The organism is Myxococcus sp. CA051A (assembly GCF_013336705.1).
Lineage (GTDB): Bacteria > Myxococcota > Myxococcia > Myxococcales > Myxococcaceae > Myxococcus > Myxococcus llanfairpwllgwyngyllgogerychwyrndrobwllllantysiliogogogochensis.
In genome coordinates, this window is the sequence record NZ_JABUMS010000004.1 from 633,097 (window position 1) to 721,568 (window position 88,472).

The 88,472-nt window shown below is 68.9% G+C and carries 77 protein-coding genes and 5 tRNA genes (1 of these 82 running past the window's edge); 52 read left to right on the forward strand and 30 right to left on the reverse strand.

Going from position 1 to position 88,472, the window contains the following annotated elements; all coding sequences use genetic code 11:
• Positions 1–1,166: the 5' portion of a glycosyltransferase gene (locus HUA74_RS16070; RefSeq protein WP_254625069.1), read on the reverse strand. The gene continues 3,073 nt to the left of window position 1, outside the view; the window shows 1,166 of its 4,239 coding nt (coding positions 1–1,166); its start codon is at positions 1,164–1,166; its stop codon lies beyond the left edge, outside the window.
• Between the two features lie 132 nt (positions 1,167–1,298).
• On the opposite strand from HUA74_RS16070, the gene HUA74_RS16075 reads away from it, so the two are divergent.
• From HUA74_RS16075 to HUA74_RS16090, 4 genes are all read left to right on the forward strand, one after another.
• Positions 1,299–4,118, forward strand: coding sequence for a DUF4912 domain-containing protein (locus HUA74_RS16075; RefSeq protein WP_174455208.1), 2,820 nt, complete (start codon positions 1,299–1,301; stop codon positions 4,116–4,118).
• 25 nt (positions 4,119–4,143) lie between these two features.
• Positions 4,144–5,733, forward strand: a complete 1,590-nt coding sequence (locus HUA74_RS16080) for a glycoside hydrolase family 57 protein (protein WP_174455209.1) — start codon at positions 4,144–4,146, stop codon at positions 5,731–5,733.
• Positions 5,734–5,830: 97 nt separating this feature from the next.
• On the forward strand, positions 5,831–7,300 hold the full coding sequence (locus HUA74_RS16085; protein ID WP_174455210.1) for a trypsin-like peptidase domain-containing protein: 1,470 nt from the start codon (positions 5,831–5,833) through the stop codon (positions 7,298–7,300).
• A 13-nt stretch (positions 7,301–7,313) separates the two neighbouring features.
• The gene (locus HUA74_RS16090) at positions 7,314–7,907 is read left to right on the forward strand and encodes an SGNH/GDSL hydrolase family protein (RefSeq protein WP_174455211.1); all 594 of its coding nucleotides are present in this window, start codon (positions 7,314–7,316) and stop codon (positions 7,905–7,907) included.
• A gap of 17 nt (positions 7,908–7,924) precedes the next feature.
• Here HUA74_RS16090 and HUA74_RS16095 read toward each other — a convergent pair whose 3' ends face one another.
• Positions 7,925–9,850 (reverse strand): diguanylate cyclase, encoded by a 1,926-nt coding sequence (locus tag HUA74_RS16095; protein WP_174455212.1) that lies wholly within the window; start codon positions 9,848–9,850, stop codon positions 7,925–7,927.
• Positions 9,851–10,042: 192 nt separating this feature from the next.
• Between HUA74_RS16095 and pgeF the strand changes: the two genes are divergently transcribed.
• From pgeF to HUA74_RS16135, 8 genes are all read left to right on the forward strand, one after another.
• Positions 10,043–10,804, forward strand: a complete 762-nt coding sequence (gene pgeF, locus HUA74_RS16100) for a peptidoglycan editing factor PgeF (protein ID WP_174455213.1) — start codon at positions 10,043–10,045, stop codon at positions 10,802–10,804.
• Positions 10,805–10,883: 79 nt separating this feature from the next.
• A complete protein-coding gene (locus tag HUA74_RS16105; protein ID WP_141649130.1) occupies positions 10,884–11,771 on the forward strand; it encodes a tol-pal system YbgF family protein in 888 nt (295 codons plus the stop codon).
• A gap of 26 nt (positions 11,772–11,797) precedes the next feature.
• Entirely contained in the window at positions 11,798–13,018 is a 1,221-nt protein-coding gene (locus tag HUA74_RS16110) for a LysM peptidoglycan-binding domain-containing protein (protein ID WP_174455214.1), read from the forward strand.
• A gap of 135 nt (positions 13,019–13,153) precedes the next feature.
• Complete coding sequence (locus tag HUA74_RS16115; RefSeq protein WP_174455215.1) at positions 13,154–14,275, forward strand: DNA-processing protein DprA; 1,122 nt, start codon at positions 13,154–13,156, stop codon at positions 14,273–14,275.
• Positions 14,276–14,286: 11 nt separating this feature from the next.
• Entirely contained in the window at positions 14,287–16,869 is a 2,583-nt protein-coding gene (gene topA, locus HUA74_RS16120) for a type I DNA topoisomerase (RefSeq protein WP_141648810.1), read from the forward strand.
• Positions 16,870–16,944: 75 nt separating this feature from the next.
• A complete protein-coding gene (locus HUA74_RS16125) occupies positions 16,945–17,685 on the forward strand; it encodes a MotA/TolQ/ExbB proton channel family protein (RefSeq protein ID WP_141648809.1) in 741 nt (246 codons plus the stop codon).
• 19 nt (positions 17,686–17,704) lie between these two features.
• The gene (locus HUA74_RS16130; protein ID WP_174455216.1) at positions 17,705–18,226 is read left to right on the forward strand and encodes a biopolymer transporter ExbD; all 522 of its coding nucleotides are present in this window, start codon (positions 17,705–17,707) and stop codon (positions 18,224–18,226) included.
• 3 nt (positions 18,227–18,229) lie between these two features.
• Positions 18,230–18,814, forward strand: a complete 585-nt coding sequence (locus HUA74_RS16135; RefSeq protein WP_254623699.1) for a biopolymer transporter ExbD — start codon at positions 18,230–18,232, stop codon at positions 18,812–18,814.
• A gap of 63 nt (positions 18,815–18,877) precedes the next feature.
• Here HUA74_RS16135 and HUA74_RS16140 read toward each other — a convergent pair whose 3' ends face one another.
• Positions 18,878–19,264 (reverse strand): TraR/DksA C4-type zinc finger protein, encoded by a 387-nt coding sequence (locus tag HUA74_RS16140; protein ID WP_141648807.1) that lies wholly within the window; start codon positions 19,262–19,264, stop codon positions 18,878–18,880.
• A gap of 282 nt (positions 19,265–19,546) precedes the next feature.
• On the opposite strand from HUA74_RS16140, the gene trmFO reads away from it, so the two are divergent.
• Together trmFO and HUA74_RS16150 are read left to right on the forward strand one after the other, a co-directional pair.
• Positions 19,547–20,923, forward strand: coding sequence for a methylenetetrahydrofolate--tRNA-(uracil(54)-C(5))-methyltransferase (FADH(2)-oxidizing) TrmFO (gene trmFO, locus HUA74_RS16145; protein WP_174455217.1), 1,377 nt, complete (start codon positions 19,547–19,549; stop codon positions 20,921–20,923).
• The gene (locus HUA74_RS16150; RefSeq protein WP_174455218.1) at positions 20,920–22,587 is read left to right on the forward strand and encodes a PD40 domain-containing protein; all 1,668 of its coding nucleotides are present in this window, start codon (positions 20,920–20,922) and stop codon (positions 22,585–22,587) included. Before trmFO ends, HUA74_RS16150 begins: the two co-directional genes overlap by 4 nt.
• Before the next feature lie 18 nt (positions 22,588–22,605).
• Here HUA74_RS16150 and HUA74_RS16155 read toward each other — a convergent pair whose 3' ends face one another.
• Entirely contained in the window at positions 22,606–22,911 is a 306-nt protein-coding gene (locus HUA74_RS16155; protein WP_174455219.1) for a hypothetical protein, read from the reverse strand.
• 219 nt (positions 22,912–23,130) lie between these two features.
• Here HUA74_RS16155 and HUA74_RS16160 point away from each other — a divergent pair, with 219 nt between their 5' ends.
• The 9 genes from HUA74_RS16160 to HUA74_RS16200 all read left to right on the forward strand — a co-directional run bounded on the left by HUA74_RS16160 (position 23,131) and on the right by HUA74_RS16200 (position 34,614).
• Positions 23,131–25,371: a kinesin gene (locus HUA74_RS16160; protein WP_174455220.1), complete on the forward strand. Its 2,241-nt coding sequence runs from the start codon at positions 23,131–23,133 to the stop codon at positions 25,369–25,371.
• Positions 25,372–25,430: 59 nt separating this feature from the next.
• The gene (locus HUA74_RS16165) at positions 25,431–26,333 is read left to right on the forward strand and encodes a tyrosine recombinase XerC (protein WP_141646351.1); all 903 of its coding nucleotides are present in this window, start codon (positions 25,431–25,433) and stop codon (positions 26,331–26,333) included.
• Between the two features lie 101 nt (positions 26,334–26,434).
• The gene (gene hslV / locus HUA74_RS16170; protein ID WP_141646352.1) at positions 26,435–26,962 is read left to right on the forward strand and encodes an ATP-dependent protease subunit HslV; all 528 of its coding nucleotides are present in this window, start codon (positions 26,435–26,437) and stop codon (positions 26,960–26,962) included.
• A gap of 9 nt (positions 26,963–26,971) precedes the next feature.
• A complete protein-coding gene (gene hslU / locus HUA74_RS16175; RefSeq protein WP_174455221.1) occupies positions 26,972–28,378 on the forward strand; it encodes an ATP-dependent protease ATPase subunit HslU in 1,407 nt (468 codons plus the stop codon).
• Positions 28,379–28,434: 56 nt separating this feature from the next.
• A complete protein-coding gene (locus HUA74_RS16180; RefSeq protein WP_174455222.1) occupies positions 28,435–29,661 on the forward strand; it encodes an aspartate aminotransferase family protein in 1,227 nt (408 codons plus the stop codon).
• A 108-nt stretch (positions 29,662–29,769) separates the two neighbouring features.
• Entirely contained in the window at positions 29,770–31,089 is a 1,320-nt protein-coding gene (locus tag HUA74_RS16185) for a J domain-containing protein (protein WP_141646354.1), read from the forward strand.
• 17 nt (positions 31,090–31,106) lie between these two features.
• Complete coding sequence (gene dnaK, locus HUA74_RS16190; RefSeq protein ID WP_141646355.1) at positions 31,107–32,948, forward strand: molecular chaperone DnaK; 1,842 nt, start codon at positions 31,107–31,109, stop codon at positions 32,946–32,948.
• Positions 32,949–33,767 carry a hypothetical protein gene (locus HUA74_RS16195; RefSeq protein ID WP_141646356.1) on the forward strand — a complete coding sequence of 273 codons (819 nt, stop codon included), beginning with the start codon at positions 32,949–32,951 and terminating at the stop codon, positions 33,765–33,767.
• 139 nt (positions 33,768–33,906) lie between these two features.
• The gene (locus HUA74_RS16200; RefSeq protein WP_174455223.1) at positions 33,907–34,614 is read left to right on the forward strand and encodes a hypothetical protein; all 708 of its coding nucleotides are present in this window, start codon (positions 33,907–33,909) and stop codon (positions 34,612–34,614) included.
• Between the two features lie 41 nt (positions 34,615–34,655).
• Here the strand turns inward: HUA74_RS16200 and HUA74_RS16205 are convergent, their stop codons facing one another.
• Genes HUA74_RS16205 through HUA74_RS16225 form a run of 5 tightly spaced genes read right to left on the reverse strand, consistent with a single transcriptional unit; the run spans position 34,656 to position 37,798 of the window.
• Positions 34,656–35,135 (reverse strand): MaoC family dehydratase N-terminal domain-containing protein, encoded by a 480-nt coding sequence (locus HUA74_RS16205; protein WP_174455224.1) that lies wholly within the window; start codon positions 35,133–35,135, stop codon positions 34,656–34,658.
• A 5-nt stretch (positions 35,136–35,140) separates the two neighbouring features.
• A complete protein-coding gene (locus HUA74_RS16210) occupies positions 35,141–35,536 on the reverse strand; it encodes a MaoC/PaaZ C-terminal domain-containing protein (protein WP_174455225.1) in 396 nt (131 codons plus the stop codon).
• Positions 35,537–35,571: 35 nt separating this feature from the next.
• On the reverse strand, positions 35,572–36,702 hold the full coding sequence (locus tag HUA74_RS16215) for an SDR family oxidoreductase (protein WP_174455226.1): 1,131 nt from the start codon (positions 36,700–36,702) through the stop codon (positions 35,572–35,574).
• Positions 36,703–36,725: 23 nt separating this feature from the next.
• Entirely contained in the window at positions 36,726–37,322 is a 597-nt protein-coding gene (coaE, locus tag HUA74_RS16220) for a dephospho-CoA kinase (RefSeq protein ID WP_174455227.1), read from the reverse strand.
• Positions 37,323–37,330: 8 nt separating this feature from the next.
• Positions 37,331–37,798 carry a hypothetical protein gene (locus HUA74_RS16225; RefSeq protein WP_174455228.1) on the reverse strand — a complete coding sequence of 156 codons (468 nt, stop codon included), beginning with the start codon at positions 37,796–37,798 and terminating at the stop codon, positions 37,331–37,333.
• Positions 37,799–38,056: 258 nt separating this feature from the next.
• Here HUA74_RS16225 and HUA74_RS16230 point away from each other — a divergent pair, with 258 nt between their 5' ends.
• The 6 genes from HUA74_RS16230 (at position 38,057) to HUA74_RS45155 (ending at position 44,289) form a co-directional block, all read left to right on the forward strand.
• Complete coding sequence (locus HUA74_RS16230) at positions 38,057–38,431, forward strand: hypothetical protein (protein WP_254625070.1); 375 nt, start codon at positions 38,057–38,059, stop codon at positions 38,429–38,431.
• A gap of 4 nt (positions 38,432–38,435) precedes the next feature.
• A complete protein-coding gene (yihA, locus tag HUA74_RS16235) occupies positions 38,436–39,056 on the forward strand; it encodes a ribosome biogenesis GTP-binding protein YihA/YsxC (RefSeq protein WP_141646363.1) in 621 nt (206 codons plus the stop codon).
• Positions 39,057–39,197: 141 nt separating this feature from the next.
• Positions 39,198–40,922, forward strand: a complete 1,725-nt coding sequence (locus HUA74_RS16240) for a DUF6178 family protein (protein ID WP_141646364.1) — start codon at positions 39,198–39,200, stop codon at positions 40,920–40,922.
• A gap of 150 nt (positions 40,923–41,072) precedes the next feature.
• The gene (gene exoJ, locus HUA74_RS16245) at positions 41,073–42,359 is read left to right on the forward strand and encodes a spore coat polysaccharide polymerase ExoJ (protein WP_141646365.1); all 1,287 of its coding nucleotides are present in this window, start codon (positions 41,073–41,075) and stop codon (positions 42,357–42,359) included.
• Positions 42,349–43,497 carry a spore coat polysaccharide biosynthesis glycosyltransferase ExoK gene (gene exoK / locus HUA74_RS16250; RefSeq protein ID WP_174455229.1) on the forward strand — a complete coding sequence of 383 codons (1,149 nt, stop codon included), beginning with the start codon at positions 42,349–42,351 and terminating at the stop codon, positions 43,495–43,497. The genes exoJ and exoK overlap by 11 nt, the downstream gene beginning before the upstream one ends.
• Positions 43,498–43,599: 102 nt before the next feature.
• Positions 43,600–44,289 carry a DUF4097 family beta strand repeat-containing protein gene (locus tag HUA74_RS45155; RefSeq protein ID WP_217440170.1) on the forward strand — a complete coding sequence of 230 codons (690 nt, stop codon included), beginning with the start codon at positions 43,600–43,602 and terminating at the stop codon, positions 44,287–44,289.
• A gap of 166 nt (positions 44,290–44,455) precedes the next feature.
• Here HUA74_RS45155 and HUA74_RS16260 read toward each other — a convergent pair whose 3' ends face one another.
• Genes HUA74_RS16260 through HUA74_RS16275 form a run of 4 tightly spaced genes read right to left on the reverse strand, consistent with a single transcriptional unit; the run spans position 44,456 to position 48,192 of the window.
• Positions 44,456–45,550: a quinone-dependent dihydroorotate dehydrogenase gene (locus tag HUA74_RS16260; protein ID WP_174455230.1), complete on the reverse strand. Its 1,095-nt coding sequence runs from the start codon at positions 45,548–45,550 to the stop codon at positions 44,456–44,458.
• Between the two features lie 8 nt (positions 45,551–45,558).
• The gene (locus tag HUA74_RS16265) at positions 45,559–46,554 is read right to left on the reverse strand and encodes an adenosine deaminase (RefSeq protein ID WP_174455231.1); all 996 of its coding nucleotides are present in this window, start codon (positions 46,552–46,554) and stop codon (positions 45,559–45,561) included.
• Between the two features lie 46 nt (positions 46,555–46,600).
• On the reverse strand, positions 46,601–47,323 hold the full coding sequence (locus tag HUA74_RS16270) for a Smr/MutS family protein (RefSeq protein ID WP_141648752.1): 723 nt from the start codon (positions 47,321–47,323) through the stop codon (positions 46,601–46,603).
• A 47-nt stretch (positions 47,324–47,370) separates the two neighbouring features.
• Positions 47,371–48,192 carry a TerB family tellurite resistance protein gene (locus HUA74_RS16275; protein ID WP_141648751.1) on the reverse strand — a complete coding sequence of 274 codons (822 nt, stop codon included), beginning with the start codon at positions 48,190–48,192 and terminating at the stop codon, positions 47,371–47,373.
• A gap of 55 nt (positions 48,193–48,247) precedes the next feature.
• Here HUA74_RS16275 and folD point away from each other — a divergent pair, with 55 nt between their 5' ends.
• Both folD and HUA74_RS16285 read left to right on the forward strand, forming a co-directional pair.
• The gene (gene folD / locus HUA74_RS16280) at positions 48,248–49,111 is read left to right on the forward strand and encodes a bifunctional methylenetetrahydrofolate dehydrogenase/methenyltetrahydrofolate cyclohydrolase FolD (RefSeq protein ID WP_174455232.1); all 864 of its coding nucleotides are present in this window, start codon (positions 48,248–48,250) and stop codon (positions 49,109–49,111) included.
• Between the two features lie 263 nt (positions 49,112–49,374).
• The gene (locus HUA74_RS16285) at positions 49,375–50,490 is read left to right on the forward strand and encodes a triacylglycerol lipase (protein ID WP_174455233.1); all 1,116 of its coding nucleotides are present in this window, start codon (positions 49,375–49,377) and stop codon (positions 50,488–50,490) included.
• A gap of 15 nt (positions 50,491–50,505) precedes the next feature.
• Here HUA74_RS16285 and HUA74_RS16290 read toward each other — a convergent pair whose 3' ends face one another.
• From HUA74_RS16290 to HUA74_RS16300, 3 genes are all read right to left on the reverse strand, one after another.
• Complete coding sequence (locus HUA74_RS16290; protein WP_141648748.1) at positions 50,506–51,144, reverse strand: TIGR02265 family protein; 639 nt, start codon at positions 51,142–51,144, stop codon at positions 50,506–50,508.
• 103 nt (positions 51,145–51,247) lie between these two features.
• Positions 51,248–51,868, reverse strand: a complete 621-nt coding sequence (locus HUA74_RS16295; RefSeq protein WP_141648747.1) for a TIGR02265 family protein — start codon at positions 51,866–51,868, stop codon at positions 51,248–51,250.
• Positions 51,869–52,348: 480 nt separating this feature from the next.
• Positions 52,349–53,593 (reverse strand): OmpA family protein, encoded by a 1,245-nt coding sequence (locus HUA74_RS16300; RefSeq protein WP_174455234.1) that lies wholly within the window; start codon positions 53,591–53,593, stop codon positions 52,349–52,351.
• A 284-nt stretch (positions 53,594–53,877) separates the two neighbouring features.
• Here HUA74_RS16300 and HUA74_RS16305 point away from each other — a divergent pair, with 284 nt between their 5' ends.
• Positions 53,878–54,822: an ADP-ribosylglycohydrolase family protein gene (locus HUA74_RS16305; protein ID WP_174455235.1), complete on the forward strand. Its 945-nt coding sequence runs from the start codon at positions 53,878–53,880 to the stop codon at positions 54,820–54,822.
• A 410-nt stretch (positions 54,823–55,232) separates the two neighbouring features.
• Positions 55,233–56,762, forward strand: a complete 1,530-nt coding sequence (locus HUA74_RS16310; protein ID WP_174455236.1) for a sensor histidine kinase — start codon at positions 55,233–55,235, stop codon at positions 56,760–56,762.
• Positions 56,763–56,780: 18 nt separating this feature from the next.
• Here the strand turns inward: HUA74_RS16310 and HUA74_RS16315 are convergent, their stop codons facing one another.
• From HUA74_RS16315 to metF, 3 genes are all read right to left on the reverse strand, one after another.
• Positions 56,781–57,308, reverse strand: a complete 528-nt coding sequence (locus HUA74_RS16315) for a hypothetical protein (RefSeq protein ID WP_141642680.1) — start codon at positions 57,306–57,308, stop codon at positions 56,781–56,783.
• Between the two features lie 428 nt (positions 57,309–57,736).
• The gene (locus HUA74_RS16320) at positions 57,737–58,153 is read right to left on the reverse strand and encodes a hypothetical protein (RefSeq protein WP_141642679.1); all 417 of its coding nucleotides are present in this window, start codon (positions 58,151–58,153) and stop codon (positions 57,737–57,739) included.
• Entirely contained in the window at positions 58,150–59,022 is an 873-nt protein-coding gene (gene metF, locus HUA74_RS16325) for a methylenetetrahydrofolate reductase [NAD(P)H] (protein WP_141642678.1), read from the reverse strand. Before metF ends, HUA74_RS16320 begins: the two co-directional genes overlap by 4 nt.
• A 98-nt stretch (positions 59,023–59,120) precedes the next feature.
• On the opposite strand from metF, the gene gcvT reads away from it, so the two are divergent.
• The 3 genes from gcvT to gcvP all read left to right on the forward strand — a co-directional run bounded on the left by gcvT (position 59,121) and on the right by gcvP (position 63,620).
• A complete protein-coding gene (gcvT, locus tag HUA74_RS16330) occupies positions 59,121–60,203 on the forward strand; it encodes a glycine cleavage system aminomethyltransferase GcvT (protein ID WP_174455237.1) in 1,083 nt (360 codons plus the stop codon).
• A 30-nt stretch (positions 60,204–60,233) separates the two neighbouring features.
• Positions 60,234–60,626 carry a glycine cleavage system protein GcvH gene (gene gcvH, locus HUA74_RS16335; protein WP_174455238.1) on the forward strand — a complete coding sequence of 131 codons (393 nt, stop codon included), beginning with the start codon at positions 60,234–60,236 and terminating at the stop codon, positions 60,624–60,626.
• A gap of 87 nt (positions 60,627–60,713) precedes the next feature.
• The gene (gene gcvP, locus HUA74_RS16340; protein WP_174455239.1) at positions 60,714–63,620 is read left to right on the forward strand and encodes an aminomethyl-transferring glycine dehydrogenase; all 2,907 of its coding nucleotides are present in this window, start codon (positions 60,714–60,716) and stop codon (positions 63,618–63,620) included.
• A gap of 109 nt (positions 63,621–63,729) precedes the next feature.
• Here gcvP and HUA74_RS16345 read toward each other — a convergent pair whose 3' ends face one another.
• From HUA74_RS16345 to HUA74_RS16355, 3 genes are all read right to left on the reverse strand, one after another.
• Positions 63,730–64,665 carry a cation diffusion facilitator family transporter gene (locus HUA74_RS16345; RefSeq protein WP_174455240.1) on the reverse strand — a complete coding sequence of 312 codons (936 nt, stop codon included), beginning with the start codon at positions 64,663–64,665 and terminating at the stop codon, positions 63,730–63,732.
• 70 nt (positions 64,666–64,735) lie between these two features.
• Positions 64,736–65,980 carry an energy transducer TonB gene (locus HUA74_RS16350; protein WP_141642674.1) on the reverse strand — a complete coding sequence of 415 codons (1,245 nt, stop codon included), beginning with the start codon at positions 65,978–65,980 and terminating at the stop codon, positions 64,736–64,738.
• 120 nt (positions 65,981–66,100) lie between these two features.
• Entirely contained in the window at positions 66,101–67,900 is a 1,800-nt protein-coding gene (locus tag HUA74_RS16355; protein WP_371817245.1) for a SpoIID/LytB domain-containing protein, read from the reverse strand.
• Positions 67,901–68,020: 120 nt separating this feature from the next.
• Between HUA74_RS16355 and HUA74_RS16360 the strand changes: the two genes are divergently transcribed.
• Positions 68,021–69,685, forward strand: a complete 1,665-nt coding sequence (locus HUA74_RS16360; protein WP_254625071.1) for a nitrous oxide reductase family maturation protein NosD — start codon at positions 68,021–68,023, stop codon at positions 69,683–69,685.
• A 124-nt stretch (positions 69,686–69,809) separates the two neighbouring features.
• Here HUA74_RS16360 and HUA74_RS16365 read toward each other — a convergent pair.
• Positions 69,810–69,881, reverse strand: a tRNA-Cys gene (locus tag HUA74_RS16365).
• Positions 69,882–70,029: 148 nt separating this feature from the next.
• On the opposite strand from HUA74_RS16365, the gene HUA74_RS16370 reads away from it, so the two are divergent.
• The 4 genes from HUA74_RS16370 (at position 70,030) to fdxA (ending at position 73,245) form a co-directional block, all read left to right on the forward strand.
• Positions 70,030–71,181, forward strand: a complete 1,152-nt coding sequence (locus tag HUA74_RS16370) for an acyl-CoA dehydrogenase family protein (protein WP_174455242.1) — start codon at positions 70,030–70,032, stop codon at positions 71,179–71,181.
• Positions 71,182–71,286: 105 nt separating this feature from the next.
• Positions 71,287–71,637: a rhodanese-like domain-containing protein gene (locus HUA74_RS16375; protein ID WP_141642670.1), complete on the forward strand. Its 351-nt coding sequence runs from the start codon at positions 71,287–71,289 to the stop codon at positions 71,635–71,637.
• Between the two features lie 72 nt (positions 71,638–71,709).
• Positions 71,710–72,798: an aspartate-semialdehyde dehydrogenase gene (asd, locus tag HUA74_RS16380; RefSeq protein WP_174455243.1), complete on the forward strand. Its 1,089-nt coding sequence runs from the start codon at positions 71,710–71,712 to the stop codon at positions 72,796–72,798.
• 108 nt (positions 72,799–72,906) lie between these two features.
• On the forward strand, positions 72,907–73,245 hold the full coding sequence (fdxA, locus tag HUA74_RS16385) for a ferredoxin FdxA (RefSeq protein ID WP_141642668.1): 339 nt from the start codon (positions 72,907–72,909) through the stop codon (positions 73,243–73,245).
• Between the two features lie 86 nt (positions 73,246–73,331).
• Here the strand turns inward: fdxA and HUA74_RS16390 are convergent, their stop codons facing one another.
• The 3 genes from HUA74_RS16390 to HUA74_RS16400 form a co-directional block, all read right to left on the reverse strand.
• Complete coding sequence (locus HUA74_RS16390; protein ID WP_174455244.1) at positions 73,332–74,132, reverse strand: hypothetical protein; 801 nt, start codon at positions 74,130–74,132, stop codon at positions 73,332–73,334.
• 135 nt (positions 74,133–74,267) lie between these two features.
• Positions 74,268–75,320 (reverse strand): hypothetical protein, encoded by a 1,053-nt coding sequence (locus HUA74_RS16395; RefSeq protein ID WP_141642666.1) that lies wholly within the window; start codon positions 75,318–75,320, stop codon positions 74,268–74,270.
• Between the two features lie 15 nt (positions 75,321–75,335).
• On the reverse strand, positions 75,336–76,520 hold the full coding sequence (locus HUA74_RS16400) for an MFS transporter (RefSeq protein WP_174455245.1): 1,185 nt from the start codon (positions 76,518–76,520) through the stop codon (positions 75,336–75,338).
• Between the two features lie 78 nt (positions 76,521–76,598).
• On the opposite strand from HUA74_RS16400, the gene HUA74_RS16405 reads away from it, so the two are divergent.
• Positions 76,599–77,075, forward strand: a complete 477-nt coding sequence (locus HUA74_RS16405; protein ID WP_141642664.1) for a GNAT family N-acetyltransferase — start codon at positions 76,599–76,601, stop codon at positions 77,073–77,075.
• Here the strand turns inward: HUA74_RS16405 and hrpB are convergent, their stop codons facing one another.
• The 4 genes from hrpB to HUA74_RS16425 form a co-directional block, all read right to left on the reverse strand.
• Complete coding sequence (hrpB, locus tag HUA74_RS16410; protein ID WP_174455246.1) at positions 77,076–79,640, reverse strand: ATP-dependent helicase HrpB; 2,565 nt, start codon at positions 79,638–79,640, stop codon at positions 77,076–77,078.
• Between the two features lie 35 nt (positions 79,641–79,675).
• Positions 79,676–81,304 carry a hypothetical protein gene (locus HUA74_RS16415; RefSeq protein WP_174455247.1) on the reverse strand — a complete coding sequence of 543 codons (1,629 nt, stop codon included), beginning with the start codon at positions 81,302–81,304 and terminating at the stop codon, positions 79,676–79,678.
• 72 nt (positions 81,305–81,376) lie between these two features.
• Complete coding sequence (locus HUA74_RS16420) at positions 81,377–82,081, reverse strand: HAD family hydrolase (RefSeq protein WP_174455248.1); 705 nt, start codon at positions 82,079–82,081, stop codon at positions 81,377–81,379.
• A 50-nt stretch (positions 82,082–82,131) separates the two neighbouring features.
• The gene (locus tag HUA74_RS16425) at positions 82,132–82,578 is read right to left on the reverse strand and encodes a HEAT repeat domain-containing protein (RefSeq protein ID WP_254625072.1); all 447 of its coding nucleotides are present in this window, start codon (positions 82,576–82,578) and stop codon (positions 82,132–82,134) included.
• A gap of 301 nt (positions 82,579–82,879) precedes the next feature.
• On the opposite strand from HUA74_RS16425, the gene HUA74_RS16430 reads away from it, so the two are divergent.
• From HUA74_RS16430 to HUA74_RS16475, 10 genes are all read left to right on the forward strand, one after another.
• Positions 82,880–83,272, forward strand: a complete 393-nt coding sequence (locus HUA74_RS16430) for a hypothetical protein (RefSeq protein ID WP_174455250.1) — start codon at positions 82,880–82,882, stop codon at positions 83,270–83,272.
• Between the two features lie 253 nt (positions 83,273–83,525).
• A complete protein-coding gene (gene cglB, locus HUA74_RS16435; RefSeq protein WP_174455251.1) occupies positions 83,526–84,809 on the forward strand; it encodes an adventurous gliding motility lipoprotein CglB in 1,284 nt (427 codons plus the stop codon).
• 84 nt (positions 84,810–84,893) lie between these two features.
• On the forward strand, positions 84,894–85,895 hold the full coding sequence (locus HUA74_RS16440) for a RimK family alpha-L-glutamate ligase (RefSeq protein ID WP_174455252.1): 1,002 nt from the start codon (positions 84,894–84,896) through the stop codon (positions 85,893–85,895).
• A 63-nt stretch (positions 85,896–85,958) separates the two neighbouring features.
• Positions 85,959–86,408, forward strand: a complete 450-nt coding sequence (locus tag HUA74_RS16445; protein ID WP_141642656.1) for a hypothetical protein — start codon at positions 85,959–85,961, stop codon at positions 86,406–86,408.
• Between the two features lie 5 nt (positions 86,409–86,413).
• On the forward strand, positions 86,414–87,217 hold the full coding sequence (gene rlmB, locus HUA74_RS16450; RefSeq protein WP_141642655.1) for a 23S rRNA (guanosine(2251)-2'-O)-methyltransferase RlmB: 804 nt from the start codon (positions 86,414–86,416) through the stop codon (positions 87,215–87,217).
• A 136-nt stretch (positions 87,218–87,353) separates the two neighbouring features.
• Positions 87,354–87,426, forward strand: a tRNA-Thr gene (locus HUA74_RS16455).
• A 76-nt stretch (positions 87,427–87,502) separates the two neighbouring features.
• Positions 87,503–87,586 (forward strand) — tRNA-Tyr (locus HUA74_RS16460).
• A 9-nt stretch (positions 87,587–87,595) separates the two neighbouring features.
• Positions 87,596–87,671 (forward strand) — tRNA-Gly (locus HUA74_RS16465).
• Positions 87,672–87,697: 26 nt separating this feature from the next.
• Positions 87,698–87,773 (forward strand) — tRNA-Thr (locus HUA74_RS16470).
• A gap of 17 nt (positions 87,774–87,790) precedes the next feature.
• The coding region (locus HUA74_RS16475) for a GTP-binding protein (protein ID WP_174455253.1) at positions 87,791–88,472 on the forward strand (682 nt) is incomplete at its 3' end.

Here is an 88,472-nt window from a genome sequence, read left to right on the forward strand (position 1 = left end):
TTCTCCAATAGCGAGTCGTAGAGGTCCAGCAACTGGCCCCGGATGACGCCGGCATCGAGCGCTGCCTCGGCGTGCTCGCGGGCTCGATTGCCCATCTCGACACGACGGGGAACGTTCCGTGCCAGCTCGATGATGCGGTCGGCCATGGACCGGCTGTCCCCGGCCGGGAAGAAGAGCGCCGCATCCTCTGGAATGAGTTCGCGGCAGACGGGCAGGTCGGCGGCGATGACGGGACGGCCAGCGGCGAAGTACTCGGACACCTTGGCCAGGGGGCCACCCTGCAGCCGATTGCGCTCCACGTCGTCGAGCGCGAGCACTCCCACGTCCGCCAGCGCGAGCACCTTCGCCACGTCGTCGTGATGCACTGGCGGCTGGAACTCCACCCGGTCCTTCAGGCCGAGGTCCTTCACGAGGTCATCCAGATGGGGCTGCCAGTCCGGGTGCTGCGCTCCCACGAGCGTGAGGCGCACCTCGACCTGTTGCCCCGCCAGCGCGACGGCGCGCAGCAACGTTGGCAGGCCCTGCCAGCCCACGTGGCTGCCCAGGTACATCAACCGCAGGGGCTCGCCATCCGGAGCGCCCAGCACATCGGGCGCGAACGGCGCGAGGTCCACCGGCGCGCGCACGACGCGGATGAGCTCCTCGCTCGCACCGAGCGACTGGATGTACGAGCGCGTCGTCTGGGAGCCGGTGACGATGAGGTCCGCGTTCATCAGGCAGAACAGCTCCTGCCTGCGGACCTTCGATAGGAAGCGCCGGTCGCCCTCCGTCTGCGGATGCGTGTAGCGCAGCTCCTGGGAGGGGAAGGTCTGGGCCTCGTAGATGAGGCGGTAGCCGTAGTCGCCCTTCAGCTCGCACAGGGCATAGCCGCCGAAGGGGTCCGTGAAGTGGGCGAGCGCGTAGTCCTCGCTCTCGAGCTGGCGGCGGACGGCCCGCTCGAACGCCTGGATTCGAGAGGCGAGGTCGCCCGAGCCTACCGGGACGCGCAGCAGTCGAGCACCCTGGTACTTCTCGATGTGGGAGTGGTCAGGCGTCTTCGCCGATAGCACCACCACGGAGAAGCGATCCGGCAACGCCTTGAGGTACTCGGTCAAACGACGTGACGAGCCGGAAGGGCCGGGGATGACGTCGAAGCTGCACAGGAGCAGTCTGGGCAGGTCGCTCAAAGCGGGGGCAGAATACCCAGGTGCATCCTGGGTGTCATCGGGTGAGGTGGTGGGGAGGGGGTCGGGCGACGAACACAAGCAATGCTGGCACGTTGACCCACCACGGCCGGCGACCTAAAGGCGACCTTGCCCATGGACGACCTCAAGAGCGTCACCGTCGGCTCCCTGAGAGAGCTGGCCCGGAAGCATCTGGGGAGCGGATACAGCAATCTCAATAAGGAAGAGTTGATCGCCGCCCTTGCCGGGTTCGTGCCCGCGCTCGCGAAGCTTGCCCGGTTGGCGGGCATCGAGCTGCCGCGCAAGCGCCCCGCCGCGAAGAAAGTCTCGGCCGAGCCCGCCAAGGCCCCCAAGAGGCCTGAATCCACTCGGGAGGCTGCGGCGAAGGCCAAGGTCATGACGCCCTCCGCCAAGTCGAAGGCGTTGACCCGGACCGCTTCCAAGGCCGCTCCGCCAGTGAAGGCGCTGACCGTGACCTCGAAGGCGAAGGGGCAACCGTCAGTGAAAGCGGGACCTGTGTCGGCCAGGCCGACCGTGAAGGCCGGAGCGGCGTCATCCAGGGCGAAAGCACAGCCCCCCGTGAAAGTTCCGGCCACGCCATCCAAGGCGAAGGTCGCCGCCAGTTCGTCCAAGGCAAAGCCCCAGGTCGAGTCCAAGGCGAAGGTCTCAGCCAGCTCATCCACGGCGAAGCGTCAGGGCGAGCCCAAGGTGACGGTCGCCGCCAGCTCATCCGAGGCGAAGCGTCAGGCCGAGCCCAAGGTGAAGGTCGCCGCATTGTCCAAGGCAAAGCCCCAGGTCGAACCCAAGGTGAAGGTGGCCGCCAGTTCGTCCGAGGCGAAGCGTCAGGACGAGCCCAAGGTGAAGGTCGCCGCCAGTTCGTCCAAGGCGAAGCGTCAGGCCGAGCCCAAGGTGAAGGTTGCCGCCAGTTCGCCCGAGGCGAAGCGTCAGGACGAGGCCAAGGTAAAGGTCGCCGACGCATCGTCCAAGGCAAACAAGGCAAAGCCCCAGGTTGAGCCCAAGGCGAAGGTCGCCGCCGAACCGTCCAAGGCAAAGCCCCAGGTTGAGCCCAAGGCCAAGGTTGCCGCCGCACCGTCCGAGGTGAAGGTCGCCGCCGCATCGTCCGAGGCAAGGCCCCAGTTCGAGCCCACGGCGGAGATGGCCGCATCTGCCAAGGTGAAGGCGCAGCGAGCACCGAAGGTCTCCGCCGCTGCGACCACGACGAGCGAGGCACCCACGGAGGTGAATCGCTCGACGGTATCGGAAACGGAGCAGGCGCCTGCCGTCGCCGCGAAGTCGGTCCCCGCGACGGGGAGCGACTTCCCTGTCGAAACCGCCGTACCCATCATCGAGACGGCGAATCCCGCGGATTCGCTCTCCGCTGACAAACCGCGTGCAAAGACCCCACGGAAGGCGGCCACCGAGATGTCGGAGCAGGGACGTGTCTCCGCACCCAAACGCGTGGCGGCCAAGCGCGCTTCCGAGAAGCCGGACAGTCCACCCTCCGCGCGTCCGGCTCACATCGTGAACTTTCCACCCAAGCCTCGCGGTTCGCGCGACACCGCGACGTTCGCGGAGCCCGAGGTCGAGCCTGGTGCTCGTGCTGAAGCGGCCCCAGCCACCCCGTCCGAGCCAGGCTCGGGGACACCTCCCTCAGCGCCTCCGGTGGAACAGCATCCCGCCGAGCCGCTGATCGAGGGTTTCTTCGTCGCACGCGTCCGAGGTGAGGCAGAGGCCCGCCGGCATCATCTCCAGGAGCAAGCCGCGTCAACCTCGGCTCCCAGCGTTGGTGCGGAGTCCGAAGGACTGGAGCCACTTCCTGTCGAGTATCAGGACGACACCGCGCTGCTCCTCCCGAGGGACCCGCATACCCTCTTCGCCCTGTGGGATTTCAGTCCCGCCACGCGCGCGCGTGCGATGCACGGACTGGAGGATCCTCGGGCCGTCCTGCGTGTCTTCGATGGCGAGTCGCTCGTGCGCGAAGTGGATTGCGGACTCGAGTCGCGCGGCTACTACATCCACGGGCTTTCACCCGGGCGGCCGTACCGGTTCGAGGCGCATTTCGTCGGGCACGACGGGCGGAATCATCGCATCGGTCCTTCCAGCAATCGCGTGGCGCTTCCGCCAGCGGGCGTGTCGACGGATACCTCGGTGCGCTTCCTTCGCCGGCCCATTCCGGTGGAGCCCGAGGCACCCGTGGAGGCTCCCGTCGCCACCCCGACAGAGGAGAACCGCGAGCGCGAGTACGTCACGTGGCACCGCGTGAACCTACCCGGCAGCGCGGGTGTGAAGGACATTCCCGTCGTCCACCGTGAAGGTGTCGGGCCCGGTGTTCCCCCGTCCCCCGAAGGACCGGGCGCCCAGGTGGGCTCCGGGACCTATCTGCAAGGCATCGAGCGCGCACCGGGCGCCTCTGACCAGCGCTACCTCGCCTCGCATCGCTACCTGGATGCACAGGAGCGCGCGGCGGGTGCGTCGGACATGCGGTACGGGGACGGCGTCGTGCAGGCCACGTCGTCACCGCACGCGTTCGAGTATCTCGAACTGGGGCAGGTGCGCGCTCCTGGCGCCTCCGACCAGCGATACCAGGATGGCGCGGTGCGCGGAGAAGCGCAGGGCGCTCGTCCCGCGTATCAGTACCTGGACATCGGTCGTGCGCCAGGTGCCTCCGACATGCGCTACGCCGACCCCTCACAGCGGGCTCCCGCGAACACGGGCCCGGAGGAAGTCGCGTCCGCGCCCCGCGCCTCGGACCTGAACTACTTCGAGTCCCCGCCTCGTGCGTCGGGCGCTTCGGACCTGCGCTACTTCGAGTCACCACCTCGTGCTCACGGGGCCTCGGACCGGCGCTACTCGGACCTGTCGGGCAACACGACCCCTGGTGCGGTGACACACCCGTCAGGAACCTCGGAACAGGACGCGCACCGGAAGCCGCCCTCGGGCGGGGGCCGCTCGTGAACCCGCAAGGACACTTCGACCGACCATGAGCCTGGGCTCTCTCGCACTCGTCCTTCACGCGCATCTTCCGTTCGTCCGACACCCCGAGCACGAGGACTTTCTCGAAGAGGACTGGCTCTACGAGGCCATCTCCGAGACCTATCTCCCGTTGCTCCTCGCCTTCGACTCCCTGGCGGAAGACGGCATCCCGTTCCGGCTGTCGATGACGCTGTCTCCCACGCTCGTCACCATGCTGCGTGACGAGCTGCTGATGACGCGCTACTCGCGCAAGCTGGACCAGCTCTGCGAGTTGGGCGACCGCGAGGTCCACCGCACCCGGAACGACGCGACCTTCGGAAGACTGGCGCGCTTCTATCGCGACCACTTCGAGTCCCTGCGCCGGGCCTTCCACGACCGCTACCGTCGGGACCTCGTCGCCGCGTTCCGGCGCCTCCAGGACGCGGGCCACCTGGACATCCTCACGTGCAACGCGACGCATGGCTTCCTGCCGCTCATGCAGCAGGTGCCGGAGGCCGTGCGCGCCCAGGTCACGGTGGCCGCCAACCACTACCGTCAGAACTTCGGCAGGGACCCCGCGGGCATCTGGCTGGCTGAGTGCGGCTACTACCCGGGCCTGGAGCGCGTCCTGGCCGCCGAGCGCATCCGCTACTTCTTCGTGGACACGCACGGCCTGACGGACGCCACGCCGCGTCCACTGCATGGCCCCTACGCACCCATCTTCACCGAGTCGGGTGTCGCCGCCTTCGCGAGAGACCCGGAGAGCAGTCAGCAGGTCTGGAGCTCCGAGCACGGCTATCCGGGCGACCCGGACTACCGCGAGTTCTACCGGGACATCGGCTGGGACCTGGACCTGGACTACATCCGTCCGTTCATCCAGCCCACGGGGGACCGGAAGAACACCGGCTTCAAGTACTACCGCATCACCGGGAAGACGAACGACAAGCAGCCCTATGACCCGGAGCTGGCGCGCGAGCGCGCCGCGGTGCACGCCGGCAACTTCCTCTTCAACCGTCAGCGACAAATCGAGCACCTCGCCTCGCGCCTCGGAGGTCGCAAGCCCGTGGTCGTCGCGCCCTACGACGCGGAGCTGTTCGGGCACTGGTGGTTCGAGGGCCCGTGGTTCCTGGAAGCCCTCATCCGCAAGGCTGCCCGCGAGCAGTCCACGTTCGAGCTGGTGACGCCGTCGGACGACCTGCGCGAGACGCCGGAGAACCAGGTGGCCACGCCGCCGATGTCCTCCTGGGGCGCGGGCGGCTACGCCCATATGTGGCTGGATGGCACCAACGACTGGGTCTACCGCCACTTGACCCACTGCGCGCGGAAGATGGTGGAACTCGCGCGGGACTTCCCGGACGCCACGGTTCTGCAACGTCGCGCGCTCAACCAGGCGGCGCGGGAACTGCTGCTCGCCCAGAGCTCCGACTGGGCCTTCATCATGAAGACGGGCACCATGGTGGAGTACGCCAGGCGGCGAACCCAGGAGCACGTGCGGCATTTCCTCCGGCTGCACGACGAACTGCGCGCGGGCACCATCGACGAGGGCTGGCTTGCTCAATTGGAGGGCCGCGACAACGTCTTTCCGGAACTCGACTACCGTCTCTATTGCCCGGGGTGACCTTCCGGCACGTGGGCGTCGGGCTCGAATGTTTCGATGGATGACCGTGGGCCGTTTCGCTTGCGGGACAGCATTTCGGCTTTAGCTTGGGGAGCATATGAACCGTTCTTCCGTCGCGTTCCGGAGAGCCCTGGCCACCGCGCTGCTCCTCGCCGTCCCGTCGGCCTCGTGGGCGCAGGCTCCGGCGCCCGCTCCCGCGCAGGGCCAGCCCGGCAACCTCCAGCCGGCGACCCGGGAGGCGCAGGCGCTCCCTTCGCTGGCGCCGCTGGTGGACTCGGTGAAGTCCGCCGTCGTCAACGTGGACGTGCAGGCCCGTGGCGGTGGCGGAGGGCCGAGGGGCATGGAGGACAACCCGCTCTTCGACCGCTTCTTTGGCGGTGGGGGAAGCCGGGGAGGAGGGCGGGAGCAGCTCCGCCAGGGCGCGGGCTCCGGCTTCATCATCGAGCCGACGGGCATCGTGCTCACCAACAACCATGTGGTGGAGGACGCGGTGTCCATCACCGTGCGATTGGATGACGGGCGCTCGTTCTCCGCGGTCGTCGTGGGCAGGGACCCGCTCACCGACGTCGCGGTGGTGAAGATCAAGGACAAGGTGGAGGGGCTGCCCACGGTGAAGCTGGGCAACTCCGACGCGCTGCGCGTGGGCGACTGGGTCGTCGCCATCGGCAATCCCTTCGGACTGGCTTCCAGCGTCAGCCTGGGCATCGTCTCCGCGCGAGCACGCGATATCGGCGCGGGGCCCTACGACGAGTTCCTCCAGACCGACGCGGCCATCAACCCGGGCAACTCGGGCGGCCCGTTGTTCAACATGCGAGGTGAGGTCGTCGGCATCAACACCGCCATCGTCGGCGGCGGCACGGGCATCGGCTTCGCGGTGCCCAGCAACCTCGTCACGGCGCTGGTGCCCCAACTGGAGAAGGAAGGCTCCGTCACGCGCGCGTGGCTGGGCGTGGGCATCCAGGACCTGACGCGGGACTTGTCGAGCGCGCTCAAGCTGCCAGTGACGGAGGGCGCCATCCTCACGCAGGTGAATCCTGCCTCTCCGGCGGCGAAGGCGGGCCTGAAGTCCGACGACGTCGTCACCGCTATCGATGGGCAGCCGGTGACGTCCAGCGGCCAGCTCACTCGCACCGTGGCGCTCAAGCGCCCGGGCAGCACCTCCACGCTGACGGTGTTCCGTGAAGGCAAGAAGCAGGACGTGAAGGTGATTCTTGGCACGCGGCCCGATCTGGAGGGTGTGACTTCGCGCAAGCCGCAGGGCGACGACTCGCAGGAGAGCTCGCGCCGCGTGGGCGTCAGCCTCCAGAACCTGGATGCGCGCACCGCGCAGCAGGCGGGCTTCAATGAGCGCCAGGGCGCCCTCATCACCGACGTGGTGCCGGGCTCTCCGGCGGACCGCGCGCAGCTCGAGCCGGGCATGGTGGTGGTGGAGGCCAACCGCAAGCCGGTGAACAGCGCGGACGACCTGGCCAAGGCGATTCGCGCGGCGCCCGCCGGCAGCACGCTGCTCCTGCGCGTGGCGGCCCCGGGAGGCAGCCGCATGCTCCGCGCCCTGCGCATGCCGTAGTGGAGCGGCGGACATGAGCGTCAACTACGTCGCGCTCGGAGACAGCACCGCGGTGGGCGTGGGCGCGCCGCGCGGCGGGGGCTATCCCGAGCGCCTCGCCTCACGGCTGCGCCGAGAGGGGCTGTCAGTGGGGCTCACCAACCTGGGCGTCAGCGGGGCGCGCGTCCGCGACGTCTTCACCGGGCAGCTCAAGGCCACGGTGGCCGCGCAACCCACGCTGGTGACGCTGGGGGTGGGGACCAATGACCTCTGGCGCGGCACGGCGGTGGAGGACTTCCAGGAGGAGTTGGAGCGCATCGCCCGGCGTCTGAAGCAGACGGGTGCCCCCCTGGTGCTGGTGAACATCGCGGACATGGCGATGGCACCCGTCGCGAAGCTGGTGCCCAGTGCCCTCTACGAAGGGCGCATCGAGCCCTTCAACGCCGCCATCGCCCAGGTGGCGCGCACGGAGGGGCTGCACCTGGTGGACATGTATTCGGCGAGTCGGGAGATGTTTCCCCGCTCGCCGCACTTCTTCTCCGGGGATGGCTTCCACCCCTCCGAGGAAGGCTACGAGGAGTGGGCGGACCTGATGCTGCCCACGGTGCGCACGCTCGTGTCCCGCTGAGGCAGCGGGGCCGCGCGCTACGCCTTGGCCACGCCGCCGGGAGGAGCGCTGGCGGTCGGCTCGGTCGGAGGCGCGTGGGGGCCTCGCTCGCGACCGGGGTGGATCTCCATGCCCATCTCGAACGGCGTCGTGCGGTTGCGGCCCGTGCGCTTGCTGCAATAGAGGGCCGCGTCCGCGCTGTCGACGAGCCCCTCCTGCGTGTTGGCGTCGCTGGGGAAGTGGGACACGCCCACGGACACGGTGACGTGGCCGCCCGGGAGGCCGGGCTGGTTGAGCACGATGGTCTCCGCCACCGCGCGACGCAGCTTCTCCGCCACATCCACCGCGTCCTGCTTGGTGGAATGGGGGAGGAGAATGACGAACTCCTCGCCGCCGTAGCGCGCCAGCGTGTCGACCTTGCGCACGCGCGAGCGGAGGATGTCGCAGACGCGGCGGAGCGTCTCGTCTCCCGCCCGGTGGCCGGCCAGGTCGTTGAGGCGCTTGAAGTGATCCACGTCCACCATGAGCAGCGCCAGCGGCGTGCCGAAGCGCTGCGCTCGCGCCAGCTCCAGCTCCATGCGCTGGAAGAGGTGACGCCGGTTGGGCACCCCCGTCAGCGGGTCCGTCATGGTGAGCTTCACCGTCTCCGCGTGCAGCTGGGCGTTCTTCACGGCGGCCGCCGCGATGTCCGCCACCGCGGTGAGCAGCTCGATTTCCCCCGCCGAGAAGCTGGCGATGAGCGGACGCTGGAAGTTCACCACGCCCATGAGCGTGCCCGCGTGCACCATGGGCACCGCGAGCAGCGCGCCGGTGAGCATGGCGTCCGTCACCAGTCCGCGCCGCGCGAAGATGCTGGAGTGGTCCGCGACGTCCGGCAGGTACACCGCCTTGTGCGTCTGGGCCGCGCGGCCGCAGGCGCCTTCGCCCACGGAGAAGGTGAGCCCCTCCGAGCCACGGCCCTCCGGCCACGCCTGCTTCACCTCCAGCGCGCCCTCCGGACTGACGAGCATGATGGAGAACTCCGGAATCTGGAGGCGCTCCACCACCAGCCGGGTGACGGCCTCCAGCAGCTCGTCCAGCTCCAGCGTGGCGTTGAGGGAGCGCGTCACGTCGAACAGCAGCGACAGCTCGCGAAGCCGGTCTTCCAACTCGTCCTTGAGCGCGAGCTTCTCCTTCACCAGCTCCAGGTCGCGGTGGGTGTCGATCTCCTCCGCCTTCATCGCGGTGAGCCGCGCCAGCATCTGGTTGAAGGCGGCGCCCAGGCGCGCGATTTCATCCGTGCCGCGCACGTCCGCGCGCACCAGCAGATCTCCCGCCTCCGCGCGCCCCATGGCCGCGCTCAGCCGACGCAGCGGACGCGTGAGGTTGAAGTGCAGCGACAACGCGATGACGAGCGCGAGCAGGATGGCGAACACCGCCATGGACCCCAGCGCGCCACCGAACACCTTCGTCAGTTGCTGATGCAGCGCGGGCTCCGTCATCCGCATCTGCAGGACACTGGCGCCCGGAACCTCCCCGCGCGAGTGACAGCTCCCGCACTCCGGACCGCCCAGGGGTCGCACCACCTCCGTGACATCGTCCGCCGAGCGCGCCGTCTCCGGCCCGGGGCGGGTGAGCCGCGAGGCCTCCGGATGCACCGAGCCGACCTCGGACGGCTCGCGAGACCAGCGCACGCGTCCGTCCGGCGTCAGCACACGCACGTCCGCCACCGAGCGGAACAACCGCGTGTCCGAGTGGAGCACCTCCGCCACCGCGCCATGCGCGGGCGCACCGGGCCCCTGCGGCAACATGAATGTCGAGGCGACGAACTCCGCGAGTGCGAGCGACTCCACCTGCGTGGCGTCCTGCACCGCCACCCGCGCCTCGCGCCAGAAGTGGCCCACGCCCAGCAACGCCACCACCAACCCCGGCAGAGCGATGCTCCAGAGGAGCTTCCGGCCTACGGTGTCGGGACCCAAGGGCATGCGCGCGTTCGCGTCACTTCGTTCGAAAGGATTCAACTCGTTTCACGAAGAGTCCGCAGAATTGTCAATGGGCTGACGCGGACTGTCAAACGTACTTGCACGGGAATTTTATCATTCCGTTGGCGCATCCGGTTGGCGCACGTCGACGTCCGCGTGCGTCGGGACGGGCGTGGCGGTTAGAAGGGCCACCTCATGGCGACCGAGTTGCTCACGTCCTCGTTGCTTCCCGTTCCGCACGGCTTCGCGACTCGCGCGGGCGGTGTGTCCGAGGGGCCCTTCGCCTCGCTCAACCTGGGGTTCTCCACGGGAGATGACCGGGCGAAGGTGGAGGAGAACCTGCGCAGGCTGGCCACGGCGGCCGGTGCTCCGCTGGGCGCGCTGTCGCGTGTCTCCCAGGTGCACGGGGACCGGGTGCTGGAGGCCCGGGTGGAGGAGGGGGGCGACACGCTGCGGCCTCCCGAGGGCGAGGCGGACGGGCTTTGGACCGAAGTGCCCGAAACGTGGGTGGCCGTGGGCACGGCGGACTGCGTACCGGTGTTGCTGGTGGACCCGGACGGACGGCGTGTGGCGGCGGTGCACTCGGGGTGGCGTGGGACGGACGCGGATATCAGCGCTCGCGCGGTGGAGGCGCTGGTGGCGCGGGGGGCTCGGCCAGAGCGGCTGCTGGCGGCGGTGGGGCCCGCGATTCAGCGCTGTTGCTACGAAGTCTCGGCGGAGCTGGGGCAGCGCTTCACGACGCGCTTCGGCTCGGAAGTCGTGGCGGAGGAGGGCGGGCGCATCCGGTTGGACCTGTCACGGGCGGTGCGGCTGACGTTGCTGGGTGCGGGGCTGCGGGCGGCCCATGTGGACGTGCTACAGGCCTGTACCGCGTGCGAGCCCTCGCGGTTCTTCTCCCACCGGCGTGACGCGGGGCGTACCGGACGCCACCTCAACCTGGTGGTAAACAGGTTCTAGGCGGGGAGCGCCGGCCGTTTTCTTGACGCTCTCCGACGTGCCTTCCTATCCTCGGAGGGACTTTCATCCGTCGAGGCCCGTGCTCGAGCGCTCCGCCATCTTCCGCTTGCTCGCCGCAGCGCCGCTGTGCGCGCTGTGTGCTTGTGCCACCACCGCCGCCTCCCAGGCGGAGGTCGCGGCGCTGCAGGCGGAGCTGCGCACGCTGCGCGAGTCGCAGACGCGCCTGGTGGACCGGCTGGAGCGCCTGGAGGCCCATGCCGCCGTTGACCGCGCGCGGGCCCCTGGTGCCCCCGCGGCGAAGCAGTCCTCCACGGTTCCCGTGCGAGTCACCGCGCCGGAGCAGGGTGGGGCGCTGACGTCGACCCCGGACCTGGCGGTGGTGAAGCTCAAGCCGCGCTTCGAGCCCGCGCCCAAGCTGTCCACGCAGGTGGCGGTGGTGGAGCCCGAGTCCGAGCAGGTGGAGATGTTCATCAGCTCGGTGCCGGACGGCACGCCTGGGTCCGCCTCGGGCGGCACCACCCTGGCGTCGACGGGCGGGGCCACCATGGTGACCACGCGGGAGGATGACCCCGCGGACCAGCCGGACCCGGATGTGCTCGAGGCCGACTACGAGAAGTCGGTGTCGCTCCTGCGCACCGGCAACGTGGAGGGGGGCGTGCAGCGCCTGCGCCGCTTCTCCGAGGAGAACCCCCGCCACCCGCGCGCGGACAACGCGCTGTACTTCAGCGGGCTGGGTCAGATGGGGCTCAACGAGTTCAAGGACGCCGCGAAGTCGTTCGAGCGGCTGATCGCCACCTATCCCGCCGGGGACGCCATGCTGGACGGCATGCTCCGGCTCGCCGAGTGCCGGATGCGGCTCAACCAGGCCGCGGATGCCCGGGCTCTCTACACGCGCGTCGTCACCCAGTTTCCGGGGACGGCCGCCGCCACGCAGGCGGAGCAGCGGCTCGCCGCCCTCCCGCAGTGAAGTCTTCTTCGAAAGGATGTCGTGCGATGCGCACCCGGATCCTCACCTCGCTGATGTTGAGCCTCGCCGTCGCCCCCGCCTGGAGCGCATTCGCGCAGCAGCAGGAGGGCAGCGACCCGGAGGACACCGAGGCCGGCGGTGAGACGGAAGGCGCGGAGGTCATGGACGAGGCGCCCGAGCGCCCCTCCGGCACCAACGTGACGCTGCCGCCCGGCGCGGCCAAGGGCCGTGACAGCGCCCCCGGCGTGGTCCACACCGTCGAGTCCGGTGACACGCTGTGGGACCTGTCCTCGCGCTACCTGGGCAGCCCCTGGTACTGGCCGAAGGTCTGGTCCTACAACCCGGAGATCGCCAACCCGCATTGGATCTACCCGGGCAACCAGGTGAGCTTCTTCGGCGGGGGCGAGGAAGTGCCCCAGCGCGTGGAGACCGGCGACGACACCGTCGACGTGGCCGCCCCCACGGAGCTGTCCGGCGGGGACATGGTCTCGGTGTCGGGCAAGATTGGCTACGACGTGTCCTCGTCGCGGCCGGTGACGACGCAGGGCTTCGTCACCGCGCGCGAGCTGGAGGAGGCGGGCCGCATCGAGGGCTCCCCGAACGGCGCGCTGATGCTGGCCTTCCCGGACAACGTCTACGTGCGCTTCAAGCGCAAGGCCGACGCCAAGGTCGGTGACCGCTACGTCGTCTTCCACACCACGCAGAAAGTGAAGCACCCGCGCTCGGGCAAGGAGCTGGGCTTCCTGACGGACTTCGTGGGCACGCTGCGCGTGGTGCGCGTGGACAAGGGCGTCGTCACCGCGCAGATCGTCGACACCTGGGACGGCATCGAGCGTGGCGACCTGGTGGGCCCCTACGGCGAGAAGCTCAGCGAGCGCGTCGCCCCCCGGCCCAACACGAAGGAACTCAACGCCACCGTCGTGACGGCGCTGGTGCCGTACCTGTCGCTGCTCGGCGAGCACAACACCGTGGTGCTGGACAAGGGCAGCGCGGATGGCGTCCAGCTGGGCAACACCTTCCTCATCCTCCGCCAGGGCGACCCGTCCCGGCAGGTGCTGGGCAAGCCGGAGCTCCCCCCGCCGCCCGCGTCCGACAAGGCGCTGCCGTGGGAGAACATCGGCACGTGCATGGTCACCGAGGTGAAGGAGCGCACCAACAACTGCCTGATGATGCGCTCCACCGAGGAGATCAACACCGGCGACCGCGCGTACATGCGCGTCAGCCCCGCCCCCACCGCCAGCCGCTGATTCCGGCAGGAAAAGTGCATCCCCTCCCGTCCAGGAGGGGTTGAGTGCTTGACCGGTGGCGGTCCGGTGTTTATGTGTCGCGCCCCTCCCTGCGGACCCATCTTCTATATAGGTGGGAATGGAGGGGGGTTGGGTATGGCGGACGCTGAGACGGACAGCCTCACGGCGGAACAGCAGGCATGCCTGGCGCTCTGGGCCGTTCCCGGCCTGGGGCCGAGGACGCTGGCCGCCTTGCGCGCATTCGCCGACGGTCGTCTCGCTCCCCTGGCCGCGACTCCGGTAGGAGACTGGGTGTCCGAAGCGCCGGTTTCCCCACAAGTTCGTCGTCGGCTGGCGACCCTGGAGCGGCTCCCCGTCGTCGCGGAGCGGTTGCAGGAGGCGTGTCACGCAGGAGGCATGCGGGTGGCGTTCGCCGAACAGCGGACCTATCCGGAGCGTCTCAAGCAGGTGGAGGACGCGCCGCCCCTGCTGTTCCACCGGGGCCAGCCCGGGCCGCCGCGCAGGCGGGTGGCCATGGTGGGCAGCCGACATCCGGATCAGGGTTTCCTGCCTTTTGCCCGTGCCTTCGCCCGTCAGGTGGCCGAGGGTGGGGTGGGGGTGGTGTCGGGTGCGGCGGCGGGCGTGGACCGGGCGTGCCACTGGGGTGCACTGGACGTGGGCGCGGAGACGTGGGCTTTTCTGGGGTCGGCGCTGGATGCGTTGGACCCGGCGCAAGCCCGCCTGCTTCCTCACTTTTTGGAGAGGGGCGGGGTGTTCTTCAGCGAGCTGCCGCCTGGGGTGCGGGCAAGCACCTCCACGTTTCCCCGGCGCAACCGGCTCATCTCCGGCGCATCGGATGCGGTCCTGGTGATGAGGGCGGGGGCGGAGTCGGGCAGTTTGCACACGGCGAAGGCGGGGCGGGCGCAGGGCCGGCCGGTGCTGGCGATGCCGGGGGATGTACGTCAGGCGGATGCGGCAGGCTGCAACGCCCTGCTGCGGGAAGGGCACGCGAGTGCGTGCCTGGATGCGAAGGACGTCTGGCGGGCGGTGGGTGTTGACCCTGGGTGGATGGTGGCGCCGGGAAAGGCTGATTCGTGGGAAGGGCTCTCCGCGGAAGCGCGGGGCGCCTATGCGGTGTTGGACCGGATTCCCCGGACGTTCGATGAGGTGCTGACCGGGAGCACCCTCACACCCGCGGCGCTCGTCAGCGCGCTGGTGGAGCTGGAGATGACGGGGCTGGTCGTCCAGCACCCGGGCAGGCTGTACGAGAAGATCTAGGTAGGAGAGTCATGGCCACGCGGACGAAGAAGAAGGCGGAAGAGACCGAGGCGACCGAGGAGAAGGCGCCCCGCGAGGCGGCCGGTCGCACGGCCGCCAAGAAGAAGACTGCGGCCAAGAAGAAGCCCGCGGCCAAGAAGACCGCGGCCAAGAAGACCGCGGCCCGCCGGCGTACCACCAAGAAGGGTGACGACGACTCGCTGCCCGCCGTGGACGCGGACGCCGAGGAAGAGGCCACGCCGCGCGGCAAGGGGCCGCACTACCTGGTCGTCGTGGAGTCGCCCGCCAAGGCGAAGACCATCAAGAAGTACCTGGGCTCCGGCTACACGGTGAAGGCGTCCGTGGGGCACGTGAAGGACCTGCCCAAGAGCAAGATTGGCGTCGACGTGGAGCACGACTTCCAGCCCGAGTACGAGGTCATCAAGGGCAAGGAGAAGGTGCTCAACGAGCTGAAGAAGATGGCGAAGTCCGCCGACAAGGTCTTCCTGGCCACGGACCCCGACCGCGAGGGCGAGGCCATTGCGTGGCACATCAAGGAAGAGCTGGCGCATCCGGACGCGATGCGGGTGACCTTCAACGAAATCACCAAGAAGGCCATCCAGGAAGCCATCGCCCAGCCGCGTGAGCTGAACCAGGACAACTACGACTCGCAGCAGACGCGTCGCATCCTGGACCGCCTGGTGGGCTATCAAATCTCGCCGCTGCTCTGGCAGAAGATCCGCCGGGGCCTGTCCGCCGGACGCGTGCAGTCCGTCGCGGTGCGCCTCATCGTGGAGCGCGAGGCGGAGATCAAGGCCTTCGTCCCCGAGGAGTACTGGACGCTCGACGCGCTCCTGGAAGGCCCCACCGGCCCGCCGCCGTTCAAGGCCAAGCTGTCCAAGGTGGACGGCAAGAAGGTGGAGCTGAAGGACCGCGCCATCACCGAGGGCCTGGTCAACGAGCTGAAGGACGCCGCGTTCTCCGTGGCCAAGGTGGACCGCCGCGAGCGGCGCCGCAACGCGCCCGCGCCCTTCATCACCTCCAAGCTCCAGCAGGAGGCGGCCAACCGGCTGTCCTTCACCGCGAAGAAGACGATGACGCTGGCGCAGAAGCTCTACGAGGGCGTGCCCCTCGGCGAGGAAGGCCAGACGGCGCTCATCACGTATATGCGCACGGACTCCACGCGTCTGTCGGACGACGCCGTGAAGCAGGTGCGGGAGATGATCGGCTCCAAGTACGGCGCGGAGTACCTGCCGGAAGAGCCGGTGGTCTACAAGTCCAGGAAGAGCGCGCAGGACGCCCACGAGGCCATCCGCCCCACGTCGCTGGAGTACCCGCCGGAGCGCGTGCGGCCCTTCTTCGACGCGATGGACGAGCAGGACATGTTCCGGCTCTACGAGCTCATCTACAACCGCTTCGTGGCGTGCCAGATGAAGCCCGCCGTGTATGACCAGACGAGCGCGGACATCGCCGCGGGCCGGGCCACGTTCCGCGCCTCCGGCAGCACGCTGAAGTTCCCCGGCTACCTCGCGGTGTACGGCGCGGGCCTGACGCCGGAAGAGGAGTCGGAGAAGGAGAAGGCCAAGGCCGCGGGCGAAGAGGGCGCGGATGGCGCCGACGCCGTGGGCGACCTGCCGCTGCTCAACGACAACGACAAGCTGGGCCTGCAGAAGCTCCTGCACGAGCAGCACTTCACCCAGCCGCCCCCGCGCTTCAGCGAGGCCACGCTGGTGAAGGAGCTGGAAGAGAAGGGCATTGGCCGCCCGTCCACCTACGCGGCCATCCTCTCCACCATCCAGGACAAGAAGTACGTGGAGAAGCTCGAGGGCCGCTTCCGGCCCACGGACCTGGGGCAGATGACGAACGAGATGCTCGTCAAACACTTCCCCCACGAACTGGACGTCACCTTCACCGCGACGATGGAGGAGAAGCTCGACCAGATCTCCGAGGGTGAAGCGAAGTGGGTGTCGGTGCTGCGCGACTTCTACGGGCCCTTCAAGGACACGCTCGAGAAGGCGAAGGCGGAGATGCGCGACGTCAAGCGCGAGGAGATCAAGACCGACATCGCCTGTGAGAAGTGCAGCAACCACTTCGTCATCAAGTTCGGAAAGATGGGGCACTTCCTCGCCTGTTCGAACTACCCCGACTGCAAGAACACCAAGGACTTCAAGCGGGATGCCGAGGGGAAGATCGTCATCGTCGAGGAAGAGACGACGGACGAGCTGTGCGAGAAGTGCGGCAAGCCCATGGTCATCAAGCGCGGCCGCTTCGGGCGCTTCATGGCGTGCTCGGGCTACCCGGACTGCAAGACGTCCAAGCCCATCTCCATCGGCGTGGGTTGCCCGGAGTGCAAGCAGGGCTACCTGACCGAGCGCCGCAGTGGCCGCGGGAAGATCTTCTTCGGCTGCAACCGCTACCCGGACTGCCGCTTCGCCGCGTGGGACCGGCCCCTGGCGGAGGCGTGCCCGGATTGCGCGTCGCCGTATCTGCTCCAGAAGTACTCCAAGCGGGACGGCGCGTACGTCGCATGCCCGAACAAGGAGTGCGGTTACCGGCGGGAGGTCGCTGAGCAGTCGGGCGTCCCCACGGACCCGGGAACTTCGTCGGCGGCCTGAAAACCCAAGTGTTTACAGGGGGCTGGCCCGTCCGTGGCTTGACAGCTTCGGCGGGCCCGCCCTACAACCCGACCAATGATTTCCTCGGTGGTCAGCGAGCTGCTGGTCAACGCGAGCCTCGCGGCCGCGGACGCCGGAAAGCTCGGCGTCACGGACTCCGTCATCAAGTTCTTCAAGGATGGCGGTCCGTTCATGTTCGTGAACCTGTTCTGGCTGGCGTGCGCGCTGGCGGTGGCGTTGGAACGCATCGTCACGCTGGTGTTCCGCTACAACCTGAACCCGGCGCCCTTCATGGAGCAGATCTCCAAGCTGGTGCGCGGCGGCAACCTGGACCGCGCGGTGAAGGTGTGCGGCATGGCGCCGACCGCGCCCCTGGCCAAGGTCATCCGCGCGGGGCTGGTGCACGCGAACCGGGGTGAAATCGAGGTGGCCAAGGCGGTGGAAGAGGCCCTCATCGAGCACAGCCCGCATGTGTCCAAGCGCATCCCCTGGCTGTGGTCCCTGGCGAACATCGCGACGCTGGTGGGCCTGGTTGGCACCATCTTCGGCCTCATCGGCACCTTCCAGGCGCTGGGCGACGTGCCGGCGGACCAGAAGCAGCGGCTGTTGTCGGACGGCATCTCCAAGGCGATGAACAACACCGCCTTCGCGCTCTCCATCGCGGTGGTCTGCATCATCTTCCACCTGTTCCTCACGTCGTACGCGAAGAGCATGGTGGAGAGCCTGGAGCTCAACGCGCTGAAGCTGGAGAACCTCCTGTCGCGTCGCGGCAGCGTGGACCCGGCGGCCACGGAGCTCGAAGCCCGCGCGTCGTAGGGCGGGGCGAGCGCGCGCCATGGCGTTCCACTACTCCCGCCGCAAGCTGAAGGTCCGCGAGGAAGAAGAGTCGGGCGAGCTGAACGTCGTCCCGTACCTCGACATCCTCATGAACCTCATCATCTTCATGCTGCTGTCGATCACGGGGCTGACCTCGTTCGGCATCCTCAACGTGAGCGCGCCAGGCTACGGCGCGCCGTCCACGGCGCTGACGCCTGAGTCGCCGAGCGACGAGCCGAAGCTCACGCTGTCCGTGCTCATCTCCCGCAAGGGCCACTTCGTCAGCAGTGAGAACGCCATCCTCGGAGAAGGCGGCGCGCCCACGGTGCCGACGACCGCCGACGGCGTCTACGACTACGCCGCGCTCAACGCGTGGATGGTGAAGATCAAGACCGAGTTTCCCAAGGAGACGAAGGTCATCGTCGGCGCGGACGCGGATGTGCCCTACGACGTGCTCATCCAGACGATGGATGCGCTGCGCGAGGAGCAGGGTCCCCAGCGCCGGTTGCTGTTCCCTGATGTCACCCTGGCGGGGACCTGAGTCATGTCCTCCGAACCCATGTCGCACGCGCCTGATGCCGTCGACGAGGAGGCCCTGGCGCGGCTGCGCTTCCGCCGGGCGCTGTCTCGCAAGAAGCGCAAGGAGCGCGACGCGGCGGGAGAAATCAAGGAGCTGAACATCACCGCGATGATGGACATGATGACCATCCTCCTGGTGTTCCTGCTCAAGTCCTTCGCGTCGTCCTCCGCCGCGGTGACGGCCTCCGAGGACGTCCGGCCGCCCATCTCCACCACGCGCGCCACGCCGCAGGACACCATCGCCGTCACCATCACCGCCAAGAGCCTGCTGGTGGGGGAGCGGGAGGTGCTGCGGCTGCAGAACGGTCAGCTCCCCGCCGAGGCACTCCAGGGCCGGCTGGTGCTCCCGCTCGACGCCCGGTTCAAGAAGGAAGTGGAGAAGCTGAAGTACATCGCCGAGCGCAACCCTCAGGCGCCCTTCAGCAAGGAGCTGTCGGTCATCGCGGACCGCAAGGTTCCCTACGATTTGCTCCTCAGCGTGCTCTACACGGCGGGGCAGAACGAGCTGGAGAACTACCGCTTCGTCGTCCTCAAGAAAGAGGGCGACTGAAGAACGAGCGGCGCTCCCCGGCGGAACCAGGGAGCGCCCGCCTGTCACGTCACCGGCACAGGGCTACAGCGACGGCGTCGCGTAGTGCCCGCCGCGTGTGTCCTGCTCGTGCTGCTCGGCGTCCTCCGCGCAGCGGATGGCGAAGGGCAGGGCTTCCAGGCGGTCCATGGAGATCTCCTGGCCGCAGTCCACGCACTCGCCGAACACGCCCGTGTCCATGCGCAGCAGCGCGGCGTCGATGAGCATGACCTCGCGGCGCTGGGCCTCCATCAGACTGGACAGGGTGTAGTCCGCCAGCTCCGACTGGGCGTTCTCCTCGTACTCGGGATCCCGCTCCTGCTCCTTGAGCGCGGTCAGCTCGCGGTGCGTGCCGCTGCTGGTGGTGAGGATTTCCCGCCTGCGGCGCTGAAGAATCTCGCGAACCTTCAGCAAATCTTGGGCTCGGCTCATGGTGGCCTCGTTTCCGTGTTGCTGTCTTCGAGTGCGTTGTGCGCTCGCTCGGAAGAACGCTGCCTCGAGCGATGAACGCGAGAAACGTAGGGGTGCAACCCAGGTGGGGAAACCGCGCCTTCCAACCAGGGGCGAAGGTGGCTCGGGGGGCAGGCGGCCGGACGTGGGGCCCTGGACAAGACGCCGGGTTGACGCCCATGGCTTCGCGAGTGGGACAGGGCGTGCCAGTCCTGCTAACTGTTCGCTGACGGGCTGGCGCTCGGCGCTCCCGGGAGGAACAGGATGGCGGACGTGAAGCAGCAGCGGGTGACGGTGATTGGCGGCGGCCTGGCCGGTACGGAGTGCGCATACCAGCTCGCCCGCCGGGGCGTGCCGGTGGTGCTGCGCGAAATGAAGCCCCACAAGCGTTCTCCGGCGCACAAGTCGGATCAGCTCGCGGAGCTGGTGTGCAGCAACTCGCTGCGCTCGGACAACCCGGAGAGCGCCATTGGCCTGCTGCACGCGGAGCTGCGCTCGCTGGGCTCGCTGATTCTGAGCAGCGCGGATGCCCACCGGGTACCCGCCGGAGACGCGCTGGCGGTGGAGCGCGAGGGCTTCTCCAAGGCCATCACCGAGTCGCTGCTGCGCCAGGCGGGCGTGGAGCTGGTGGCCGGTGAGGTGGAGACGCTGCCAGAGGAGGGCCCCGTCGTCGTGGCCACCGGGCCGCTGACCTCGGATGCCCTCACTCGCGAGCTGGAGCGGCACGTGGGGCAGAAGCTGTATTTCTACGACTCCATCGCCCCCATCCTCTCCGGAGACTCCATCGACCTGACGGTGGCCTTCCGACAGAGTCGCTACGGCAAGGGCGGCGGCGACGACTACCTGAACCTGCCGATGAACCGCGAGGAGTACTACCGCTTCATCGCGGAGTTGAAGGCGGGGCAGAAGGTGGTGCCGCACAGTTTCGAGGAACCGAAGTACTTCGAAGGCTGTCTGCCCATCGAGGTCATGGCGGAACGCGGCGACGACACCCTGGCCTATGGGCCGATGAAGCCGGTGGGACTCCGGGACCCTCGCACGGGCCAGGAGCCGCACGCGGTGGTGCAGTTGCGCATGGAGGACCGCGCCGGCACGTCCTGGAACATGGTGGGCTTCCAGACGCGCCTGACGTGGGGCGAGCAGAAGCGCATCTTCGTCTCCTGCATCCCCGGCCTCCAGAACGCGGAGTTCCTCCGGATGGGGCAGATCCACCGCAACACCTTCATCGACTCGCCCCGGCTGCTGTCGGCTGACTTGTCCCTGAAGACCGAGCCCCGGGTGTTCTTCGCGGGGCAGGTGTCCGGCGTGGAGGGGTACGTGGAGAGCGCGGCGTGTGGCTACCTGGTGGCGCTGGCGCTGCACGCGCGCCTGAGCGGGAAGGAGTGGGTGCCGCCCCCGGCGACGACGGGGCTGGGCTCGCTGTTCCGTCATGTGACGGGCGAAGCGCACCCGCCGGACTACCCGCATCAGCCCTCCAACATCATCTATGGCCTCTTCCCGCCGCTGACCGGGCGGATGAAGAAGGCGGACAAGCGGGCGGCGTACTCGGCCCGCGCGAAGCAGGACCTGGCGGCGTGGCTGCCGCACGCGGGTGTCCCCTCGTCGGGCACCCCGGAGCTTGAGGAGCAGAGGAGCGCATGATGCGGCCGAGGCTGGGACGACTTCTGGGCGCGGGCCTGATGGCCTCGCTCATGGTGGCGGGCACGGGGTGCAAGAAGGGCGAGGACAGCGGGGCGAAGGGGAATGCCCCCGCCGCGACGGCCTCGGGTGGCTCCGCGCCTCCGAGCCGCGCGTCCGCGCCGAGCAGCTCCGGACGTGGCGCGCCCGCTGGAGCAGGGCAGGGCCTGCTGCTGGCGGCGGGCCGCGCGGCGGACCTGCGGCTGACGTCGGACGGACGCTTCGCCACGTACCTGTTGAACGGGCAGAAGCCCCGGCTGGACGGCGTGCCTCCGCAGATGTTGCTCGGGGAGCTGTTCGTGGTGGCCGTGGAGGGGGGCGAGCCGCGCAAGCTGGGCGACAGCGTGACGAACGTGCCGGGCGGGCTGCTGTTCTCGGCGGACTCGAAGCACGCGCTGTACCTCACCGGCTACAACCCGGCCTCGCAGTCCGGCTCGCTCAACGTGGCGGTGCTGGATGACGCGAAGGCGGAGCCGACGGTGCTGGGCACGGCGGTCAGCTACATGCTGCCGTCGCCGGACGGGACGAAGCTGGCCTTCGTGGACGGCGGCAAGCTGAAGCTGGGCCCGCTGCCCTCGGGGCCGTTCGTCGACGTGGCGGCCGAGGTGAGCACCGCGCAGTTCACCTCCGACAGCAAGACGCTGCTGCTCAAGCGGCGGCTGTCCGCCGCGGGTGGCCTCGCGGCGGTGTCGGTGGAGAAGCCCGAGGAGGCGCCGCGCAAGCTCGCGGACCAGGTGGGTGACTACGCCGTGTCTCCGGATGGTCAGCGCGTGGCCTTCCAGGTGCGCAGTGAGTCCGTGCGCGGGCTCTACGACTTGTACCTGGCGGAGCTGCCGGCGCAGAAGCCGAAGCGGCTGGCCGTGGCGGCGCAGGCCTTCGGGTTCTCTCCGGATGGCAAGTGGCTGGCGCGCTCGGAGAACGGCAAGCCGGACGTGCCGGGTGACTTGTACGTGGGCCCTGCCTCCGGCGGGCCGGGCCGCAAGGTGGGCGAGCGCGTGGAGATCTTCTCCTTCTCCCCGGACTCGCAGGCCGTGGGCTTCCTGGACAGGTACGACGTGACGGCGCGCGCGGGCTTGATGGCCGTGGCCTCGCTGCCGGATGGCGCGCCCAAGCGGGTGGGGGACCGTGTGCCCAACTTCGTCTGGGGCTCGGACGCGCGCTACGTGGCCTTCCTTTCGCGCTTCCTCAAGCCGGAGTACTCCGTGGACCTGATGCTCTATCCCCTGGGCGCGGAGAAGGCGGAGAAGGTGCACCGGGGCGTCTTCGGCTACGGCTTCATGCCGGGCAACGGGCAGGTGGTGTTCCGCGCCAACTGCATCCGCAACGGACGCGCGTGTGACTTCAAGGCGCTCGAGCTGCCCCAGAAGGCGGACCCGCAGACGTGGCTCCAGGGCATCTTCAGCTACAAGCTCTCCGCGGATGGTCAGCGCGTGCTGGCGACGTCGGCGCGGATGGACTCGGACACGTACGACATCGCCGTGTACGACGCGAAGACGCAGGCGCGAAAGCCGTTGGACCAGGGCGTCCAGGTGCCGGTGTACTTCGGCGGCAAGGATGACTCGCGCGCCGTGTACATCATCTCCCAGGGGCCGAAGGCCGGCGTCTACAGCGTGTCGGCCCTCCCGTAGTCGCGCGTCGCGTGGGGTTCACCGGAGCGTGAGTTGGAAGCTCACGCCTCCGGGCCCGACGCTGAAGCCCGCGTGGGGGCCGAAGAGGAGCAGGGAGAACAGGGCCATTCCCAGGCACATGAGGGCGACCTTTCGACCCGTGCGCAGGGAGTGGAAGAACGTCGTCTCGTAGTTGGCTCCCACGAAGCGCAGCGCGAAGAGCAGGCCAACGGGCAGCAGCGGCGTCTCGTTCACCGTGAACCAGAGGGTGGAGAGCGCGAGCAGTTGGTAGTAGCGCTTGCGGCTCAGGTGGAAGCGGTCGTCGTATTCGGCGGCGGCGTGCATGGGCTGCCTTTCTTTCGTGCGAGGCCAGGTGTGCCGCCGCGTCGATTGCAGGGGGCTCGCCACTCGCAGGCGCACGTCGTTCCGGTGGCTTGGAACGCGCCGTCGTCCGGGTGATGGGACACCCGGTCCGACGTGACAGCCGAGCGGCTGGCCTCATGGAGAGACGCTGCTTCGGAGCCGTGCGAGGTGACGTCGGGTGTGCTTAGGTCCGCCGCCTGTATGACTTCGACTCCGCTCACCTATCGCCGCTATGGCGGCTCGCTTCAGGTCGACATTCCTTCCTTCGATGTGCTCGTGGAGGCCGCGCGCATTCCCGAGACGCAGTGGATCGCCACGGCGTGTCCGCTGGAGGGGCTGAGCTGCGACCCGGCCTTCCTCAAGTTCCTGGACACGGACGGCAATGCGCGCGTCCGCGTGGCGGAGGTGCGCGCCGCGGTGGCCTGGGCCGCGAAGCACTTGAAGGACCGGCGCGGCGCGGACGCGAACAGTGACGTGCTGGACTTGAACGCGCTGTCCTCGGACGCGGCCTCGCTGCGGACCGCGGCGGAGATGATTCTGCGCACGGTGGGCGCGCCAGACATGGGGCGCATCTCGCTTGGCCAGGTGCGAGCGAGCGACCTGGAGCTGCGCAAGTCGGGGCAGAACGGTGATGGCATCATCGCCCCGGAGCGCCTGCCGGAGTCCCTCCGCCCGCTCGCGAAGGACGTCATGGCGTCCTTCCCCGAGTTGAAGAACCGCTCGGGCGAGGCGGGCGTGGACCGGCCGATGCTGCAGCGCTTCCGCGAGGCTCGCGAGGCGCTGCTGGCCCATCTGGGCAAGCGTGGCGACGTCTTCGTATGGGGCGAAGAGAGCGAGTCGCGCGCGCGACGCATCCGCGAGGTGGCGCCGCTGCTGGACACCTACTTCCTCCAGTGCCGCCTGGTGGCGGTGCAGCCGGAGGCCGCGGCCAACTTGAGGCTGCGCGCGGAGCGGGTGGAGAGCTCGCTGGGTGACTCGGCCGCGCTGGGCAAGGCGGCGGGGGATCTGCCCATCGCGGTGCCGGAAGCCTCGGGCGTGTTGGAGTGGGCGCGGCTCTTGCGCGGTCCCTCCTATGAGCAACTGCAGTCGTTCCGTCGCGACGTCGCCGCGCCGGTGACGGGGGACTCGGAGCGCCTGTCGGACACGGCGTGGCGCGAGCTGGTGGCGAAGGCGGACGCCGTGCTCGCATGGTTCACCCAGCGCGAGGCGAACCCGGTGCACAAGCTGGCCGACTCGCTGCCCACCGTGTCGCTCACGGACCTGGACGCCATCGATGCGGCCAGTCAGGCGGACCTCTCGTTGGCGCCCACGCTGGCCGCCATCGTCGAGCTGGAGCGACTGGTGCTCTACCAGCGCTGGCTGCTGGTGTTCGCCAACAACTTCATCAGCATGCCCAACCTCTATCTCCCCAAGGCGCCCGCGCTGATGGAGAAGGGGACGCTCATCCTCGGCGGACGCAAGTACACGCTGTCGGTGCTCGCGAAGAACCGCGCGGAGCACGCGGCGCTCACGAGCCAGGGCACCACGTGCATCCTCTACGTGCTGGTGGCGCCCAAGGACGGCACGCCCGGCTACGAGGTGGCGGTGCCCGTCACTCGCGGTCGGAGCACGGACCTGGTCGTGGGCAAGCGCGGCGTCTTCTACGACGTGGATGGCCAGGAGCACGACGCCACGGTGACGCATGTCGTCCGCCAGCCCGTGTCGCTGTGGGAGTCGATGACCATGCCCTTCACTCGCATGGCCTCGTTCATCACCGGCAAGATTGAAGGGCTCGCGTCGGCGGGGGAGAAGACCTTCGACGCCACGCTGGAGCAGGGGTATTCGCAGACCGTGGCGGCGGCGCCCGCTCCCGTCGCGGCTCCGGCGGCGGCTCCGGCCCCATCTCCCGGTGGGCTCGCGGGAGTCATCGCGGCGGGTAGCATCGCGGCGGCGGCGTTGGGCTCGTCCTTCGCGTTCATCGTCACGCAGGTGAAGTCGCTGACGATGGTGGACGTCATCACCGCGGCGTCCCTCATCGCCATCGTCGTCATGGCGCCCGCGGGCCTGCTCGGCTGGCTGAAGCTGCGGCGCCGCAATCTGGCGCTGCTCCTGGAGGGCTCCGGCTGGGCGCTCAATGACCGCCTCATGTTGACGCATGGACTGTCCACGCTCGTGACCCGGCGTCCGAGGCTGCCCCGGGGAGCGCGCGTGGACCGACGGGACATGGTCCGCCCGGCGATGCTCGCCCAGCAGGACGAGGATGGCGAGACGGAGGGGCTGTCCGGCTGGGCTCGGTTCGGGCTCGGGGCGCTCATCTTCTTCGTGCTGCTCTGGCAGGTGCGCAACCCCATCCTCACGTGGATGTGTGAGAAGGCGTGGCTGTCAGACGCCACGTGTGTCGCGCTGCTGCCCGCGCCGACGCCCGTGGTTCCAGTCGTTGCCCCCGCCGTGCCGACGAAGTAGGGGTTTCGCGGGGCCCGGAATCTTGCGAGCCTCTCCGGGCCCCCTACGCTGGCCTCGCCATGACGACCCTCTCGCCGCTGCTGGAGAAGTTCCGCGTCCACCTGGAGGACGAGAAGGGGTCGTCACCGCACACGGTGCGCAACTACCTGGTCGACCTGGTGGACTACGAGCGCTACCTCGTCGAGCGGATGAAGCTCTCGCTCCTGGCCGGCTCCCACGCCGCCATTCGCGGCTACCTGGGCACGCTGAGCGTGGACCATGCCCCCGCGAGCCGCGCCCGTCGGCTCGCGTCCATCAAGTCCTTCTACAAGTACCTGGTGCGGCAGAAGCTCCTGCCCGCGAGCCCCGCGAAGCTGGTGAAGAGCCCCAAGCTGCCCAAGGCGCTGCCCAAGGTCCTGCCGGTGGAGGAGGTCTTCGCGCTCCTGGACGTGCATGACTTGAAGACGGTGCTCGGGCTGCGCGACAAGGCCATCCTGGAGTTGCTCTACGGCGGCGGGCTTCGCATCAGCGAGCTGTGTGACTTGGACCTGCTCGCCGTGGACCGGAGCGGGCGCATCGTCCGGGTCATGGGCAAGGGCAGCAAGGAGCGCCTCGTCCCCGTCAACGCGCAGGCCATCCGCTCGCTGGAGGCATACCTCGCCCGGCGCGGGGAGCTGTTGGCGGAGCCGAAACCCAGCCAGGCGCCAGAGGCCATCTTCCTCAACTTCCGTGGGGGACGGCTGACTCCTCGGAGCATCCGCCGACACCTGGACGCGCACGTGCTGAAGTGCGCGCTGGCGCGCAAGGTGAGTCCACACGCGCTGCGTCACTCCTTCGCCACGCACCTGCTCGGAGGGGGCGCGGACATCCGCAGCATCCAGGAGCTGCTGGGCCACGCGAGTCTGTCCACCACGCAGCGGTATACCCACGTGAGCTGGGAGCAGCTCCAGCAGGTCTACGACGCGGCCCATCCCCGGGCGTGAGGGTGCGCCTCGCCGCTCCCTGGCGCGAGGAAACGGTGCGGGAGCGGACAGGCAGGCGGTGTTCCTTGGAAACGCGGGGCGCGGCTTGTTAAACCCGCTCCATGTTCCACGGAACCACCATCCTCTGTGTGCGGCGTGACGGGAAGGTCGCCATCGCCAGCGACGGGCAGGTCTCCCTCGACAAGACGGTGATGAAGAACACGGCGAAGAAGGTTCGCAAGCTGGGCGAGGGCCAGGTGCTCGCCGGCTTCGCGGGCAGCACCGCCGATGCCTTCACCCTCTTCGAGCGCTTCGAGGGCAAGCTCAAGGAGCACCAGAAGAACATGGCGCGCGCCTGCGTGGAGCTGGGCAAGGACTGGCGCACCGACAGATTCCTTCGTCGGCTGGAGGCGCTGCTCGTCGTCGCGGACAAGGACAAGACGTTCATCCTCTCCGGGGCGGGTGACGTGATTGAGCCGGACTACGGCATCGCCGCGGTGGGCAGCGGAGGCCCGTATGCGCTCGCCGCCGCGCGCGCGCTCATGGCGCACACGCAGATGCCCGCGCGGGACGTGGCTCGGGAGTCGCTCTCCATCGCCGGCGAAATCGACATCTACACCAACGCCAACATCTCCCTCGAAGAGCTCTAGGAGCCCCCCGTGGCCGAATCGCGAAAGCCGTCCGCCTTCACGCCTCGCGAGGTGGTGAGCGAGCTGGACCGTTACATCGTCGGGCAGAACGCCGCCAAGCGCGCGGTGGCCATCGCCCTGCGCAACCGGTGGCGCCGTCAGCAGGTCAATGACGACCTGCGCGACGAAATCCACCCGAAGAACATCATCATGATTGGACCCACCGGCGTGGGGAAGACGGAGATTGCCCGCCGGCTGGCGAAGCTCGCGCAGGCGCCCTTCGTGAAGGTGGAGGCCTCCAAGTTCACCGAGGTCGGCTACGTGGGCCGCGACGTGGAGTCGATGATTCGCGACCTCGTCGAGAACGCCATCTCCCTGGTGCGCGAGGAGGAGACGGAGAAGGTCCGCCCCCGCGCCGAGGAGCTGGCCGAGGACCGGCTGATGGAGCTGCTCCACAGTGGCGGCTCCCGTCCTCCTCCGCCCCCGCCTCCGCCCTTCGGCTTCTCGCCGCCTCCGCCGCCTCCTCCCGCGCCACAGCGCCTGGGAGACACCGAGCGGGAGAAGCTCCGCGCCCAGCTGCGCACGGGAACGCTCGATGACCAGTTCGTGGACGTGGAGACGAGCGACAGCGGGCAGACGTTCATGCGCGGCTTCTCCGGCCAGGGCATGGAGGAGATTGGCGTCAACCTGCAGGACCTCTTCAAGAACATGCCGGGCATGAGCAAGACGCGCCGACGTCGCGTGCGCGTGCCGGAGGCGCTCCAACTGCTGCGTCAGGAAGAGGCCCAGAAGCTGGTGGACCCGGACCGCGTGCAGCGCGAGGCCGTGGTGCGCGCCGAGTCGAGCGGCATCGTCTTCATCGACGAAATCGACAAGATCGCCAGCCGCGAGGGCGCCAAGGGCAGCAGCGGCCCGGACGTCTCGCGCGAGGGAGTGCAGCGAGACATCCTCCCCATCGTCGAGGGCTCCACCGTCAACACCAAGTACGGCATGGTGAAGACGGACCACATGCTCTTCATCGCGGCGGGCGCGTTCCACGTCTCCAAGCCCAGCGACCTGATTCCCGAGCTGCAGGGGCGCTTCCCCATCCGCGTGGAGCTGGAGGCGCTCTCCGGTGACGACCTCATCCGCATCCTCCGCGAGCCGAAGAACTCCCTCCTGCGCCAGTACACCGCGCTCCTCCACACGGAGGGCGTGCGCCTGTCCTTCACCGACGACGCGGTGACGGAGCTGGCGCGCATCGCCCAGCAGGCGAACGAGCGCACGCAGAACATCGGTGCTCGCCGCCTGCACACCGTGCTGGAGCGACTGCTCGACGAGGTGTCCTTCTCCGCCAGTGAGCTGGGGCCCCGCGACTTCCAGGTGGACGGCAATTATGTGCGTGAGCGCCTGAGTTCCATCGTCCAGGACGAGGACCTGTCGCGCTACATCCTCTAGCGCGGTATATGGCGCGCTCGCAGCCGTTCCCCCACCACCAAGGAAGGTAGACACCCTTGCCGCAGCCCGTGCCCTCCGCCGCCTCGACTTCCAACGACACCCTCATCTCCAAGGCCAAGAGCCACCTGCTGCAGAACTACAAGCAGCAGCCCATCGTCCTGGTCAAAGGTCGGGGTACGCGCGTGTGGGACGCGGACGGTCGTGAGTATCTGGACCTCATCGGCGGCGTGGCGACGTGCGCGCTCGGACACTGTCATCCGGACCTGGTGGCGGCGGCGCACGCGCAGCTGGACTCGCTGTGGCACGTGTCGAACGCTTTCTACTCGCAGCCGCAGATCGACCTGGCGGCGCAGCTGTGTGAGTGGAGTGGGTTCGAGCGCGCCTTCTTCTGCAACTCCGGCGCGGAGGCCAACGAGGCGCTGCTGAAGCTGGCCCGCAAGGTGATGAAGGACCGGGGCACGCCGGATCGCTACGAGGTCATCACCTTCGAGCGCAGCTTCCACGGCCGCACCCTGGCCACCGTCACGGCCACGGGACAGCCGAAGTACCACGCGGGCTTCGAGCCGCTGCCGGCCGGCTTCCACCACGTGCCGTACGGTGACCTGGAGGCGGTCCGCCGCGCCGTGGGTCCGGCCACCGCCGCCATCCTGGTGGAGCCCATCCAGGGGGAGGGAGGGGTGCGTCTGGCCCCCGAGGGCTTCCTCAAGGGGCTGCGCGCGTTGTGCGACGAGAAGGGCCTGTTGCTCCTCGTCGACGAAATCCAGACGGGCATGGGCCGCACCGGCATCCCCTTCGGCTTCATGCGCGAGGGCATCCGGCCGGACGCCATCAGCATGGCGAAGGCGCTGGGCAATGGTCTGCCCATTGGCGCCATGTTGTGCCGCGAGGACGTGGGCGCGAGCCTGTCCCCGGGCAGCCACGGCTCGACGTTCGGCGGCAACCTGGTGGCCGCCGCCGCCGCCAACGCCGCCCTCAAGGTCATCCGCCAGCCGGGCTTCCTGGACGAAGTGACGGCCAAGGGTGCGTACTTCCTGGGCCGGCTGCGGGAAATCCAGGGCAAGCTGCCCCCGGGTCGCGTCGTCGAGGTCCGAGGACAGGGCCTGCTGGTGGGCCTGGAAGTGGACCGGGAGGCGCCCCAGGTGCTCGCCAGGCTGCGCGAGGCCGGGGTGCTGGGCAACGCGGCGGGTGACCGGACGGTCCGTTTCGCCCCTCCGTTCACTGTCACCCGGGAGGAGTTGGATCAGAGCCTCGCCATCATCGAGCGGGTGCTCATGGCCCTCTGAGGCCGATTTTCCGCCGGATGGAGCCTGGGAGGGGGCACTGGGTGTTTGACGCCCCGCGTCCCCCAAACCTAGGCTCGACCTTTCGGCAACCCATTCGTGGACCGTCCTGTGAGCGCGCCAAATACGATTGTCGGCCTGGGGGCCCGGACGGACCACATCGCCACGGTGCCCAATCTGGACTTCGCTCGCCTCCAGCTCTCGTCGGAGGAAGCGTCTGTCCTGTCGCTCGTCGGCAGGGTGGAGCGCATCGACCAGGTGTTGTCACGCTCTACCCTGGGTGAAGCACGCACCATCGCCGTGCTGCTCGCCCTGCGGGCCAAGGGGGCCATCGTCCCCGCGCGCGTGGTGCAGAAGAACCAGCCGGCTCCCGCGGTGGACGCCGCGCTGGCCGAGGAAGTGGACCTGGAGCCGGAGCGGAAGAAGGAGATCATCGACCTGGAGCGGGCGCTGGACGGGTTGGATCACTTCGCCGTCCTCGGATTGCGCCCCGGTGCTCCGGCCGCCGAGGTGAAGCAGGCGTACTACAACGCGTCCCGCCGCTATCACCCGGACCGCTACTTCGGAAAGAACCTGGGCAGCTTCCGCGCGCGCATGGAGCGCATCTTCCGGAGGCTCACGGACGCCCACAACATCCTCACCCAGCAGGACAAGCGGGACGCGTACCTCAAGGCACACCCGGCGCTCGCGACGGCTTCCGTGGCCGCCGCGACCCCCGCGCCCGTGCCCGTGCCGGTGATGGATCCCACCCAGGAGCTGATGCCCTTCGCTCCCACGCCGCGCCCGGCGCGCCTCTCGTCCCCGCTGCAGGCGTCCGCCCCGTCGACGCCACCTCCGGTGCAGGACGCGGAGTCGGAGGCACGCAGGGCGGAGCGGCAGGCGCGGCTCGCTCGGCACCCGTACATGGCGCGCAACGTGCGGCTGTCGGAGCTGGTGGCGCGCGGCAAGGCGGCCATCGCCCGAGGCGACTGGGAGCGGGCCTACCAGGACTTCCACCAGGTCCAGACGTTGGACCCGAAGAACCGCGAGGTGACGACGCTGCTGACGGAGGCGCGCCGCCGCCACGACGAACAGCGTGGGGCCATCGAGCTGGCGCGCGGGCGGGAACTGGAGCAGCACGGCGATACCGTGGGGGCGCTCGCGGCCTATCGGCTGGCGTATTCCCTGGATGGGCAGAACCCGGAGGCCGCCTTCCGTGCGGCCAGACTGGGACTCCAGCAGGGCCAGGACGTGGGCGAGGTTCGCTCCCTGGCACAGCGTGCCGTGGACCTGCAGGGAGGGCGAATCGAGCACCATTTGTTGCTGGGACGGGTGCTCGCCGACGCGGGATCGAAGAAACTGGCCAAGCGGGTCTTCGAAGATGCAGCGAAGTTGGATCCGGACAATGCCGAGGCCAAGGCGGCGCTCAAGAAGCTGCGCTGGACGTTCTAGGATGAGCACGCTCTCTCATGGCTGATCCCGAACCCCTCATAGGCATCGACCTGGGGACGACGAACAGCATCGTCGCCACCGTCCAGGACGGGCAGCCCGTCGTCATCAAGAACCGCACGGGCCAGGCGCTCACGCCGTCGGTCATCGCCGTGTCCAAGAACGGCAAGCGGCTGGTGGGTGGCATCGCCAAGCGTCAGGCCATCACCAACCCGCAGGAGACGGTGTACGCGGCCAAGCGGCTCATCGGCCGGAAGTTCTCCTCGCACGAGGTGCAGGACGCGCTGCGCTCCTTGCCCTACGAGGTGGTGCCGGGGCAGCACGATGACCTGCGCATCCGCATGGGCGGCAAGGACATGTCGGTTCCGGAGATCAGCGCCATGATCCTCCAGGAGTTGAAGGCGGACGCGGAGGCGCACTTCGGCAGGCCGGTGAGCAAGGCCGTCGTCACGGTGCCGGCGTACTTCAACGACGCCCAACGGCAGGCCACCAAGGACGCGGGGCGCATCGCCGGGTTGGACGTGCTGCGCATCATCAACGAGCCCACCGCGGCGGCGCTGGCGTATGGCTTCAGCCGCACCGTGAATGGCCGCGTGGCCGTGTTGGACCTGGGCGGCGGCACGTTCGACGTGTCCGTGCTGGAGATCAACCAGGGTGTCTTCGACGTGGTGGGCACCGGCGGCGACACGTACCTGGGGGGCGAGGACTGGGACAACCGCATCATCGAGTGGCTCGTCTTCGGCTTCGCGAAGGAGCACGGCATCGACCTGCGCAAGGACCGCATGGCGTTGCAGCGGCTCAAGGACGCGGCGGAGAAGGCGAAGGTGGAGCTGTCGAGCGTGAAGGAGACGCAGCTCAACCTTCCGTTCATCAGCACGCCTCCCGGTGGCGGCGCCGCGCTGCACCTGCAGGCCGCGTTGTCCCGCGAGAAGCTGGATGACCTGACGGCGGACCTGGCCGAGCGCGTGGTGGGCATCACCACGGAGGTGCTGGGCGAGGCGGGCGTGCGGGCCTCGGAGCTGAAGGAAGTCATCCTCGTCGGTGGCATGTCGCGCATGCCCAAGATTGTCGAGGCGGTGCGCGGCTACTTCCGCCGTGAGCCGTGCAAGGGCGTGCATCCGGACGAGGTGGTGGCGCTGGGCGCCGCGGTGCAGGCGCACGCGCTGGTGGCGCAGGAGGGCGAGCTGCTGCTCCTGGACGTCACGCCGCAGAGCCTGGGGGTGGCCATCGCCGGCGGCTACGTGCGGCGCATCATCCCGAAGAACACGACGGTGCCCACGTCGGCCACGGAGGTCTTCGCGACGTCGAAGGACTTCCAGCGGCTGGTGAAGATCATGGTGCTCCAGGGCGAGCACGAGCTGGCGCACCAGAACGAGCTGCTGGGCGAGTTCGTCCTCACCGGTCTGCGCGAGGCACCTCGGGGTCAGGTGGAAATCGAGGTGACGTTCGACATCAACGCGGAGGGCATCGTCTCCGTCTCCGCGCGCGACAGGGAGACGGGCCTGCGCCAGTCCATCACCGTCACCGCGTCCAGTGGACTCACCGAGGAAGAGCTCAAGCGCATCATGGACGAACAGCGCGGCTACCTCATGGCCGCGCGCATCTCCGAGGAACTCAAGGTCAAGCGCATGGAGCTGGACTCGCTCGCGCGCGACGTCATGGATGCGCTGACGCGAGCGAGGCTGTTGCCCGGGGGTGGTGGGCTTCCCGCCGACGCGGTGCCTCGCGCGGAGCAGGTGCTGGAACATGCGCGGCAGGTCCGCGCGGGTGAGGACGTGGGGGCGCTGGGCCGCGCGTGTGAGCTGCTCACGGGATGTCTGACCCAGCTCAAGGGCCCGTCACGCAGTGGCATGGGGCGATAGATGAGCACCCAGCGCGCCAACCAGCTCGTCGAGGCGGGACTGTGGCTGCGCCTGAGTGGCGACGCCCAGGGTGCGCAGAAGCTGTTCGAGCGGGCGCTCGTGCTGGACCCCGACAATGTCCGGGCGCGCGAATCCCTGGCCGCGCTGGAGACCCCATTCGGACGGAGTAGCCCGTTCGCGGGGGCATCGGCGGATGCGTCCACGCGAGGCACGCCACTGCCCTCGCTGGATGGCGACTGGGGCGCGTGGGCCGAAGGCGAGGGCCATCCGCTGGACGAAGAGGACGAGGAGCGTTCTCCCAGCGTGCTGATTCCAGAGGGCGACGGACCTCCACCGGGAGGTGACGTGCTGGACCTGCTCTCGCGCGATGAGCCCACCACGCAGGAGTACGGCGTCCCCGAGGGTGACACGGACGAGTTCGGTGTCCCCGTCACGGAGAGCGAGCTGGAGCGGTTGCTGCGCGGCGCGGCCGACCTGCTGGAGCTGGATGACCACTCGGGCGCGGTGGACCTGTTGTTCAAGGCGCAGGAGCTGGCGCCGGGAGACCCGCGCGTGGATGTGCTGCTCATCCGCAGCGAGCGCATGCTGATGGCCATGCTGGAGTCGAAGCTGGGCGACCTGGGCCGTGTGCCCCGCGTGCGTCTCCAGCCGGACGACATCATCTGGCTCAGCCTGGACCACCGCGCGGGCTTCGTGCTCGCGCAGATTGATGGCGCCGTGACGTTCGAGGACCTCTTCTCGCTGTCCGGGATGACGCGGCTGGATACCGCCCGCATCCTCGCCCAGCTCCTCGACGAAGGCGTCATCGCCGCCGCCTGACCTCCCTCGAAGCCGGGTCCACGCAGGCGCGCCTTTTTCAGGTCGATTGACAGGGTCCTGTCATGATGACAGGTTATTTCTTGTTTGCGCGTGAGTCGAGGCCACTCCTGGGCCCGCGTCGCGCGGGAGGCACACACCCATGAAGCATGACGCCAGCATTCCGGCGCTGCCCTGTGTCGCGCTCGAACCGACGCTCGAGTTCTATGGGCTGCTGGGCTTCGAGGTGACGTACCAGCAGCGCCTGCCGAATCCCTACGCGGCGACGCGGCGTGGAGGGGCCCAGCTCCACTTCTTTGGCGTGAAGGGGTTGGACCCGCTGGCGGCCTATAGCTGCTGTCTCATCATCGTCGACGAAGTCGAGGAGCTGCACGAAGGCTTCGCGGCGGCCCTGCGAAAGACCTACGGCAAGGTGCCCGTGCGAGGCGTGCCGAGAATCACCCGGATGAAGAAGGGGCAGACACGCTTCACCGTCGTCGACCCGTCCGGCAACAGCGTGATGTTCATCCGTCGCGACGAGCCTGGTGGCTACGGTGACGACGAGGACGACTCCGCCACGCTGTTGGGCAAGGCGCTGAAGACCGCCCGGAGGCTGCGTGACTTCAAGAGTGACGACGCGACGGCCGCGAAGGTCCTCGACGCCGCGCTGAAGAAGCCCGATGCCGGCACGCCGCTGGAGCGAGCGCGGGCGCTGGTGGCTCGTGCCGAGCTGGCCGTGGCGCTGGCGGACCTGCCACGCGCGAATCAATCGCTCCGCGAATTCGACGCCCTGGTGCTCCCGGCTTCGGAGCGGGCGTCGCTCGAGGCGGACAGGGCCGCGGTCGACACCCTCATGCGCACCCAGGAGTAGGGCGGGCCCGGGGGCAATGACCCCGAGCCCACGTGCCACGGCTACGCGCGGACGACGCCCGTCCAGACGCCCTTCACCACGACGTCGCCGCGCTGGTTGCGCGACTCCGTGCTGACGACGACGAACTCCTTGCCGGCCTTCACGTAGATGTTCTCGATGCGGCCCGTGGTCGTCATCACGTCGCCGGGGCGCATGACGTCCAGGAACTCCAGCTCCTGTTCACCGTGCACCAGCATCAGCAGATTCACGCCCAGCTCCGGGTCCGCGACGGCCGCGCCGAACGGGCGGATGGCGAAGACGACGGCGAAGCTGGGGAACGCAATCAGGTCGCCGTACGGGCCCTGCTTCGCGGCGGTGTCGTCGTAGAGGAGGGGACTGACGTGCTCAGGCGGCTCGCCCGGTGTGCCGGCGGCGGGATGCGCGCCTCCCACGGCCAGGGTGAACTCGCGCAGCTTCTCCGCGCCAATCGTGTACGTGTACGGGCCGTATTCCCGGCCGATGAAGCGCTTGTCGATGGCCATGGCGACTATCCGATGGAGGCTTCGACGACGGCGCCCTTGAGGACGGCCTCGCCGCGCTGGTTGGTGGCGGTGACTTCCGTGGTGAGCCGGTCCGCTTCGATGGCGGTGACCTTGCCTTCGAACGTCACGACGTCCTCGGGACGAACAGGGCGAGAGAAGCGCACCTTCACCTTGCGGATGCGGCCCGGGTCTCCCACGAAGACGGCGACGGCTTCCACCGCCCAGCCCAGCGTGCAGAGCCCCTGCAAGATGACGCCGTCGAGGCCGGCCACCTTGCCGACCTCCGGGTCGATGTGGATGGGATTGAAGTCCCCGGATGCGCCCGCGTAGTAGATCGGCCGGTACAGGTCGCACTCGCGGACGTGCGTGAAGGTATCGCCTACCTGGAAGGTGCGTGCCATGAGGCCCCCTGATTTAGCACGGAGGCCCCGCTCGCTCACCCCGTCGCGGAGCCCTGGTCCAACGGGTCATCCACTTCAGAGCCTTCTCGGCGCTTGCGGTACTGCTCGCGCACATACGCCACCAACTGGTCCAGGTACGAGGACAGGGGAGGGCAACGCACGCCCGTGCCGTCCAAGAGCTCCAGCGTGTTGTGACAGTTGTAGATGGCCAGATGGTTCACATAGCTGATGGCCGCGCGCTGCGGCCGGGCCAGCTTCTCCAGCACCGGCAGCCGCAGCATGACGTCCGCCGCGCGCGCCGACAGGTTGAAGCGCGGCAGCTTCTTGTTCGCCTTCTCCGCGATGAGCTCGTACACGCGCCGTGCGCTCATCGGGTTCGGGTCCACCAGGTGGAACGTGCGGCCCGCGGCGCGAGGGTCCTTCGACAAGCGCCACACCGCCTCCACCACGTAGTCCACCGGCACCACGTTGAGCGGCGCCACGCCGTTGCCGGGCAGGGGCAGCGGCACGACCAGCGGCGACGTGACGAGCAGGATGCCCAGGTAGTAGGGCCCCTCGAACTTGTCGATCTCCCCCGTGCGCGAATCGCCCACCACGCTGGAGGGCCGGTACACGGTGACGGGCAGGGTGGAGCTGGCGCGCATCACCAACCGCTCGGCCTGGAACTTCGTCTCCTCGTAGGGATTGCGGAAGCCCTGGCCGCGGTCCAGCTCGTCCTCGGCGATGACGCCCACGCGGTCGCCGGACACGTAGCAGGTGGAGAAGTGGTTGAAGCGCGCCAGGTGCTCGCAGTCGCGCGCGAGCTCCAGCATGTTGCGCGTGCCGTCCACATTCACGCGCCACGCGGTGTCCTTGGCCACGCCCAGCTGCGCCACCGCCGCCAGGTGGAAGATGTCCGTCACCCGCTCGCACAGGCGCTGGTACTCCTCGCCCGACAGGCCCAGGTGCATGTCCACCACGTCACCGGTGAGCAGCTCCACCGTGGCGCCCTTCAGCTTGGACGCGTGCTTCTGCGCTTCCTTGAGCGCCTTGGGCTGCACCAGCGCGTAGACGTGCCCTTTCGGGTCCTCCCGCGCGATGTGCTCCACCAGCCGCTTGCCGATGAACCCCGGATAGCCGGTGATGAAATACGTCCCAGCACCGGTCTTCTTGCGCGTCTCGCTCATTGCGCGCGGAGCATACTCGCCCGTCAGCCGCGCGCGAGCATGGCGCGCCAGACCGACTCCACTTGCTCCCGGGTGGATGACAGGTCCTGGCTGTTGTCGATGACCCACGTCGCGTGGACCCGCTTGCCGTCCAGGGGGAGCTGGGCGGCCAGCCGAGCCTCGGCGGCCGTCGCATCCAGCCCGTCACGCGCCATCAGCCGTGCTTTTTGCAGGTCCCGGGGCACCCACACCAGCGCCACCCCCTCCATCCACTCGTGCATCCCGGCCTCGATCAGCAGCGGGACGTCGTAGATGACACGCTCCACGCCCCGAGCCGTCAGCGCCTCGAGCTTCTCCATGAAGGCCTCGCGAACGCGAGGGTGGGTGATGGCGTTGAGGGCGGCGCGCTCCGTGTCGTTGCCGAACACGTGCGCGCCCAGCTTCGCTCGGTCCAGGCGGCCGTCGGGGCCCACCACGCCAGGGAAGCGCTCCGCGATGGCGGCGAGGCCCGGCGTGCCCGGCTCGACGACTTCGCGGGCGAGCACGTCCGCGTCGAGCACCTCCGCGCCCAGCTCCCGGAGCATCCGGGTGACGGTGCTCTTTCCGGAACCGATGCCGCCCGTCAGTCCGAAGACGTGCATCCGCGGGCCTACTTCGCGGCCTTCTGCGTGGTGAAGGTGAACGACTGCACCGTCTTGCCGTCCTCGTTGAAGAAGATGGCCAGCCCCAGCTTCGGGTAGAGGAAGTAGGTGCGGAAGTCGTCCGTCAGCTTGCGCTGGTAGCACGGCGAGGAGGGCACGGGGCCGGAGGGGCAGGCGGGGCCGTAGCTCGTCTCGATGGTCTCCTTGTCGATGACGGGCCCGGGGAAGACGTCGATGCGCTCGATGAGTCCCGTGCCGGGGTCCACCTTGAACTGCGCCTGGCTGGTGCCCTTGATGGCCTCCTTGCCGAGGTAGGCGATGGTCTCCTTGCCGTCCTGGCTGACGGTGCGCGAGGGCTCGCCGAACTTCTTGACGACCTCGTCCTTCTTGGTGACGCCGGGCTCCACGCCCTGCCACGGCTTGGCGACAGCGGGGAAGGCGACGGCAATCACGGCGAGCGCAATCAAGGTCCTCATCACGACTTCCTCCCTAATGGAAAGGGCGGGCGGGGCTCAAGCGCTGCCCTCTCTTTTCAACGGACGATTCCGACGGGCATTCAACCACGAGACGCCTTGCCCCGTCCGGGGGGGTCTGCTACTTCGCGAGCCATGCGCGCTCCTGGCTCCAGGATTCTTTCCGTCCTCCTGCTGGCCCTCTGTGGCGCGGCCGGGGCGGCTGATTTCGTCGGCGCTGACAGTTGCAAGGGCTGCCACCCGGAGGCCTACGAGGCGTGGATGCAGTCCAAACACGCCCGGGCGGTGAGCTCCCTCTCCGAGCAGCAGCAGAAGGACGGCCGCTGCCTGTCGTGCCACTCACCGGACCAGGTGGCGCAGACGCAGGCCAGTGTGAGCTGCGAGACATGTCACGGCGGCGGCCAGTACTACTCGCCCGAGTACGTGATGAAGGACCCGGAGCTGGCGCGCCTGGTGGGGTTGGTGGACCCGTCCGAGAAGCAGTGCCGCTCCTGCCACGACGCCTCCTCGCCCTCCTTGCGGCCGTTCGACTTCAAGGAGTCGCTCAAGGCCATTGACCACTGGTCGGCCGAACGCGCCCGTCGCGCGGCCCGGACCGAGGCCCCGGCCACTCCCCCCTCCACCGCGAAGAAATAGTCGATTGATCAAGATTCTGGACGCCCGTTTCGTCGTCACCGCGGTGGAGCCCAAGGGCTACCCGCAGGGACATACCGCCGAGGTGGCCTTCGTTGGCCGCTCCAACGTTGGTAAGTCCTCCATGATCAACACCCTCACCGGCCGCAAGAAGCTGGTGCGCGTGTCGAACACCCCGGGCCGTACCCGGACGCTCAACTTCTTCGACGTGGACCTGGAGCGCGGCACCTTCCGCCACCAGGTGCGCCTGTGTGACTTGCCGGGCTACGGCTTCGCCCGCGCGAGCAAGGCGGACAAGGCCCAGTGGGAGCAGATGATCACCACCTACCTCGAGAAGCGGCATCGGCTCGAAGTGGTGGTGAGCATCATCGACGCGGAGGTCGGCCCGACGCCGGACGACCTGGCCACGCTCGATTATCTGCAATCCCACAAGCGCAAGGTGCTGGTGGTGGCCACGAAGATCGACCGGCTCACCAAGGCCAAGACGCTGCCCCGGCTCCAGGAGCTGTCGCGTCAGCTGGACCTGCCCATGGAGGCGATTCTTCCGTTCTCCTCGACGGAGCGGCGGGGCGTGGACGAGGTCTGGGGCGCGCTCCTGGACACCTTCGGCAAGGCCTCGCGCGTTTGAGCCCAGGCTCCGGTACCCCGGGGCTCCATCGTCTAACCCGCTTCAGCATAGTCCGTTAAGGCAGCCCCCTCGGAGAGGTCATTCGCCCCACTCCGAGCGCGGTTAACTGACATACCTGAAGCGGGTTAGTCGCCGCTCTCCGTGGCGTTCCCCTCCCGACGAGGGAGGCGCTGTGGTAGGCACGGCGCCGTGTCCTCCGAGAACGGCAAGGGTAATGGCAGGGATTCGCAGCTCGCCCTGCGCGAGTTGCAGCAGCAGTTGATGAGGCTGTCACCCCGGAGGCGCATGGACGCGCTTCTGGAGGGAGCGGATGCACAGGCGTTGGTGCGCGCCCTGCCTCCGGAGAGCCTCTACGTCACCATCCAGGAAGTGGGGCTCGAGGACGCGACGGAGCTGGTGCAGCTCGCGTCGCCCGGCCAGTTCCGCGCCTTCGTGGACCTGGGCGCGTGGAAGCGCGACAAGCTGGACTCGCACGCCGTGCTGACGTGGCTGCGCGCCGCGCGCGGCGGCTTCGATGACACCCCGGAGTTCCTGCGCAAGCTGCACGCGGTGGACATGGAGGTGCTCGAGTACCTGCTGCACGAACTGGTCGCCGTGCATGACCTGGAGGAGAACCCGGACGTCAACCCGCAGGGGGTGACGCTGGAGACTCCGGAGGGTCGCTACCTGGTCGAAATCAAGGCCGAGGGCGCGGAGATGTCCGCGGTGCGCGCGCTCGTCACCGACCTCATCGCGGAGAACCCCTTCGAGGCCGTGCGCCTGCTGGAGGCCGTGCGCTGGGAGGTTCCCGCCGAGCTGGAGGAGACGGCCTTCCAGTTCCGCAAGGCGCGTCTGCTCGATTTGGGCTTCCCGACGCTGGAGGACGCGATGGCCCTCTTCAGCCGCGTGGACGTTCCGTCGCGTCGGCCCTCGAGTACGTCAACCCCGGCGGCGCTGACGGCGTCCCAGGGCCACGTGGACTACCTGGCGGCGGCGTTCCGGGGACTGACGGAGGTCGAACGTCAGAACGCGGAGGACGAACTGGCGGGCGTGGCCAACGCGGCGTTGGTGGCGGAGCTCGCGGACCCCGGCGACCTGGACGCCGTGCGCCGGGTCGGCGAGATGGTGCGGGACTACCTCTCGCTCGGGCTGGAGCACCTGACGGGGGCGGACCCCTCGCAGGCCACCGAGGTGCTGCGCGACACGCCCCTGCGGCGCATCTTCCAGACGGGCTTCACGCTGACGCTCCAGCTCAAGTTCCGCGCGGACCGGCTGGCGAAGTCGCCGGGAGCGGTGGTGGACGGCGTGCTGCTGGTGCTGCCGGAGGAGGCCGCCGCGCTGGAGGCGCTGCGCCGCAAGCGGCCCCGTCGCGCGCTGAAGGTGGAGGGCGCGGAGCCGGTGCCGTTCCGCTCGCTGCGCGAAGTCGCCGCCAGCGAGGCCGTGCTGGCGCGCGCGGAGGCCCAGGTGGAGGTCTTCCGGGGCGTGCTGGGTGGCACGCCGGAGTCCGCGCTCGAGGCGGTGGCCCGCTTCGGTGTTCCGTTGGAGACACTTGGCGTGGAGCGCCTCTTCGCCGCCGTGGTCGCCATGGCGGTGCTGGAGGCCCGGCCGGACGCCCGCCCGGTGCCGCTGGGCCGCACGGTGGAGCTGGGCCAGCGCCTCTTCGAGGGCACCCCCCAGGCCCCGCGCCTGCTCGACTCCGCCTCCGTGCGCGCCCTGTCGGGCCTGGAGGGCGCGGTGGCCCCGGAGGCTCGCGCGGAGCTGCGCCGCATGGTGGGTGTGACGCTCACGCGGCTGTTGTCGGAGCTGGGCGCGGCGTGGCTGGAGGACGCGAAGTGGAGTCCCGTCGCGTCCGAAGTCCTGCCCATGGAGAGCCACCCGGTGCCGTAGCTTTTTCAGTCCGGGAGGGTCTCCGGGCATCCGGGGGCCTTCCGGCCTGTGGAGATCCGGGCCTTTGCGAGCCCGGACCCTGGCACGCCCTCTGCTACTGCGTGGCGCACGCGAAGGTGTACGCGCGTGAACTGCCAGAGGAGGAGGGACATGGTGCCGGGAGAGCAGGGGCAGCGCCGTGACGTGTGGGCCTTCTATGCGCTGACCGCATTCGCCGCGGTGATGTACGCGGTGCCGGGTGAGTGGATCCCCGTGCTGGCGCCGCTTCGGTTGGCGCTGCTGACGTCAGTGGTGGCCGCGGGGTTGATGGTGATTCGGAGGTTGGGGCGCGCGGAGCCGCTCTACCTGGATGGCGCGCGGGGCTGGGGGCTCATCGGCTTCTCCTGCCTGGCGGTGCTGTCCGTGTCGTGGGCGGTGAACGCGGAGGTGGCCCGCTACACGGGCATGGAGCTGTTGAAGCTGACGGCCATCTACCTCACCGTCGTCAACGTCATCTCCAATGGGCGCAGGCTCGCCGTCGTGTGCGGGTCCATTGTCCTGGCCTCCGTGGTGACGTCCATTGGCGTCATCAACTGGTACGTGGTGGGGGAGAATCTGGTGGAGGGCTTCCGCGCGCGCTGGGTGGGCGTGTACGCGGACCCGAACCACATGGCCATGAACCTGGTGCTGGTGGTGCCGCTCGCGGTGGCCTTCGTGGCCCGCAAGGGCTCGCCCTGGGTGTGGCGGGTGGCGTGTCTGCTGGCGGCGGTGCTGGCGGTGGTGGCCATCGTCCTGTCGCACTCGCGCGGTGGCTTCATCGGCCTGTCCGTCGCCATGGGCCTGTGGGCCTTCCGTGAGAAGCGCCGCATCCAGGCCATCGTCGTGGGCGCGCTCTTCGTGATGGGCCTGCTCGTCTTCGCGCCGGAGAGCTTCTGGGCCCGCAACGAGACGGTGGCGGCCTTCCACGAGGATGCGTCCGCGATGGGCCGCGTCTACGCGTGGCAGGTGGCCAGCCGCATCAGCCTGGACCGGCCGCTGCTGGGGGTGGGCGCGGGCAGCTTCCGCTACGCGTGGGCGGAGTACGCGCCTCCAGAAGCGCGGCGCGCGTACGTGGCGCACAACATCTTCCTGGACGTCGTGGGAGAGCTGGGCTGGGTGGGCCTGGCGCTCTTCATGATGTTCGCGGGAGGCGCATCCGGAGGCGCCTTCACCGCATCACGCAGTCGAGAGGTGGGCTGGATTGCACGGGCGCTGTCCGCGTCCGTGGCGGGCTACCTGACGTGTGACTTGTTCTCCGGATACATCCTCTCCGCTCACTGCTACGTGCTCTTCGGCCTGGCTGCCGCGGCGCACCGCATCGCCCGCGCGGCGGAGGTGACGGAGACGGTGGGCATCCCGGACGGACAGGCGCCTGTCGGGCCCGTGGGGGCGTGGGAGGGGTCGGGACATGCGGCGTGAGGACGTGAAGATGGGGGCCAGGCCACTGCGCCTGGTGCAGTTCACCCGGTCGTTCCACATTGGCGGCACGGAGGTGCAGGTGCTGGAGCTGCTGCGGGGCCTTCCCCCCAGCTACCAGCTCCAGGTCTCCGTACTGGAGGACGCGGGGCCGTTGATGGGCGCGGTGTGGAAGCTGGGCTACGTGGCGGAGACGTTTCCCCTGAAGGGCTCCGTCGCGCAGGCCAACACCGCGTACCAGGTGATGCGCATGGCCCGGTGGCTGAAGACCAACCGCGTGGACCTGGTCCACGTGCATGACTTCTACTCCACGCTCATCGCCGTGCCGGCCGCGAAGCTCGCTGGGACGAAGGTCATCGTCGGACGGCTGGACCTGTCCCACTGGCAGGGCAGCGCGCGGCGCGCGGTGCACTCGCGGCTGACGGCCATGGCGGACCACGTCGTCGCCAACGCGGAGGCCATCCGCCGGATGCTGGTGGAAGAGGAGGGCCTGCCCGCCTCCCGCGTCTCCGTCATCCACAACGGCCTGGACCTGGCCCGCTTCGACGCGCGGATGCGCGAGGGCCTCAAGTCCCCGTTGCCCGACACCGGCGACGCGCCCGTCATCGTCCACGTCGCCAACATGAACCACCCGGTGAAGCGCCAGGAGGACCTGCTGCTGGCGCTCGCCATGCTCCACCACGGAGGCACGCCGCTGCACGCCTTCCTCGTGGGCGACGGGCCCCGCCGCAAGAGCCTGGAGAAGCTGGCCGCGGAGCTGGGGGTGTCGGACACCGTGCACTTCCTGCGGCACCGCACGGACGTCGCCGCCATCTACGCGCGCGCCACCCTGGGCGTGCTGTGCTCCAGCGCGGAGGGCATGTCCAACGCCGTCATGGAGGGCATGGCCGCTGGCCTCCCCATGGTGGTGACGCGGGTGGGGGGGAACACCGACCTCGTCCGCGACGGCGAGCGCGGCCTCGTCGTCCCCGCCGAGCGCCCGGCGCAGCTCGCGCAGGCCTTCAACCAGCTGCTCTCGAGCCCGGAGAAGGCCAAGCGCATGGGCCGCGCGGCCCGGGACTTCGTCGCCCGCGAGCTGTCCCTGGAGCGGCTGATCCGCCTCCATGACGCGCTGTATCAACGCGTGGTCCACGGCCCCTGAGGGCATGTCAGACCGGCGTGGATACTTCGCGTCGTTGGCCGGCAATGGGGCGCCGGCTCGTCCGTAGGTGGGGTGTTCACACCCTACCTCGGAGCACCCTTCATGCTGCTGCCCCTCCTGGCCGTGCTGGCCTCCGCCGCCCCGACGACGCAGACCTGGAAGTTCGACACGGATGGAACTCCCCAGGTCCATCTTTCCAATGTTAATGGCGCGGTCCGCGTAGATGCGGTAGACGGGAATACTGTGGTAATCGAGGCGGTTCCGGAAAACCCCGACAATTCCCGGAAGCCGTTGGAGGTCGAAGTCACCCAGGAAGGTGACGAGGTGCGGGCGAGGGTGTGCTGTGGGCCGTGTGCGGAACGGCAGCAGTCATGCCGTGCGGACCAGGGCACGGTGCGGTTGACGGTGAAGGTGCCGCGCGCGTCGGAGCTGGAAGTGTCGGTCGTGAACGGGGCGGTGGTGGTGAAGGGCGTGACGGGGCCGCAGAAGCACGCCACCGTCAACGGCCGTGTGGAAGTGAACGGCTCGGAGCGACGTTTGTCGGTGAGTAGCGTTGAGGGAGAGGTGGTACTGGCTCCCCGGAAGCTCGAGGACACCGAAATCACGACGGTGTCGGGCAACGTCCGGCTGAAGCTGCCGGAGCGAGCGGACGCGCAGGTGGAATTCAGCTCTGTAGGGGGGAGTTTCAACGGGAGCAGCGTCGCCCTGGGTTCGCGGAAGAAGACCTATGGCGCGGGCACCCACGAGGTGGAAGTGAGCACCGTCGGTGGCTCGCTGACCGTCCAGGAATAGCTTTCGAGGCCCGTCTCCCAGTCAGACGGCCCGGGGCGCTCGCCGGTGAAACTCCAAGGCGCCGGCGAGCGCTCACTTTTTTGTCGGGCCCCTTTCGTCCCCACCACCGTGGCGCGAGACGAGGGGCCCCCGGCCGACGGGCCGCCCCCAGGGCGAGCCCCGGCCTTCAGGAAGCGGGCGTCCCCGCGCTCCGGTGCTCCGCGCCAATGGCCTGCGTGACGCTCGTGAAGCCATCTCTCGCGAGCAGGGCGGACAGGGCGGGGAGGATGCGGCGCACCATGCCCGGCCCCTCGTAGATGAAGCCCGTGTACACCTGCACCACGGATGCTCCCGCACGCAGCTTCTCGTAGACGTCCTCGGCGGTGAAGACGCCGCCCACGCCGATGATGGGCAGCGCTCCGCCCGAGCGCTGGTACGCGCGGCGGATGACGGCGTTGGCGGCCTCTCGCACGGGAGCGCCGGACAGGCCGCCGGCCTCCTTCGCGAGCGGATGTTCGAAGGGCCGCGCCACCGTGGTGTTGGTGGCGATGAGGCCCGCGAGCTTCTGGGCGCGCACCACGTCCACCACTTCGTCCACGGCTTCGGGCGTCAGGTCCGGGGCAATCTTGAGGAACAGCGGCTTGCCTGGAGCCACGGAGGCCAGACGCTCCTGCACCGCGCCCAGGAGCGCGGAGAGCTGCTCGGGCTCCTGGAGCTTGCGAAGGCCCGGCGTGTTGGGTGACGAGGCGTTGACCACCACGTAGTCGCCCAGGGGCGCGAGCGCGTCCACGCACGCCACGTAGTCGTCCACCGCCCGCTCCAGCGGCGTGTCCTTGTTCTTGCCCACGTTGATGCCCAGCGGGCCAGGGCGCCAGTCGCGTTGGCGCAGGTGCGCCGCGGCCACGGCGGCGCCGTGGTTGTTGAAGCCCATGCGGTTGATGACGGCCTGGTGCTCCGGCAGACGGAACAAGCGGGGCGTCGGGTTGCCCGGCTGGGGACGGGGGGTGAGGGTGCCAATCTCCACGGCGGAGAAGCCGCAGGCGAACAGGCCGTCCACCGCCTCCGCGTCCTTGTCCAGGCCCGCGGCCAGGGCCACGGGGTGGGCGAAGCGCAGGCCCGCCACCTCCACGGCCAGCGCGTCGGTGCCGCCCCTTAGGGCCCGTCCCCGCAGGGACTGGCACAGCTCCTGGGAGTGCCCCAGCTCCCTCAACCCGAAGAGGCCCAGCCGGTGCGCGGGCTCCGCCGGGAGTCGGAAGAGCAGCGAGCGAGTCAGTCCGTACATGCGCGGGCTCAGGCGGGGATGAACGACGCCTGGCGGGCCCAGGCGAGCGTCTGGTCCACCTGCTCCGGCGTGAGGATGCCGTTGTTCTCCACCAGCTCGATTTCCCGGCGCATGTCCGTCTCGAGCAGGTAGGGGCCGTCGGTGTTGATGGTGAACTTCACCTTGCGGTCCCAGAAGGTGCGGATGATGTGGCGCAGCTCCTCCACGCCCTCCACCGCCTTGGTGTGCAGGTTCGACGTCGGGCACAGCTCCAGCACGATGTCGTTCTCGCGCAGCACCTTCATCGCGTTCTCGTCATAGGCCGCGCGGATGCCGTGGCCGATGCGGTGCGGCTTGAGCTTCTCCACCACGGACATGACGCCCTCGGCGCCCGTGCCCCGCGTCTCGCCGGTGTGCACCGTGCACTTGAGCCCCGCGCGCCGCGCCCGGGCGAAGAGGTCCTCGTACTGCGCGACGACCTCCGGCTTCAGCTCCATGGCGTTGGTCTCCGTGCCGGCCAGGTCGATGCCGTACACGCCGCGCGTGCGGTACTTGATGGCCTTGTCCACCAGGATGCTGTTGAGCCGGTGGTCGAACTCGCGGGCCAGACAGAAGATGAAGCCCACCTTCACGCCGTACTCGAGTACCGCCCGGTCCATGCCGCGCAGCGCCGCGTGGATGATGTGGTCCAGGTCCAGCTCGGATTGGAGGTTGCGCTTCATGGGATTGAAGCGCAGCTCAATCTGCGTCACCCGGCTGCCCCGGTACTCCTTGCCGATGATTTCGTAGACGGAGCGCTCAATCGCGCTGGGCGACGACTGAATCTTCTCCGTCCAGGTGTGGAGGATCTTCAGGTAGTCGTCCAGGCTCCCCACCTTGCCCGGACGGGAGGTGATGAGCTCCACGAAGTCGAAGTACGTCTTGACTGGGAGCTTGAAGCCTTGCTGATGGGCGATGGACCAGAGGATGTGGGGGGCCACCGAGCCGCCCACGTGGATGTGCAGGTCGATCAGTTCACGTGCCATGGCGGTATGTATGCACAGTGCCGGGCGCGCGTAAAGGATACGGCTGTCACCGTCTCAGCAGGACGTAGACAGCCCCCGTTCCTCCGTCTTGTGGACGTGCGGTGGCGAACGCCAGCACCAGTCCGCCAATACGTTTCTGTGACAGCCACGACTTCATCAGCTCCTTCAAGACGGGCATCTGGTCCTTGGAGTGCAAACCGCGTCCGTGGACGATGAGCACGCACCGGTGGCGGGCGCGGCGGCTGTCGGAGAGGAAACGCTCCAGTGCCGCCTTCGCCTCGGGCTGCGTCTTGCCGTGCAGGTCCAACTGACCCTGGATGGAGAAGTCTCCGCGGCGCAGGGCGCGCAGCAGGTTGCGGTCCACGCCGGGGCTGGTGCCCTCCAGGAACTCGTCCGCGCCGGAGGAGATGTCGAAGTCTCCCTGGCCGGCGACCAGCTCGGAGAGCTGCGCGAGCGCCTCCGCGTTTTCGTCGATGAGCTCCGGCAGGCGCGGGTTGGACTTGGGCGCCTCGCCCCGATTCGTGATTTGCGCCACGCCGTCCATGGCGGAATAGAAGAGGGCGGCGTCGTCCTCGGCACTCTCTCGGGTCGGCTTCGCCTTGGCGCGCACGGGGGCGGCCGCGGGCTTGCGCTTCTCCGCCTCGGAGGCGGCGCGGGCCTGTGCCTCCTTCTTCTCCTGGTCCTGGATGGACTTGATGGCGCCCTTGAAGGGGTTGTTGTGGAACGCCTCGTCCTTCTTCTTCGGAGGGGATTTTTTCTGCGAGCTCATGGCGGGAGAAGACCTCGTCGTGGGCGATGGCGGGATGTAACCGGGGGCTACATCCCGCGCAGGCGCCGGATTTCCTCGTAGGCGTCGCGGACTTCCTGGAAGTGGCGGGCGACCTCTTCGGCGTCCTCGCCCTTCAGGTGGGCATGTTTGTCCGGGTGGAGCTCCGCGGCGAGCCGCCGGAAGGCGCTCTTTACCTCGGAGTCCGTGGCGTCGGGCGTCAGCCCGAGTACCTCGTAGTGGGCCGAGCTGTCACCCAGGTGCAGCGCGGCGATGGCGTGCTGCTCCTCGGCGGAGAGCTTCAGGCCGTCGCCCACCCGGCTGAGCACCTCGCGCTCGGAGCGCTGCAGGGAGCCGTCCACGAGCGACAGCTCGAAGAGCGCGTCCAGGAGCCGGCGCCGCTCGCTGGAAGGGAGCGCCTCCTGGCAGGCCGCCACGGCGTCATCGAGGTCGGGCGGGACGGAGATGAAGTCCTTGAGGCGCCCTCGGACGAACTCGAGCGAGTCCGGGCCGTACTTGAGGACCTCCTCGAAGTAGCGGCGAATCTCCCGGACCTCCTCGCGGCGGACTTCACCGTCGGCGCGAGCGACCTCCACGAAGAGGGCACAGAGGCTGCGCGTGAGGTGCGCGTCGGCCTCCTCCTGCACGGACGCGGCGTCGCGGGGCCCGCCCCGTCCCGCGAACGCGGAGGGCACGACGGGGGGAAAGTCGGCGAGGGCGTCGGGGGACTCGGCGGGCAGGGCGTTCATCTCGTCGAACCGGTGTCCGACGAAGCCACCCACTGCCCCAAGCAGGACAATGGCCCACGGACTGCCGATGAGCAGCCCGACACAGAGACCTATCATCACCCCGAGCACTTTTCCTGAGCCCATGGCCGCGGTTTCCCTCCCTACCGGGAAGGGAGTCTCTCATAGAGTGGGCCGCGCTATGGCCCAGTTGATCGACGGCAAGGCAGTGGCGGCGCGGGTGCGAGCCGAGGTGAAGGCGGAGGTGGATCGGCTCAAGGTGGAGCGGGGCCTCGTCCCCGGACTCGCCGTGGTGCGGGTGGGGGAAGACCCCGCGTCCAAGACGTATGTCACCGGAAAGAAGAAGGCCGCCGAGGAAGTGGGCTTCCACTCCTGGGAGCACCACCGGGACTCCACGGTGTCGCAGGACGAGCTCCTGGCGCTGGTGCACCGGCTCAACGAGGACCCCGCGGTGCACGGCATCCTGGTGCAGCTGCCCCTGCCCCGGCACATCGACGCGGACGTCATCATCTCCGCGGTGCGGCCGGAGAAGGACGCGGACGGCTTCCACCCGATGAACGCGGGCAGCCTGCTGCTGGGCCGCGCGGCGACCCGGCCCTGCACGCCCCTGGGCGTCATGCGGCTGTTGGAGGAGATTGGCTGCGAGCCGTCCGGCAAGCGGGCCGTCGTCGTGGGCCGCAGCAACATCGTGGGCAAGCCGATGGCGCTGATGCTCCTGCAGCGCAACGCCACCGTCACCCTCTGCCACAGCAAGAGCGACCTGCCGAGCGAGGTGTCGCGGGCGGATATCCTCGTCGTGGCGGTGGGCGTGCGGGAGTTGGTGAAGGGCGCGTGGATAAAGCCTGGCGCGGTGGTCATCGACGTGGGGATGAACCGCAAGGAGGAGGACAACAAGCTGGTGGGTGACGTGGAGTTCGCCGCCGCCTCCGAGCGCGCGTCCTTCCTCACCCCCGTGCCCGGCGGCGTCGGGCCCATGACCATCGCCATGCTCATCCGCAACACGCTCGAGGCGGCCATCCGGAGTCTTGTCCCTTCCTCCCATTGACAGTCTTTGGGGCGCTGACGTGTGTGTTTCACGACGCTCCTGGAATTGGCCGCCCCGGGGAGCCGGGTCTTCGCTAGTAAAGGCAGACGCTCTCCGACGAGTCCTTCGCCGGGCCTGACTGCCCGGTTGTCTCGTGTCGCACGTTGTTCGTCGGTGGGTGCTGGCCAGGGGGAACGGGCCGGACACGAGCCGTGCGGGTGGCGGGTCTGCCCGCAGAGGCGCTGAGGGCCCACGCGAGCAGGCGTGGGTGAGGAGTGAGTGACATGAGAGGGATTCAGACAGGGTTGGCGCTCGTCTGCGCCTGGTGGATGGGAGGGGAGGGCGTCGCCTGGGCACAGCAAGCGCAGCGCACGCTTCATCCGGTGGTCTTCGCGCATGGCCTGTCCGGCTATGACGACCTGCTGGGCTTTGATTACTTCGGGGACGAGCTGGGCAACTTCGTGGGGGATGCGTGTGACGAATTGCTGGAATTGAGCTGCAACCCCTATCTCAACTCGGGACAGCGGGCGTTCGGCGCGCAGGTGCAGGCCTTCCAGTCCTCGGAGGTGCGTGGGCTGGACCTGGCGTCCGATATCGAGGGCGTGCTGGCGACCACGGGCGCGACGCGGGTGAACATCGTCGGCCACTCGCAGGGCGGCATCGACGCGCGCAAGGCCTCCAAGGTGCTCTTCGAGCGGCAGGGCCGCGCCGTGGTGGACGTCATCGTGAGTGTGTCCTCGCCGCACCGGGGCTCACCGGTGGCGAAGTATGTGTTGGACCTGGGGCCCGGGGTGACGTCCGTTGCTTCCGCGCTGGCGAACATCTTCGGCGACATCATCTACAAGCCGGGCAACGACGGCATCGCCGCCGTCAAGCAGCTCATCTACAACGACGCGGACGCCACGGACGGCATCGTCACGGGCATGAAGGCCTTCAACGCGGCCAACCCCATGGACGCGCGTTATGCCTCCCACTATGCGTCGCTGCTCACCGCGCAGGCAGGGCTGGAGGTCAATCCCGCGTTCTTCCTGGTGCGCCTGGCGTTCTATGACATCGACGGGGATGGGTTCTGCGTCGACGACTGTGACAACGACGGCGCGGCGGGGCAGGGCGACGGCGTGCGCAACGAGCGCGATGACGACGGCGTGGTTGGCATCAACTCCCAGCAGATGGGGCCTCGGCTGCGCTACACGGACGCGCCGCTCGGGCTGGACTCCATCACCGTGGACGGCTCGCTGGGGCCCGTCACGGACCTCAACGCGCCCGGCAGCGCGCAGATGACGTCGCTGTCCAGCGTCTTGGACCAGGACCACCTGGACGTCGTCGGCTTCGGCCCGGACCTGTTCGACGAGCTGGGGTTCTACGCCGCCATCATCCACTACATCAGCCAGAACGAGTGACGCGGACGGCGTGACTCATTCCCAGGCCAGGGCGTAGTCGCAGTCCAGCAGCCGTGGCTCATGACCCTCGACGCGCACGTCCCTGGCGCCGAGGGTCTGCAATACGGCGAGCAACACCCCCTGGTGATACGGAGGAGGCATGAAGTCGCGCCGCATGTGGAGACAGCCCTTGCGCTCGCTCTCCCACGACACGTGCCGCTCACCGTAGCTGACGGACGCGGAGTATCCCCACGGCAGGTGTTCGACGAGCCGGCGGGGTGAGCCATTGGCCGCGGTCAGCAGCGTCCTTCCCAGCGCCGACGCGAGGAAGTCCCGCGTGGCCTGCGCTCCCATCGTCTCCAGGGCCCTGTCGAAGCCGCCGAGCCTGGGCGCGAGCAGCCCGGCGGCGCAGTACGACAACCGGAGGAAGTCATTGATGGGGTAGAGGAAGAAGGGGACGAAGCGGCGCTCCTTGGAGGTGGTGAGGCACCGGGCCCGGGCCGCCTCTCCGGCCACGCGGCGCACCACGTCCAGCACGCCCAGGAAGAACATGCCTCGCGCCTTGTCGCGCGACGTGGTCAACGCCAGTCTTCTCGCGAGCTCCGTGAGGGGGTCGACCCCGCCGCGCTCCTCGCCCATCTCCAGACCCTCGTCCCTGTGCGTGCTCGCGTCCATGTCATGGTCGTACGCCGCTTGTCTGGGAAACCCACGCCCTCCTCGGGAGGAGTTGAGCGACACTTCACATCCGCCGCCCCTGATGACGGCACGGCGGCGTTTCCTACGCCCAGGACATGACGTATTCGCAGTCCAGCAGGCTCAAGGGCCGTCCGCGGACCCTGGCGACGCGCGTCCCCACGGCTTGCAACACCGCCAGCAACACCCCCTCATGGTAGGTGTGCGGCATGAAGTCCCTGAACACGTTGAAGCAGCCCTCGTGCGCACCCGTCCAGGTGACATGCCGTTCGCCATAGGTGACGGCGGTGCGATAGCCAGACGGAAGATTGTTGATGAGTCGACGCGGATCTCCCGCGGCGAGCATCAGGAAGCTGCGGCCCACCACCGAGTCGAGGAAGTCATGGGTCGCCTGGGCGCCGATGATGCGCATCGCTGTCTCGAAGCCGCCGAGTCTGGGCGCGAGGACTTCCGCCGCCGCGAAAGACATCCGGAGGAAGGCGCTGACCGGGTAGAGGAAGAAGGGGACGAAGCGCCGCTCCCCGGAGGCCGCCAGACAGCGGGCCGCCGCCGTCTCTCCTGATTCGCGGCGCACCACATCCAACACGCCCAGGAAGAACATGCCCCGGGCCCTGTCTTCGCTCGCCGTCAGTCCCAGTCGCCGTTCCAGCTCGCACCCAGGGTCGATGACTTCTCTTTCCCTGCTCCGGAACGCAATCACTGTCATGGGCTCCCCCCCGACATGGAAGTTGAGCCTGGGAGCGCGCGGCCCCCGGACTCGCTCCTGAAAGTGAGGCAATCCGAGTACTCTGAAAAGCCCGGCCGGGTGCGACGCGGGTCGGTGTGTGCTGTCTCAGCGGGGACAGTTGCAGGCACCTTCCAGACGAGGGGCCGGGACAAGAGGCTCATCCCCACCGCGCCGGGAGGTGATGGCCAATTCACAGCGCGGACCGCCAGGCATGCGGGATGTGGCGGCTTCTGGTCGTTGCGTCCCACTCATGGAATGAACGCACGGTGTGTTCACACGTCGCAGGCCGAGCCCCCTGCGGGCCACGGCGCGATGTGCCGTGGGATGACGCGGGAGGGCGAGCTCGCTGTCTGTCGTCGACGACATGACGCGTCGGGCCCCCACGTGTTCTTCCACGCGGAGGCCCGACCCGTGCTCGTGTCTGACGACGCGCCCGGCGGACCGGGGACGTCCGAGGACTCAGCGGCTCAGCACCTGGACCTCGATGCGGCGGTTCATGTCGCGACCCTCCGTGGTGGTGTTGGGCGCCAGGGGCTGCGCGGCACCCACGGCGGCGACGTCCACGCGATTGGCGGAGATGCCATCATCGACGAGCGCGGAGCGCACCGCCTCCGCCCGACGCTTCGCCAGCTGGCTGTTGACGGTCGCATCACCCGTGGCATCCGTGTGGCCGGTGATGCGCACGCGTGAGTTGGGCTTCTCACGCAGCACCGAGGCCAGCTGCCCCACGCTCGCGTCGCTCTGCGGCGTCAGCGTCGCGGAGCCTTCCTCGAAGGCCACGCCCGCAAGGATGAAGCTGCGCGCGCCGCTGTCGATGGCCTGCCGCATGCCCTGCGCATCCCGGGCCACCGGCGGCGTGGTGCCCGCCGTGCCGCCGCCACCCACGCCGGTGTCCGTCGGGCGCTGCTGTGGCTGCGGCTGCGCCTGGGGCCGCGCGGGCTCCGTGACGGCCGCCTGCTCGCGCCGGGGTTCACTGCGGCGTCCGCGCGTGAGGAACCAGCCCGCCAGCAGCGCGAGCAGCGCCACGGGGATGACCCAGGAGAGGTTCTTCTTCTTGGGCTCCGCGTGGTGCACCGGCGCCCGTTCGATGGGCTGCTGCCGCCGCACCGTCTCCACGGTGGGGATGGCGCGCGTCTCGTGGACCTCCTCGACGACGCGAGGCCCCACCGCCGCGGCGGCGCCACCGATGCCCAGGATGCTGCCCAGCCCCGCGGGCAGCGCGGACGACAGCAGCGACTTCTGGCTGCCCAGGAGCTGTCCCAGCCCCGCGGCGCCCATGCGGTTGTCACGCACGTGCTTGCCGATGACGCCCATGATGACGGGAGCCACCAGCGCCATCATCCCGCCCGCGGACTTGCTGTTGCTGAACCCGCTGGAGCGACCGAGCGCACTGGTGATGCTGCCCAGCTTGTCTCCAAACAGGCCACTGAGCATGCCCTGTCCCTTCTCCTCGGTGTCCGCGGAGAGGATGTCTTCCTTGCCCGCGTTGGGCCCCGTGAAGCCGCCTTCGTTGAGCTGGGACATCAGCCGCTGGGCGCCTGCTTCCGTGGAGCCTCGCTCCGCCACGCTCCCGCCCACCGCGGCGATGGCACCGGGCAAGGCCTTGCCCAGGGTGCTGGGGTCCTCGCCCATCGCGGAACCCATCTGCTGCATCACGTTGCCCGTGAAACGCTCACGCACCATGTCGATGAGGTTGAAAGCCATGCGAATGCCTCCTCCGTGGTTCGGCACCAGTTGGCCCGGTGCGGGGAGTCGCTCATCGCCTGCATGGCGCCGGGGGCTCCGGAGCGAACGACTCTTCAGGGGACGAAAGTGCGGACCGCCTTGCTGGGGAACATCACCCTGGCGGCGTGCTCGGGCAGGGGGGCCGTTGCACGCCTGCTCCCGGAAGACCCCTTGCCGCCTCCGCGCCGTGCCGGCTTGACGGCGGGCGGGCGTGGGCGCCAGCGTCCAGTCCCGGACGCTGGGCGAAGGACTGGAGGGGGTTCGTGGTGACGCGCGAGGAGCGAATCGAGGGAGGGCTGCTGGGGCTGTTGGTGGGAGACGCCCTGGGCGTGCCTTACGAGTTCCACCCGTCGGAGAGGATTCCCTCGGCCGACGCGATTGAGTTCGAGCCCCCCGCGGGCTTTGGTCGCTCCCACCCCGACGTTCCCCCTGGGACATGGTCCGACGATGGCGCCCACGCGCTGTGCCTGTTGGACTCGTTGCTCTATCAGGGGCGGCTGGACCTGGAGGACCTGGGCCGGCGCCTGGTGAACTGGCGGGAATGGGGTTACCTCGCGGTGGATGGCCAGGTCTTCGACGTGGGCATCCAGACGGACCGGGCCCTGTCCATGTTCCGCGCCGGAGTGCCTGGGACGAGCTCCGGACCTTCGGGTCAGCAGGACAACGGCAATGGCTCGCTCATGCGCGTGCTTCCGCTCGCGCTGTGGCATCGCGGGACTGACGCGGAGCTCGCCTCCGATGCCATGCTCCAGTCCCTGGTGACGCATGGCCACCTTCGCTCGCGGGTGTGTTGCGCGCTGTACTGCCTCTGGGCCCGCCGCGCGCTGGAGGGCTCGGACCGTCCCTGGGACGCCGCGTTGGAGGCCTTCCGGTCGCTGCATCCCGAGGGCACCGAGGCCCGCACGGAGCTGGACGATGCCGTCCTTCCGCGCGGCGCCGAGGACACGCCCGGGCGCGGCTCGGGGTATGTGGTGGACTGTCTGCGTTCAGCGCGCGACTGCGTGGCGGCCGGCGGCGGCTACGAGCAGGTGGTCCGCGCCGCGGTGCGACTGGGCAATGACACCGACACCACGGCGGCGGTGGCGGGCGGCGTCGCGGGAGTGATGCTGGGCGCGCGGGCCATTCCGGAGCGGTGGCGTTCGGCGCTGCGGGGGCGCGAGCTGCTGGAGCCGCTCTTGCGCAAGCTGCTGGTGCACGCCGCACGCTGAGCTGAAGGGATACCGCGGGCCTCGCTCCGCCCACCCCCCCCGGGGGCGGAGCGAGGCCTTCAATCCAACGCCAGCCGTCGGGGAGTCCACCGGCCCGGGCCAGAGCAGGCTCCGGCCTGCGTGGGCCGCGTCCTCCGCCATCACCACGCCGCGATGATATGTCCAGGGCGGCTTCCTGCAACTCGATTTAAAGCCGGATTGACCGGATGTCGTCGCGTCTGGCTTTGGAATTGTACCCAGGTACAACGCCTGCCATTGGAGCCCGCAGCGTCCCGCCGCCCACGAGGCCGGGACGGGTGTTGGCGACGCCACAACCGGTTAAAGCGGAAATAACTGCATTGCTGGATATGCGCGGCGCGTTAGTATGGGGCGGATCCTGAGGGGCCAGCACGGCCGGGGTGAGCCTGAGGATGTCGAAGAACCAAGAAGCGGATGCGCTCGCGGGACGGGCGTTGGCGAGTCATCTGGGCACGCTGGAGGTCATGCGTCCCACGCCGCTGGCGGCGGAGCCCGGGCGACAGGATTCCAAGCCGCTGGACGCGGCGCTGGAGTCGCGCGTGCGGTGGCTGTTGTCGGAGTACTTGAGCGCGGTGCGAAGGCGGGCGGATGGGCTGTGCATCTGGCTGATGGGGGGGCAGTGGCTCTTCGCGCTCGCCCTGTCCGTGGTGACGTCCGCGCACCCGTGGGACTGGAGGCTGCGCCCCAGTCCGGAGCCGCTGTGGGTGGCGCTGCTCCTGGGCGGGCCGCTGTGCATCATCCCGGTGACGCTGGCACTCGTGCGGCCGGGCGCGGTGGTGACGCGGCAGGTGATGGCGGTGACGCAAGTGTTGTGGTCCGTGCTGCTCGTGCATCTGTCGGGCGCGCGGCTGGAGACGCACTTCCACGTCTTCGGCTCGCTGGCGCTCCTGAGCTTCTATCGGGACCCGAGGGTGCTGCTGACCGCGGGCGTGACGGCGGTGGTGGCCCACGTGTTGCGAGGGATTGGCTGGCCGGAGCCGGGGGCGACGTTCTCCGGCGCGCCGGGGTGGAGCGTGCTGGAGCTGGCGTTCTGGGTGGGGCTGGTGGACGGGGTGCTGGTGCTCGCGTGTCGGGGCGTGGCGCGGGAGATGAGGCGCGTCGCGGAGCGGCAGGTGTTGCTGGAGCGCGCGTATGAACGCGAGAAGCAGGAGCGCGAGCGGGTGACGGAGCGCAGTGGCCGGGAGCTGGAGGACTCGCGAGAGCGGATGGCTCGCCTGGAGAAGCTCGCGGCGGTGGGGCAGTTGACGGCGACGGTGAGCCACGAGCTGCGCAATCCGCTGGCGGCCGCCCGCACGGCGAACGCGGCGGTGGCGCGGAGGCTGCGCAACGTGGAGGGGGCGCTGGAGGACCCCCGGCTGCAGCGCTTCCTCGCCATCGTCGACCGGGAGCTGGGCGTCTGCGCCAGCCTCACGTCGGAGATGCTGGAGTTCGTGCGGGAGCGTCCGCTGGTGCTCCAGCCGTGCTCGTTGCACGGGCTGATGGAAGAGGTCATCGACGTGGTGCCCTCGCGCGAGGGCGTGTCGGTGGTGAACCGCGTGCCCACTGCGCTCGAGCCCCCCTGGGTGGACCGGGAGATGCTGCGCAAGGTCCTCATCAACCTGGTGCAGAACGCGGTGGAGGCGATGCCCCTGGGCCGCGAGGGAGTCGTGGAGGTCTCCGCGGAGCTGGGCGTCGGACGGGCCTTCCACATCCGGGTCTCCGACAACGGCGGAGGAATTCCGGCGGGTGTGCTGGACCACATCTTCGACCCGCTCTTCACCACCAAGGAGCACGGCACCGGCCTGGGGCTGACGGTGGTGTCCAGCACGGTGCGGCAGCACGGTGGGACGTTGCGGGTGGAGAGCCGCGAGGGGGAGGGCAGTGTCTTCACCATCTGCCTGCCCCGAGCGCGTTCGGTGACCGGGGTCGCCTGCTCGTCGTGAGGCGCGAAGGCCCGCGCCTCAGAACAGGCGCGTGAGGCGGAGGGTGCTCGGGCCCGACAGCGCCGTCAGGCCGGAGGGATACAGGCACGGCGTGAGGTCCAGGGGACTCATCGCCTGGGTCATCATCACGGCGTCTCCCTGGAAGCGGCCTCCCGTCACCAGCCCGACGGAGACGAAGACGCGGGCGCCGTTGATGACATCCACTCCGGCGCCCTTGAGGGCGAAGGTCGAGACGGAGCCGTCATCCCAGGTGACGGTCGTCTCGCTGGGGCCCAGGTTGCCGCCGCAGCTGGTGGACAGCTCCGTCGTGGCCACGAGCACGCCCGAGGTGACGAGCGTGTCGTTCGAGGTGCACGTGTCGTAGCTCGTGTAGTTCGTGGCGGTGACGCGTCGGTTGGACAGCCGGAGTCCGGGCTCCCAGGTCTGATAGGCGCCGCCGGAGCACGTCAGGTCCGTCGTGCCCACCTGCGCCGACGCGGGCGTGGCTTGGAGGAGGAGTGCGCCGAGCAGCGCGGGCAGGGCGGACAGAAGGACTCTCGACGACATGAAGGGCTCCGTGGGCGGCTGGGATGTGAGTCGCTGGAAGGCTCGGAGCGCCCGAGCCGTCCACCCCGCACCCATGAAAGCCAGTTGCGCGGGGCCGGATGAGTGAGGCCCGTGAAGCGACCTCACCAGTCCGACCGTCAGTCGCACGGCCCTGTCGGGAACCAGCGGCCCACGTCCGCTGGGAGGTGCTTCAGCGCAGCCGGGTGATGACGAGGGTGCTCGTCCCCTCCAGCGACATGAGAACTCCGTGGACGAAGACTCCCAGACGCCTTGGGACTCCAGGTCAGCCACTCGCACACGGACTCGACAGTCTTTGTGCGGAAGGCCGGAATGAATGCCTCCCGACGGGACGAGACACCCGTTGGCTTCTCGTCCAACACGTCTGTCTGAAACATCGCCCCCGCCTGCGGGCCCGTCCTTCGGGCCCGTCAGCTTCGGAAGGCCTCGCGCACGCCATCTCGGCGCAAGGTGAAGAGCATCCAGACGGCCACCGGCACTCCCACGACGCAGCCGGGAGACAGGATGTACAGCGCGGTGATGCCGCCCACCGTGGCCAGGCCGTAGCCCTTGAGGTTGAGCGCGCTCAGCGCGCCCCACGCGGACAGCACGCCGCAGAGGATGCCCACCAGCAGCATCAGCGCCAGCGAGCCCGACAGCTCCAGCGGAGCCCCGCCCGGGCCCGCGAACGGCGACGTCACATTCAACGCGGCGAGCACGAAGCCCAGGATGTTGAAGATGACGTTCAGCACGCCCGTGCACAGCAGGAAGAAGGCCGGGGCGCGGACAATCTCGATGACCTTCGCGCGCGGGTCCTCCGGAGGAAGTTGGATACCAGGACCGCTCATGTACGGGCTCTCAGTGCGCTCACGATCATCCGCGTCGCCGGGGACTTGTTGAGCGTGTAGAAGTGGATGCCGGGCACGCCGCGTGACAGCAGCTCCATGCACTGCACCGTGGCGTGCGCCACGCCCAGCTGCACCACCGCGTCCGGCTGGTCCTTCACCCGCTCCAACTGCAGGCCCAGCCGCATGGGCACCGTCGCTCCGCACATCCGCGTGAAGCGCTGCACCTGCTCGAAGTTGGTGATGGGCATGATGCCGGGGACGATGGGGACGTTGATGCCCGCGCGACGGGCCCGCTCCACGAAGTCGAAGTAGAACGCGTTGTCGAAGAAGAGCTGCGTCACCACGAAGTCCAGCCCCGCATCGACCTTGGCCTTGAGATGACGCAGGTCGTCGTCACGGGAGGCCGTCTCCACGTGGCCCTCCGGATAGCACGCGCCTCCCAGGCAGAAGTTGAAATCCTCTTCTCGGATGAATCGCACCAGCTCCGTGGCGTAGGTGAAGCCACCCTCGGCGGTGACGAAGGACTTTTGTCCCTGCGGCGGATCTCCACGGAGGATGAGGACGTTGTCCATCTTCGCGTCCGCCAGGCGCTGGAGCAGCTCCCGCAGCTCCTGCCGCGTGTGGCCCACACACGTCAGGTGGGCCATGGCCTCGATTCCCGTCTCCGCCTTGATGCGCGTGACGAGCTCCAGCGTCCTGTCCCGTGTGCTGCCGCCGGCCCCGTACGTCACGGAGACGAACCCGGGCTCCAGCGGCGCGAGGTCCTCCAGCGTCTTGAGCAGGTTGGCGACCCCTTCATCGGTCTTCGGGGGGAAGAACTCGAAGGAGAAGCAGGGGTTTGACGGATTCAATCGATTACGAATCTTCATGTTGGTCCCAGTGTAGACGGTCCCCGTCGGCCTTGATCGGCGAAGGTGCGCGGCTATAGTCCGCGCCGTTTTCACTCCCCCTTCATCAGGAGAAGCCGATGGCCCGGCGTACGCCGCTCAACGACGCCCACCGCGCGCTGGGCGCTCGGATGGTCGACTTCGCGGGTTGGGACATGCCCGTTCAGTACACCTCCGTCATCGCCGAGCACGAGGCGGTGCGCAACCACGTTGGACTCTTCGACGTGTCGCACATGGGCGAGGTGGAGTTCGCGGGTCCCGGCGCGCTGGAGACGGTCAACGCCCTCATCTCCAATGACCTCGCTCGCATCGCGGACGGGCAGGCCGTCTATGCGGGCTTGCTCAACGAGCAGGGAGGCTTCGTCGACGACGTCGTCGCCTACCGCTTCAGCCCCGAGCGCATCCTCATCTGCGTCAACGCGAGCAACCGCGACAAGGACTTCGCGTGGATGAAGGAGCATGCGCGCGGTGTCACGCCCGTGGACCGGGGTGAGGACTACGCGCAGATCGCCGTGCAGGGCCCCAAGGCCGCCGGCCTGGTGCAGCGGCTGACGAAGACGGACACGTCCAAGGTGGGCACCTACCGCTTCGCGGAGGGCGAGGTGGCGGGCGTGCGCGCCATCATCTCGCGCACCGGCTACACGGGTGAGGATGGCTTCGAGCTGTACTGCGCCCCGGGTGACGCGGTGGCGCTCTGGAACGCGCTGCTCACCGAGGGCGAGCAGGACGGCGTGAAGCCGTGCGGCCTGGCGTCGCGCGACAGCCTGCGCACGGAGATGAAGTACGCGCTCTACGGCAATGACATCGACGACTCGCACACCGCGCTGGAGGCGGGGCTGGGGTGGATCGTCAAGCTGGACAAGGCGGGCTTCATCGGCAAGGACGCGCTGGTGGCGCAGAAGGCCGCGGGCGTGAAGCGCAAGTTGGTGGGCTTCGAGCTGACCGGCGCGGGCATCCCCCGTCACGGCTATCCCATCCACAAGGACGGCAAGCCGGTGGGCGAGGTGACGAGCGGCACCATGGGCCCGACGGTGAAGAAGCCCATCGGTATCGGCTACGTGCCCGCGGAGCTGGCCGCGGAGGGCTCCACCTTCGACGTCGAGATTCGCGGTCGCGCCGTTCCCGCCGTGGTGGTGAAGACGCCGTTCCACAAGAAGCCCTGAGTTCCTTCTAGCCCTGTCGAGGAGCACCCCATGTCCGATCCGAACATCCCCGAAAACCTCAAGTACACCAACGAGCACGAGTGGGCCCGCGTCGAGGGCAACAAGGTGACGGTGGGCATCACCCACCACGCCCAGAACACGCTCGGCGACGTCGTCTACGTGGAGCTGCCCAAGGTGGGCACGACGATCGAAAAGGACGAGCCGTTCGGCACCGTCGAGTCCGTGAAGGCCGTCTCCGAGCTCTTCTCGCCCGTTTCCGGGAAGATCACGAAGGTGAACGCTGCACTCTCCGACGCCCCCGAGACGCTGAACACCGACCCCTATGGCGACGGGTGGATTGTCGAAATCGAGCTCTCGGACACCAAGCAGTTGAGCGAGCTCCTGGATGCCGCCGCCTACGGCAACCTGCTCAAAGAAGCCTGAGAGTGAAGCGCCGCAGGGCCGTTGTTAGTGACGGTCCTCGAATTTTCCGACTCCGCCGTCGTGAGTCGCACGCGAGCCACCACCGCCATGTCCCTGAACTGGAAGTACCAGGAGTCGTTCGCCGGCCGGCACATCGGTCCGGATGAGCAGGAGCTGAAGCAGATGTTGTCCGCGCTGGGCGTGGACTCGCTCGATGCTTTCATCGACCAGACCGTGCCTCCGGCCATCCGCTCCAAGGAGCCGCTGCGGCTGGGGCCGGCGCGTGGGGAGCATGACCTGCTCGCTCAGCTGGAGGCCATCGCCGCGAAGAACCAGGTGTTCCGGTCCTTCATCGGCATGGGCTACCACGACACGCACACGCCCAACGTCATCCTCCGCAACATCTTCCAGAACCCGGGCTGGTACACGCAGTACACGCCCTATCAGGCGGAGATTGCCCAGGGCCGGCTGGAGGCGCTGCTCAACTTCCAGACGCTGGTGATGGACCTGACGGGCCTGGAGGTCGCCAACGCGTCCCTGCTCGACGAGGGCACGGCCGCCGCCGAGGCGATGGCGCTGGCGCTGCACGTGAAGGGCGACGATGCCAATGCCGCCTTCTTCGTCTCCGAGGGCTGCCACCCGCAGACGGTGGATGTGGTGCGCACGCGCGCCGAGCCGCTGGGCGTGGAGGTCGTCGTGGGTGACCACCGCACGGTGGACCTGGGCGCGAAGAAGTACGTGGGCGCGCTGGTGCAGTACCCGGCCACGGATGGGGCGGTGCTGGACTACCGCGCGTTCGGCGAGAAGATTCACGCGGCGGGGGGCCTGTTCATCGTCGCCGCGGACCTCTTGAGCCTCACGCTGCTGACGCCTCCGGGCGAGTTCGGCGCGGACGTGGCGGTGGGCAGCGCGCAGCGCTTCGGCGTGCCCATGGGGTACGGCGGTCCGCACGCGGGCTACTTCGCGACGAAGAACGCGTACACCCGCGTGATGCCGGGCCGCCTCATCGGCGTCTCCGAGGACGCGCAGGGCCGGCGCGCGCTGCGCATGGCGCTGCAGACGCGCGAGCAGCACATCCGCCGCGAGAAGGCGACGAGCAACATCTGCACCGCGCAGGTGCTGCTGGCCGTCATCGCCAGCATGTACGCCGTCTACCATGGGCCCCAGGGCCTGAAGGCCATCGCCGAGCGCGTGCACGGGCTCACCGTGTTGCTGGCGCGGGGGCTGGCGAAGCTGGGCCTGAAGGTCCGGCACGAGCAGTACTTCGACACGCTGCGCGTGGAGCTGACGACGCCGCAGGTGCGCGCGGTGCTCGGGGCGGCGGAGTCGGCGCGGATGAACTTCCGCCGCATCGACGAGAAGACGCTGGGTGTGTCGCTGGACGAGACGTCCCGCGTGTCCGACGTGGAGGCCATCCTCACCGCGTTCGCCACGGGCGCGGGCAAGGCGGCGGCGCCGTCGCTGGAGGACGTGGGCGCCAACGTGGAGACGCCGGTGGTGCCGGAGCTGCGCCGCACGAGCGCGTTCCTCACGCACGCCGTCTTCAACAGCTACCACTCCGAGACGGAGATGCTGCGGTACATCCGGCGGCTCGAGGCGAAGGACCTGTCCTTGACGCACTCGATGATTCCGCTGGGCAGCTGCACGATGAAGCTCAACGCCACCGCGGAGATGATTCCGGTGACGTGGCCGCAGTTCGGCCGGCTGCATCCCTTCGCGCCCACCTCGCAGGCGGCCGGCTACAAGGTCATCTTCGAGCAGCTCGAGCAGATGCTCTCGCAAATCACGGGCTTCGCGGGCTGCTCGCTGCAGCCGAACGCGGGCAGCCAGGGCGAGTACGCGGGCCTGCTCGTCATCCGCGCATACCACCAGGGGCGAGGGCAGGGGCACCGCGACGTGTGCCTCATCCCGTCCTCCGCGCACGGCACCAACCCGGCCTCCGCCGTCATGGCGGGCTACAAGGTCGTCGTCACCAAGTGCGATGAGAACGGCAACATCGACCTGACCGACTTGCGCGTCCGTGCGGAGGAGCACAAGGACAAGCTCGCCGCGCTGATGGTGACGTACCCGTCCACGCACGGCGTGTTCGAGGAGGAGATCAAGGAGATCTGCTCCATCATCCACGAGCGCGGTGGGCAGGTGTACATGGATGGCGCGAACCTGAACGCGCAGGTGGGCCTCACGGCGCCCGGGCTGGTCGGCGCGGATGTCTGCCACATCAACCTGCACAAGACGTTCTGCATCCCGCACGGCGGTGGTGGCCCGGGCATGGGTCCCATCTGCGTGGCGAGCCACCTGGTGAAGTACCTGCCGGGACACCCGGTCATCCAGACGGGCGGGGCGGACGCCATCGGCGCCATCTCCGCGGCCCCGTGGGGCAGCGCGAGCATCCTGCTCATCTCCTGGATGTACATCGCGATGATGGGTGGGGAGGGCCTGACGAAGGCGACGAAGCTGGCCATCCTCAACGCCAACTACATCGCCGAGCGGCTCCAGCCCCACTACCCGGTGCTGTACCGGGGCAAGCGGGGCAGGGTGGCGCACGAGTGCATCGTCGACCTGCGCCCACTGAAGAAGACGTCGGGTGTCGAGGTCGAGGACGTGGCCAAGCGGCTGATGGACTACGGGTTCCATGCGCCGACGGTGTCGTTCCCCGTCGCGGGCACGCTGATGATCGAGCCGACGGAGAGCGAGTCCCGCGCGGAGCTGGACCGTTTCTGCGACGCGATGATCGCGATTCGTCAGGAGATTCGTGAGGTCGAGGAGGGGCGCATGCCGAAGGACAACAACGTCCTGAAGAACGCGCCCCACACGGTCCGCACGATTACGAATCCGGAGTGGAACCGCCCGTACTCGCGAGAGCTGGCGGTGTTCCCGGCGCCGTGGGTGCGCGACAACAAGTTCTGGCCGTCCGTGGGCCGCCTGAACAACGTGCTCGGGGACCGCAAGCTCGTGTGCTCGTGCCCGCCCATCGAGGACTACATGACGCCGGAGCCGAAGCCCGCCGTCGCCTGACGGGCCGTATAGGCCGGGTGCTTCCTGGGGCCGTCTCCCTTACGTGGGGAGGCGGCCCTTGTCGTTACGCGTGGCCTTCGCGCTCCCACGCGTCTCGCGGGGGGCCGACTCAGCTCACGTGCGGCGTGGCACCTTGCGCGCGGTCCGCGTTGTCGTGCTCCGGCTCCACGTGGACGACGACGTCCACCACCTGCGGATAGGCGGCGTGGAGCGTGCGCTCCACCCGGTCCGCCACCTCGTGGGCCTGCGCGGTGGTGAGGTTCGGGTCCACCTCGATTTTCAGGTCCACGTAGACGCTCTCCTCCATGCCCCGGCTGCGCACGTCGCGGCAGCTGCGCACGCCGGCCACGCCCACGGTGTGCTGCGCCACCTGCGCGGGGTCCAACCTCGCAGTGTCGGAGAGGATGCCCACGGCCTGCCGGACGATGCCGTAGGCCACCCAGGCCACGAAGACCATGACGCCCAGCGCGATGATGCCGTCCGCCTTGGGATAGCCCATCGCCACCAGGCCCAACGACGCGAGCACCGCCAGCGTGACGAAGACGTCCGACATCGTGTGGCTCGCGTCCGCCAGCAGCAGGCTGCTCTTGTACTTGCGCCCGTAGTGCCCCTCCACTCGCGTCACCACCAGATTGACGCAGAGGGTGAGCACCATCACCACCGCCATGGCCGGCGTCACCTGCGCGTGACGGTCATGCATCAGCGAGTCGAGCGCCATGCGCCCCAACTCCAACATGCCGATGCCAATCATCGCGCCGATGCCCAGCGACGCGAGCGCCTCGAACTTGCCGTGCCCGTAGGGGTGGTCGTCGTCAGCGGGCCGCGAGGCCACGCCCATGGCCACCAGGCCCAGCACGTTGGAGCCACCGTCGATGAACGAGTGGAGTCCATCCGCCGTCACGGCGGCGGACTGGCTGATGAGTCCGAAGATGAGCTTCGCGCCGGCCACCACCCAGTTGGCCAGGAGGATGGCGAGCAACACGAAGCGGATGCGTTTGCTGCGCTGCTGGAGCGCGACGCTTCTCTCGGCGGGGGAGGTGTCCACGGCGCGGCACCGTAGTGGGAACCGCGTCCGGCCGCGAGGACCTCGCACGCCACGCGTGGTGAAGCGAACGTCAGTTGGGCTGGCGGAACAGCCGCATGCGCGGGCCGCCGCCCATCTCCAGGAAGAAGCCGAACGAGAAGCGCACCTTCGAGTCGTCGTTCAACAACCCCGGCGGTGGGTTGGGGAAGGGCTGCGCGCGCTGGAACGAGGACACGGCCTCCATGTCCAGGAAGTCCAGGCCGCTGCTCTTCTCCACCTCGATGTTCGTCACGCGGCCCTTCTCGTCCAGCGTGATCTCCAGCATCGTGTGCCGGTCCTTCCCGGTGAACATGTTGCCGGTGGGGTCTCTGCGGCGCAGCGTCTCGTTGGGCTTCCAGTGCATGCCCACGCTCTGCTTCACGCGGTTGAAGAAGCTGGCGTACTTCCACTCACGAGAGTTGAGCAGCGTGCCGTCGCCTTCGTCCACGTCGCGCAGGTGGTCATTGGGCGCCGCGCCCACCACCTTGTCCATCACCGCGCGCGACGGCATCAACGCGGCGATGCCCGGCGAGCCCACGCGTCCGGCGGAGCCTTCTTCCTCGCCTCCGGTGTCGCCCGGCTGGATTCGCAGCCGCTTCGCGTTGCCCGACAGCTCGTCGCTCTCGTTCTGGTTGTTCACCGCCACGCCCCCGGGCGTGTTCGGGTCCGTCTTCACCTTCACTTCGTTCTTGCGGTGGATGTCGGGGATCTCGAAGGCGAACTTCTGGCCACCCTCGGCGAGCGGCCGGTCATCGTTGCCCATGCCGTTGTTGCCGGCGATGCGCGGCGCCTGCGGCTCCACGTCCGCGCCCTTCTGCTCCTGGGGCGCGGTGCGCTGCGGCATGGCGTTCCGGTAGAAGGGCGTCTGCTCCCGGGCCCGCGTCTCCTTGTCCACGCGGTTGTTGTGCTCCGCGAGGTACTTCGCGTCGGGGGCTTCCTGCTCGTTGCCGGGCGCCAGGTCCACCACCTGCCCATTGGGCCGGGTCTCCGGTTTCTTCTCTTCGGGCTTCTTGTCCTGGACGCGGGGCTTCTGGGTCGTCTGCGTCTTCGAGTCCGTCTTGCCCCGGTTCCGGGACCACTGGTCCTCCGTCAGGGGCCGCACGGCCACGGACGTGGGAGGACGCGTGACGGGCTTGCGCTCACGCCCCGTGGGGGGAAGCGTTCCCGTGAAGAGCACGACCGACAGGTAGGCGACATGGACCGCCAGGGCAAGCAGCACCGCGGCGACCACTCGCCACGGGGATTGCCGCCGCCTCTTGCGGCGCCAGTCTGTCTTCGGAGAGGAACCCGTGCTCACGGCGCGATGATAAACCTCCGGGCCCGCTGCCTAGTCCCGTCCCGTTCGCGGCAGAACAGGTGGGCAGGGGAGGACATTCACGAGACGTGCACTGTTCCGCAGGCGCGCCCCCTCTTCACGTCAGTAAATAGGGGCGACTTCAGCACCATTGAAGTAGTGACGGAGGATATCCTGGTAGCGCTGCCCGGCCTCCGCTCGGCCGATGGCGCCCGTCTGACACATCCCTACTCCGTGGCCCCAGCCTCCGCCACGGAAAAGCCAGTGGGTGGGCCGGCCCTCGGCGTTCCGCTCGGCTTCCACCACCGCCATGCTGCTGTTCAACATCCCGAAGAGCCGCCGGATGTTCAGTTCGCCACGCACCTGGGTGGCCCCCAGGTCCCCGGATAACGCGAGCACCCGGGCCCGGCCGGACACGCCCCGCTCCTGGAAGCTCATGGCCTGGACTCGGCCCACGCCCAGCCGGGCGACGAGCGCGTCCACCTGCGCCGCCGTGAAGCGCTTCTCCCAGCGGAACTTGCTGGGCTGGGCGAAGCTGGACAGCCGGCAGGCGGCCCCCACGTCGGGCGTGGCCAGCCAGGCCTCCAGCCGCGAAGGGGAAGGGGAGGCCTCCGAGGGCTCCAGGATGTCCGGGCGTCCGCGCAGGCTCGGGTCCGGTGGGCCGCCCCAGACGATGTCGTTGTCCTCGGTGTGGCCACCACACACCGCGCTGTAGACGGAGTCCACCAGCCGACCGTCCGCGCTGAACAGCGCCTCGCCCCGGGTCGCCTCCACCGCCGCGGAGGTGCTGGCCGCCTCGCCCGTTCGGCCGCGGTACACCGCGCAGTGCTGCTCCGAGCACAGCAGATACGGGTCCGCCAGGTGCTTGATGCCCACCTTCGCGAGCACCTCGCCGCGCGCGGTGACGGCCTGGGCCTTGAGCGCCTCCGAGTGGGCCCGCGCGAAGATCTCCGCCGGCACCAGCCCCTTGAGCAGGTCCTCGAGCGGCACCACGTTCACCACGGCCAGCAGGCCCGCGCGGTCCACGGAGAACTGGAGCGCGCCCCGGAAGGTCCGGTCCTCGAAGCCGTGGAAGTCGTAGCCGACGCCGAACTCCACCTGACGCACGTCGAAGCCCGCGCCGTCCGGTGAGTCCGCGTCCAGTCGGTCCTGCGCCAGGCCCACCACCGCGCCGGACTCGTCGCGCACCTCGAGGATGGCGCGCGCCGGGGTGCGGACCTCCTCGAAGAGCGTCGTCCTGGCGCCGAACTGGTGCAGCAGCTCCGCCTGTCGTGTCGCCGCGTCCTCGGGGGTGAGAACTTCATCGACGAGGAGCAGCGAGCGCCGGTTGTCGATGACCTTGCCGGCGATGCCGTACACCGCGCCCAGCACCTGCGCGCGCACCGCGAGGCCCCGCGCCTTCCACTCTTCCTGCGCGGCGGCGAGTCCCTCCCGGTCCGCGAACCGGTGCTCGCCCAGCTGCACGCGCGCGGCGAGCACCGCCGGCTCGCCCTGTGTCACGCGCACCGTCCACCGCGTTCCCGCCGCGGCGTCCAGCACCTTGTCCACCGCCCCACCGAAGCGCATCCGCATCCGGCCTCGGGGGGAGAACGTCGCCTCGCGCCGTCCTTCCATGAGCTTGATGGGGAGCCGGGGCTCTCCGCCTCGGAAGTCCAGGCGCTTGAGCTCGCCGGGCCCCGGAATGCCCTGGGCGAGCGGGTCTTCTCCGGGCGTGCTCACGGCCGTGGAGGGCTCCACGCCCGCGTCGGTCGTCCCGGCGTCCTCGACGGGTAGCGGCTCCACGGAGCCCCCATCCGTCCCGGCGTCCTGGCGCTCGCTGGCCGGGCTGTCCATCGAGGCGCCGGCCAGGTTCGGTGGTGGCTTGGGGCTCGCGCAGGAGGCGAACAGCACGACGGAGAGCAGGAGCAGGACGGCGGTGCGCACGGGGGGCGACACCGTACCCGCCGGGGCGGGGCCTGTCACGGACCGGACGCCCGTTGGCTCGTTCGGGTGGGCTTGGCACGTGGCGAATAGAACGCGGCGCGTCTCGCGTTGGTCCTGCTCATGCGAATTTTCAAAGGCAACTACCTGAAGCTGAAGACTCCCGTGGCCACCCTGGCCGCCAGCCTGCTCATGCTCGGTTCGACCGCTCACGCAGCGGGCCTGGGTGCCTTCCTTCCCACGCCGAACATCCCCGGTGCTCCGGTGACTCGGACGCCCTCCAATCCTTCGACGCCCGGCGCCCCGAGCGCGACCGGCAGCCTGCCTCCCATCGGTGTCCAGGCCGTCCCCAACACGCCCGTGGCCGCGCTGCCGTCGCATCCGGACCACTCCAACATCGCCACGCCTTCGCCCCAGCCGGGCATCCAGGCGAATGCGCTGTCGCCCGCGTCAGCCAAGTCCTTTACCCGCGAGTGGGTGGTGAGCCCCTCTGGAAATGACGCCGGTGACGGCAGCGCCGCGCAGCCCTTGCGCACCATCAACAAGGCCATCAGCCAGGCGGGCCCTGGCGAGGTCATCCGTGTGCAGGCCGGGACGTACGCCGAGCGCGTCATCATCGGCGCCAACGCGAAGCCGGGCACCGAGGGCGGGAAGATCACCCTCCAGGGCGAGGGCAGCCCGCGCATCATCCCCGGTGCTGGCAGTGGCGCGATGGTGCAGGTGCGTCAGCCGCACTGGGTCATCGACGGCTTCGAACTGGACGTGCAGCGTCAGCCCATCTTCGGCGTCACCTTCGAGGGCAACGTCGCCGGCTCCACGCTGGTGAACTCGGAGCTGCACCACGGTGGTGGTGGCGCGGGCGTGACGACCTACAACAAGGCCACTGGCGCCATCATCGAGAACAACCACATCCACGACTTCCTGAAGACGACGGGCAACCAGGACTCGCACGGCATCGTCGTGCAGCCCACGTCCAAGGACATCACCGTCCGCAACAACGACATCCACGACAACTCGGGTGACTCCGTGCAGTGCCTGGGGCCCGAGGGCTTCAGCTCGCTGCCGCCCGCGGACGGGGTGCTGGTGGAGAACAACCACTTCTACAACAACCGTGAGAACGCGGTGGACATCAAGACCTGCTACGGCGTGGTCATCCGCAACAACCGCATGCACCAGTTCCGCCCGTCGAGCACCGCCAAGGGCGACGTGGTGGTGGTGCACTACTCCGCCAACAACGTGCTGGTGGAGGACAATGAAATCTACGACGGCGCCAAGGGCATCTCCGTGGGTGGGAATCACGAGGGACCCGTGCCCTCCGGCATCGTCGTGCGCCGCAACCGCGTGCACGACATCACCGCGGCGGGCGGCGGGGAGGGCACGGGCATCCGCCTGGAGAACTCCAAGGGCACCGTGGTGGTGAACAACACCGTCACCAACGTGTCCACCGGCCTCGTCATTGGCCACGGCACGGGCGGCCCCACCCAGTCTCCGGTGGTGCGCAACAACATCCTGGACGGTGCCATCTCCGTGGACATGGGCGGACAGGCGCCGGGCATGAAGCTGGGCAACAACCTCTTCGCCGCCAGCGGTCAGTTCAAGAGCAACGGCGCGGTGGTGAGCGTGGACCAGTTCAAGTCCACGACGGGTGACGCGTCGTCCGCCAGCGGCTCCGCGGACCTGGGCGAGGGCTTTGGCCCGGGCGCCCTGGCCGTGGACAAGGGCACCGACGTGGGGCTTCCTTTCTGCGGCGGTGCTCCCGACATCGGCGCCGTCGAACTGGGCTGCTGATCCGCTGAACCGAACCGTCTCCAGGGGGAGTGCCGGGCCTCCGTGCGACCGGCCTGCCACTGGGCCCGCGGAAAATGAAAAGGCCCGATGCGGAGTGACTTCCGCATCGGGCCTTTTTTCATTGAGGCGCCACCCGGATTCGAACCGGGGAATGAAGGTTTTGCAGACCTTTGCCTTACCACTTGGCTATGGCGCCAACGGCTGGGGCCGGGTTTATACGCAGCCCTCCGCCGCCCGGTCAAGATTCAACGGAAGCCGTGGGCGGCTCCGGCCGGTACGATTCGCGTCAGAAGCGGTGCCCGTCGCTGGGCTTCGCGCGCTCGAATGGGCCGAGGGGTTTCCAGATGCTGCATGGTCATGGGGTGTACGAGGAAGAGCACGACGCCTTTCGCCGCACGGTGAGGGCGGTGGTGGAGAAGGAGATCCTCCCCCACGTCGCGGGTTGGGAGGAGGCGGAGGAGTTCCCCCGGGAGCTCTTCGCGCGTTTCGGTGAGCTGGGCTTCCTGGGGCTGAAGTACCCCGCCGAGTACGGCGGCACGGACGCCGGCCCCCTCTACGAGGCGGTGCTGCTGGAGGAACTGGGGCGGTGTGGCTCGGGCGGAGTGTCCGCGGGTCTGGGGGCGCAGTTCACCATCGCCACCGGCCCCCTCCACCTGTTCGGCACGGACGAGCAGAAGCGCCGCTGGCTGGCCCCGGCGATTCGGGGCGAGAAGATTGGCGCGCTGGGAATCACCGAGCCGGATGCCGGCTCGGACGTGGCGGGCCTGCGCACCACGGCGCGGCGCGATGGCGCCCACTACGTCGTCAACGGCTCCAAGACGTACATCACCAACGGCGTGCGCGCGGACTTCGTCGTCATGGCGGTGAAGACGGACACCTCCGCGGGGCACAAGGGGCTGTCCATGCTGGTGGTGGAGAAGGACACGCCCGGCTTCACGGTGAGCCGCAAGCTGAAGAAGCTGGGGTGGCGGGCCTCGGACACCGCCGAGTTGTTCCTGGAGGACTGCCGCATCCCCGTGGAGAACCTGCTGGGGGTGGAGAACCAGGGCTTCTCGCAGATCATGGGCAACTTCCAGTGGGAGCGCCTGTCGCTCGCGCTGGGGGCCGTGGGCGCCATGGAGGACATGCTGGAGCGCGTCGTCGAGCACGTGAAGTCGCGCCGCGCCTTTGGCCAGTCGCTCAGTCAGCTCCAGGTGGTGCGCCACAAGCTCGCGGACCTGTTCACCGCCCGCGAGTGCGCCCGTCAGCTGACCTACCACGCCCTGCGCCTTCACGCGGCGGGGGAGTGGGCCGTGGCGCAGACCTCCATGGCGAAGAAGGTCGCCACGGAGACCGCGTGCCGCGTCGCCGACGAGTGCCTCCAGCTCCACGGGGGCGCGGGCTACATGATGGAGTACGACATCCAGCGTCATTGGCGGGATGCCCGCCTGGGTCCCATCGGTGGCGGGGCCAGCGAGGTGATGAACGAGATCATCGCCAAGCAGCTCGGCCTGTAGGCCCGCCGGCCCCGGTGCAACCGGGGAGGGGCAGGCGACCAGGCGGGATGGAAGAGGTCCGCGGGGTCCCGGGTTGAGCCCCGAGAGCCCCCCGCGGAGGTCCTCGTGGAGCCCAGCATCCTGTGTACCGAGCTGTATCTGCGCCTGGGAGATGACGAGGTCCTCGTCATCGACTGTCGCGCTTCGTCCGAATGGGAGCATCATGATCTGCACATCCCCGGCGCCTTGAGGATGACCCCCATGGAGGTGGCCCGGGACCACCGCATGCTTCCCGACGACGAGCTCATCGTCCTGTGCGGTGGCACGCACGACGGGTCCGAGGTGCGCCGGGTCTGCCGCCTGCTGCGCATGCATGGGCGCGAGGCGGTGTGTCTCGACGGAGGCCTCTCGGGCTGGATTCGGGGGGGCTACCCCACCGAGCGCCATGTCCGTGCCCAGGTGGCGCTGCCCCGCTGAGGTTCGGTGGATGCGGTGCGTCGTCAAAGGGTGTATGGAGCGGCGGACTTCCTCCTTTGGAGAACCGTCCCCATGGCCAAGCTTCGTGCCGCCCTCGTTGGCGCCACCGGACTCGCGGGGCAGCAGTTCATCGCTGCCCTCAGGAATCACCCGTTCATCGAGCTGACCGGCCTGGCCGCGTCGCCTCGCTCGGCGGGTAAATCCTATGGGGACGCCCTGCGCACGGCCAACGGCATGACGGCGTGGTTCGTCTCGGAGCCGCTGTCGCCCGAGACGGCCCGCATGCAGGTCATCAGCGGCGATGCGCTCCAGGCCAGGGACTACGACCTCGTCTTCTCCGCCGTGGAGGCGGACGTGGCGCGTGAGCTGGAGCCGCGGCTGGCCAGGGACATCCCCGTCTTCTCCGCCGCCAGCGCCTTCCGTTACGACGACGACGTCCCGCTGCTCATCCCTCCCGTCAACGCCGCGCACGCGCCGCTCGTGCGCGAGCAGCAGCGCAAGAGGGGCTGGAAGGGCTTCATCGTCCCCAGCCCCAACTGCACGACGACGGGCCTCGCCGTCACGCTGGCCCCGCTCGTCGAGCGCTTCGGGGTGAAGGCCGTGCTGATGACCAGCCTGCAGGCCATGTCCGGCGCTGGACGTTCTCCGGGCGTCATCGGCATGGACATCATCGACAACGTCATCCCCTACATCCCGAAGGAGGAGCACAAGGTCGAGGTGGAGACGAAGAAGATCCTCGGTGCCCTGAACGCGGGTGGCGCGGCCCTCACTCCCCACGACATTCGGGTGTCCTGCACCTGCACCCGCGTGGCGGTGATGGAGGGGCATACCGAGTCCGTCTTCGTCTCGCTCGGCACCAAGGCCACGGTGGCGGAGGTCACCCAGGCGATGCGCGAGTGGCGCGGCGCCGAGGTGGCCCGGGACCTGCCTTCCTCGCCTGTTCGCTGGATTGAGGTGATGGACGACCCCTTCCGTCCTCAGCCGAGGCTGGACCGGGAGACGCATGGCGGCATGGCCACCACGGTGGGCCGCGTGCGCGAGGATGGTGTGCTGGAGAACGGCTTCAAGTACGTGCTCGTCTCCCACAACACCAAGATGGGGGCCGCGCGCGGGTCCATCCTCGTGGCCGAACAGCTGCGGGCCCAGGGGTTGCTCGGCTGACAGCGACACGCGTCGGACAGGTGTCACAAATTCAGGATGCCATCCCTGGAACGAACCATTAGTCTGCGCGCCCACGGACGCGCTGAAGATATTTAGAGGAGAGCTTTCATGGCCTACGTCGTCGCGGACCCTTGCATCAAGTGCAAGTACACTGACTGTGTCGAGGTCTGCCCGGTCAATTGTTTCTACGAGGGTGCGAACTTCCTGGTCATCCACCCGGACGAGTGCATCGACTGTGGCGCCTGTGAGCCCGTGTGCCCCACCAAGGCCATCTTCCCGGAGACCGAGCTCCCCGCGAAGTGGGCGGAGTACAAGGCGCTGAACGCCGACTTCTCCAACAATAAGTGGCCGAACATCGCGGAGAAGAAGGCGCCGCTCGCCGAGGCCGAGGAGTACAAGGAGAAGGACGGCAAGCGCGCGATGCTGGAGACCGCGCCCGGCAAGTAGGCAGCTGGCGCCGTTCGCGCCCGTGAGTCTCGTGGAGGCCCTCCCGCCCGTCGCTGGCGAGAGGGCCTTCGCCGTTCCGGGCCCGCTCATCCAGCACGCAGCGAGCGGAGCTTCAGCCCGCGTGCCTCCAGGGCATCCCGCAGCCGAGCGACATCCTGGGTGGGCACAGGCCCGTGGTGTCCCTGGATGCGCAGCACCACTTCGCGAGGGCCGGTCCGCTCCACCTCCACCGTCGCGTCGAGGGTTCCCCGGACGCTGATGCTCAGCGCCGGACGTTGCGACTTCACGAAGACCTCGATGCGCTCGATGAGCTCCAGCGCCGAATCGACGCGGGAGGTGGGGGACGCCTCGCTCCGTGCCGCGCTGCCCGCGCCTGTCGCTGGCATGCGTCCTTCTGTCCCCGTGCTCTCGGGCGAAGCGGCGAGCCGAGGGGCCTCGGGTGGCGCGAGCACCGACTCCGTCTTGAGGGGGGCGCTCGTGGGCACCCGGGGCTCGCGCGAAAGCTCTCGGGCGAGGAGGTCCGTGAGTCGGTGCTCGGTGCGCTCCTGGTTTGAGGCCTGGGCTTCACCGCGGACGCTGCCCAGGCGGGAGGACTCGGCATGCATCGCCTGGCGTGTCACCGCGAGGCGCTCTGGACTGGCCAGTGCTCCCCGAGTGGTCGCGAGGACGGGCGACGTGGCGCGCGCGGCGATGAGTGCCTCCGCGCGGGGCGGGGCGCGAAGCGCGGGGGCCGGTGCGCGGAGGGGAGCGAGCGCGGCCGGCGGCCTGGACGCGGGCAGCGCGGCGCTTCGCTGAGGTGCTTCCTGGAGTGCCCGTTGGAACCGCTCCGCGTCGGGGCGTTGCTTCGTCGGAGTGCTGTCGGCTGGGGCCTCGGCGTCGACCTTCATGTCATCCCTCGCTGGCGTTGGCGCGAGGGACGAAGCAGCCGTCATGCCAGGGATGCGACTCCAGGGAACGACGTGTCGAAGGCCGACGTCACCATCCCATCTCGCGGAGGTGGGGCTCCCGCGAGGGACAGGGGCTCAGCGCGGTCTGCTGTTGAAGGCGCCGGGCTGGACAGGAGCGATGCCGGACAGGTCGTTGACGGCCAGGGGACAGGTGGCCAGCGCCATCGGCTCGACGAGGGCTCCCACGCGTGCCCAGTCCCGCTCCTGGAAGAGCAGGGCGTCGCGCAGTTCGACGGACGACAGGCCCTTCTTGTATTCCCAGAAGCGCCCCCGCACGAGCACGCGGTTGCCCTTGAGCAGCTTGTTGAGGTCGACGTACTGCTTGTCCTGGAGGATGGCGACGATGTCCACGCGCTCGCGCTTGCGCGGCTTGCCGAACTGGAACTCGTAGGTCGCCGTCGCGGGAGGCTCGGGCTCCACCCAGACGAGGCGGGCCACCATGCGCTCCGGCTCGGGCTCCTCGCCCTTCTTGAGCTTCTTCTTCTTGGGCTTCTCCAGCTTGACGTCCACCAGCTCCATGCCGCTGAAGGCCACGTCGTGGTCCAGGTAGTTGTCGCGGAACAGGGCCTCGGCGGTGGAGACGGCCACCGAGTTGACGCGGCTGACTTCCTCCGCATAGCGCTCACGCAACACGGGCAGGGTGAGCAGGAAGCTGTCCACCGGCTTCACGCCATCGGCGAGGAAGCGCATCCGCGCCATGTCGATGGCGGGATAGAAGGGGACGAGCGACTCGGCCGTCTGGAGCCAGTCGGTGCGCAGCTGCTTGTCGATGAGCACCCGGCGCACCATGGCCACGAAGAAGCTGTTGCCCGGGAAGCGGTCCGTTACCAACTGCGTGCTCAGCGCCTGCACCAGCGCGGGGTCCAGCATGAAGTTCTCGTCGCGCTTGTGGAACTGGGTGCCCACCTCGCCGAGCAACGTCAGGTACGCGCCCAACACCTGAGCGCAGGCGGCATCCGCGGTGCCCTGGTTCAGGGCCTGGAACAGGCGCGTGCGGAGGAAGCGCTTGTCCACGGCTTCCTCGCGGAAGGTGGGGGCTTCACCCGTGCCGAAGAAGAACTCCGGCTGAGCGGTGGCGGGGCCGGCCAGCAGGCCCAGGGCGAGTGCGAGCAGTCGGGCGATACGCATGAGGCCCCCAGCCTATCACCCCGAGGCCCCCGCGGAGAGGGGCCCCGACGCCGGCTCCGCGGGCAGGATGGAGGCCCTCAGGACCAGGCCGGCCGCGACGAGCTCCAGCACCCCGGCGACGGCGAAGAGTCGGTGTCCTCCCAGCCAGTCGTAGCCGGCCCCCGCGGACAGGTAGCCCACCAGGCCGCCCAGGCCGAACGTGAAGGCGGCGAACAGGGCTTGTCCTGAGGCCCGCAGCTCCGGGGGCACGCGTCGCGACAGGAAGGCCACGCTGCCCACGTAGAAGGCGCCGAACGTCAGGCCGTGCAGGGGCGCGAGCAGCACCATCCCAGTGGGAGACGACACCAGGGCCATGCCGCCCCAGCGCAGCGCGCTCGCGGCGAAGGCGACCGCGAGGACGAGGCGCGGCGCCAGCCCCCCGGCCACGCGAGGGTAGAGCGCCATCACGCCCACTTCCGCGAGGACACCGAGGCCCGCCACGACTCCCACCACCGCGGGGGACAAGCCCAGCGCCATGACGTGGATGGAGAAGGTCCCATGAAAGGGCGCGCACGCCATCCAGTGCAGGCTGGTGGCGGCGAGCAGCCAGCGCACGTCGCGGTGACGCAGCAGCTTCAGTCCGGCGAAGGGGCTCAGTCCCCGGCTCGGAGCCGCGGTGTCGCGCAGTGCGAGGCTCCAGGGGACGAGCATGGCCAGCAGCGCGAGTGGAACGAGGACCACGGTCCGGTCCACATCCGTGGCGAGCAGTCCGAAGAGAACGGACGACACGATGAAGCCCACGGAGCCGAAGAGCCGCACGTGCGCGAAGCTGTCACCGGTGCGCGCGACGTGGTGGAGGGCGAGGCTGTCCACGAGCGGCGTGAACGCGGAGGCGAAGCAGGCGTACAGCGCCATTGCGGGGACGAGTGTCTCGAAGGTGCGAGCGCTGGCCACCAGTCCGAAGGCGAGCGTCGCGCCGAGCGCCAGCACGGTGAGGACGCGGGACGTACGGCCGGTGCGGTCGGCGAGGTGCCCCCACAACGAGGGGACGAGCAGCGAGATGCACGGGCTGAGACACAGCAGGAGCCCCACCTGCGTCGCGGAGAGGGAGAGGGACTTGAACCAGGCGGGCAGGAACGGAAGGACGATGCCCACGGTGGCGAAGTACAAGAAGTAGAAGCCCGCCAGCGGCAGACGGCTGGCGACGGGGCGGGGGTTCATGGACGGTTGGGACCTTGACATGTCCGGGTGCTTTTCCGCCTGTTGACCTCGCGTCCTTTTGTGTACCTTGCCCGCGACATGGCCAGTCCCACGGATACTTCCGCGCCCGTCTCCATCACTCAGATCAAGAGTGAGGCGGAGCTCATGCAGGCGCTCGCCATCCGCGAGGTGGTGTTCATCGAGGAGCAGCACGTCCCCGAGGGCATCGAGCGGGATGCAGAAGACGCGCACGCCTACCACATCATCGCCAACCAGGGAGGCCACGCCATTGGCACGGGGCGGCTGGTGATGTTGCCTCAGCCTCCCGTGGGTGAGCAGGGCCTGTGGGGCCAGGTAGGGCGCATGGCGGTGCTCCAGGCGCATCGCAAGGCACGCGTGGGCTCGCTGCTGTTGACGTCGCTGGAGGAGGAAGCCCGGCGACGAGGCGTCAAGGGCATCATGCTGCACGCGCAGCTCTACGCCCTCGAGTTCTACAAAAAGCACGGCTACACCGAGATGGGCACCGTCTTCCTCGAAGGCGGCATCGACCACCTGGAGATGCGCAAGCGTTTCTAGTCAGCGGCGCGGAGGGCGGGGCGCGGGCGGTTGCGCGTGCCTCGGGTCCTCGGGCCACGAGTGACGCGGGTACTTGCGTCCCAGCTCCTTACGGAGCGCCGGGTAGTGCCGCTCCCAGAAACCCGCCAGGTCGGTCGTCACCTGCACCGCGCGCATGTTGGGCGCGAGCAGGTGGAGCACGAGCGACACGCGGCCGGCGCACACGCTGGGGCCCTGGGCCATCCCGAAGAAATCCTGCAGGCGTGACTCCACCCAGGGTGGCTTGCCCGGCTCGTAGTTCACCTTGACGCCGCGGCCTCCGGGCAGCGTGACGCGCTCGGGGGCGTGGGTGGCGAGCAGGCGTTGTTGCTCGGAGGTGAGTCGCGCGTAGAGCGCGTCGATGAGGGACACGCCTTCCAGGTCCTTGAAGCTGCGCGCGTCCGAGCACAGGGATGCGAGCGCATCGCGCAGGAAGGCGTCATCCACGGTGGGGAACTTCGCCTCGGGGAAGGCCTGCGTGAGCAGGGCCACGCGCGTGCGCCACTGCTGCAGGGCCTCGGGGTCCGCGAACCGTCCGGGGCCCGCCGCGAGCGCCGCTTCGACGAGCACCCGCGCGGTCTGTTCCGAGGCGGGCGCGGGAGCGCGGGTCTCCTCGAGCATGAGGTTGCCGTAGGAAAGGCGCGTGAGGCGTTCCACGCGTCGTGCCTCGGCGTTCCACTGGAGGGTGTCCACCTCTTCGAGTGTCTCGGGGTAGAGGTCCAGCAGCCACTCGGGTTCGACGGAGCTGGCCAGTCGCACCACGGCGCCTTTGCCGGGGCGCTCCTCGGCGTCCACGGCCACCATCAAGTCCGCGTCCTGCACGACGCTCAGCTCGGAGAGGGACGCGGTGCCGCCGCCGAAGAGCAGCAGTTCGGGAGAGCGAGGTCTGCGCCTGCGCGCGACGCGGTCCGGGTAGCCGGCGAGGACGCTGAGCATGAGAGCCTGCTCGATGTCCTCCGCGCGGTGGGGTTTCTCGCCCTGGCTGCGCACCGTGCGCCGGAGCTGCTTCTGGACGCGGTCCACGGACTGCACCGCGCCCTGTTCGAGGGAGAGCGAATGCAGTCGACCGGACGCGAAGCCCGTGCGTTCGGCCTCGCGGAAGCGCTCCAGCAATTCGAGCAGGTCCGAGGGTCCACTGACGACGGCGGCGGCGCGGCCTCCTCCGCCCAGATTGGCGCGGGCCTCTCGACGGATGTCCCGCTCGCCCATGAGCGCGGCGAGCGTGGCTGCTTCGGCGCCGACGCCCCGGCGCTCACCTTCGACGATGACCCGGCCCTGGCGGGGGTGGACGGGGAAGCGCAGCAGGCGCTGTCCGACGTCCGTGACGATGCCCTTCGGGTCGACGGCGCCCAAACGGCGAAGCAGCGTCTCGGCCGCGTCGAGTGACGCCGCGGGAGGAGGCTCGAAGAAAGGGAAGGCACCGAGGTCGACGACGCCGGAGGCGCGCAGGGAGAGCACGGTCTCCGCCAGGTCCATGCGGCGGATTTCGGGGGCCTCCTGTTCGGGACGGCCATCGAAGTCGTGCTGCGTGTAGAGGCGGATGCAGTGGCCGGCACGGGTGCGTCCGGCGCGTCCGGCGCGCTGGATGGCGGAGGCGCGGCTCACCTTGGACAGCTTGAGGGTGGGCAGCCCGGACCACGGCGAGTGGCTGGCGACACGTGCGAGGCCAGTGTCGATGACCACGGCGACACCGTCGATGGTGACGGAGGTCTCCGCCACGTTGGTGGAGAGGATGATCTTCCGGCGCGAGTTCCTGCGCACGGCGCGGTCCTGTTCCGCGGGGGACAGGTCTCCGTGGAGCGGGAGGACGTCGGCGTCATGGCGCTCGGCGAACTCCGCGCAGGCGTCGCGGGTGCGGCGAATCTCTCCGGCGCCGGGAAGGAAGACGAGCACGTCGCCATCCACGCCGTGGGTGAACAGGCGTTTGATGGCGGAGAGGACCTGCAGGTCCAGGTGCCGGTCATCCGGAGCGGGGAGATACTCCACGCTGACGTCGAAGCGTCGGCCCTGGGAGCGCAGGGAGGGACAACCTCCAAGGTACGCCCGGACGGGTTCAGCCTCCAGGGTCGCGGACATGACGACGAGCTTGAGGTCGGGGCGACGAGTCTCTTGCAGGCGGCGCAGCAGCGCGAGCGAGATGTCGGCGGACAGGTGTCGCTCGTGGAACTCGTCGAGCACGACGATGCCCACGTCGCGAAGGGTCGGGTCGGACAGGAGGCGGCGTCCGAGCACGCCCTCGGTGACGAAGGACAGGCGGGTCTTGGCGCTGCGCACGTCCTCGAAGCGGACCTGATAGCCGACGGTGTCGCCCACGCGCTCGCCGATTTCCTCGGACACGCGCTGGGCGGCGAGTCGAGTGGGGAGGCGTCGCGGCTGGAGGACGACGATCTCCTTGCCCCCGCCGAGCCCGGCTTCCAGCAGTGCGCGGGGCACGCGCGTCGTCTTTCCGGCGCCGGGAGGAGCCTCGAGCACGAGCGAGCGCGCACCGCGCAGTGTGGAGACGATTTCCGGAAGGAGCGGGTCGATGGGAAGGGCGGCGTCCGCCATGTCCGGGTTCCTTGAACGCGCGAGCCGAGGCTCGCTCAGGGGGTCTCGGTTCCCGCCGCGCCAGGGGTCGACGTCACGCCCTTCTTCTTGCGCACGGCGGGAGCCTGGGCACGCGAGCCTTCCGGGGTCGCGGTATCGGTGGATGCCGAGGGTGCGCTCGAATCGCGAGCACGTCCGCGGGAGCTCTGGGCACGCGAGTCCGCCGATGCGTCAGCAGTGTCACCACCAGCGGTGGGGAGCGGACTCGAATCACGCGCACGGCCACGAGTCACCTGTCCGCGCGCACCTTCTGTCGCACTGGCTGCGTCGGCAGAGGTCGAGCCCGGTTCCGTGCCGCGCTTTCGCCCGCGGCCCCCGGCGGGACGTGAAGTCCCTGCGATGTCCGCGCCCTCAGCGACTGAAGTGGGGGCACCTTCGGCGTCACGCTTGCGTCCACGAGGGCCCGAGGCACGCGGCTCCTCCGTCGTGTCCGCGCGCTCATCCATGGGGGCGTGGCCGCCATCGAGTTCGAGAGGCGAATCCCGGCCCGACGGAGCGGGGACGCCCGTTGCGTCGGACCCGGACTCGACGACGGGCGCGGAGGCGTTCGCATCGCGCTTGCGGCCACGAGTTCCGCCTTGGACCGGTCCGCCTTCGGACGCAGGGCTCTCGACATCGGAAGGCGCCGGCTCGCTCGTCCCCAGGTGCTCGGACACGGAAGCGTCCTCGACCCCCTCGAGAGCGGGGGCAGACTGTGCCTCGTTCTTGCCGCGAGTCGAGTGCACGTCGACGTCCGCGGGCTCATCCGTATCGAGCGGTTCGGTCGCCGCCGGGTTGCTCCCAGCCCTGTGCCGTAGGGCGGAAGGCTCTGCGTCGTCGGACGACGAATCCAGGGCAGCGACCTCCGCGAGTTCGGCCTCGGTGGGCTCCATGGAGTCCGAGGGCTCGAGGTCCAGTGCTCCCAAACCATCGTCGGAGGGAGCCAGTCCGCGACCCGCTTTACGCTTGGGCTTGAGGCCGAGCGCGGCGGCTTCATGGACACTGGGCACGGGGACGAGCGCGGCCTCGGAGAGCAGGCGCGCCTGTCTCAGCGCCACTTCGAGCTTGCGCCCCAGGTTCACCAACTCCTCGCGGAGCACGGCCTCCTGTTCGAGCGAGAGTGGCGCGGGCTCATGACTGGCGCGCCACGCGGCATGCGCGGCGGCGACCTGGTCCATCACGGGACGGACGAGCGCGAAGTCCTCGCGAGCGAAGATGCGGGAGACGTAGGAGCTGCGGGTGCGCCGCTCGTAGGACGTGGCGTACTCGAAGATGACTTCGCGAGGCGCGCGTCGGAGCTGGGCGAACTTGAGGTGGGGGAAGAGCGCTTCGATGACGGGAGCGCGGCTGCTGGCGGTGAAGGTGATGCCCGCGTGCAGTTTCTCCAGGGCATCGACCCACAGGCCCTGTTGATGGAAGGCGTATTCCTCGCGAGCTTCATCCAGCTCGGGCAGGTCCTTGACGCGGTCGACCACGCCAGCAGCGGGGGCGCGAGTGGTGCGCACCAGCTCAAAGGCGGTGGTCAGCCAGCTCTTCTCGGCTTCCAGGCCGGGGCGGCCAGCGAGCATCTCGCCCGCGGTCGCGATCCGACCCTCGAAGGCCTCGGCGAAGCGGATGAGCTCATAGGACTCGAGCGTGGATGACATGCGACGGGCTCCTCGGAAGGGCGGCGGGAGATACCACAGGCCGGGCTCGGCTCCGAGCGCGGGTGGGAGGCGTCAGCTTCCGCCGAGCAGCGTCGGAAGGGCCTCTCGGTGCGAGAAGTCAGGGAAGGCGGCGTGTGCGCCGGCCTGGAGAAGGGCCTCGGCGGTGAAGGTCCCGGTGCCCACGCCGATGCACTCGGCGCCGATGCCGATGGCCGCGTCGACGTCCTTGGGCGTATCTCCGATGACGACCACCCGGCACTGCTCGCGCGGGACACCGAGTGTCGCCGCGCCCGCCTCGGCACCTCGACGAATCAGCTCCACGCGGTTCTCGTGGTCGCAGCCGAAGCCGCCAAAGGCGAACTGGTCATGGATGGCCACGCGCTCCAGCTTCAGGCGAGCGCCGTCGCGGACGTTGCCAGTGCCGAGTCCCACGGCGAATCCGGGGCGGCTTCGCGCCTCGAGTACGGCCTCGCGCATGCCGGGGAACACACGGTAGCGAGGGGCCTCCACCTTCTGGATTTCATCCGCGAGGTGCGCGAGGTAGGCGGCGATGCCGGCATCGATGGCGGCATCGGTGTCCTCGACGCCGATGATGCGCAGAGCGGTGCGGACGATGGCTCGGTCCGTCATGCCGGACATGTGGAAGGAGTCGCAGGCATCGCGGCGACCATGAAGCTGCTCGAAGGCTCGGTCCATGGCACGGCGTCCCGCTCCACCGGTGGTGACGAGGGTGCCATCGATGTCGAACAGGAGGACCGTGGGGCGCATGGCCCCCATCTAACGGAAGCCTAGGGCCGACGCGAGTCCGGAAGTCACGTCACGGACGCTCAGGGCTCCGCGAGGCTGAGTCCTCGCTGGAGGGCTTCGCGCACGAGAGGGCGTTCCTCGATGGGGAGTCGCTCCTCGAGAGCCTGACGGGCCTGCTGTCCGCCCAGCCGCCCGAGCGCCAGGGCCACGGCCTCCCGAACGGGGTCCTCACGGTCCATGAGTCGAGCCGCGAGGGGGCGAATGGCTTCGGTCCCCAGGCAGCGCGCCAGGGCACCCGCGGCGCTGGCGCGCACGTCCGCGGGAGCGCGGGGGTCCTCCAGCACTTCCTGGATGGAAGGGGCGCCCTGCGGCGGGTCGATGAGGGCGAGCGATGCCATGGCGCGAGCGCGTCGAGTCGAGGGAACCGACGGGTCCACCACGAGCGAGCGAAGGACTGGCACGGCCTGGGGCCCAAGCTGACGCCACTGCTCCTCTCGAAGAGGTCCCTGGGAGGGGTCGAGCAACATCAGCACCTGCTCCCTCAAACCACCTGACGGGACCGGAGTTGGGGCGGGTGCGGTGGGCACGGCCGGCGAGGCTTCTCCCGAGGCGTGTGAGTACGCGAGCGCGGTGCCCCCGGAGCTCGCGATCAGCCCCGCTCCGAGCAGGAGGTGCCACCACCGTCGTCCGCGAGAGGGGAGGAGCGCGATGGTGCGAGAAGGTGGCGGCGAGGTCGGTGTTGGCATGGGGGCGCCTCGAGCAGGGGAACGTCCCGGGTTATATGCCGGTTGCCCGCTCGGACTCGAACCCCGTTATGGTGCTGCGTTGATGGCTGGACGCGTCTTCTTCTTTCTGCAGCACGCCACGTATGAGCCGGCGTTCCAGGCGAGTTCCATGGGCATCACCGCCGTGGCCATGGGTGACGAGGTCTACTTCGTCTTCGCCTTCGACGCGCTCCGGTCCTGGGTGGGCGGAACCTTCGGTCAGCCCGAGGGCGAGCGGGAGCGAGAGGAGCACGCCCGAGGCGAGACCCTGGGCGTACCGGCTCCCCTCAAGATGATGGAGGAGGCGAGGGCCTTGGGCGCGAAGTTGATCGCCTGCGACACGACGGTGCGCCTGTGTGGCTTCGAGCCCGAGGCGCTTCAGGGCCCCCTGGACGAGGTGATGGGGCTGGCCTCCCTATGGCGGCTGACGCAGGGGGCGCGCACGCTGACGCTCTAGGTGAGCCGTAGTGAAGAGGGATCAGGCAGGCGCCAATGTCGTCCACGCCACACCACGTGTGTGCCTGTCGAGGGGAACCCATCGGTTCCTGCTGTAACCTCGCAGTATCAGTTGAACCGGATGCAGCCCTCCATTTGAGGCTGTAGCCTCCGAGGGGAGTCACGCGATACTCTTCACCCAAGCCGTCCCCTGAAGAGCCCGGCCGCGCGGAGCTCCGCGTCCCCCCATGAGAAGCAGAAGGAATTCATTACCTATGCGCGCCAAGTTGCCCCTCCTGAGCGCTCTCGTCCTCGGCGCCCTCTCGGGTGTCGTCGTCGCGGGTTGTCAGTCCTACGACTTCGAGCCGGTGGAGCCGCTCGCCATCGCACAGACGACGGTCGAGGAGACCATCTCCGCCCTGGCGAGCAAGCCCAACATCATGATGCTGGTGGACATCTCCGGCTCGATGACGCTCCCGGTGGACACGTCGCGGCCGTCCTGCCAGGTGCAGGACAAGGACGGCTTGACGGTGCTGTGTGGCAATGAGAACGCGTGCCCCACGGCCACGTGCCCCACTCGGTGGTCGGAGCTGCAGGCCGCCGTCCCCCAGTTCCTCGCGAACAGCGGTCCCTACGTGCGCTTCGCGCTCACGACCTATCCCGAGGCCTCGACGGGCTCGAGCATCGAGGCCTGCACCGGTCCCACCGCGACGTCGGTCCGCAAGGACCTGCCGGTCGTCGAGGACGATGCGTCGCTGCTGGCCCACGCCAACTCCATCAACGATTTGATCCAGGGCATTCCGAACCACGGCACCGGGCAGCCGGTGGGCGGAACTCCGACGAGCGGAAGCCTGAACTTCATCGGGTCCATGGCCGGCTTGCAGGACAAGGACCGCAAGAACTTCGTCATCCTGCTGACGGACGGTCTGCCCAACTGCAACCCGGAGAATGAGTACTCTGGCCGAGATCAACCGGAACTGTGCAAGTGCACCATCGCTGGCAATCTCTGCGGTTCGCAGATCTCCACCGCCTTCGAGAAGCGTGGCTGCCTCGACACCAATGCCTCCGTGCGGGCTGTGCAGGCGCTGAGCGACAAGAAGATCACGACCATCGTCATCGGCTTTGGCGCCGAGACGGCTTCGGGTGATGGTCCGGCAGTGCTCCAGGCGATGGCGTCGGCGGGTGGTTTCGCCCGTTCCTGCACCGATGACCCGACGGCCTGTGGCGCGAACGACACGTGCATCGCGGCGACGGGCCTGTGTGGCCGAGCCTTCTATCAGGCAGGTAACCAGGTGGAGTTGGCAGACGCGCTGGAGCGGATCAGCAAGGAGGTCTTGAACCTGGAGCCTTGCCTGATTCCCCTGAAGGGCCCGCAGCTTCCCTCGGACCCGAAGCTCATCGTCGTCTACATCGAGGGTGAGCGCACCCTGGCGGGTGACGGAACCTGGTCGCTGACGTCGGACGGCGTTCTCTTCAACGGCGCGGCGTGCGAGCGCATCAAGAACTCCCGACCAGAAGCGCCCATCAAGATCGAGGTTCGCGCCATCCGTCAGCGCTAGGCAGGCGGCCGGGGGCGGCTTTACCCGGGACGGTGCGGGGATTATAGGTCCCCTCGCCTCCGGCCCGGTTGCCGTCCCCTGCCCATGAAAGTCACCCTCCTCTCGCGGTCCGCTTCCATTCCCTCCACTCGGCGTCTTGTCGAGGCGGGCCGCGCGCGGGGGCACAAGATGCGCGTGCTCAACCCGCTCCGGGTGCAGATGCACCTGGACGGGGGCAGCGCCACGCTCTACTACGACCGCAAGAAGCTCTCGCCCACGGACGTGGTCCTTCCGCGCATCGCCCAATCCATCAACACGTACGGGCTCGCGGTGGTGAATCAGTTCGCACTGGGCGGGGTGCCGCTCGTCAATCACGCCCAGGCCATCGCGCAGTCGCGCAGCAAGATGCGCTCACTGCAGTTGCTGTCCGCGCATGGCATCGACATTCCCGCCACGGTGATGGCGCGGGACGCCGCCCACTTGAAGGAGATGGTGGGGCTGGTGGGTGGGGTGCCCGTGCTCGTGAAGCTGCTCCAGGGGCAGGAGAATCACGGGGTGATGGTGTGCGAGAGCCTCCAGTCGCTGGAGGCCGCGCTCGAGGCGGTGCTTGGCCTCGGCCACAACCTGGTGATGCAGGAGTACGTGAAGAGCACGAGCCAGGATGTACGTGTGCTCGTCGTGGGTGGCAAGGCGGTGGCCGCGGTGCGCCGCCGCGCGCGTCCGGGTCGGTTCGCTCACACGCTCATCAAGGGAGCTCGACTGGAAGCGATGGAGCTGTCGCCTGGGCAGCGTGCCACGGCGGAGAAGGCCACACGGCTGGTGGGGCTGGAGGTGGCTGCGGTGGACCTGCTGGACGTCCAGGGCCAATCGAAGGTCTTCGAGGTGAACAGCTCGCCCGCCTTGCCTGAGATGGAGGCTGTCACGGGCATGGACCTGGCGACGCCCATCATCATCCGCGCCGAGGAACTGGTCGCGGGCGCGGACCCCGTGTCCGTGCCAGACCTCCTGCCACCTCGAAGTCTTCCCTCGCCGGGGCTGCCAACATCTCCGGCACCGCGCAGGAAGCGCACGAGTCGTACGCCCACGAGCGGAGCAGGGGGCGCGTGAAGAGAATGCCGGCGCCCCACGTCGCAGGCATGATAGGCAGCACCCGTTTTCAGGAGACCCGCCATGTCGCACATCCGAAGCTTCACCTCCGTTGCCGCGTTGCTGGTGGCCTGCGTCTGGACGGCCCCGGCGTCCGCCGACGAAGTGGACCCCGCCAGCCTCTATGACGTGTCCACGGACGGCTCCTCCAGCCAGGTCAAGACGGGGGAGAAGGGCGTCTTCGTGGTCTCGGTCAAGACGAAGCCCGGCGCCCATGTCTCCGAGGAGGCCCCGCTGAAGCTCGAGGTGAAGGGCACGCAGGTCTCCGTCGCGAAGGAGAAGCTGGGACGAGAGGACTCGGTCGCGAAGAAGGCCGCGGGCCAGGAGTTCGCGGACCCCCGCTTCGAGATTCCCTTCTCCGCCACGGCCGCGGGCAAGGGCTCGGTGGACGCGAAGCTCGTCTTCTTCATCTGCACGGAGAAGATCTGCGCGCGCCAGCAGAAGACCCTCTCCGTTCCCGTCGAGGTCCTCTAGTTCCCATGCGTGAGCGTCCCCCCAAGGGTGGTCGAGGTGAGCGTGAGGGCGGGGACTCCCCGGCGCGTCACGTCTATGGCGTCAATCCGGTCCTCGAGGCCCTGAGGGCCCGACCGGACGAAGTGGAGCGGCTGTTCATCGTGGAGGGGCAGCTGGCCGCCAAGGCGGCGGGGGAGCTGCTCAGCCGCGCCCGGGACGCGGGTGTCCGGGTGGAGAAGGTGTCGCGCGAGCGCCTCGCCGCCATGGCCGACGGCGGGGTCCACCAGGGCGTCGTGCTCGAGCTTCGAGGCTTCACGTACTCGGCGCTGGAGGACATCATCGACGCGGCCAAGGCCAGCAAGCGGCCTCCCCTCGTCGTAGTGCTCGACGGTATCCAGGATCCGCACAACCTGGGCGCCATCATCCGCTCGGCCCACGCGCTGGGTGCGCATGGGGTCGTCATCGCCAAGGACCGCGCCGTGCAGGTGACGGGCACGGTGGCCAAGGCGTCAGCGGGCGCGGTGGAGCACTGCCTCATCGCCCGGGTCGTGAACATCTCTCGCGCCCTGGAAGAACTGAAGGAAGCAGGGCTCTGGGTGGCCGCGGCGGACGTGGACGCGACCGAGCCCATGTGGAGCGCCCGACTGGACGGGCCCCTGGCCCTGGTGGTGGGGGCCGAGGGGGCAGGGGTGAGGGAGGGAGTGCTCAAGCACTGCGACCATCGCCTGCGGATTCCGATGGCGGGTCAGGTCGGTTCACTCAATGCGTCCGTTTCTGCCGGCATTCTGCTATACGAGGTCGCCCGGCAGCGGGGGAGCGCCTCCCGTTAGTCGGCCATCATCTGGGATCAATCCCCTTGACTTGGATGATGGGGACTTCTAAAAGGGCGCGCCTCGCACATCGGAGCCGGGTTGTTGACGGGTTCGGTGGAGGTGGGGTAGGGCGGTGGGCAGGAGCCGGATGAGTGCCGGTGTAGCTCAGTCGGTAGAGCAACTGATTTGTAATCAGTAGGTCGCGGGTTCAAGTCCCGCCGCCGGCCAAGCAGGACGGGGGCCGCGGATGAGGGCCCGAGACGAGCAGTATGGGGTGCAGTACGCAGTCTGAAGTAAAAGTGCGGAGGGATACCCAAGCGGCCAAAGGGAGCAGACTGTAAATCTGCCGGCTCTACGCCTTCGATGGTTCGAATCCATCTCCCTCCACTCGGCAACGCGGGAATAGCTCAGTTGGTAGAGCGTCAGCCTTCCAAGCTGAATGTCGTGGGTTCGAATCCCATTTCCCGCTCCAAACGTTGTAGTTCATAGCATCGCCAAGCCCTGATAGCTCAGTTGGCAGAGCGCATCCTTGGTAAGGATGAGGTCACCAGTTCAATCCTGGTTCAGGGCTCCATTTTTTAGAGGAGTGTCATGGCCAAGGAGAAGTTCGAGCGTAACAAGCCCCACGTGAACATCGGCACGATCGGACACGTGGACCACGGCAAGACGTCGCTGACGGCGGCCATCACGAAGGTGCTGGCCAAGACCGGCGGCGCCACGTTCCTGGCGTACGACCAGATCGACAAGGCGCCGGAAGAGCGTGAGCGCGGCATCACCATCTCCACGGCGCACGTGGAGTACCAGACGAAGAACCGGCACTACGCGCACGTGGATTGCCCGGGTCACGCCGACTACGTGAAGAACATGATCACGGGCGCGGCGCAGATGGACGGCGCCATCCTGGTGGTCTCGGCGGCGGACGGCCCGATGCCCCAGACGCGTGAGCACATCCTGCTGGCGCGCCAAGTCGGTGTTCCGTACATCGTGGTCTTCCTGAACAAGGTCGACCTGCTGGACGACCCCGAGCTGCGCGAGCTCGTGGAGATGGAAGTTCGCGACCTTCTGAAGAAGTACGACTTCCCGGGCGACTCGATTCCCATCGTCCCTGGCTCCGCCATGAAGGCGCTCGAGGGTGACACGAGCGACGTCGGCGAGGGCGCCATCCTGAAGCTGATGGAGGCGGTGGACAGCTACATCCCGACGCCGCAGCGCGCGACGGACAAGCCCTTCCTGATGCCGGTGGAAGACGTGTTCTCCATCGCCGGCCGTGGAA

Bases quoted from the DNA above. Each gene is read 5' to 3' on its own strand.
- HUA74_RS16075 (WP_174455208.1), top strand. From the start codon at position 1,299: ATGGACGACCTCAAGAGCGTCACCGTCGGCTCCCTGAGAGAGCTGGCC.
- HUA74_RS16080 (WP_174455209.1), top strand. From the start codon at position 4,144: ATGAGCCTGGGCTCTCTCGCACTCGTCCTTCACGCGCATCTTCCGTTC.
- HUA74_RS16085 (WP_174455210.1), top strand. From the start codon at position 5,831: ATGAACCGTTCTTCCGTCGCGTTCCGGAGAGCCCTGGCCACCGCGCTG.
- HUA74_RS16090 (WP_174455211.1), top strand. From the start codon at position 7,314: ATGAGCGTCAACTACGTCGCGCTCGGAGACAGCACCGCGGTGGGCGTG.
- HUA74_RS16095 (WP_174455212.1), bottom strand. From the start codon at position 9,850: ATGCCCTTGGGTCCCGACACCGTAGGCCGGAAGCTCCTCTGGAGCATC.
- pgeF (WP_174455213.1), top strand. From the start codon at position 10,043: ATGGCGACCGAGTTGCTCACGTCCTCGTTGCTTCCCGTTCCGCACGGC.
- HUA74_RS16110 (WP_174455214.1), top strand. From the start codon at position 11,798: ATGCGCACCCGGATCCTCACCTCGCTGATGTTGAGCCTCGCCGTCGCC.
- HUA74_RS16115 (WP_174455215.1), top strand. From the start codon at position 13,154: ATGGCGGACGCTGAGACGGACAGCCTCACGGCGGAACAGCAGGCATGC.
- topA (WP_141648810.1), top strand. From the start codon at position 14,287: ATGGCCACGCGGACGAAGAAGAAGGCGGAAGAGACCGAGGCGACCGAG.
- HUA74_RS16125 (WP_141648809.1), top strand. From the start codon at position 16,945: ATGATTTCCTCGGTGGTCAGCGAGCTGCTGGTCAACGCGAGCCTCGCG.
- HUA74_RS16130 (WP_174455216.1), top strand. From the start codon at position 17,705: ATGGCGTTCCACTACTCCCGCCGCAAGCTGAAGGTCCGCGAGGAAGAA.
- HUA74_RS16135 (WP_254623699.1), top strand. From the start codon at position 18,230: ATGTCCTCCGAACCCATGTCGCACGCGCCTGATGCCGTCGACGAGGAG.
- HUA74_RS16140 (WP_141648807.1), bottom strand. From the start codon at position 19,264: ATGAGCCGAGCCCAAGATTTGCTGAAGGTTCGCGAGATTCTTCAGCGC.
- trmFO (WP_174455217.1), top strand. From the start codon at position 19,547: ATGGCGGACGTGAAGCAGCAGCGGGTGACGGTGATTGGCGGCGGCCTG.
- HUA74_RS16150 (WP_174455218.1), top strand. From the start codon at position 20,920: ATGATGCGGCCGAGGCTGGGACGACTTCTGGGCGCGGGCCTGATGGCC.
- HUA74_RS16155 (WP_174455219.1), bottom strand. From the start codon at position 22,911: ATGCACGCCGCCGCCGAATACGACGACCGCTTCCACCTGAGCCGCAAG.
- HUA74_RS16160 (WP_174455220.1), top strand. From the start codon at position 23,131: ATGACTTCGACTCCGCTCACCTATCGCCGCTATGGCGGCTCGCTTCAG.
- HUA74_RS16165 (WP_141646351.1), top strand. From the start codon at position 25,431: ATGACGACCCTCTCGCCGCTGCTGGAGAAGTTCCGCGTCCACCTGGAG.
- hslV (WP_141646352.1), top strand. From the start codon at position 26,435: ATGTTCCACGGAACCACCATCCTCTGTGTGCGGCGTGACGGGAAGGTC.
- dnaK (WP_141646355.1), top strand. From the start codon at position 31,107: ATGGCTGATCCCGAACCCCTCATAGGCATCGACCTGGGGACGACGAAC.
- HUA74_RS16195 (WP_141646356.1), top strand. From the start codon at position 32,949: ATGAGCACCCAGCGCGCCAACCAGCTCGTCGAGGCGGGACTGTGGCTG.
- HUA74_RS16200 (WP_174455223.1), top strand. From the start codon at position 33,907: ATGAAGCATGACGCCAGCATTCCGGCGCTGCCCTGTGTCGCGCTCGAA.
- HUA74_RS16205 (WP_174455224.1), bottom strand. From the start codon at position 35,135: ATGGCCATCGACAAGCGCTTCATCGGCCGGGAATACGGCCCGTACACG.
- HUA74_RS16210 (WP_174455225.1), bottom strand. From the start codon at position 35,536: ATGGCACGCACCTTCCAGGTAGGCGATACCTTCACGCACGTCCGCGAG.
- HUA74_RS16215 (WP_174455226.1), bottom strand. From the start codon at position 36,702: ATGAGCGAGACGCGCAAGAAGACCGGTGCTGGGACGTATTTCATCACC.
- coaE (WP_174455227.1), bottom strand. From the start codon at position 37,322: ATGCACGTCTTCGGACTGACGGGCGGCATCGGTTCCGGAAAGAGCACC.
- HUA74_RS16225 (WP_174455228.1), bottom strand. From the start codon at position 37,798: ATGAGGACCTTGATTGCGCTCGCCGTGATTGCCGTCGCCTTCCCCGCT.
- HUA74_RS16230 (WP_254625070.1), top strand. From the start codon at position 38,057: ATGCAGTCCAAACACGCCCGGGCGGTGAGCTCCCTCTCCGAGCAGCAG.
- exoJ (WP_141646365.1), top strand. From the start codon at position 41,073: ATGGTGCCGGGAGAGCAGGGGCAGCGCCGTGACGTGTGGGCCTTCTAT.
- exoK (WP_174455229.1), top strand. From the start codon at position 42,349: ATGCGGCGTGAGGACGTGAAGATGGGGGCCAGGCCACTGCGCCTGGTG.
- HUA74_RS45155 (WP_217440170.1), top strand. From the start codon at position 43,600: ATGCTGCTGCCCCTCCTGGCCGTGCTGGCCTCCGCCGCCCCGACGACG.
- HUA74_RS16260 (WP_174455230.1), bottom strand. From the start codon at position 45,550: ATGTACGGACTGACTCGCTCGCTGCTCTTCCGACTCCCGGCGGAGCCC.
- HUA74_RS16265 (WP_174455231.1), bottom strand. From the start codon at position 46,554: ATGGCACGTGAACTGATCGACCTGCACATCCACGTGGGCGGCTCGGTG.
- HUA74_RS16270 (WP_141648752.1), bottom strand. From the start codon at position 47,323: ATGAGCTCGCAGAAAAAATCCCCTCCGAAGAAGAAGGACGAGGCGTTC.
- HUA74_RS16275 (WP_141648751.1), bottom strand. From the start codon at position 48,192: ATGGGCTCAGGAAAAGTGCTCGGGGTGATGATAGGTCTCTGTGTCGGG.
- folD (WP_174455232.1), top strand. From the start codon at position 48,248: ATGGCCCAGTTGATCGACGGCAAGGCAGTGGCGGCGCGGGTGCGAGCC.
- HUA74_RS16285 (WP_174455233.1), top strand. From the start codon at position 49,375: ATGAGAGGGATTCAGACAGGGTTGGCGCTCGTCTGCGCCTGGTGGATG.
- HUA74_RS16290 (WP_141648748.1), bottom strand. From the start codon at position 51,144: ATGGACGCGAGCACGCACAGGGACGAGGGTCTGGAGATGGGCGAGGAG.
- HUA74_RS16295 (WP_141648747.1), bottom strand. From the start codon at position 51,868: ATGACAGTGATTGCGTTCCGGAGCAGGGAAAGAGAAGTCATCGACCCT.
- HUA74_RS16300 (WP_174455234.1), bottom strand. From the start codon at position 53,593: ATGGCTTTCAACCTCATCGACATGGTGCGTGAGCGTTTCACGGGCAAC.
- HUA74_RS16310 (WP_174455236.1), top strand. From the start codon at position 55,233: ATGTCGAAGAACCAAGAAGCGGATGCGCTCGCGGGACGGGCGTTGGCG.
- HUA74_RS16315 (WP_141642680.1), bottom strand. From the start codon at position 57,308: ATGTCGTCGAGAGTCCTTCTGTCCGCCCTGCCCGCGCTGCTCGGCGCA.
- HUA74_RS16320 (WP_141642679.1), bottom strand. From the start codon at position 58,153: ATGAGCGGTCCTGGTATCCAACTTCCTCCGGAGGACCCGCGCGCGAAG.
- metF (WP_141642678.1), bottom strand. From the start codon at position 59,022: ATGAAGATTCGTAATCGATTGAATCCGTCAAACCCCTGCTTCTCCTTC.
- gcvT (WP_174455237.1), top strand. From the start codon at position 59,121: ATGGCCCGGCGTACGCCGCTCAACGACGCCCACCGCGCGCTGGGCGCT.
- gcvH (WP_174455238.1), top strand. From the start codon at position 60,234: ATGTCCGATCCGAACATCCCCGAAAACCTCAAGTACACCAACGAGCAC.
- gcvP (WP_174455239.1), top strand. From the start codon at position 60,714: ATGTCCCTGAACTGGAAGTACCAGGAGTCGTTCGCCGGCCGGCACATC.
- HUA74_RS16360 (WP_254625071.1), top strand. From the start codon at position 68,021: ATGCGAATTTTCAAAGGCAACTACCTGAAGCTGAAGACTCCCGTGGCC.
- HUA74_RS16370 (WP_174455242.1), top strand. From the start codon at position 70,030: ATGCTGCATGGTCATGGGGTGTACGAGGAAGAGCACGACGCCTTTCGC.
- asd (WP_174455243.1), top strand. From the start codon at position 71,710: ATGGCCAAGCTTCGTGCCGCCCTCGTTGGCGCCACCGGACTCGCGGGG.
- fdxA (WP_141642668.1), top strand. From the start codon at position 72,907: ATGGCCTACGTCGTCGCGGACCCTTGCATCAAGTGCAAGTACACTGAC.
- HUA74_RS16390 (WP_174455244.1), bottom strand. From the start codon at position 74,132: ATGAAGGTCGACGCCGAGGCCCCAGCCGACAGCACTCCGACGAAGCAA.
- HUA74_RS16395 (WP_141642666.1), bottom strand. From the start codon at position 75,320: ATGCGTATCGCCCGACTGCTCGCACTCGCCCTGGGCCTGCTGGCCGGC.
- HUA74_RS16400 (WP_174455245.1), bottom strand. From the start codon at position 76,520: ATGAACCCCCGCCCCGTCGCCAGCCGTCTGCCGCTGGCGGGCTTCTAC.
- HUA74_RS16405 (WP_141642664.1), top strand. From the start codon at position 76,599: ATGGCCAGTCCCACGGATACTTCCGCGCCCGTCTCCATCACTCAGATC.
- hrpB (WP_174455246.1), bottom strand. From the start codon at position 79,640: ATGGCGGACGCCGCCCTTCCCATCGACCCGCTCCTTCCGGAAATCGTC.
- HUA74_RS16415 (WP_174455247.1), bottom strand. From the start codon at position 81,304: ATGTCATCCACGCTCGAGTCCTATGAGCTCATCCGCTTCGCCGAGGCC.
- HUA74_RS16420 (WP_174455248.1), bottom strand. From the start codon at position 82,081: ATGGGGGCCATGCGCCCCACGGTCCTCCTGTTCGACATCGATGGCACC.
- HUA74_RS16425 (WP_254625072.1), bottom strand. From the start codon at position 82,578: ATGTTGCTCGACCCCTCCCAGGGACCTCTTCGAGAGGAGCAGTGGCGT.
- HUA74_RS16430 (WP_174455250.1), top strand. From the start codon at position 82,880: ATGGCTGGACGCGTCTTCTTCTTTCTGCAGCACGCCACGTATGAGCCG.
- cglB (WP_174455251.1), top strand. From the start codon at position 83,526: ATGCGCGCCAAGTTGCCCCTCCTGAGCGCTCTCGTCCTCGGCGCCCTC.
- HUA74_RS16440 (WP_174455252.1), top strand. From the start codon at position 84,894: ATGAAAGTCACCCTCCTCTCGCGGTCCGCTTCCATTCCCTCCACTCGG.
- HUA74_RS16445 (WP_141642656.1), top strand. From the start codon at position 85,959: ATGTCGCACATCCGAAGCTTCACCTCCGTTGCCGCGTTGCTGGTGGCC.
- rlmB (WP_141642655.1), top strand. From the start codon at position 86,414: ATGCGTGAGCGTCCCCCCAAGGGTGGTCGAGGTGAGCGTGAGGGCGGG.